The 114,738-nt window shown below is 43.2% G+C and carries 115 protein-coding genes, 2 tRNA genes and 1 CRISPR repeat array (2 of these 118 only partly in view); of the genes, 62 read left to right on the top strand and 55 right to left on the bottom strand.

Going from position 1 to position 114,738, the window contains the following annotated elements:
• The 3 genes in view from PAP_RS05885 to PAP_RS05875 are tightly spaced (at most 32 nt apart) and all read right to left on the bottom strand, a layout consistent with a single transcriptional unit that may run on beyond the window.
• Positions 1–178, bottom strand: the 5' end (the start) of a protein-coding gene (locus tag PAP_RS05885; protein WP_048165130.1) for a ParA family protein. 596 nt of this gene lie to the left of the window's left edge; only the first 178 of its 774 coding nucleotides appear in the window; its start codon is at positions 176–178; its stop codon lies beyond the left edge, outside the window.
• Between the two features lie 32 nt (positions 179–210).
• The gene (ftsZ, locus tag PAP_RS05880) at positions 211–1,431 is read right to left on the bottom strand and encodes a cell division protein FtsZ (protein ID WP_052649090.1); all 1,221 of its coding nucleotides are present in this window, start codon (positions 1,429–1,431) and stop codon (positions 211–213) included.
• Between the two features lie 21 nt (positions 1,432–1,452).
• Positions 1,453–1,644, bottom strand: coding sequence for a ribbon-helix-helix domain-containing protein (locus PAP_RS05875; protein ID WP_048165129.1), 192 nt, complete (start codon positions 1,642–1,644; stop codon positions 1,453–1,455).
• Positions 1,645–1,849: 205 nt separating this feature from the next.
• Here PAP_RS05875 and cgi121 point away from each other — a divergent pair, with 205 nt between their 5' ends.
• The 7 genes from cgi121 (at position 1,850) to PAP_RS05840 (ending at position 6,721) form a co-directional block, all read left to right on the top strand.
• Complete coding sequence (gene cgi121 / locus PAP_RS05870) at positions 1,850–2,272, top strand: KEOPS complex subunit Cgi121 (RefSeq protein WP_048165128.1); 423 nt, start codon at positions 1,850–1,852, stop codon at positions 2,270–2,272.
• A gap of 139 nt (positions 2,273–2,411) precedes the next feature.
• Complete coding sequence (locus PAP_RS05865; RefSeq protein WP_048165127.1) at positions 2,412–3,587, top strand: aminotransferase class I/II-fold pyridoxal phosphate-dependent enzyme; 1,176 nt, start codon at positions 2,412–2,414, stop codon at positions 3,585–3,587.
• 37 nt (positions 3,588–3,624) lie between these two features.
• A complete protein-coding gene (locus PAP_RS05860) occupies positions 3,625–3,888 on the top strand; it encodes a TMEM165/GDT1 family protein (protein WP_048165126.1) in 264 nt (87 codons plus the stop codon).
• A 15-nt stretch (positions 3,889–3,903) separates the two neighbouring features.
• On the top strand, positions 3,904–5,106 hold the full coding sequence (locus PAP_RS05855; RefSeq protein WP_048165125.1) for an MFS transporter: 1,203 nt from the start codon (positions 3,904–3,906) through the stop codon (positions 5,104–5,106).
• Positions 5,096–5,422, top strand: coding sequence for a hypothetical protein (locus PAP_RS05850; RefSeq protein ID WP_048165124.1), 327 nt, complete (start codon positions 5,096–5,098; stop codon positions 5,420–5,422). The genes PAP_RS05855 and PAP_RS05850 overlap by 11 nt, the downstream gene beginning before the upstream one ends.
• Positions 5,423–5,576: 154 nt before the next feature.
• On the top strand, positions 5,577–6,401 hold the full coding sequence (locus PAP_RS05845; protein ID WP_048165123.1) for a cysteine synthase family protein: 825 nt from the start codon (positions 5,577–5,579) through the stop codon (positions 6,399–6,401).
• Positions 6,398–6,721 carry a hypothetical protein gene (locus PAP_RS05840; RefSeq protein WP_048165122.1) on the top strand — a complete coding sequence of 108 codons (324 nt, stop codon included), beginning with the start codon at positions 6,398–6,400 and terminating at the stop codon, positions 6,719–6,721. Before PAP_RS05845 ends, PAP_RS05840 begins: the two co-directional genes overlap by 4 nt.
• A 17-nt stretch (positions 6,722–6,738) precedes the next feature.
• On the opposite strand, the gene PAP_RS05835 is transcribed toward PAP_RS05840, so the two are convergent.
• Positions 6,739–8,472: an endonuclease/exonuclease/phosphatase family protein gene (locus tag PAP_RS05835; RefSeq protein ID WP_048165121.1), complete on the bottom strand. Its 1,734-nt coding sequence runs from the start codon at positions 8,470–8,472 to the stop codon at positions 6,739–6,741.
• Between the two features lie 130 nt (positions 8,473–8,602).
• Complete coding sequence (locus tag PAP_RS05830) at positions 8,603–10,378, bottom strand: pentapeptide repeat-containing protein (protein ID WP_048165120.1); 1,776 nt, start codon at positions 10,376–10,378, stop codon at positions 8,603–8,605.
• Positions 10,379–10,464: 86 nt separating this feature from the next.
• Here PAP_RS05830 and PAP_RS05825 point away from each other — a divergent pair, with 86 nt between their 5' ends.
• Positions 10,465–11,565 (top strand): MFS transporter, encoded by a 1,101-nt coding sequence (locus PAP_RS05825; RefSeq protein ID WP_048165119.1) that lies wholly within the window; start codon positions 10,465–10,467, stop codon positions 11,563–11,565.
• A 52-nt stretch (positions 11,566–11,617) separates the two neighbouring features.
• On the opposite strand, the gene PAP_RS05820 is transcribed toward PAP_RS05825, so the two are convergent.
• Together PAP_RS05820 and PAP_RS05815 are read right to left on the bottom strand one after the other, a co-directional pair.
• Entirely contained in the window at positions 11,618–12,325 is a 708-nt protein-coding gene (locus PAP_RS05820) for an acetate--CoA ligase family protein (RefSeq protein WP_048165118.1), read from the bottom strand.
• 38 nt (positions 12,326–12,363) lie between these two features.
• The gene (locus tag PAP_RS05815) at positions 12,364–13,782 is read right to left on the bottom strand and encodes an acetate--CoA ligase family protein (protein ID WP_048165117.1); all 1,419 of its coding nucleotides are present in this window, start codon (positions 13,780–13,782) and stop codon (positions 12,364–12,366) included.
• A 207-nt stretch (positions 13,783–13,989) separates the two neighbouring features.
• Here PAP_RS05815 and PAP_RS05810 point away from each other — a divergent pair, with 207 nt between their 5' ends.
• From PAP_RS05810 to PAP_RS05795, 4 genes are read left to right on the top strand one after another with little or no spacing between them, the layout of a single operon-like run.
• On the top strand, positions 13,990–14,847 hold the full coding sequence (locus tag PAP_RS05810) for a fumarate hydratase (protein WP_048165116.1): 858 nt from the start codon (positions 13,990–13,992) through the stop codon (positions 14,845–14,847).
• A complete protein-coding gene (locus PAP_RS05805) occupies positions 14,838–15,407 on the top strand; it encodes a FumA C-terminus/TtdB family hydratase beta subunit (protein WP_048165115.1) in 570 nt (189 codons plus the stop codon). Before PAP_RS05810 ends, PAP_RS05805 begins: the two co-directional genes overlap by 10 nt.
• Before the next feature lie 58 nt (positions 15,408–15,465).
• The gene (locus tag PAP_RS05800; protein WP_048165114.1) at positions 15,466–16,056 is read left to right on the top strand and encodes a hypothetical protein; all 591 of its coding nucleotides are present in this window, start codon (positions 15,466–15,468) and stop codon (positions 16,054–16,056) included.
• Positions 16,053–16,616 (top strand): aldolase, encoded by a 564-nt coding sequence (locus PAP_RS05795; RefSeq protein ID WP_048165113.1) that lies wholly within the window; start codon positions 16,053–16,055, stop codon positions 16,614–16,616. The genes PAP_RS05800 and PAP_RS05795 overlap by 4 nt, the downstream gene beginning before the upstream one ends.
• 27 nt (positions 16,617–16,643) lie before the next feature.
• On the opposite strand, the gene PAP_RS05790 is transcribed toward PAP_RS05795, so the two are convergent.
• The 4 genes from PAP_RS05790 to gyaR all read right to left on the bottom strand — a co-directional run bounded on the left by PAP_RS05790 (position 16,644) and on the right by gyaR (position 20,626).
• Positions 16,644–16,898 carry a UPF0147 family protein gene (locus tag PAP_RS05790; RefSeq protein ID WP_048165112.1) on the bottom strand — a complete coding sequence of 85 codons (255 nt, stop codon included), beginning with the start codon at positions 16,896–16,898 and terminating at the stop codon, positions 16,644–16,646.
• A 114-nt stretch (positions 16,899–17,012) separates the two neighbouring features.
• Entirely contained in the window at positions 17,013–18,164 is a 1,152-nt protein-coding gene (locus PAP_RS05785) for an inositol-3-phosphate synthase (RefSeq protein ID WP_048165111.1), read from the bottom strand.
• A gap of 117 nt (positions 18,165–18,281) precedes the next feature.
• Entirely contained in the window at positions 18,282–19,562 is a 1,281-nt protein-coding gene (locus PAP_RS05780) for a bifunctional L-myo-inositol-1-phosphate cytidylyltransferase/CDP-L-myo-inositol myo-inositolphosphotransferase (RefSeq protein ID WP_048165110.1), read from the bottom strand.
• Positions 19,563–19,624: 62 nt separating this feature from the next.
• A complete protein-coding gene (gene gyaR, locus PAP_RS05775) occupies positions 19,625–20,626 on the bottom strand; it encodes a glyoxylate reductase (protein ID WP_048165109.1) in 1,002 nt (333 codons plus the stop codon).
• A gap of 84 nt (positions 20,627–20,710) precedes the next feature.
• Here gyaR and rlmD point away from each other — a divergent pair, with 84 nt between their 5' ends.
• On the top strand, positions 20,711–21,955 hold the full coding sequence (gene rlmD, locus PAP_RS05770; protein WP_048165108.1) for a 23S rRNA (uracil(1939)-C(5))-methyltransferase RlmD: 1,245 nt from the start codon (positions 20,711–20,713) through the stop codon (positions 21,953–21,955).
• A gap of 42 nt (positions 21,956–21,997) precedes the next feature.
• Here the strand turns inward: rlmD and PAP_RS05765 are convergent, their stop codons facing one another.
• The gene (locus PAP_RS05765) at positions 21,998–23,812 is read right to left on the bottom strand and encodes a PINc/VapC family ATPase (protein WP_048165107.1); all 1,815 of its coding nucleotides are present in this window, start codon (positions 23,810–23,812) and stop codon (positions 21,998–22,000) included.
• 112 nt (positions 23,813–23,924) lie between these two features.
• Here PAP_RS05765 and minD point away from each other — a divergent pair, with 112 nt between their 5' ends.
• The 5 genes from minD (at position 23,925) to PAP_RS05740 (ending at position 29,496) form a co-directional block, all read left to right on the top strand.
• Positions 23,925–24,665 (top strand): cell division ATPase MinD, encoded by a 741-nt coding sequence (gene minD, locus PAP_RS05760; RefSeq protein ID WP_048165106.1) that lies wholly within the window; start codon positions 23,925–23,927, stop codon positions 24,663–24,665.
• A gap of 9 nt (positions 24,666–24,674) precedes the next feature.
• Positions 24,675–25,421 (top strand): ATP/GTP-binding protein, encoded by a 747-nt coding sequence (locus PAP_RS05755; RefSeq protein ID WP_048165105.1) that lies wholly within the window; start codon positions 24,675–24,677, stop codon positions 25,419–25,421.
• A gap of 133 nt (positions 25,422–25,554) precedes the next feature.
• Positions 25,555–27,000 carry an asparagine synthase (glutamine-hydrolyzing) gene (asnB, locus tag PAP_RS05750; RefSeq protein ID WP_048165104.1) on the top strand — a complete coding sequence of 482 codons (1,446 nt, stop codon included), beginning with the start codon at positions 25,555–25,557 and terminating at the stop codon, positions 26,998–27,000.
• Positions 27,001–27,190: 190 nt separating this feature from the next.
• Positions 27,191–28,414, top strand: a complete 1,224-nt coding sequence (locus PAP_RS10100) for a cell wall-binding repeat-containing protein (protein WP_052649088.1) — start codon at positions 27,191–27,193, stop codon at positions 28,412–28,414.
• A 44-nt stretch (positions 28,415–28,458) separates the two neighbouring features.
• Positions 28,459–29,496: a glycosyltransferase family 4 protein gene (locus tag PAP_RS05740; RefSeq protein ID WP_048165103.1), complete on the top strand. Its 1,038-nt coding sequence runs from the start codon at positions 28,459–28,461 to the stop codon at positions 29,494–29,496.
• On the opposite strand, the gene PAP_RS05735 is transcribed toward PAP_RS05740, so the two are convergent.
• Positions 29,477–29,785 (bottom strand): hypothetical protein, encoded by a 309-nt coding sequence (locus PAP_RS05735; RefSeq protein ID WP_048165102.1) that lies wholly within the window; start codon positions 29,783–29,785, stop codon positions 29,477–29,479. The two genes, PAP_RS05740 and PAP_RS05735, sit on opposite strands and share 20 nt — an antisense overlap.
• 56 nt (positions 29,786–29,841) lie before the next feature.
• On the opposite strand from PAP_RS05735, the gene PAP_RS05730 reads away from it, so the two are divergent.
• Both PAP_RS05730 and PAP_RS05725 read left to right on the top strand, forming a co-directional pair.
• On the top strand, positions 29,842–30,870 hold the full coding sequence (locus PAP_RS05730; RefSeq protein ID WP_048165101.1) for an L-threonylcarbamoyladenylate synthase: 1,029 nt from the start codon (positions 29,842–29,844) through the stop codon (positions 30,868–30,870).
• Between the two features lie 78 nt (positions 30,871–30,948).
• A complete protein-coding gene (locus tag PAP_RS05725) occupies positions 30,949–32,139 on the top strand; it encodes a hypothetical protein (RefSeq protein ID WP_084177537.1) in 1,191 nt (396 codons plus the stop codon).
• Here PAP_RS05725 and PAP_RS05720 read toward each other — a convergent pair.
• On the bottom strand, positions 32,125–32,310 hold the full coding sequence (locus tag PAP_RS05720; RefSeq protein WP_048165099.1) for an HTH domain-containing protein: 186 nt from the start codon (positions 32,308–32,310) through the stop codon (positions 32,125–32,127). The two genes, PAP_RS05725 and PAP_RS05720, sit on opposite strands and share 15 nt — an antisense overlap.
• Positions 32,311–32,502: 192 nt before the next feature.
• Between PAP_RS05720 and PAP_RS05715 the strand changes: the two genes are divergently transcribed.
• A complete protein-coding gene (locus tag PAP_RS05715) occupies positions 32,503–32,829 on the top strand; it encodes a PadR family transcriptional regulator (RefSeq protein WP_048165098.1) in 327 nt (108 codons plus the stop codon).
• 1 nt (position 32,830) lies between these two features.
• Here the strand turns inward: PAP_RS05715 and PAP_RS05710 are convergent, their stop codons facing one another.
• A complete protein-coding gene (locus tag PAP_RS05710; RefSeq protein ID WP_048165097.1) occupies positions 32,831–32,986 on the bottom strand; it encodes a 50S ribosomal protein L40e in 156 nt (51 codons plus the stop codon).
• 118 nt (positions 32,987–33,104) lie between these two features.
• On the opposite strand from PAP_RS05710, the gene dapA reads away from it, so the two are divergent.
• From dapA to PAP_RS05670, 8 genes are all read left to right on the top strand, one after another.
• Positions 33,105–33,995, top strand: coding sequence for a 4-hydroxy-tetrahydrodipicolinate synthase (gene dapA / locus PAP_RS05705; RefSeq protein WP_236626972.1), 891 nt, complete (start codon positions 33,105–33,107; stop codon positions 33,993–33,995).
• A gap of 112 nt (positions 33,996–34,107) precedes the next feature.
• A complete protein-coding gene (gene hxlAB / locus PAP_RS05700) occupies positions 34,108–35,328 on the top strand; it encodes a bifunctional 3-hexulose-6-phosphate synthase/6-phospho-3-hexuloisomerase (RefSeq protein ID WP_048165967.1) in 1,221 nt (406 codons plus the stop codon).
• Positions 35,329–35,337: 9 nt separating this feature from the next.
• Positions 35,338–36,102, top strand: a complete 765-nt coding sequence (locus PAP_RS05695; RefSeq protein ID WP_048165095.1) for an FtsZ/tubulin family protein — start codon at positions 35,338–35,340, stop codon at positions 36,100–36,102.
• Position 36,103: 1 nt separating this feature from the next.
• Positions 36,104–36,745 carry an HAD family hydrolase gene (locus PAP_RS05690; RefSeq protein ID WP_048165094.1) on the top strand — a complete coding sequence of 214 codons (642 nt, stop codon included), beginning with the start codon at positions 36,104–36,106 and terminating at the stop codon, positions 36,743–36,745.
• 11 nt (positions 36,746–36,756) lie between these two features.
• On the top strand, positions 36,757–36,936 hold the full coding sequence (locus PAP_RS05685; RefSeq protein WP_048165093.1) for a hypothetical protein: 180 nt from the start codon (positions 36,757–36,759) through the stop codon (positions 36,934–36,936).
• A gap of 10 nt (positions 36,937–36,946) precedes the next feature.
• The gene (locus tag PAP_RS05680) at positions 36,947–37,408 is read left to right on the top strand and encodes a DUF2284 domain-containing protein (RefSeq protein WP_048165092.1); all 462 of its coding nucleotides are present in this window, start codon (positions 36,947–36,949) and stop codon (positions 37,406–37,408) included.
• 9 nt (positions 37,409–37,417) lie between these two features.
• Positions 37,418–37,888: a hypothetical protein gene (locus PAP_RS05675; protein ID WP_048165091.1), complete on the top strand. Its 471-nt coding sequence runs from the start codon at positions 37,418–37,420 to the stop codon at positions 37,886–37,888.
• The gene (locus PAP_RS05670; protein ID WP_048165090.1) at positions 37,885–38,880 is read left to right on the top strand and encodes a PIN domain-containing protein; all 996 of its coding nucleotides are present in this window, start codon (positions 37,885–37,887) and stop codon (positions 38,878–38,880) included. The genes PAP_RS05675 and PAP_RS05670 overlap by 4 nt, the downstream gene beginning before the upstream one ends.
• Before the next feature lies 1 nt (position 38,881).
• On the opposite strand, the gene PAP_RS05665 is transcribed toward PAP_RS05670, so the two are convergent.
• Both PAP_RS05665 and PAP_RS05660 read right to left on the bottom strand, forming a co-directional pair.
• Positions 38,882–39,649 carry an RAD55 family ATPase gene (locus tag PAP_RS05665; RefSeq protein ID WP_394296789.1) on the bottom strand — a complete coding sequence of 256 codons (768 nt, stop codon included), beginning with the start codon at positions 39,647–39,649 and terminating at the stop codon, positions 38,882–38,884.
• Between the two features lie 17 nt (positions 39,650–39,666).
• The gene (locus tag PAP_RS05660; RefSeq protein WP_048165088.1) at positions 39,667–40,416 is read right to left on the bottom strand and encodes an ATPase domain-containing protein; all 750 of its coding nucleotides are present in this window, start codon (positions 40,414–40,416) and stop codon (positions 39,667–39,669) included.
• A gap of 254 nt (positions 40,417–40,670) precedes the next feature.
• On the opposite strand from PAP_RS05660, the gene PAP_RS05655 reads away from it, so the two are divergent.
• From PAP_RS05655 to PAP_RS05635, 5 genes are read left to right on the top strand one after another with little or no spacing between them, the layout of a single operon-like run.
• Positions 40,671–42,578: a molybdopterin-dependent oxidoreductase gene (locus tag PAP_RS05655; RefSeq protein ID WP_236626971.1), complete on the top strand. Its 1,908-nt coding sequence runs from the start codon at positions 40,671–40,673 to the stop codon at positions 42,576–42,578.
• A gap of 38 nt (positions 42,579–42,616) precedes the next feature.
• Positions 42,617–43,798, top strand: a complete 1,182-nt coding sequence (priL, locus tag PAP_RS05650) for a DNA primase large subunit PriL (protein ID WP_048165087.1) — start codon at positions 42,617–42,619, stop codon at positions 43,796–43,798.
• Positions 43,795–44,826, top strand: a complete 1,032-nt coding sequence (gene priS, locus PAP_RS05645) for a DNA primase catalytic subunit PriS (RefSeq protein WP_048165086.1) — start codon at positions 43,795–43,797, stop codon at positions 44,824–44,826. Before priL ends, priS begins: the two co-directional genes overlap by 4 nt.
• Positions 44,826–45,686 (top strand): DMT family transporter, encoded by an 861-nt coding sequence (locus PAP_RS05640; RefSeq protein WP_048165085.1) that lies wholly within the window; start codon positions 44,826–44,828, stop codon positions 45,684–45,686. Before priS ends, PAP_RS05640 begins: the two co-directional genes overlap by 1 nt.
• A gap of 39 nt (positions 45,687–45,725) precedes the next feature.
• Complete coding sequence (locus PAP_RS05635) at positions 45,726–48,149, top strand: CGP-CTERM sorting domain-containing protein (protein ID WP_048165084.1); 2,424 nt, start codon at positions 45,726–45,728, stop codon at positions 48,147–48,149.
• Positions 48,150–48,152: 3 nt separating this feature from the next.
• Here the strand turns inward: PAP_RS05635 and PAP_RS05630 are convergent, their stop codons facing one another.
• The 9 genes from PAP_RS05630 to PAP_RS05590 all read right to left on the bottom strand — a co-directional run bounded on the left by PAP_RS05630 (position 48,153) and on the right by PAP_RS05590 (position 54,993).
• On the bottom strand, positions 48,153–48,803 hold the full coding sequence (locus PAP_RS05630; RefSeq protein ID WP_048165083.1) for a glycosyltransferase family 2 protein: 651 nt from the start codon (positions 48,801–48,803) through the stop codon (positions 48,153–48,155).
• Positions 48,787–49,482, bottom strand: coding sequence for a hypothetical protein (locus tag PAP_RS05625; protein ID WP_052649086.1), 696 nt, complete (start codon positions 49,480–49,482; stop codon positions 48,787–48,789). Before PAP_RS05625 ends, PAP_RS05630 begins: the two co-directional genes overlap by 17 nt.
• 70 nt (positions 49,483–49,552) lie before the next feature.
• Positions 49,553–50,113, bottom strand: coding sequence for a 2-oxoacid:ferredoxin oxidoreductase subunit gamma (locus tag PAP_RS05620; RefSeq protein WP_048165082.1), 561 nt, complete (start codon positions 50,111–50,113; stop codon positions 49,553–49,555).
• A complete protein-coding gene (locus PAP_RS05615) occupies positions 50,110–50,955 on the bottom strand; it encodes a 2-oxoacid:ferredoxin oxidoreductase subunit beta (RefSeq protein WP_048165964.1) in 846 nt (281 codons plus the stop codon). The genes PAP_RS05620 and PAP_RS05615 overlap by 4 nt, the downstream gene beginning before the upstream one ends.
• Positions 50,956–50,960: 5 nt before the next feature.
• Positions 50,961–52,106 carry a 2-oxoacid:acceptor oxidoreductase subunit alpha gene (locus tag PAP_RS05610; protein ID WP_048165081.1) on the bottom strand — a complete coding sequence of 382 codons (1,146 nt, stop codon included), beginning with the start codon at positions 52,104–52,106 and terminating at the stop codon, positions 50,961–50,963.
• The gene (locus tag PAP_RS05605) at positions 52,103–52,618 is read right to left on the bottom strand and encodes a 2-oxoacid:ferredoxin oxidoreductase subunit gamma (protein ID WP_048165080.1); all 516 of its coding nucleotides are present in this window, start codon (positions 52,616–52,618) and stop codon (positions 52,103–52,105) included. Before PAP_RS05605 ends, PAP_RS05610 begins: the two co-directional genes overlap by 4 nt.
• Positions 52,615–53,451: a 2-oxoacid:ferredoxin oxidoreductase subunit beta gene (locus PAP_RS05600; protein WP_048165079.1), complete on the bottom strand. Its 837-nt coding sequence runs from the start codon at positions 53,449–53,451 to the stop codon at positions 52,615–52,617. The genes PAP_RS05605 and PAP_RS05600 overlap by 4 nt, the downstream gene beginning before the upstream one ends.
• 55 nt (positions 53,452–53,506) lie before the next feature.
• Positions 53,507–54,730 (bottom strand): 2-oxoacid:acceptor oxidoreductase subunit alpha, encoded by a 1,224-nt coding sequence (locus tag PAP_RS05595; protein WP_048165078.1) that lies wholly within the window; start codon positions 54,728–54,730, stop codon positions 53,507–53,509.
• A gap of 5 nt (positions 54,731–54,735) precedes the next feature.
• Positions 54,736–54,993, bottom strand: coding sequence for a 2-oxoglutarate ferredoxin oxidoreductase subunit delta (locus PAP_RS05590; protein WP_048165077.1), 258 nt, complete (start codon positions 54,991–54,993; stop codon positions 54,736–54,738).
• 415 nt (positions 54,994–55,408) lie between these two features.
• Between PAP_RS05590 and PAP_RS05585 the strand changes: the two genes are divergently transcribed.
• The 4 genes from PAP_RS05585 to PAP_RS05570 are packed head-to-tail and all read left to right on the top strand — an operon-like array spanning position 55,409 to position 58,562.
• On the top strand, positions 55,409–56,173 hold the full coding sequence (locus PAP_RS05585) for a glycine betaine ABC transporter substrate-binding protein (RefSeq protein WP_236626970.1): 765 nt from the start codon (positions 55,409–55,411) through the stop codon (positions 56,171–56,173).
• 27 nt (positions 56,174–56,200) lie between these two features.
• The gene (locus tag PAP_RS10230) at positions 56,201–57,316 is read left to right on the top strand and encodes an ABC transporter ATP-binding protein (protein ID WP_048165075.1); all 1,116 of its coding nucleotides are present in this window, start codon (positions 56,201–56,203) and stop codon (positions 57,314–57,316) included.
• A 9-nt stretch (positions 57,317–57,325) separates the two neighbouring features.
• On the top strand, positions 57,326–57,964 hold the full coding sequence (locus tag PAP_RS10225; RefSeq protein ID WP_048165074.1) for an ABC transporter permease: 639 nt from the start codon (positions 57,326–57,328) through the stop codon (positions 57,962–57,964).
• Complete coding sequence (locus PAP_RS05570; protein WP_048165073.1) at positions 57,951–58,562, top strand: ABC transporter permease; 612 nt, start codon at positions 57,951–57,953, stop codon at positions 58,560–58,562. The genes PAP_RS10225 and PAP_RS05570 overlap by 14 nt, the downstream gene beginning before the upstream one ends.
• Here PAP_RS05570 and PAP_RS05565 read toward each other — a convergent pair whose 3' ends face one another.
• On the bottom strand, positions 58,563–59,534 hold the full coding sequence (locus PAP_RS05565; RefSeq protein WP_048165072.1) for an archaeosine biosynthesis radical SAM protein RaSEA: 972 nt from the start codon (positions 59,532–59,534) through the stop codon (positions 58,563–58,565).
• A 95-nt stretch (positions 59,535–59,629) separates the two neighbouring features.
• Here PAP_RS05565 and PAP_RS05560 point away from each other — a divergent pair, with 95 nt between their 5' ends.
• From PAP_RS05560 to PAP_RS05540, 4 genes are all read left to right on the top strand, one after another.
• Complete coding sequence (locus PAP_RS05560; protein ID WP_048165071.1) at positions 59,630–60,217, top strand: DUF996 domain-containing protein; 588 nt, start codon at positions 59,630–59,632, stop codon at positions 60,215–60,217.
• A 61-nt stretch (positions 60,218–60,278) separates the two neighbouring features.
• The gene (gene surE / locus PAP_RS05555; protein ID WP_048165070.1) at positions 60,279–61,064 is read left to right on the top strand and encodes a 5'/3'-nucleotidase SurE; all 786 of its coding nucleotides are present in this window, start codon (positions 60,279–60,281) and stop codon (positions 61,062–61,064) included.
• A 93-nt stretch (positions 61,065–61,157) separates the two neighbouring features.
• Positions 61,158–61,763, top strand: a complete 606-nt coding sequence (snatA, locus tag PAP_RS05550; protein ID WP_048165963.1) for a neutral amino acid NAAT transporter SnatA — start codon at positions 61,158–61,160, stop codon at positions 61,761–61,763.
• Positions 61,764–61,973: 210 nt separating this feature from the next.
• A CRISPR array of direct repeats spans positions 61,974–63,750; the repeat unit is 30 nt; unit sequence ATTTCAATACTTCTAAAGTCTTATTGGAAC.
• Between the two features lie 533 nt (positions 63,751–64,283).
• Entirely contained in the window at positions 64,284–64,568 is a 285-nt protein-coding gene (locus PAP_RS05540) for a family 4A encapsulin nanocompartment shell protein (RefSeq protein ID WP_048165068.1), read from the top strand.
• Here the strand turns inward: PAP_RS05540 and PAP_RS05535 are convergent.
• The 5 genes from PAP_RS05535 to PAP_RS05515 form a co-directional block, all read right to left on the bottom strand.
• On the bottom strand, positions 64,558–65,469 hold the full coding sequence (locus PAP_RS05535; protein ID WP_048165067.1) for a triphosphoribosyl-dephospho-CoA synthase: 912 nt from the start codon (positions 65,467–65,469) through the stop codon (positions 64,558–64,560). The genes PAP_RS05540 and PAP_RS05535 overlap by 11 nt on opposite strands.
• Positions 65,469–66,350 carry a DUF4097 family beta strand repeat-containing protein gene (locus tag PAP_RS05530; RefSeq protein WP_048165066.1) on the bottom strand — a complete coding sequence of 294 codons (882 nt, stop codon included), beginning with the start codon at positions 66,348–66,350 and terminating at the stop codon, positions 65,469–65,471. The genes PAP_RS05535 and PAP_RS05530 overlap by 1 nt, the downstream gene beginning before the upstream one ends.
• Positions 66,351–66,353: 3 nt before the next feature.
• Positions 66,354–66,821: a PspC domain-containing protein gene (locus tag PAP_RS05525; protein ID WP_048165065.1), complete on the bottom strand. Its 468-nt coding sequence runs from the start codon at positions 66,819–66,821 to the stop codon at positions 66,354–66,356.
• A gap of 149 nt (positions 66,822–66,970) precedes the next feature.
• A complete protein-coding gene (gene pfpI / locus PAP_RS05520; protein ID WP_048165064.1) occupies positions 66,971–67,471 on the bottom strand; it encodes a deglycase PfpI in 501 nt (166 codons plus the stop codon).
• Positions 67,472–67,558: 87 nt separating this feature from the next.
• A complete protein-coding gene (locus PAP_RS05515) occupies positions 67,559–68,011 on the bottom strand; it encodes an Lrp/AsnC family transcriptional regulator (protein WP_048165063.1) in 453 nt (150 codons plus the stop codon).
• A gap of 116 nt (positions 68,012–68,127) precedes the next feature.
• Between PAP_RS05515 and PAP_RS05510 the strand changes: the two genes are divergently transcribed.
• On the top strand, positions 68,128–69,291 hold the full coding sequence (locus PAP_RS05510; protein ID WP_048165062.1) for an OBG GTPase family GTP-binding protein: 1,164 nt from the start codon (positions 68,128–68,130) through the stop codon (positions 69,289–69,291).
• On the opposite strand, the gene PAP_RS05505 is transcribed toward PAP_RS05510, so the two are convergent.
• A complete protein-coding gene (locus tag PAP_RS05505) occupies positions 69,284–69,727 on the bottom strand; it encodes a hypothetical protein (protein ID WP_330217297.1) in 444 nt (147 codons plus the stop codon). The two genes, PAP_RS05510 and PAP_RS05505, sit on opposite strands and share 8 nt — an antisense overlap.
• A 173-nt stretch (positions 69,728–69,900) precedes the next feature.
• On the opposite strand from PAP_RS05505, the gene PAP_RS05500 reads away from it, so the two are divergent.
• The 10 genes from PAP_RS05500 (at position 69,901) to PAP_RS05455 (ending at position 79,997) form a co-directional block, all read left to right on the top strand.
• Complete coding sequence (locus PAP_RS05500; RefSeq protein ID WP_048165061.1) at positions 69,901–70,080, top strand: hypothetical protein; 180 nt, start codon at positions 69,901–69,903, stop codon at positions 70,078–70,080.
• Entirely contained in the window at positions 70,077–71,693 is a 1,617-nt protein-coding gene (locus tag PAP_RS05495) for a sodium/proline symporter (protein ID WP_048165060.1), read from the top strand. Before PAP_RS05500 ends, PAP_RS05495 begins: the two co-directional genes overlap by 4 nt.
• A gap of 117 nt (positions 71,694–71,810) precedes the next feature.
• A complete protein-coding gene (locus PAP_RS05490) occupies positions 71,811–73,034 on the top strand; it encodes an FAD-dependent oxidoreductase (protein ID WP_052649084.1) in 1,224 nt (407 codons plus the stop codon).
• Complete coding sequence (locus PAP_RS10410; RefSeq protein WP_048165059.1) at positions 73,031–73,318, top strand: (2Fe-2S)-binding protein; 288 nt, start codon at positions 73,031–73,033, stop codon at positions 73,316–73,318. Before PAP_RS05490 ends, PAP_RS10410 begins: the two co-directional genes overlap by 4 nt.
• Positions 73,311–74,447 (top strand): NAD(P)/FAD-dependent oxidoreductase, encoded by a 1,137-nt coding sequence (locus PAP_RS05480; protein ID WP_048165058.1) that lies wholly within the window; start codon positions 73,311–73,313, stop codon positions 74,445–74,447. Before PAP_RS10410 ends, PAP_RS05480 begins: the two co-directional genes overlap by 8 nt.
• A gap of 191 nt (positions 74,448–74,638) precedes the next feature.
• Entirely contained in the window at positions 74,639–76,075 is a 1,437-nt protein-coding gene (locus PAP_RS05475; protein WP_048165057.1) for an FAD-dependent oxidoreductase, read from the top strand.
• Complete coding sequence (locus PAP_RS05470; protein WP_048165056.1) at positions 76,072–76,578, top strand: 4Fe-4S binding protein; 507 nt, start codon at positions 76,072–76,074, stop codon at positions 76,576–76,578. Before PAP_RS05475 ends, PAP_RS05470 begins: the two co-directional genes overlap by 4 nt.
• Before the next feature lies 1 nt (position 76,579).
• On the top strand, positions 76,580–76,849 hold the full coding sequence (locus PAP_RS05465; RefSeq protein ID WP_048165055.1) for a (2Fe-2S)-binding protein: 270 nt from the start codon (positions 76,580–76,582) through the stop codon (positions 76,847–76,849).
• Positions 76,839–78,002 (top strand): NAD(P)/FAD-dependent oxidoreductase, encoded by a 1,164-nt coding sequence (locus PAP_RS05460; RefSeq protein WP_048165054.1) that lies wholly within the window; start codon positions 76,839–76,841, stop codon positions 78,000–78,002. Before PAP_RS05465 ends, PAP_RS05460 begins: the two co-directional genes overlap by 11 nt.
• Positions 78,003–78,092: 90 nt before the next feature.
• Positions 78,093–79,997 carry a helicase C-terminal domain-containing protein gene (locus tag PAP_RS05455; protein ID WP_048165053.1) on the top strand — a complete coding sequence of 635 codons (1,905 nt, stop codon included), beginning with the start codon at positions 78,093–78,095 and terminating at the stop codon, positions 79,995–79,997.
• A gap of 15 nt (positions 79,998–80,012) precedes the next feature.
• Here PAP_RS05455 and PAP_RS05450 read toward each other — a convergent pair whose 3' ends face one another.
• The 6 genes from PAP_RS05450 to PAP_RS10405 form a co-directional block, all read right to left on the bottom strand.
• Entirely contained in the window at positions 80,013–82,067 is a 2,055-nt protein-coding gene (locus PAP_RS05450) for a metallophosphoesterase (RefSeq protein ID WP_048165052.1), read from the bottom strand.
• A gap of 71 nt (positions 82,068–82,138) precedes the next feature.
• Positions 82,139–82,744, bottom strand: coding sequence for a DUF447 domain-containing protein (locus PAP_RS05445; protein ID WP_048165051.1), 606 nt, complete (start codon positions 82,742–82,744; stop codon positions 82,139–82,141).
• 27 nt (positions 82,745–82,771) lie between these two features.
• Positions 82,772–83,836 carry an ABC transporter ATP-binding protein gene (locus tag PAP_RS05440; RefSeq protein WP_048165050.1) on the bottom strand — a complete coding sequence of 355 codons (1,065 nt, stop codon included), beginning with the start codon at positions 83,834–83,836 and terminating at the stop codon, positions 82,772–82,774.
• 10 nt (positions 83,837–83,846) lie between these two features.
• Positions 83,847–85,688, bottom strand: coding sequence for an ABC transporter permease (locus PAP_RS05435; protein ID WP_048165049.1), 1,842 nt, complete (start codon positions 85,686–85,688; stop codon positions 83,847–83,849).
• Positions 85,689–85,810: 122 nt separating this feature from the next.
• A complete protein-coding gene (locus PAP_RS05430; protein WP_084177536.1) occupies positions 85,811–87,349 on the bottom strand; it encodes an ABC transporter substrate-binding protein in 1,539 nt (512 codons plus the stop codon).
• A 66-nt stretch (positions 87,350–87,415) separates the two neighbouring features.
• A complete protein-coding gene (locus PAP_RS10405; RefSeq protein ID WP_330217319.1) occupies positions 87,416–90,196 on the bottom strand; it encodes a glucodextranase DOMON-like domain-containing protein in 2,781 nt (926 codons plus the stop codon).
• A 106-nt stretch (positions 90,197–90,302) separates the two neighbouring features.
• Here PAP_RS10405 and PAP_RS05415 point away from each other — a divergent pair, with 106 nt between their 5' ends.
• Positions 90,303–91,430, top strand: a complete 1,128-nt coding sequence (locus PAP_RS05415; RefSeq protein WP_048165048.1) for a tyrosine--tRNA ligase — start codon at positions 90,303–90,305, stop codon at positions 91,428–91,430.
• Positions 91,431–91,445: 15 nt separating this feature from the next.
• Here the strand turns inward: PAP_RS05415 and PAP_RS05410 are convergent, their stop codons facing one another.
• The 5 genes from PAP_RS05410 to PAP_RS05390 all read right to left on the bottom strand — a co-directional run bounded on the left by PAP_RS05410 (position 91,446) and on the right by PAP_RS05390 (position 96,359).
• Positions 91,446–92,435: a 5-oxoprolinase subunit C family protein gene (locus tag PAP_RS05410; RefSeq protein ID WP_048165047.1), complete on the bottom strand. Its 990-nt coding sequence runs from the start codon at positions 92,433–92,435 to the stop codon at positions 91,446–91,448.
• Positions 92,432–93,118 carry a 5-oxoprolinase subunit PxpB gene (gene pxpB / locus PAP_RS05405; protein WP_048165046.1) on the bottom strand — a complete coding sequence of 229 codons (687 nt, stop codon included), beginning with the start codon at positions 93,116–93,118 and terminating at the stop codon, positions 92,432–92,434. Before pxpB ends, PAP_RS05410 begins: the two co-directional genes overlap by 4 nt.
• A 4-nt stretch (positions 93,119–93,122) precedes the next feature.
• Positions 93,123–93,890, bottom strand: coding sequence for a LamB/YcsF family protein (locus PAP_RS05400; protein WP_048165045.1), 768 nt, complete (start codon positions 93,888–93,890; stop codon positions 93,123–93,125).
• A gap of 35 nt (positions 93,891–93,925) precedes the next feature.
• Positions 93,926–95,041 carry an alkaline phosphatase family protein gene (locus tag PAP_RS05395; RefSeq protein ID WP_048165044.1) on the bottom strand — a complete coding sequence of 372 codons (1,116 nt, stop codon included), beginning with the start codon at positions 95,039–95,041 and terminating at the stop codon, positions 93,926–93,928.
• An 88-nt stretch (positions 95,042–95,129) separates the two neighbouring features.
• Complete coding sequence (locus PAP_RS05390; protein ID WP_048165957.1) at positions 95,130–96,359, bottom strand: Nre family DNA repair protein; 1,230 nt, start codon at positions 96,357–96,359, stop codon at positions 95,130–95,132.
• Positions 96,360–96,476: 117 nt separating this feature from the next.
• On the opposite strand from PAP_RS05390, the gene PAP_RS05385 reads away from it, so the two are divergent.
• The 7 genes from PAP_RS05385 to PAP_RS05355 all read left to right on the top strand — a co-directional run bounded on the left by PAP_RS05385 (position 96,477) and on the right by PAP_RS05355 (position 106,482).
• Positions 96,477–97,472, top strand: a complete 996-nt coding sequence (locus tag PAP_RS05385) for a TIGR01177 family methyltransferase (RefSeq protein ID WP_048165956.1) — start codon at positions 96,477–96,479, stop codon at positions 97,470–97,472.
• Positions 97,473–97,569: 97 nt separating this feature from the next.
• Entirely contained in the window at positions 97,570–98,607 is a 1,038-nt protein-coding gene (locus PAP_RS05380; RefSeq protein WP_048165043.1) for a lysyl aminopeptidase, read from the top strand.
• Between the two features lie 124 nt (positions 98,608–98,731).
• Complete coding sequence (locus tag PAP_RS05375) at positions 98,732–99,226, top strand: Gins 23 protein (protein ID WP_048165042.1); 495 nt, start codon at positions 98,732–98,734, stop codon at positions 99,224–99,226.
• Positions 99,226–101,268 carry a minichromosome maintenance protein MCM gene (gene mcm / locus PAP_RS05370; protein ID WP_048165041.1) on the top strand — a complete coding sequence of 681 codons (2,043 nt, stop codon included), beginning with the start codon at positions 99,226–99,228 and terminating at the stop codon, positions 101,266–101,268. The genes PAP_RS05375 and mcm overlap by 1 nt, the downstream gene beginning before the upstream one ends.
• Before the next feature lie 12 nt (positions 101,269–101,280).
• A complete protein-coding gene (locus PAP_RS05365) occupies positions 101,281–101,703 on the top strand; it encodes a translation initiation factor IF-2 subunit beta (protein ID WP_048165040.1) in 423 nt (140 codons plus the stop codon).
• A gap of 178 nt (positions 101,704–101,881) precedes the next feature.
• A complete protein-coding gene (locus PAP_RS05360) occupies positions 101,882–102,985 on the top strand; it encodes a choice-of-anchor L domain-containing protein (RefSeq protein ID WP_236626969.1) in 1,104 nt (367 codons plus the stop codon).
• An 89-nt stretch (positions 102,986–103,074) separates the two neighbouring features.
• Positions 103,075–106,482, top strand: coding sequence for a DNA polymerase domain-containing protein (locus tag PAP_RS05355; protein ID WP_048165039.1), 3,408 nt, complete (start codon positions 103,075–103,077; stop codon positions 106,480–106,482).
• A gap of 57 nt (positions 106,483–106,539) precedes the next feature.
• Here PAP_RS05355 and PAP_RS05350 read toward each other — a convergent pair whose 3' ends face one another.
• On the bottom strand, positions 106,540–107,220 hold the full coding sequence (locus PAP_RS05350; protein WP_236626968.1) for an HAD family hydrolase: 681 nt from the start codon (positions 107,218–107,220) through the stop codon (positions 106,540–106,542).
• A 4-nt stretch (positions 107,221–107,224) separates the two neighbouring features.
• Complete coding sequence (locus PAP_RS05345) at positions 107,225–108,241, bottom strand: DUF3226 domain-containing protein (protein WP_048165038.1); 1,017 nt, start codon at positions 108,239–108,241, stop codon at positions 107,225–107,227.
• Positions 108,242–108,423: 182 nt separating this feature from the next.
• On the opposite strand from PAP_RS05345, the gene PAP_RS05340 reads away from it, so the two are divergent.
• Positions 108,424–109,164, top strand: coding sequence for a sulfite exporter TauE/SafE family protein (locus tag PAP_RS05340; protein WP_048165037.1), 741 nt, complete (start codon positions 108,424–108,426; stop codon positions 109,162–109,164).
• Positions 109,165–109,187: 23 nt separating this feature from the next.
• Here the strand turns inward: PAP_RS05340 and PAP_RS05335 are convergent.
• The 9 genes from PAP_RS05335 to PAP_RS05295 form a co-directional block, all read right to left on the bottom strand.
• Positions 109,188–109,265: transfer RNA gene (locus PAP_RS05335), tRNA-Gly, on the bottom strand.
• 4 nt (positions 109,266–109,269) lie between these two features.
• A tRNA-Phe gene (locus tag PAP_RS05330) sits at positions 109,270–109,346 on the bottom strand.
• Positions 109,347–109,417: 71 nt separating this feature from the next.
• Positions 109,418–110,218, bottom strand: coding sequence for a hypothetical protein (locus tag PAP_RS05325; RefSeq protein ID WP_048165036.1), 801 nt, complete (start codon positions 110,216–110,218; stop codon positions 109,418–109,420).
• Positions 110,215–110,985, bottom strand: a complete 771-nt coding sequence (locus PAP_RS05320; RefSeq protein ID WP_048165035.1) for an alpha/beta hydrolase — start codon at positions 110,983–110,985, stop codon at positions 110,215–110,217. Before PAP_RS05320 ends, PAP_RS05325 begins: the two co-directional genes overlap by 4 nt.
• Before the next feature lie 75 nt (positions 110,986–111,060).
• Positions 111,061–111,711: a tRNA (N6-threonylcarbamoyladenosine(37)-N6)-methyltransferase TrmO gene (gene tsaA / locus PAP_RS05315; RefSeq protein WP_048165034.1), complete on the bottom strand. Its 651-nt coding sequence runs from the start codon at positions 111,709–111,711 to the stop codon at positions 111,061–111,063.
• A gap of 2 nt (positions 111,712–111,713) precedes the next feature.
• Positions 111,714–112,466 (bottom strand): nucleotidyltransferase domain-containing protein, encoded by a 753-nt coding sequence (locus PAP_RS05310; protein ID WP_048165033.1) that lies wholly within the window; start codon positions 112,464–112,466, stop codon positions 111,714–111,716.
• 247 nt (positions 112,467–112,713) lie between these two features.
• Entirely contained in the window at positions 112,714–113,979 is a 1,266-nt protein-coding gene (locus PAP_RS05305) for an adenosylhomocysteinase (protein WP_048165032.1), read from the bottom strand.
• 70 nt (positions 113,980–114,049) lie between these two features.
• Positions 114,050–114,478, bottom strand: coding sequence for a UPF0179 family protein (locus PAP_RS05300; RefSeq protein ID WP_048165031.1), 429 nt, complete (start codon positions 114,476–114,478; stop codon positions 114,050–114,052).
• 29 nt (positions 114,479–114,507) lie between these two features.
• Positions 114,508–114,738, bottom strand: partial view of an NAD(P)-dependent glycerol-1-phosphate dehydrogenase gene (locus PAP_RS05295; RefSeq protein WP_048165030.1) — the 3' portion only. 810 nt of this gene lie beyond the right edge of the window; only the last 231 of its 1,041 coding nucleotides appear in the window; its start codon lies off the right edge, out of view; the stop codon is at positions 114,508–114,510.

Genomic DNA, 114,738 nt, shown 5'->3' with positions numbered 1-114,738 from the left:
TGTTTTCATATTTGAGGACATCCAAGCTAACTAAGCCAAAGGTTAAGTTGAACTGCGGATCCACATCGATCAAGAGAACTCTTTTTCCTCTATTCGCTAAAGCATGCCCAAGGTTTAATGTGAGCGTGGTCTTACCAACTCCCCCTTTCTGATTAGCTATGCTAACTACCACTGCCATTTTGTTCACCACGAAAATTAATAAAAAATAGCTCAAAGCTCTGGTATGTTATCTAATCTAAACTGACGCCTCCTCGGATACAGAGGCCTTTGATCCTCGCTGTAGAAGTCCCTGTTGAATTCAATATCCCTGTCTATATATGCATCTCTTGAAGAGTACTCCAAGTTGGGAGTTGGCTCTGGGATTATGCTGTTCTCTTCTTGAAGAGCCTCGGCACTTCCATAGATGTAAGGAGATCTAACGCCAGTCATTATGACCATAACCCTAACGTAGCCCTCAAGCTCATCATCTATTCTTGCTCCCCAAATTATTTCGCTCCTTGAGCCGAGCCTCTTGTTGACCTCTTCCATAGCTTTGTTTATCTCATCGAGCTTGACGTCGGGACCCATCGTGAAGTGAACCAAAGCGGCTTTTCCACCGTCGTACTCAACATCAAGCATTTTGTTGTTTAGAGCATCCAAAACTGCATCAACGGCTCTATTCTTGGAGTTAGACTCTCCAATGCCAATAAGGGCTGTTCCTCCTTTCTTCATAACCGTATAGACGTCTGCATAGTCAATGTTTACCATTGAATCTTGGTTTATGGTTTCACTCAATCCTTTAACCATTCTTGCTATAACTTCATCTGCAACTCTAAAGGCCTGAGTAATTGGCAAGTTTGGAACTAAGTCCAAAAGCTTGTTGTTGTCGACAACGATGACAGTGTCAGCGTACTTCATTAATTCTCTAACACCAGCTCTCGCCTTCTCAAGCTTAATTTGTCCCTCCATTTTGAATGGGAAGGTTACTACACCCACAACGAGAGGTTCTTGAAGCTTTCCACTGTTCTTGGCAACTTCCTTAGTAACTCTCGCCACCACCGGAGCGGCTCCGGTTCCAGTTCCTCCACCCATGCCTGCAGTTATAAAAACCAAATCCGCATCCTTAACAACATCAGCTATCTCCTGAGCACTCGCCTCAGCAGCCCTATAAGCCACCATCGGGCTTCCACCAGCACCTTTTCCATATGTGATGTTCGGTCCGAGAAGTATCTTCTTTTCAGCTTTCGTCCTTTGAAGCTGCTGAGAATCAGTATTCATAGCTATGAGCTCGGCACCGTTAACACCTATGTCATAAAGCCTAGTTATGGTGTTGTTTCCACTCCCTCCAACTCCAATTACTTTAATATTAACAGGACTTCGTGGATTACTCTTGCCATTCTCTTCATCATCAAATATATTAAGTCCAGCCTGTTCTAAAAGCTTAAATACCATCCCCTTTACCCCCCATATTTATTACTCTACAACATATTCAGGTCTCTCTTCTTCGATCTCTGTTTGATAGAGCTCTTTTTTGACCAGATCCCTAATTGCAGTTCTTATCGCCTCGCTTCTATTAGGATAAACACCCCTCCTCACAAGGGTATCAATGGCATTTATGAGGCTCTGCGGCAGTTGGACACTGATTATCTTCATCTTTCGTGGCATGCTGATATCACCATAGACAATTGCTAATACATAAATGTATATTATTTAGTTAAATACTTTTTTGTTCATATTAATATCCAGATAATATTAATTTTAAAAAATTTTTATTATTAAATGAAAATTATAAAAATTTTTTAACAGTACTCAAAATTGGGAAGTAAAAGGATTATAACCGTTAAAATTTAGTCTCTATAGGGGGATAGTGATGAAAGTAATTCAATGGAACAAAAATGAAATTGCCATTGAGAGAGTTGTAGTAAATGATATATCTGAAATACTCAGCAAACTTGAAGATAATATGCAAATAGCAAACGTGGCGTGCTGGGAACAGCTGGCATTTGCAACCATATTAGCACTAAAATCTGCCGAAAGAAAGACGAATAAAGCGAAAACAGTGAGGGGAGAGATTTTAATTAGATTGGTGGGAACTCTCCAAATTCATGAGGCTATAAGAAAAGCGGGTGTTAAGGAGGGAGAAAATTTCATAGTTGCATTTGGAGAAAATGCATCCAATCATCTGAGAGAATTTATACAAAAGAACAATCTAAAAACAGTGCCTATTGAGGATTGCAGCAAGGATAAGGCTAAAAGTTTAATGGAACTCTCAGCAATCGTGGATGTTTTGTGAGAGAAAGTTTAGCAAATTTTTTCTTAATAGTCTCTTTTTTATGAAGATTTTCCGTCGTAACATATTTAATTGTCAAAAAATATCTTCGATAGATTTATAAGAAAAAGCATTCACCCTTAAAATGCTCGAGGTGATGCTTATGCGCTATAAAAGCCGTAAATATTTCATAGCAGGGCGTATTAACCTAATACAGCGCTCAAAAATTAGGGAGCTCTTTGAAAGGGCTTCAAAGATGAAAAACGTGATTTCCCTCGGCATAGGAGAGCCTGATTTTGATACTCCACAAAATATTAAAGAGGCTGCAAAAAGGGCCTTAGACGAAGGATGGACACACTATACACCCAATGCGGGAATACCTGAATTTAGGGAAGCTATTGCTGAATACTACAAAAACACATATGGTATTGAAATTCCAATGGAAAAGGTTATAGTTACTGTGGGAGCTTATGAAGCTACATATCTTGCCTTTGAAACGCTTTTAGAAGATGGAGATGAGGTTATTATTCCCGATCCTGCATTCGTGTGTTACGTAGAGGATGCTAAAGTTGCAGAAGCAAAATCGATAAGATTGCCCCTTAAAGAGGAGAATGGATTTCAGCCCGATCCAGATGAACTTTTGGAGCTCATAACAAAAAGGACCAGAATGATAGTGGTAAACTATCCAAACAATCCCACAGGAGCAACGCTGGACGAAGAAACCGCTAAAGCAATAGCAGATATAGCTCAAGACTACAACATTTACATCCTGAGTGATGAGCCCTATGAGCACTTCCTCTATGAAAACGCTAAACACACTCCAATGCTCAAGTACGCCCCAGACAATACAGTTCTAGCAAACAGCTTTTCTAAGACCTTCGCAATGACTGGCTGGCGCTTAGGGTTCACAATTGCCCCAGAGCAAATTATTAGAGACATGATAAAGCTTCACGCTTATGTTATAGGGAACGTGGCATCATTCATCCAAATAGCGGGAGTCGCAGCTTTAAGGGAGAAGGAAAGCTGGGATGCAGTTAAGCAGATGAGAGACACATATGCAGAGAGGCGCAGAATAGTGCTCGACTACATCAAGGAGATGCCTTACATAAGCGCTTTTGAACCAAAAGGAGCATTCTACGTCTTTGCCAACATTAAAGAGACAGGCATGAAGAGCGAAGAGTTTGCGGAGTGGTTGTTAGAGAAGGCTGGAGTCGTTGTCATACCCGGCACTGCATTTGGAAAGAATGGAGAGGGTTACATAAGAATATCCTACGCAACCAAGAAAAACAAACTCATTGAAGCCCTTGAGAGAATGAAAACAGCTTTAGAAGAGCTTTGATTTTTTCTCATTTGTTTATTCACAGGTGGGGGAGACAATGAAAGAGATAATCTATGTCTTTGTGGCAATATTCCTAGCAGAGCTTGGAGATAAGACGCAGTTAGCCACTATGGCATTTGCTTCAAAGTACGGCTGGGCTAAAGCTTTTGTCGGAGCGATTTTTGGACTGGCTCTGGTGAATTTGATTGGGGCATTCATTGGGGATAAAATTGGCGATGCTCTCCCCATAGAGTTAATCCACAAAGGAGCAGGTATCTTGTTCATAATATTTGGCATACTAATGTTCTTTGGAAAGATCTAAGGTGAGGTGGAAATAATGAAGCGCTGGAAGTCTGTACTCCTTGACACCCTTGTCATGACTGCGGGTTTTGGAACTTTAAGCATGATGAGCGTCGCTAAGCCGGATATAATAGCTCACTTTGGAATAAGCGCTGAAGCTTACGACATGCAGCACATTGCCTATGTTTTTGGTCTCTTCGTGGCATTCCTCCTGGGCCACACAAAGCTCTATGAAGGCAGCTTCAAGAGAAGTGTTGCCATAGCATTGAGCTGGGCTGCAATACCTCAAGCATTAATCCCATACATGCCCAGCTGGCATGCGGTGGTGTTTTTAAGGTTCATCCAGGGTTTCGTCGTGACGCTCGTGCCGCTCTTCAGCACCCAAATAGCGAACTTCTTTGTAGCTGAGAGGCCCTTTGCAAAGGGTATAGTTCTCTCGGGAATCTTTTGGGGTGGTGTTTTTGGCTCAATGAGTGCTAAATATGCCGTCCAGGCTTTTGGGTGGAAGGGAGCGTTCTTGGTGACCGTTGCGATAATGTATGCTGTGCTCTTACTATGGTGGCTCTTTGTTGAGGATTTTGAGATAGTCCACAAGAAGGGTGGAGCTGCAAACGTCAACGTTTGGAAGATGAAGTTCACATGGGTACTCGGCTTTACCTTCTTCCCGGCCCTATGGGTTATCTTCACAATTATAGGCTTTTCCGCTTCACTCGGTTATCAGATGGGCTGGACTAAAGACCACGTAACTACACTCAGCACTTCCCTTAACATATCAAAAGCGCTCTGGAGCATAAGCATGGGTTATGCTGGTTACCTCCTCTCAAAGAAGAATCCAACTGCAAAAGGATTATTCAAGGCTATCGTGCAGGTGATGATAATATCCTACGCTATAGCCTTTGTAGGCCTTGCTCTCTACTCCAAAGCTATGCTTGATGGCAATTATTCACTTGCATTAGCCTCAGTTATTTTAATAGGTGCTCTTCAAGGAACTGGACCAGCATTCTGGACTTCAGCTCCAGCTACATATCCAAAGAGCATATTCCCAAGAGCGTCCTTCGCTTTGGGCCTAATCTCAAACTCAGCCAATGCCATAGCGCCATCAATCACGGAAATTTTGGCAAGACAGAGTGAGGCCCTAGCTTTGGCAGAGCTTGCATTCATGCCTATTTTGGGCATAATGACCTTAATAGCAGTGTCTAGAATGAAAATGCCCGTGGAGGAGCTTGGGGATGAGGCTTAAGCCTATCCTTCTAACATTTTTTATTTTAATGGGTCTCTATTTTTTGGGAATGGGTGTATTGAGCTTGGGAGATACTCCAACATCTGTGGGATTTGGAATAATCGGCCTAGTACACATTTTAATAGCCCTAGGAATATTCTTCGGGAAAGAGCTCTCACTTCAGGCCGGGACTTATATAACGCTTTTAGACCTTATATTCGGAATTATCTGGGTTATCGTGAGTTTTGAGCCCGCTTCAGCTAGCCTGACCTTTCTCGCGGCCATTACGTTGGTAATAATTACAAGTGACGAGGCAAGAAGGGAAATACTTTATTAGTCAATTTTGTATAACATTGCCTCGAACAAAACATTTATTAAGCCTTTTTCAGAGTGCCAATCGGTGATGCAAATGAATGTGTTTAACAGCACTTTAGAGTTATACGAGAAATTCAAGCCAACCCCCCTAGTTAGGCTTTCAATTGAAAGGGGGGATGTATTTTGCCAAACTAGAGTTCTTTAACCCGTTCAGCAGGAGCATTAAGGACAGAGCTGTTTTTAACATGCTTATGAACGCTAAGAGAAGGGGCGACATCAACGGGAACAACAGGCTTTTTGAGGCTACCTCAGGAAATGTCGGCATTTCCATGGCAGCGCTCTCCAACGTGATGGGGATTGATTTTAGGGCGTATTTACCCAAACCTACACCAAAGACCACGGAAGTTTTGCTTGGAGTTTTGGGTGCCGAGGTTGTTAGGACTGATTTTGAGACCATTGACCCCACAATGGTGAGCTATGTTGTGGAGGAGGCCAAAAAAGCAGGGGCAGTCAATTTAAACCAATTCGAAAACGACGACAACTTCGAGGCCCACTATAAGTACACAGCCAAAGAAATAGACGAGCAGCTTAAGAGCATTGGAAAAAGACCTACAGCGATAATAGCGGGAATAGGAACTTCAGGCCACATCGGAGGGCTGGCAAAGTATTTCAAAGAGCGCTACGATACGAAAGTCATAGGCGTTGTTCCAGCAGAGGGAGAGAGCATTCCTGGCATAAAGCGCTTAGAGACAAAACCAAAGTGGTTCTTCCAAGTAGAGATTGATGAGGTCATTGAAGTTACGAAGAGAGAGGCCATCGAGGGTGCAATTGAAGTTGCACGCAGGGACGGGCTGTTGATAGGGTTAAGCTCGGGAGCAGTGGTCAAGGCTTTCGAGAAAGTCATAGATAAGCTCGGGGAGGGAACTTATGTCCTAATCTTCCCGGACGATGGGTTTAAATACGTTGAGGCCTTTGAGGCTTATTTGAGGGGTGAGATGTGAAGCTTAGCATCTATTTGCTTTTCCTTCAAGCCTTCTTTTTGCTGTACTACTTTATCAAAGCGAGTGGAGTGAGCGCTTACACATACTTGGCTTTCGGCGTATTGAACTTCGTCCTTGCGTGGGGACTTATTAGAGGCGAGAGAAGAGCTGTTAAGGCTACGCTCATCTACAAAGGTATTGATCTGTTCTTCTCGATTTTAATGCTTATGGCCGGCTCTCTTGGAGCTGGAATAAGTGCATTGATTGACTTTGTGATAATCCACGATTTGGTGGGGCTTTTTGGGCAAGGGAAAGAAGAAGGAGAGGTTGTTGAAGAGTAGTTATCTCATTTAGTGCTTCATGAAAGCTCTATAACCACCCATATTGGCCTGTGGTCGGAGACCTCGACGTCGCAGAGGCAGCCGTAGTCCTTCACATTTGCCAGCCAGCCCTTCTTGAGCAGGATGTAGTCAATGTTCTCGATGTCGATGTTCCCCCAGTTGAAGGTGTAAGGCGGCCTTTGGGTGAAGGCATCGTAATAATCGCGCGTGAGTATCTCGATGGCCTTTTCATCGAGCTCGGCGTTGGTATCTCCGGCGATTATTTGGGTCGTTGGTTCCGCCTTGGCGAACTTGAGGAGCTCTTCTGCCTGCATTGCCCTTTCCTCAGGTGAGAGGCCCATGTGGACGTTGACAATAGTTAAGCCAAGCTCCTTGATAGTTACCTTCTGAGCTGGCCTCGCCTGGCCGACGCTCTTGAGGTTTAGCTCTTCCTCGGTCTTCATGTGCCAGCGGGAAAAGAGCGCCACACCATACGTCCCCTCCACGGCCGGCTTGTACTCGTAGGAGTAGCCGAGATAAGCTGAAACCATCAGAGGGACGTCCTGGTAGCCGTTTCCTATCATTCCTCCCACAACTTCCTGCATGGCTATCACGTCGGGGTTCTTCTCCTTTAGCAAGTGGGTTAGTTCATAACCATTGAAAGCTCCATCGTAGGGCCCAAAGCCCTGGTGGACGTTGTAGCTCCAGAGGAGTATCTCCCTTTTAGCCTCCACATAGCTCGGTCCCGCGTTGAAGATTGCCATGACAGCGATTGAGACCACCAAGAGAACAAGAAGGGGATATACAATCTCTTTGACGCTTGGAAGCTTAACTTTGACCTTCCTCTGCGCCGAGAGAGCGTAGACTATTGAAGCCCCTAAAATCAGCGCCTCAAGTCTGTCTTCCATGAAAGCTAGACCTATGTCCCTTCCTACGTATGCACCCAAAGCCAAAACCGCGGTGAGGACAAGGTAAACCGAACCCACCACACCAAAGCGGCTCCCCTTAGCACTCTCAAGGAGCGCTATTGAAGAGGCCAGCGCGAGTGGAAGGCCAAGCAAACTTATTGGGGGTATGAAGAGCGTCGCTGCACCAAGAACCAGCAGAAGAGATGCGATGCTGGGTTTCTTAGAGAGGTATGGGCCAATTAGGATGGCGAGGGCAATAACGAAGGAGTAGCCGATGAACTGAGGGAGGTAATATACCCTAATCCCCGAATACCTGAGGACGGCGTTTGGGTATATCAATCCCAGCTCGATTAAAGCCGCGAAGGCGTAGAGGCCGAAGCCAGGACTCTTGAGCTGACCCTCCTCCTTCCAGAGCGCGAAGGCTCCGAGGAGCACCAGAACCGCCAGAATGATCCTTGTGTGCGGGAAGTCTATGGGTTCGCCGCCAACGGCCAAAACTCTCAAACTTAAGTCGGCCACGAGGCCGATCGAGAGGTATTTAACGTCGAGCTCCTTGACGAGCGCCAGAGCGACGGGTAAAGCTATGGCCGCTATGAGGTGGAAGTATTCAGTCATGTCTGTGAAGAGCGAGGCTATTGCATAGGTGGCCATGACAATGGCTCCCGCCTTCCTGCTCGTCTTTCCCACGAGATAAGCGAAAAATACAAAGAGGACTATGCCAAGTGCCGAGGGGAACTTTACCCCATAAAAGAAGGTCTTTTCCAAGCTGGAATACGCTCCGGCCACGAAGATCCTCAACGTCGAAGCGAGCAGAATGCCTGTCCCAATTCCAAGGAGGAGTTTATCATTATAGCTAACCTTCATGCTACCACCTAAATATTGAGTTTGGTACTGAAAGAACTTAAAGTTTGCCGTGTTTAAAGGGACGGCGAGGAGAAAAAGGCAAACAGTAAAAAAGCCAGTGCATTCATTTATTAGGTCAATGACCAAGAAATCATCGTGTAATCTTCTGCACACCAATAGATACAAGTGTCGCTATTAGTAATGCCCCTAATAGTGCTTCTAGTGATGAGAGAGCTTTCATGATTCCAGTAGGATTTATGTCGCCATACCCGAGAGTTGTAAATGTAACGATGCTATAATATAATGAATTCAATAAGTCTTGGATTGGTTTACCTGTTGACGGTTTTTGGAGGGTTCCTATACAAATATTGCCATTTGAAATTACGTATCCTTGGATATTCAATCCACCAGTTAACCAACAATGTTCAGAATAATATCCACCAATCCAATACATTATTGAAAAGGCGATGATAATTATAACAGAGGTATAAATTACCTTTTTTGGGTTAGTTAAATACTCAGAAGGTAGATCCAAAAATAACCACTCCAAAAACGCGTGAAGGTTAGATTTTTCCCTCCTAAGAACTCTTTTGTATTTTACTAACATCTCATCGGCTTTGCTGTACAACCCAAGCCTTTCATAACTTATTTTTTGAATTCTTCTTGCTTCTGCTTCAGCTTTAGATAGTTTAAACCACTCACTTGGAATATCAATTTCAACTCCTTTATATACGTCACAATTAGAAAAATCCAAATCAGCATAAAACTTGTACTTCTCTTTGTCAGGCTTTCCAGTAAAGAGTGCAATTCTCTCAAAAGTGGTACCCTTGAAAATTACATTCCCCTTAAACACAGCATTATAAAAGGTAACTAACTTGCTAAATACGCAATCTAAAAAATTGCTTTCTTCTTCAAATATTGTTTCAATAAATTGTGCAGTTCCCTCAAAAGTGGATCCCTGAAAACTCACGAAATTCTTGAATGTGACTTCACTAAACTGAACATCTCCACCAAAAGTTATCCCTGAAAAAGTATTAACTTCTCCTTCAAAAGTAGCCCTATAAAAATTCGCGAGAGCATTGAACCTTGCTTTACGGAAACCAACAATGCTCTTAAATTCAGTTCTTTCGAAATATGCTTTTCTCAAGAATTTAGCTCGCTCAAAAATTGCCTGACCCTCAAAAACTGCTGGTTTGTTTGTTTCTGAGTCTTCTGAAAAGTATACCTGCTGGTTAAAGGTTGTATCCCTAAACGTAGCCATATTTCTAAATGTGGTGCCATAGAACTCAGCTATACCCTTAAATGTGGCAGAATCAAAAGAGGCATTGTCTAAAGTTGCTCCCGTGAACTTGGTGTGGCCTGTAAATTCCGCCGCCTGAAACTCTGCCTTTTTAAAATATGCTCCTCTGAACGATGCACCGTTTTTAAACTTTGCCCCTCTGAAGTTTGATATCCCATAAAACTGTGATGTTCCAAAGTCCACATATCCTTTGAATATTGCATCTTTGAAGATAACAGAATAAAATCTAGCGTCAAAAAAGGATACTTTGTTTAAAAACTGTGCATTAGAAAAATTAATACCAGAAAGCCTTGCCCTATAAAACTTGCAATCTTTTTTGAACAATGCATATTCAAACGAAAACTTTCCCTCCCACTTGTTTCCATCTTTATCAGTGTACTCTATCGGCCCATTCGGAATCTCCGGAAACACAAAACCCTGGCACTTTAGGTCGTCTTCAAAAACAAACCTCTTTTTCTTCCCTCCATCAACCCCAATCTCCTCAACCCTCGGCTTGAACCTCTCCAGAAACTTCCTGTAGAACTCCTTCGCATCTTTCTCATCCTTATTCGGCTTGTGAAAAATACAGTACTCATTGTTTCTTGTACCTTCATCACAATTTCCATAATGTTCTTCCAATTTGCACATACTACAACTTACGTTTTGAAAAAATAAAAGCTTTGTCCTTACATATAGCGGACAACATTTTTAACCCTAACATCCAAATTTGATTTATGAAAAAGCTCTACCTCATCCTGGCCGCAGGCTTCTTCGCAATTCTCTCCTCGACCATGAGCAAATCCCCTACTTTGCCGCTTTATGCTCAAAGTCTGGGGTTGGGCAAAGGAGAAATTGGCCTCATAGCTTCAGCATCAACAATCACTGGAATTTTTGTGAACTTTGCCTCTGGGCTTTTGAGCGACATCTATGGGAGAAAGAAGCTCCTCAATATCAGCGGTTTTGTGTTTCTAAGCGCTCCCCTCCTTTACTTCCTCGCCGATGATGCTCTGAGCTTGGCTTTGGTGAGAGCTTACTATGGAATTGCAACCGCCATTTTTGTCCCCGTTTCTCTCGCGTTAATAAGTGACCTCTACCCCGAAAGGAAGGGCGCTTTTATGGGAATTTTAAGCTCCTCCACACTTATAGGGAGAGCTTTAGCCCCTCTGTTGGCCGGAACTCTAATTTACTTTGCTGGCTTTTGGATAGTTTTTCTTCTATGTTCCTTCTTTGGCTTTCTTGTTTTTGCGCTAACTCTCACGTTTCCAGATACTGGGAAAGAGCTCAAAAAGTTCGAGTTCTCCTTCAGCTTTGATTTGCTCCTGCTGGGGCTTTTAGATGCTTCAGTTTACATGGCGTACCAGAGCATTGAGACCTTTTTGCCCCTCTTCTACTTCCTTGAAAACAAAGCCTGGCTCTCCGGACTGATTTTAACCATAGAGATTTCAATAATGGCAATTGTAAAGCCATACGCCGGCTATTTAAGCGACAAAATTGGAAGAATAAAGCCAATAATCTTTGGTATGGGATTGGTAAGCTTCGCCATGTTTATCTTTGCTTTTTCAAAGTCCTTGTACCTGGTAATTTTTGGTGCAGTTTTGTTTTCTCTCGGCGCTTCAATAAGTGAAGCCTCAACGAAGCCTCTGGCAACTGAGATCTCAAAGCTCAAAGGAACGGCATTAGGCTTCCTGGAGAGCATAAAAGACATCGGGCAAGCTTTAGGGCCGATAATCGTTGGATTTTTGGGCTTTAAGCTCGGCTTTGCTTTTGTGGGCACATTTGCAATCTTTGCATTGGGAGTTTTTCTCCTAAAGCTTAAATCGAGAAGAGAGGCTTAATATCACAATCTTCCAGACATTTTTAAAATAAAGAACAAATAAGGGAATAAAATCACTTCAAGATGATTCTTGCATCAACAATCATTGCACCTTCGCCTTCGTTGTAAACGAACACTGGGTTTAAGTCCATCTCTTTAAGGTAGTCCTTGAGATCATCAACCAATTGGGAAACCTTGAGCATCATGTCAACTATTGCCTTCATGTCCGCTGGCTCTTCTCCCCTTGCTCCTGCGAGAATTGGATAGCCTTTGATGTTCCGTATCATTGCCCAAGCGTCCTTCTCCTCAATTGGAATAATCCTGAAGGTTACATCCTTGAGTATCTCGACGAATATACCACCGAGACCAAACATTATTGCGTGTCCAAATTGGGGGTCTTCTGTAATACCGATGATAATCTCCCTTCCGGGCTTGAGCATTGGTGCAACGAGAACACCTAAAATCTCTGCATCTGGGCGGTATTTTTTGGCATTCTCGTGGATTTCTTCCCACTTTTTCTTTAACTCTTCCTCATCCTTAATCTTGAGGGCAATAACCCTGGCATCGCTCTTGTGGAGTATTTGCGGTGACATGAGCTTCAGAACAACCGGATATCCAAGCTCTTCTGCATATTTGATGGCCTCATCCACGGTCTTAGCAAGCTTCTCCTCCGGCACAGGCAAACCGTAAGATTTTAAAACCTGCTTTGCTTCGTATTCAACCAAAGATTTCCTACCTTGCGCCAAAACTTCGTTAATAATCTTCAAAGCCTCTTCCTTCATACTTTTCCCCCCATTTTAAGAGTAAAAAGTAAAGAAGCTCACTCCTTGAGCTTCTCCAAATATTTTACGTATTGAACTAAAGCCGCTGCCGCCCTAACTCCCCTCTCAGGTGTTAGGTATACTGGAACTCCCTTATCCTCGAGAATCTTTGCATAATACTCTGTCTTTTTACCACCCATAGCAACTGCAATGATTGGCTTGTCGCTCTTCTTTGCATATTCCGCTAGGATGTCAATTAGCTCCATCTCATCCAAGAGAGGAACTTGGAACAGTGTTATGACCACTATAACGTCCACATTCGGATCATTTACAAAAGCTTCAATTGCAATTTTGTATCTTTGAGCGTCTGTATCTCCAACAACATCGGTTGGGTTGCCTGCAACTGCGTGTGGTGGGAATTTCTCCTTCATATATTTGAGTGTCTCCTCGCTAAGCTCAGCCATTTTAAGACCGAACTTAGCAACAGCATCACTTGCCATAACTCCTGCTCCGCCACCATCTGTGATTATCCCTATCCTGTCTCCCTTTGGAAGCTTGCATTTTGCAAAGGCCTTTGCCATGTCGAACATGTGCTCAAAGTCCTCAGCTCTCAAAATACCCGTTTGCTTGAAGACAGCATCATAAATTGTATCCGCACCCGCTAAGCTTCCCGTGTGAGATGAAGCGGCTTTAGCACCGTATTCGGTTCTTCCACTCTTTAAAGCGATTATAGGCTTGTGGGGTGTGACTTTTCTCGCGGTCTCTATGAATTTTCTACCGTCTTTAACTCCCTCAATGTAGAAGGTTATAACCCTAATCTGATCATCATACATGAAATACTCCATTAAGTCTGCATCATCCACATCGAGCTTGTTTCCATAGCTGACCATCTTTCCTATTCCTATGTTAGCCATTGCTGCCCAATCAAGCATAGCCGCTGCAAAAGCACCGCTTTGGGTAACGAATGCTATCGCTCCTGTTTCTGGCCTGTCCATCTTTGTCTCAGGCAAGAAAACAGTATCAACACCGGTTTCTGGGACATAAACACCAACACAGTTTGGCCCGACAATTCTTATCCCGTTTTCTCTTGCTATTTGAAGTATCTCCTGCTCCATTCTCTTTCCTTCTTCACCGAGTTCTCCAAAGCCGCCTGTGATGATTATGACGCTCTTTATGCCTTTCTCAGCAATGTCTTTCATTGTGGCTGGCACAAACTTGGCTGGGATTGATATGACGGCTAAATCTGCATCCTCTGGGACGTCTTTGATGCTTGGATAGCACTTAACACCTTCAATCTCTGTAAGCTTTGGGTTAACTGGATATATGTTCCCCTTAAAAATGCCCTTCTCTTTGTTCACCTTAAAGTTCTCAAAAATAACATTTCCAACCTTTCCCTTCTTGTCCGTAGCACCGATGATGGCGACACCCTTGGGCTCAAAGAAAGGCTTCAACTCTTCCACTATCCTTGACTTCTCCATCCTCATCACCTTTGGTTAAAAACCTTCGTTGAAATTTCTTCGGAATTGAAAGTTCTCATTTGGAAATTCTCTGTTTAATGCTATAAAAGTTTTATGCACTTAAAATATGGTCTTTAATGATTAAAAAAGCTCATTGATGTGGGTTTTTGCAAAGACAATCCAAATAAATTTATACCTTTAACTTGTGAAAATTTGATGTGATGCACTATGGAACTTGAAGATTATATTGTCGAGGCAATCCGTCTTGCAGTTACTAAACTACCCGATGACACAGTTAATGCATTAAAAAGGGCCTATGAAAAAGAGGAAAACCCCATAGCAAAGCTGCAGCTGGAGAATATTTTAAAAACAATTGAACTTGGAAAGGATTATTCCCTCCCTATGTGTCAAGATACGGGAACACTTACTTTTTTTGTTGAAGCTGGAATTGATAATCCCCATTTAAAGGAATTAAAGGAAGTTCTAATTAACGCCACGAAAAGAGCCACAAAGGAAATTCCACTAAGGCCAAACGCTGTTGACGTACTAACCAATAGGAATTCAGGAGATAACACAGGGAGATTTGTTCCAATAATCCACTGGGAACTCATTGAAGGAGATAAAATAAAAATTATTGTTTTTCCAAAGGGTGGTGGGAGTGAAAATTGCTCCGCTTTAGCAATGTTAAACCCAAGCGAGGGCTTAGAGGGAGTAAAGCACTTTGTGGTCGAGCACATTAAAAAATGCGGAGGAAAACCCTGCCCGCCGGTAATTCTAGGAATAGGGGTAGGGGGCGGTGCGGACTTTGCCTTAAAGCTCGCTAAGAAAGCTCTTTTGAGGCCTTTAGGAGCTAGGCACAAAGATGAAAGGATAGCTGAGCTTGAAGAGGAGCTCCTCAACGAGGTTAATGCTTTAGGAATAGGTCCAATGGGCTTAGGGGGAAAGATAACGGCGCTTGATGTTAAAATAGAATATGCACACCGACACCCAGCTTCATTTCCCGTAGGCTTGGTTGTCCAGTGCTGGGCAAATAGGAAGGCTTTCGTAGAGATTAGCAAGGATGGAGGGGTTATAATATGGCAGTGAGACTAAAGACTCCTCTGAGGGAAGAGGATGTTTTAAAGCTTAAAGCTGGCGATATCGTAAAGCTTTCGGGAATAATCTACACCGCAAGAGATTTAGCCCATAGGAAAATTATAGAGCTCGCCAAAAGAGAAGAGCTCCCCTTCAACTTGAAAGGCGCAGTTATCTATCACTGCGGTCCCATAGTGAGGAAAACACTCCAAGGCTATGAGGTAGTCTCAGCTGGGCCAACTACAAGTGCGAGGATGGAAAAATACAGTGACGATATTTTATCTTTAGGAGTCAAAGGCCTTATTGGAAAAGGTGGGATGGGAGAAAAAACTCTAAGCACTCTGCAAAAGCACAAAGCCGTTTATTTTGCCTTCACAGGTGGAGCAGGCGCTTTAGCCGCTAAAAGTATAAAGCGTGTCTTGGATGTTTATTGGCTTGAGGAGCTTGGGATTCCTGAAGCAGTTTGGATTCTTGAAATTGAGGATTTGCCCCTAGTTGTGGCAATGGATGCATACGGGAACTCGCTTTACAAAAAAAGTCAAAGGCTAATGCCCGAAGAGCAGAGAACTTGAAACATGAATAGAGGAATGGATTTAAAGAGTGATGCCATTAGTTAATTGGGGTGAGAGAATGATAGCGTACGAACCGTTAATGGTCGCAATGCCTTTAGCGAAGTGGCTTGGGGAATTTGTGGTAAAAGAGCGGAGGATTCCAACGGGGGATGAGGTTAGAGAGTTTTTCAAATCTGTGGGTTTTGAAGAGGTGTTTTTAGATAAAGGTATGGCCGTTCACAGAAACCGATTCATCCTCGCAATAACACTCCCTAAGAAAAATACACTCGTTATTGATTTGCTCTCATCGAGTGGAGAGCTTAGCGATGCCTTAGAAGTCATAGCCTACCATGACAAGCAGATTGAAGGCTATATCATAGACATAATTCCTGCCAATGAGCTAGAGTTTGAGGGCAACGTTGGACTTGAACCAGCAATAATAGACGATAAGAACTTTGAGCTTAAGAGCACACCTGTTTTGGGATATTTTGAGGAAGAAAAAGAGGAAATTTCCCTCGTTATTGATGAAGAAGCATATAACCTTTGGAAAAAGAGCGGTAAGCTTGAAATCTGTCCTATCTGTGGTGCTGAGGGTTTAGTGTGGAAGGAGAGCTTTGCCTACTGTCCGTCGTGTGGATTTGGTATAAGGATAAGGGGGGAGAAAAAGTGAGCTTCCTAGTAAAGTCCCAGCTCCTCAAGTACTCCCGCTTAGCCCATGAAAGAGGACTAACAGCAGCTTTTGGAGGAAATTTAAGCATTCTCTTTAGAGATAAGATATTTATAAAGGCCACTGGTGCCGTAATGGATGATTTGAGCTTCTCCCAAGTAGCGGTCATGGACCTAGAGGGGAAGCAACTTAGCGCAATAAGACCTTCATCCGAGTGGAGGCTCCACTTTTACATTTATAAAGAAAGGGAAGATGTTAGAGCAATAGCGCATCTCCACCCTCCATACGCAATAGCAGCATCAGCCCTTTTGAAGGGAGAGCTACCAATAATAACCCCTGAGGCTGAGATTTACCTCAAGAAGATTCCCATAGTGCCTTTTAAGCCAGCAGGGACTGAAGAGCTTGCTCTCGAAGTAACAAAGCACTTAAAAGACTACGACGCCGCAATAATGGAAAAGCATGGGATTGTAACTGTTGGAAAAAGCCTAAGAGAAACGTTCTACAAGGCAGAGCTCGTAGAGGAGAGCGCAAAGCTGTGGTATCTGAGCAAATTTAAGAAGTAGAAAAATCCATAGGGAAGAAAATCAAACTCATTGGACCTGCTCTAAAGCTCCAAGAACTTCCCAAATTATAGTTCTAGTGTGCAAGGGCATGTTTGGATCTTCACTTATTTCTTCAAGAATGGCTATAGCATCGGCTGCTCTAACAGCAGGCTCAACATTTGTATCCATTAGTCTCTCAATTGCCTGCTCTGCAGCCCTTCTAATGTTCCTTGGAACGACTGTATCTTGAACAACTTGTTCCTTTAGAACTTGAATAATTTGTTGAATTCTCTCTTCGCTCATTCTACCACCTCCGCCATTTAGTAAGAATTAGTAACTAAAATTTCCTCATCCTATATTGCACTTTTGTAACTAAAAAGTTTTCGGTTGGAAATACTAAAAGAGAAATGAAAGAGCTCAGAACCACTTTGGCTCCAGCCCTGCCCACATCCTCATCTTCTCATAGGCTATAATCCTTGGAATGTTTGGTTTGTCATTTGGTCCTGGGTTTTTCATGTAGAAGGCGTTTACTTCATAGACTGGGCCAAACTCCTTCTTCTCAATGGCTATCTTTCCAAGTCTAGCTAAGTCCACTAAAAGGCCTGCCAAGGCTGGGCTGTCGTTTATCCTACCGTTTATGATGAGCTCGTCTATAGCCCCATTGAAGCTCACATACTCGATGTGCATTGCAATGAACTTTCTGTCGCCGAGGGGCTCCAAAAATCCAGTAGGCTTGATGTAGTGTGGTGCATCATAGCCGAGCAAGTCCTTAACAATGCTTGATTTTGTGAACTCCTTGCTCTTGTTCCTCTCTTTGTCAGTCAAAGCCAGAAAGTCGTTGTTTCCACCTATGTTGAACTGAGCAACGTCCTTTACATAGCGGTTCCTTTGGGCTAAGTGTGTCAAAACATCAGCGGTTAATGGGGTTGCACCTGTTGCCCCATCATCACCGAAGAGCACAAGGTTGCTCTCCTTTGCGAGCTCGATGAAAGCTGGGTCATTTGCTATGAGCGTTGGGATTGCATTGACGAAGGCAGCACCTCCCACTTCCTTAGCATACTTAGCAGCAGCATAGACGTAAACCTGAGTGGCTGTTAGTCTCTCCTTGTTGTTCTCTTCAATTGCTTTTACTATCTCCTCCTTGCTTCCAAAGGGTTCAAAAGCCTCAGTGGTACAGACGTTTATGAACACCTCAGCGCCTAAGCTCTTCCACTCCTCGACGAGCCTCTCAACAGCTTCGCTTAAGCTCATCTCATCTTCCAAACCTTCTGCCTCAATTGGGAGGTTCCTAAGGCTCCTGAGGTGGATTCCCTTTCTCACAATAATATTCTTGAGGCTTTCAGGAATCTCACCATCGTCATACCTCTTAACTACTTCATAGAGAGGCTTTCCTATCTTGCTCTTATCAACATCGTAGCTTCCAACGATTTCAACATCCTCAACTTTTATTGGGAGCTCATTAGCCAAAGGAATACCGTAGTAGCCAAGCTCTCCATTCTTTATTCTCTCAAGACCAACTGCAAATATGCTTGCAACGTATCCTTGCCCTAAGATTACAACCTTCACCATCTCTACCACCTAAACCCCAGTTTTATTTTACACATATTAAATAGTTTTCGGTTTTGTAATATTTTTAAACTATGAGCTTTTTAGCGGTGAGCCATATATAACACTTTCGGTGATATATTAAGTTTTTGCGTTTCTTCTCACCAGCAGAACTGTTGTGAAGACCCTAAGATGCGTTAGTGCTGCAAGCACGATAAAAACCCACTCGATTAATCCAAGCAAGCAAAACAGCATCGTTAAAAATATTCTCTCATCTCGCTTTCCGGGAAGATAGCGCATTGTTGGGGTTTCTTTGTAAATATCTTTTCCGTATGCTGCTTTATATCGCTCAGTTGAATAGCTCACCATGACAGAGCCAAATATGGCCAAAGCAACCCAGCTCCAAAACCCCAAGGAAGTTTTTCCATAAGCTAAAGCCAGCATTAGGATGAATGCAAAATCAACGTAGCGGTCGAGAATTGAGTCTAAATAGCCTCCAAATCTGCTCGTCCTCATTGAGGCTCTCGCTATCTCACCATCAACACCATCTAAAATTGAGCTCATTTGATATAGTAAGCCTGCTAAAGGGATGCTTAGGAAGGTCATAACTGCAGCAAAGAGCCCCAAAAGGAAAGTAAAGATTGTTGCTTGCATAGGAGTTATGTGGTTTGCCAAAAGAGCAGATATTCGCGTGGAGATTTTTCTGTTTAAATGCCTTGAAATGAACCCGTCACCTGTTCCCTTCACCGCGTTCAGGACTATAAAGCGGTTCGCTTTTTTGAGGTCTTGGGGAGTATCAACGTCCATCCAAAAGAGGCCCGACACTTCAGTAACCTTAAGACCCGCTTTTTTGACGATTTCGCTCAGCTCGGCTTTCCCCCTCTGCTCAAGAATCCCCTCGGCATATTTAAAAGTCTCCTTCGTAAGCACGAAAAAGCCTGTATCAGCGCCATCGTACGCTTTCAATCTCTTCCCAATATCTTTTATTCTCCCATCTTCAACTAAAACTTTAGTCGCTTCCTTTAGGTTAACATATTTTGGATTCCTATCAATTATAAGGCCCTCCCCGCGAATCGCCCTTTCGAGAAAAGCCCTCTCGTAGACATGGTCGCTCATAACGAGGATGAATTTCTCCCCAACATAATTCTTTGCAAGATAGAGAGAATACCCGTTTCCCTTCTCAGGGTGTTCATTTACGATGATTTGGGCATTGAAACCGTTCTCTCTGAGGAATTCCCTAAACTTGTCTTCATACTTAGGGTTTGTGACAATAATGAACTCTTCAACTCCAAGCTCCTCTAAGGTTTTCATAGTTCGATAGAGGATTTCCCTCCCCGCGATCCTTAAGAGTCCCTTAGGCGTTTCTTCAGTTAGTCTGCCCATCCTACTTCCAAGTCCTGCCGCCAAAATTACTCCCTTCACTTCACCACCTACAATTTTAGTAACATTTGGAAAATTTAAAGTTTTTGGGAAAAGAGAAAAACTCAAAAGCCAGGTTTTCTAACGCTCAAAACATCCCTATTGACGAGCGTCGGCGGAACCTCGCCTTTAGCAAAGGCTATCAGATTCCTAGCAACTAGCTCGGCCATAGCTTCTCTCGCTCCGTAAGTAGCGCTTCCTATGTGCGGAGCTAAGACAACATTGCTCAGCTTAAAGAGCTCTTCGTTGTAGTATGGCTCCTCCTCAAAGACGTCAAGACCCGCGCCAGCAATCCAGCCCTCTTTTAGAGCTTTAATTAGTGCTTTTGTATCAACTACTTTTCCCCTTGCGGTGTTTATTAGAATGGCAGTTGGCTTCATCATTTTGAGCTCCTGCTCACCGATCAAACCGCTGGTCTCTTCGTTCAATGGAACATGCAAGCTAACGAAGTCGCTCTCCTTTAGAAGCGTCTCTAAGTCCACGAACTCAGCACCTATCTCTTTCTCTGCTTTTTCTTTCCTCGTGCGGTTCCAGTATAGAATGCGCATCCCAAATCCCTTCGCCCTTTTTGCCATTGCCTGCCCAATCCTTCCAAAGCCGATTATTCCAATAGTCTTTCCATAGACATCATAGCCGAGATACATTAGCGGGTGCCACGCAACGCCTCTCTTCTTCCACTCGCCGCTCCTAACGAACTCATCCGCCTCGACTAAGCGCCTTGCCACCCCTAATAAGAGGGCAAAAGCTAAGTCCGCGGTGGCGTCGGTTAAAACGTCTGGAGTGTTTGTAACGTATATCCCTCTCTTAGTCGCTTCTTTAACGTCAATATTGTCGTAGCCGACTGCATATTGGGCAATAATCCTGAGCTTGGGCGCACCCTCCAAAAGCTCCCTGTCAATTTTATCGCTCAAAAGGGTTACTAATGCATCGACTTCCTTCACTTTTTCAAGGAGAACCTCCCTAGGCGGCTCTTTCTCTTCTCCCCAGACTTCGACATCGTAGTATTTCTCAAGGAGCTCAACTCCGTTGTCGGGAATTTGTCTTGTAATGAAGACTTTAGGCTTCATTTTTACTCACCCCCAAATGTTCTCCATTGCAGAGAATTTGAGGTTTTCGATGAGTATAAAAAGGCCCTTTACCTACCACCATACATGAAAGGAAAAGGCCGCATAGAAGAGATGAGCGAAGATGGCTACGGCCTCTTAGGTAAAAAACCCATCTATGTCCCTTACACGGTGGTAGGGGATTTAGTAGAAGTAAGAAAAACAAGAAGACGCTTTGGAAGACATCTCGCCACGGACTTCGAGCTCTTAGAAGAGTCGAGGTTAAGACAGAGGCCGAGGTGCATGCACTTTGGAAAGTGTGCTTGTCTTTGGCAGCACATTAAGTACAAAGAACAGTTAAAGATTAAGCAGAAAACTTTTGAGAAAATAACCGGCATAAACGCCGAGATTAAGGGCTCTCCCCAAGTGTGGAACTTTAGAAACGCCAGCAACTTCATAATTACAACTCAAGGAATTGGCTTCAAGGAGTTCGGCAAGTGGTGGAGCATCGTTGATGTGAAAGAGTGTCCAATCTTCTCAAATAGAACTCGTGAATATCTGAGCGCTCTAAAGGCATTCATGCGCGAGGAAAAGATAGAGCCTTGGGATGTTAAAGCCAAGCGCGGTATTCTTCACTATCTAAGCATTCGTGAGGGGAAATTCACCGGGGAAGTAATGGTTAACTTAATAGCCCACTCCGAAAAAGTTCCAGAGAGCTTTGAAGACTATTTTTCCTTTGCTGATTCCATCTATTGGAGCTTTAAGACTGACGAGAGAGACGATCCAAGGGGAGAACCCCGCTTGGTCAAGGGTAAAGAATACATACAAGAGAAAATCGGGAATGTGGTTTATTTAATTCATCCGAACAGCTTCTTTCAAACCAATTCATACGCCTTACCTGCCCTCTTAAAAGCGGTCGAAGACTTCACTGATGGTGAGAAGGTTTTTGACTTATACGCGGGAGTTGGCACCTTCGGCGTTTATCTCGCCAAAAGGGGTTTTGATGTTGAGGGTGTTGAGATTAATCCTTTTGCCGTTGAAATGGCAAACAAAAACGCCGAACTTAACGACGTAGATGCCCTCTTTAGGGTTGGCAATGCTGAAGAAGTCAAGCTTGAAAGTTATGACACAATAATTGTTGACCCCCCAAGAAAAGGTCTAAAAGAAGGTGCAAAACTCTTAGCCAAAAGCAGAGCGGAGAGGATAGTTTACGTTTCGTGCAATCCAAGGGCCTTCCTTAAGGACTTTGAAGCCTTAAGTGAAAGATACAAAATTGAGAAGGCTGTTTTGATTGACATGTTTCCTCACACACCGCATGTTGAAGCAGTTATAGAGCTTGTCAAAAAGTCATGAACAGAGCTCAAACTTGATGCTAAAAAAGATAACAAAAGGGCTCTAGAGGGATGCCCAGATTTCCCTTCCCTCTTCCAGCATGCGCGCTATTTCTCTTCCTATTGGTGTCTTCTTGTTCACTTTAACCATGCCCTTCTTTGACGGCGTTGCCGTGAATATATAATCCTCACCTGCGTAGAACTTTATTGGCATCCCCGCAAAGTCCTTGCTGACTCTAAGAACAAACTGGTTTTTCTTTTCATCAACATCCACGTGTATTTTCTCCTTGGGCCCTTCTTCTATAGCTCTCTCTTCAAAGCTCTTGACGTCTATGCTTATACCTACTTTTTTCTCTATTTCCGTTATGCGCTTCCCTTTCTTGCCTATTATGGCCGGGATGTCGAACTCATCCGCATATATTATGGCCCTGTGGGGACTTACGAGCTCAACTTCAGTATAAACATCGGGTAAAAACCTCTTAATCTCCTGTCTAAGCTTTCTTTCGGCCAGTCTTAGGGCAGGGGCCTTTTCCCCTTTCTTCTTGACTGGAACAATGCTTATCTGCTCACCGTAGGTGTAAATCTCATACTCAAGCTCGCCGCTCTCAAAGTCCTTCACTTCTATAACAGGCCTCGCTAAGTCCTCTTCTGTCATTCCGCTTGGCACTTTAACCTTATATTCTAAACTGAGCACTTTCTCGATTTTTCCAGATTTTATGAAAATCACCGTATCAACGATTTGGGGTATCATTCCAAGCTCTACTCTTCCAATGAACCTTTGGATAGCATCTATAGGCTTAGTGGCGTGCACAACACCTACCATCCCAACGCCAGCTAATCTTAAATCAGCATAAATCTTGAAGTCCCTTGTCTTCCTCATCTCATCGTATATTGTGTAGTCAGGCCTCACAAGGAGAAGTAAATCTCCGGTGAGCTCCATCTTGCCTTCTAAAGCGGTATATTGTGTTATCTCTTCACTGACCTGCAGGTCTCTCGGCTTCTCCATGGTCTTGACTATCTTGCCCATTGAGGCATAATATTCGGCCAAGGCTTGAGCAAAGGTTGTCTTACCTTCACCCGGAGCTCCAGCGATGAGTATTCCCTCTGCTTTGGTGGTTAAGCGCTCCTTGAGCTTCTCTGAGAGCTTGTAGTCCTCTATAGTAAGCTTCGTGATAGGTCTCACTGCGGTTATCTCTATTCTGTCTGCAAAAGGAGGCCTTGCTATGACTATACGATAGTTACGCATCTGCACAACTGTGGCTCCTTGAGCATCGAGCTCTATGAAGGACTCCGGATCTCTCTTCGTTCTCTCGACGATATCATCGGCAATCTTCTCTACTTCTTCATCTGTTAAAAGCTCCTCTCTTATAGGAACTAAGCGCCACTCTCCTGGTCTTCCTCTCTTGGCTAAAGGCCTTACGCCAGCTTTTAAGTGAACGCTCATAGTGTGCTCATCAAAAAAGTCCTCAAGGCGGTGTTTAACTTCGCGCTTGGCCTCCAAGTAAATGACATCTATCCCTTTAGCCAAGGCAATATCCCTTTGGATTTGATCTCCTGTAATCAGTGTTCCACCTAGTTCCTTAGCGACTTCTCTGACCATATTGTCTATTTCTCCAGATTTTGCTTTGATTATCTGCCAAAGCTCTGGCCGTTCACCATAGAATTCAAGCTCTATTTTGTCTTCATCAGCCATCTTCCTAAGTTTTTTAAGTTCTTCCAGTCCAACATGCCCAATTGCTTTCTTTTGGTTAGCTTGATGCTCTATCTCCGCAACAACAGCTTCCGGAATAATTATCCTAACCTTCTCACCTAAGCTTTCAAGATACTGAGTTAGTCTCCCATCCACAATCACACTCGTATCGGGAATTAAAACTCTCATTTTTCTCACCTTCTCACCATGATCTTCAATTTAATAAGCATTTGAACAACATATAAACCTTAGCAATGAAAAGTTCATAAAGGGGAATGTCAGATTACTATAAGGTGAGAGGATGGGAAAGTTAATATCACTCGTGTCGGGAAAAGGAGGGACTGGAAAAACAACTGTGGCCGCAAACCTAGCAGTGGCTCTCGGTAAACTTGGGAAAAAAGTTGTTGCTGTTGACGCTGACCTAACAATGGCTAATTTAAGTCTGGTTATGGGAATGGACGATGCTAGCGTTACTATTCATGATGTTCTTATGGGAGACGCTTCAATAGATGAAGCCATATACTCTCTTCCACAGTTCGAAAATGTTTACGTTATTCCTGCTGCAGTTGATTGGGAACATGTCATTAAAGCCGACCCTAGGGGATTACCTGAAACCCTAGCTCCCTTAAAGGAAAAATTTGACTTCGTGCTAATAGATTGTCCTGCTGGGCTTCAAGTTGATGCTATGAGTGCTATGCTGAGTTCTGAAGAGGTTATACTTGTAACGAATCCCGAAATCTCATGTATTGCAGACACTATGAAAGTAGGAATAGTGTTGAAAAAAGCGGGATTGGCTATTTTGGGATTCGTTTTGAATAGATATGGGAGGAGCGATAACGATATTCCACCAGATGCTGCCGCCGAAGCTATGGAAGTCCCATTGTTAGCAGTAATTCCTGAAGACAGAGCTATTAGAGAAGGCACGCTGGAAGGAATCCCTGTTGTAGTATATAAACCAAATTCAGAAGGAGCAAAGGCATTTATGGAGCTAGCAGAGCAGGTTATGCGCATCTCAGGGTTTAAAGCAAAAGTAATGTATTAAGGTGGTTGAATGATTTTAACATTCATTGGGACAGCAGGAAGCGGTAAAACGACTTTAACAGCCAAATTTGGACAATATTTAGAGAAAGAAGGGCATAACGTTGCTTATATTAATCTGGACACAGGAGTTAAATCCCTCCCCTACACACCCCACGTTGATGTTAGAGAAATGATTACCGTGGAGCAGCTTATGAAGAGCGGGCTTGGCCCCAACGGAGCCATAGTAAAAAGCTATGACATTTTAACACCTCATGCAAAAGAATATGCCAATGAAATATCAAAACTCGAAGAAGAGTTCGATTATGTTTTAATAGACACTCCAGGGCAGATGGAGAGTTTTCTGTTCCACGATTTTGGCTCAAATCTTATGGAGAATCTAAGAGAGCCTTTAGTGGTTTACCTTTTTGATCCAAACATTCTAAAGAACCTGTACGATTACTGCTTCGTTAGATTCTTTGCTTTGATGATTGATCTTCGGCTTAGTGCCACTACAATTCCAGCCCTAAATAAGATAGATATAATTAAAAATGAGCTCGAATATTACAAAAAATATTTGGATAATCTGGAGTATTTGAGCTCGAGATTACGATTAGACCCCTCAACACAGGGATATTTAGCCTACAAGCTGTGTTCTTTTTTGCCCGACGTTATTTCTTCGGTTAGGCTCCTCTACCTTTCGGCCATAAGTGGAGCTGGGTTTGAGGAGTTAGAGACCGTAGCATATGAGCACTACTGCACTTGTGGAGACTTAACTTGAGTGAACCTAGGCCTAAGAAAATCAAAGACTTTTGTACAAATTTTCAAGAGAGAGCATAAAAATATGAAAAAGCAAACAAGAGCAACGCAAAAAGGTTTTTTAAACGATAAATTAGACTACTTTCGGTGAGAATATGTGTTTGATAGCTGGAGGATTAACTTCAAACATTAAATCCAAGCTTATAACGATGATAAACTCAGGTAAGCATAGAGGAGGAGACTCCTTCGGAGTTTGGACGGACGAGGGAGTTTTAAAGAGTGAGAATTTCTCAAAAGTTAGTGATATCCCCAACGGGAATATAGGGCTTCTCCAATGCCGCTTAGCGATGACAGGGTCAAAATCCTTCACACAGCCTTTCTTTAATGACTTTGTTTTGGTGCATAACGGTGAAATTTATAATCATGTTCAAATCAGAGAATTTTTGGAGGAAAAAGGGGTTTCTTTTGAAAGCGACGTTGATACTGAGGTTATACTTCGGCTATTGGAGTACTTAATTGACAAAGGATATTCCGTTGAGAAAGCTGTTAAAACAGCTGTGAATTCATTAATAGGCGATTATGCTGTTGCATTTTCCGATAAGAATAGAATCTACCTTTTTAGGGACCCTATTGGGGTAAGACCATTATATTACTCACCAAACGGCTTATTTGCATCCGAAAAGAAGGTTCTCTGGAGTATTGGAGAAAAGGCAGTTCCAGTTGAACCCGGTGAACTAGTAGCAATATCCAAAGAGGGGATTAAAAAAACTAAGCTACTTAGTATAGGAGATTTTAAAGGTGCTCCTCTGCCATATAAAAGAGCAAAAGAAGGACTGAAAAAATCTTTGGAGTATGCTGTAAAAATTAGAGCGAGCAAAAAAACGGGAGTTCTTTTTAGTGGTGGTCTCGACAGCTCTCTCTTAGCCATGTTAGCTTCTGAGCACAGCGATATCATCCTTTATACAGCAGGAGCTGAAGGAAGTGTGGATTTAGAGTGGGCAAGAAAAGTGAGCGAAGCTCTAGGATTGGAGCTCAGAGAATACGTGTTTGACTTAGAAGACGTTAAAGAGGCACTCCCAAAGGTTGCTTTTGCCATAGAAGAGCCAAATCCCATGAACTTAGCCATAGGAATTCCTCTTTACTTTGCGACAAAGCTTGCTAGAGAGGATGGTGTTAAAGTCCTCCTAAGCGGACAAGGGGCGGATGAGCTCTTCGGGGGCTATGCTAAGTATTTGGAGAATCCCTCCTTGATGGAGAAGGATATCATTGAAATTGGAGAAAAGAATTTAGTGAGAGACGACAAAATAGCTATGATCAACAGTGTTGAAGGGAGAATTCCTTTCTTGGATTTAAATGTCGTCAGACTTGCTTTAAGAACTCCTCTGGAGTACAAGATAAGCGGAAGAATTAGAAAGAAAATTTTGAGGGACGTAGCACTAGAAATGGGTCTTCCGAAGGAAGTGGCATACCGTGAAAAGAAGGCTTGCCAATATGGAAGCAACTCTCAAAAAATGCTTGAGAAAATCTCGAAAATGCAGGGATTGAAGCCTAGAGAATTTGCGATAAAGGTCTATTCAGAACTATTCCCCAACGCAAAATGATGAAGGAGGGCCTATCTAAAGTCTGCCCAGTTTTAACAGCTTTTAAACGTTTTTAAACCATCTTAAACCTTCTTTAACACTAAACCGTTATCTTTGCCTTATTGACGCCCAAAGATTAATTTAACAAAACGATTTCGTGAAAAAGGCTTAAATAGTTGGTTTTTGTAGAGAATAGTGAGGGTGATAGAGTGTGGTGTGGAAAAAAGGCTTCGCAATCATCTTGGGGCTACTGACTGTTATAAGTTTAATGCCCTTCATAAGTGCCCAAGAGGGCAATAACATTGTGATTTTGGTGAGTGATAATGAAGCGGACTCAGCTGTGGCTGAGAATGTTGGTGGGCTTTTAGGGGCCCAAATTGTTACAACAACATGGGGACTTTACGATCCGCAAATTAGTGCCCAGATTATTGAAAAAGAGCCGGATTTAGTCATAATAATTGGAGGAGAAGTAGCTGTTCCAGAGGAATATGAAGAGGATTTAGATGATATGGAGATTGAAGTGATTAGGTGGGCCGGTAAGAACAGAGAGGAAACGAGCTTGGATGTTATTAAAGGTATGAAAGAATACTTTCCCAACATACTGGAACAAGTTGACGAGCTGTATTTAATCGATGGTAGGGAGGCAGTAAGCTACAAGACCATCAAGCTCATAAAGGAGTATGAAGGAAGTCCTTCACAAATTCTCATAGCATTCGTCAATTACAATTCTAAAGACTTCGAAGAGCAGCTAGAGGAGGTAATACACACCGCAGAAGCGGAAAATATTGTCCTGCCTGTTTTGATGTATGGGCGCAATAATGTCTTTAGCGGACACAGCAAAACCATGGAGCTGGCACTTCAGTATGGACAAAGCAGTGGCGTTTCGCTCTCCATCATAAACATATCCCTAAAAGAGGATTATGTTCTTGAGGTAATTCACCTCGCCGAAAACAGGATTTTGGAGGCGAAGGATACTTTGGATGGACTTGAAGAGCCAAAGGCTAAAGCGATGATAAAGCTCGCGGAGAAAGAAATTGAAGAAGCAAGAGATGCTTACGACAAAGGGGATTATCAAAAAGCGTATATAAAAGCCATGACTGCTAAAGGGCATGCTGAGATTGCTTTGAGGTCCTCTAACGAGATGTTAAGAGGAATATTTCAGGGAAGTATGGGGTTCGCATTAGAGCACCAATTGACGAGGCTAAAGTGGATGATGATAGGTCTCAGAAACACGGGAGTGGATGTTGGTGAAATAGAGCAGCTCTTAAATAGTGCAGAGCTTGCCCTAAAGCAGCATAAATATGACGAGGCTCAAGAAATCATAGAGGACATAAAAGAGAAGCTTAAAGAGTCATTTAAATACAAGAAAGAAAAAAGTGAAGAGCACATGCCAGTAACACCACCAAAGCCTGGAGATAGGAAAGAAAAGCCTTAATTAGAAACGTTTTTATTCTTTTGCTCTAACTCTTTTTGATCGCTATGAGGATTCTAATGATCGGCCACTACCCTCCCCATGGCGGTGGAATAGCAAATCACCTCAACAGCTTAGTTAGAGAGCTCAGGGAAAAGCATGAGGTGCACATCTTAACCTATGGTCCAATAAAACCGAGAGACTTTGAGAAGGAATTTGTTCACCAAGTTAAAGTTCCTAATGTTTTTGGAATCAGGGGGATAAGCTTTGCTCTTTTGGCATCAAAAAAGATCGTTGAACTCGACAGGGAGTTCAACTTTGATGTATTCCATGCCCACTACATAGGAACTACCTCATATGCGGGAGTTTTGGCAAAAGAAAAAACTGGAAAACCCTTAATTATTACCGCCCATGGAAGTGATCTCGATTTTATGTCAAAACTCCCTTTAGGGAAATTTTTTGTTAAAAAAAGCTTAATCACAGCAGATGAGATAATAACGGTTAGCCATTACTTGGCAAAAAAAGCTCTCTCTTTAGGAGCAAAGCGAGTCAAAGTTATCCCAAACGGTGTCAAAGAGATGAAAGTGGCTAAAAGCAAATCAGAGTATATAACATTCATTGGAGCGTTGAGAAAATATAAAAGCCCCAAAACAATGCTGAGACTTGCGGAGGCCTTTCCCCACGAGAGGTTCGTAATTGTGGGAGATGGGCCGCTCAGGAGAAGTCTTGAAAAAGAAGCGCCAAAAAATGTAAGATTCTTAGGTTATAGAAGTGATATAGAGGTAATCCTATCAAAAACGAAGCTCCTTATTTTACCTTCCCTTAGAGAAGGTTTTGGCCTTGTCATCTTAGAGGCGAACTCTTTAGGAGTCCCTGTTATCGGCCGCAAAGTGGGAGGAATTCCTGAACTTATACGGGAAGGAAAAAACGGAGCTACTTTTGAGGACTTTGAAGAACTTGTGAAGAAAGTTGAGGAATTTTTAAAGAGTGCGAAGCAGAGAAGAAAACTCGGAGCAGTTGGAGAGGACGTTTCTAAAATATACACGTGGAAAAAAGCTGCAGAAGAGGTAGAAAAAGCATATAACTCTATACTACGCTCTCCTTAAGTTCTCTCAATCTGTTTGTAATGTCATAAAGCTCTTCTACTATGCATTCATGAACAAAAATCCTTCCTTGGTAGGCAGTTGAGAAATGAACCTTCCCCGTATCCTCGTCCAGATAGTACTCTACCAGAAGATTGAGCTTGTTACAAACATCGAGAAGTTCTTCTAAAGACTCAACTTTAACTTGAGTCCCTTCGAAGACCTCACTTCTAATTCCCAAAAACGGTGCGTTTGGGAACAATCTTTTTAACTCGACTATAGCGTACTTAAGAAGGTCTGCTTTACTCTTCATTTGAAACACCAAAGTTTATTTGCTCTGATACAAAATAAGATTTGTGGGGTGAGAGAGTGACTATAGTAATAAATATGCGGGACGGACTGGATGAGAGAAAAGTTAAAATCGCAGCAAGGTTTATTAAGAAAGGAAAGTTGGTTGCATTTCCAACTGAAACAGTTTATGGTCTGGGAGCTAATGCTTTAGATAAAGAAGCTGTTATTAAGATTTTCCATGCCAAAGGCAGACCTGCAGATAATCCTTTAATAGTTCACATAGCGGATTTTGAACAAGTCTATGAACTCGCGAGAGAGGTTCCAAAAGAGGCTGAGCTTCTGGCAAAGCACTTTTGGCCCGGTCCATTAACCATGGTTCTTCCAAAGAAGGAAAATGTTCCAAACGAAACAACGGGAGGTTTAGACAGCGTTGCAATTAGGATGCCATCTCACGAAATAGCTCTTGGACTGATAAAGGCAAGTAAGAAGCCCATAGCTGCTCCATCAGCAAACATAAGCGGAAGACCAAGCCCTACTCTAGCTGAGCATGTTGTAGACGACTTTTATGGCAAAATCGAGTGTATAATTGATGGCGGCGAGACTAAAATAGGCGTTGAGAGCACGGTCTTGGATTTAACTACATGGCCTCCGATGCTCTTAAGGCCTGGAGGGCTACCTCTAGAAAAAATTGAGGAAGTTATTGGGGAGATTCAAATACATCCTGCAGTTATGGGAAAAGAAGTGGACTTAGCTAAATCACCAGGGATGAAGTACAAGCACTATTCCCCAAATGCCGAGGTCGTGGTTGTAGAGGGGAAAAAGGAAAAAGTTAGAGAGAAATTAAAAGAGCTCATTAGAGATCTCAAAGCAGAAGGCCTCAAAATTGGGGTAATGGCAACCGGAGACTTCTATGAAGCCGATGAATACTTCAACTTAGGTGAGAGTGAGGAGGAGATAGCACGGAATATGTTCAAAGCGTTGAGGGAGCTTGACAAAAAAGGCGTAGATGTGATTCTAGCGGAAGGAATAGAAGAGAAGGGCCTGGGATTAGCTATTATGAACAGATTGAGAAAAGCCGCTGGCTATAAAATAATCAAAGTTCAATAAGGCAACACTTAAATACGTGATCGTAGTTAGAAGTTCATTAGTGAATCTTAATTTTTAATTCATCTGAGGTGATTAACTTTGCCATTAAATATGACCTCCCCAACATCCCCAGAAGACTTAGAAAACATTGGGCGCAAAAAAATAAACGACGGAGATCTAAGGAGGGGAGTGAAGCTACTTGTTCAAGCAGGCAAAAAATATGAGGAATTCGGAGATACACTGGCCGCTGCCAAAGTGTATAAATATATCGGACTCAAATTATTACCGAATCCCACATTAAAAGAAAAAGCGCGACCTTTTCTGCTGAAAAGTGCCTTTTTGTATCTTCATCTAATAAGCGGTGAGATAGAAAAGTATGAGGTAAATCTATTTAAATTAGAGGATTTCTGCGTGAATGTTATCGAAAGCTTTGCAATATTAAACGACAGAGAAAAATTAAACAAGTATACAAAAGAATTTGCAAAGATGTATGAAGAGCTAGCAGAGTCATATTTTGATAGCGATGAGATTGAGTCAGCTATAGTGGCCTACGAAGCCGCATATAGGTATTACAAATTCATAGATGCAGAGGAAGAAACAAAATCTGTAGCTGGAAAGCTAATAGACCTATATGGAAAGATTTCCACTGAGTATCTAGGGAGAAAAGATCACGAGAACGCTGCGGACATATTCTACAGGATAGGCTACTTTGTCAAAGATTTATTTGGATATGATGAACATTACAAAGAAATGCTCGAAACAGCAGCGAAAAACTATGAAAAGGCTAGCAAAATGGCTTATGCTGAGGGGAATTTGGAAAAAACAACTGAAATTTTGCTCAAAGCCCAATATGCTTACCTATTAGCTAGAAAAACAGGTAGAGCGAAGTTAATTGGAGTGAACGTTTCTAGGATGCTTTATCAGCTAATAAATTCACATAGAAGTTCTGGAAACTACGAAAAAGCTTATGAAAAGATGATGCGTCTAGCTCAAGCACTTTTAGGATTAGGAAAACTAAGAGAGGCCTTAGCCATCTACAAGGATGTCATAGCGGATTCTCCAAAGCTGGACTACAAAATCACCATTAGGATAGCCTTTTTGAAATATCTAGCAGCTGAAAAGGAGGATACAGATCTCCTGGAGAAGATAGAACAGATTGAGTTCTACATGCGGAGAGGAGACCTCCTAAAAGCATTTGATATATCCCACAAAATCTTAGATGGAAATAAAGAACTAGAAGAATTTAAGAAGAAATTATATGAAGCAGAGGGCATTTCAAGTACTCTTTAGTTTGTATCCCCTCCGCCTCATATCCCCTAAAATATAGACTTCCTCCACAAAACCTTTTTCTTTTAAAACCTTCAGGGCATATCTAACGGTTCTTTCAGACATTCTAGTCTTTACGGAAATTTCCTTAGAAGAGAGCACTTTAGAGTCTGCTAATATCCTCAGTATTCTCATAGCCGAGTTTGGTAGAACAAAGTAAATCCCCCCTCATAGCACCACCGTTTCTAGGTACCAGTAAGGGGTTATAAATCTTCCTATGGCGGCAGTTGTGCATACCAAAAAATGTTTAAGGAACATGAGCGAAAAGTATTTATGCTTATGAAACATTTCCTTGTATATAATATGTATCATTGAAGGTGATATAAAATGACGAGTCCAATGGAAAGACTGCAAGAAAAGCTTACCAAAGAAGTTTTGTGGATATACATACTGAGCCTCCTAAAAGAAAGGCCCATGTATGCCTACGAGCTTAAAAATAAGATAAAAGAAAAATTTGGATTCGAACCAGCTACAGTTAGCAGTTATGTTGTTTTGTATAAGCTCGAGAAAGAAGGTTATGTTACAGCGGAGTGGCAAGAAAGTGAAACAGGAAAACCATCTAGAAAGTACTATGCACTAACAGAAAAAGGTGGAAAGCTCTTAAAAGAAGGAACTGATTTTATAGAAAATATGGTAGAAAAACTTAAGAGCTGAATCAGCGCCCAGCTCCTCTCGGCTCTTTTGCTTTTGGTCTTAATCCCTTGTAGCCACACTTTCTGCACTTGTCAGCTTTCCATGGGTTTGTGGCACCACACTTCATGCACACATACTTCTTAAAGAGTCTTGCCTCAGCTTCTGGAAACCTTGCCATTACAATCCCTCCGTGATCTTGACCTATGCACTTTTCAGTCCCTCCATTTTTAAACTTTATGCATCTCCTTTCATCAAAATCAAAAAAGCTTTAACCATCGAGCACGTTTCATTATCTGGTGTTGCTTTTGATTGAAGGGATATTTGTGCCCCATGTAACGCCCTTTGATGATGCAGAGGAGATAAATGAAGAAGCCCTTAGAGAGCTTGTTGAACACTTCATAAACAGCGGGATCTATGGGCTCGTAACTTTGGGAAGTAATGGAGAATTCCCATATTTAAGTTATGAGGAGAGAAAGAGGGTTTTAAAGATTGTTGTAGACCAGACAAATGGTCGAGTTCCAGTTATAGGAGGAACTGCGTTTTCTTCAACTAAAGAAACAATAGCACTAACAAAAGAAGCATGGGACATAGGAGTTGACGCTGTGATAATTGCCCCACCGTACTACTTCAAGCCTTCCCCAAGAGAGCTTTACTACCACTATGCCGCGATTATTGAGGCCACGGATGTTCCTATTCTAATATACAACGTGCCTAAATTTACAGGCTATAATATCCCCCTAGAGGTAATCAATAGGCTGGCAGAAGAATATTCACAAATAATTGGTATAAAGGACTCAAGCGGACTAATTTCGAGAATAGGAGAGCTCATTAGAACGCTGGGAGACAAGATAAGTATCTTAGCAGGCACTGGGGATTTGATATATCCTGCATTATCTTTGGGAGCCCATGGGGCTGTTGTGGCAGTGGCAAATGTTGCCCCAAGGCTTTGTGTAGACCTCTACAGCGCATTCAAAGAGAAGAAGTTTGAGAGGGCTAAGAGAATACAATTAAAGCTCAATTATCTAAATGAGGTCGTTGTAAAGAGGTACAACCAGCTAAGCGCAATTAAAGAATCCATGAACATGTTGGGATTAAACGTAGGACTGCCAAGGAGCCCTATTCTTCCCCTAAGTGAAGAAGAACTCCATGAAGTCGAAAAAGTATTAGAGGATATCGGTCTTATTTAAGCTTGTCATAAATTTGTCTATTCCCTAATTGTTCTCTTCAACACTTGAATAGTTAAAGTTAAAAATGCTCGAAAGGAGTTCCTATTGACAAACTCTTATGGAGGCACTCAAGATGATCCTGCAAGTTGCACTGGATTTAACCGATATTGAGCAAGCTATGTCCATAGCTGAGAAAGCTGCTCACGGAGGAGCCCATTGGCTTGAAGTTGGAACTCCACTCATCAAGAAGGAGGGTATGAGAGCTGTTGAGCTCATGAAGCGCAGGTTCCCTGATAGAAAGGTCGTGGCAGATCTAAAAACAATGGACACAGGGGCTTTGGAGGTAGAAATGGCCGTAAGGCATGGAGCAGATGTTGTCTCTATTCTTGGGGTTGCAGATGATAAAACAATCAAAGATGCTGTTAAGGTAGCAAAGAGGTATGGAATAAGGGTTATGGTAGATTTAATCGGTGTCAAGGATAAGGTTGCGAGAGCAAAGCAACTTGAGAAGATGGGAGTTGACTATATATTAGTCCATACAGGAATCGATGAGCAAGTTCAAGGGAAATCCCCACTAGAAGACCTAGAAAAAGTTGTAAAAGCTGTAAAAATACCGGTTGCAGTTGCTGGAGGGCTGAACTTAGAGACAATACCAAAAGTCGTTGAGATGGGCGCCACAATTATAATTGTCGGAGGAGCAATAACAAAGGCAAAAGATCCAGAAGAAACCACGAGGAAGATTATAGACCTCTTTTGGGGTGAATACATGCTCACAATCAAAAAGGCTATGAGAGACATAATGGATCACATAAATCATGTAGTAGATGCACTAAAGCTCGAAGAAGTTAGAGGAATGATCGACGCAATGATTGGAGCAAATAAAATCTTTATTTACGGTGCTGGAAGAAGCGGTCTGGTAGGAAAGGCTTTTGCTATGCGCCTGATGCACCTTGACTTTAACGTTTACGTTGTCGGTGAAACAATAACTCCTGCATTTGGAGAAGGGGATTTACTCATAGCAATCAGCGGAAGCGGTGAGACAAAGAGCATAGTAGATGCAGCGGAGATAGCTAAAGACCAAGGAGGAAAAGTAGTAGCTCTAACATCATATAAGAACTCGACTCTAGGAAGAATATCTGATGTAGTTGTCACAATCCCAGGAAGAGCAAAAACAGACGTTCCAACCGATTATATAGCAAGGCAAATGCTCACCGAGTATAAGTGGGTAGCCCCGATGGGGACGCTCTTTGAGGACTCTACAATGATATTCCTCGACGGAATAATAGCTCTCCTCATGGCAACATTCCAAAAGACCGAAAAGGATATGAAGAAAAAGCACGCTACTTTAGAATAGGGGATTTTCATGGAAGTTTCTTTTCCTTTTAACCATATTTTTGTGGGTATTGGAAACAATGGCTCGCTTATAGTTAGGAATATAAATATACCTGAAGCAACGAGAGTTGTTATTGATACTTCCGATTACTTACTCAACAAAAAGGCTTTCATTGATGAAGTTGAGGATTTCTTCAAGAAAGTTGATAAGAATGCTATATTATGGCTGATTTTTGAAAAAAAGCCTATGAACATTGAAATCGCTAAGATAATTGATTTTTACCTTCCAAGTGATGTCATGAGGCTAGCTTATGTGCTCACGCCATACATAGAGCTTGTGAACACTGAAAAGCCTACGTGGGCTGGAACATTTGAGACAGTCTTCTATGACTCCTTGTGGGAAGTTTTGGACGAATACAAGGAGGCCTCTTTAAAGGATGCATTCAATGCGGCAGGTAAGAGGATTGGAGAAATGTTCTCAAAGCTCTACAACTATTTGGAAGCGAACATGTTAGTGAACGTTGACTATGCGGACTTTTTTGCCATGATTAAAGGCGGAAACGTTGGTATATTGAGGCTAATTAATGAAATCGACTTCAACTGGCATTGGGGAATTTGGGAGAGAGGACTGATAAACATACGAGCAGGGAGGAACGTCCCTCTAAGCAACGCCCACAAAATCCTAAACCACTTTCAAGAGATTTTAGAGGAAAAGGACATAATATGGGGCGTTCAGATAGATAACGAGTCAAACGACGACGTGGAAGTGCTAGCTCTGCTAATCAAGAGGTGGTGAAATGAAGGCTGTTTTCTTTGATATCGATGAGACTCTGTTATCTGAGAAGCCCCTAATAATGCTCCTTTTGCCCCAAGTTTACAGTCAGCTCTCAAAAAGGCTCGGCATAACAAAGAAAAAAGCAAGAGATTTATTTTTAAAGGAGATTATTGGCCGGAGAGAGACCTACGAGTGGCATGATTGGAACTTCTTCTTTAAGCTTTTTGGAGTGGATATCACGTATGAGGAGCTTTTAAAAGCCTATCCCCACAAGCTCACAGTTTTTCCTGACGTAAAACCCACGCTTGAATGGCTCAAAAAAGAAGGATACCTTTTGGGAGTGATAACCAGCGGGCCTGAGTATCAAAGGTTAAAGCTTCGCTTAACTAAGCTGTCTAAGTACTTCGACGTTATTGTAACGAGAGAAGATGTAAACACAGTAAAGCCAGATCCAAAAATTTTCTTCTATGCTCTCAAAGAAGCAGGTATTGAGCCAAAAGATGCAGCTATGGTGGGCGACAGCCTACACCAGGATGTTTTTGGAGCTAAAAATGTTGGAATGAAAGGAATTTGGATAAACAGAAATGGGGAAAATGACTACTACTTTTCAGATTACGAGATAAGGACTCTCTACGAGCTGATGAAGATAACGAAAGAAATTTAGGGGTGGTGGGAATGAGACAGATTTTCACTAAGGAAGGCGTCTTTGTCGAATACAACGAGAAAGCGGTTGAAATTAGGGAAGGAGACAAAATAGTCCACAAAAAAGAAAGCCCAACTAAACTCTGGTGGGAGCTCAAAGAAGTCGTGAAAGGCAAGAAAGTCAAAATTGTTGTGTATGACCTCGAAGATTAGCGGTGGTTCAATGAGGATAATCTCTGAGCGTGAAATCAGTGCAGGGGACATAGTGATTTCCCCGCGGCCTATTTGGAAGTGTAGAGCGTGTCCAATGTATGGGAAATCTCCTTCATGCCCCCCTCATACTCCATCTTGGAAGGAAGCAAAGGAGTGGGTAGGACATTTTAAGAAAGCTCTCCTAATCAAGTTCGAAATCGACTATGAGAACTTTGACAGAGAAAAGAGGGATGCCATAAATTATCTCCTCAAAAAGGAAGAAGAATTTTTCAAAGCAGGCTATTACTATGCCTTTGGGCTTTTCCCTGGAAACTGTAACCTATGTGAGGAGTGCAGTTTTCAAAGAAATGGAGAGTGCAGTATGCCCACAAAAGTGAGGCCCTCACTGGATGCCATTGGTATTGAGCTTTTCAAGCTTGTGAAGATTGACTTCAACGAAAGCGTTTTGTATGGGTTGATACTAATTGATTAGCGTGATACTATGAAAGCTTACGTAACTATGCTGGGCCGCTCTACATGGGCAATGATAAACGCTTACTACGCGGTTGTCATGCACAAAAAGTACCATCCTGACGAAATTTACATATTTCTTGAAGATATCTACGTGGACAAGCTTCCTAAAGCTGTTGAAGCCTTAGAGATAATTTCTGAAGCATTTGGATTTAAACCAAAGATAAGTTGGAAGATAATTGAGGAGGCCAATTTTTTGGAGGCAGACAAAAAAATTGGAGAGCTTTTACGAGAGCTAAAATCGAGAGGGTGTGAAATTGCAGTTGAAATAACCTCCGGGAGAAAAGCTTTAGTTGCAGGAGCTCTAATTCATGGCATTCCTTTAAAAGTTGACCATGTATTCTATTTGGCAATTCGAAGCATGGAGTTTGCCAACAGGCCCTACATGATGATCCCGATGCAGATTCAAATTCTCAAGGATTTTATGGAGGATAAGCAATGAGGGAGCTGATAATAGAAAAGCCTGAGCTTCAAATTTTTTTAAATTTAATTCAGAAGAGAGGCATAACCGTTAGCTACCCACTTTACAATATGGACCTTCTAAAAGCTGAGGTCTATGACGACGGCTACAGGATTAAAGTTTTAGCCAGTGAAAAAAATTTCAGAGACTTCCTAAAAGATAGAAAAGAGTTTTTGGAGGAGCTGCCAACATATAGAGACTTTAGGGAGTGTTTTTTGGCCTCAGGCATAATACGCTATGACAACGTTGATGAGTTCTTAGAGCGTTTGGAGCTCTATAAAGGGCTGACAAAAGGAGTTGTCTTCGCTCCTGATACCAATGTGCTATACCATTCATTCATATCAAACTTCAAACCTTTGAAAGGCTATGAAATAATCATCGTGGACCTAGTAAAGAAAGAAATTGAAAATTCAATGAACTTTAAGTACCGACCAGCGGATATAAAAGCATTGAGGAGGGTTTTATACCACGGCGAGCTTTTAAATGAGTTCTATAACAAAAGGAAGATGAAATCAAGAAAGGCTGCATATATAGCCTTGAAAGAATTCGACAAGCTGAAGGATAGGGCTATTGAAGTGGAGTCCGTAAAGGAGGAAGCAAGAACCAACGATGAGCTAATAGTGAAGACTTTAAAGAAATTCGACCAAGAAAACGCACCCCTAACCATACTTTTAACTGCAGACATAGCTATGACAGATATAGCAAAGCTCGAAGGAGTAGAGCACTTTTTGTTTGAATATCCTCATGGAGAGCTCGATGAGCTGTTTGCTGCACCTCATCAGCTTCGCGCCCTGCTATTCAACCTCGCAGCAGTTTTTGGAGTAATTCAAATAAACCGGGCATATCTATTTGGGGAATTTAGAGGGAAGGCCAAGTTAAACGAGCTCAAAATGCTCTTGAGAGGAGAATACGAGGAGATGAAGTTTCACTTAGAAATATGCAGAAAAATAATGGGACTAAAAATTAAAAAATAAATCAAAGCTTAATCTGTATTCCTGTGGATGTAATTTCGTAAGGCACCCATGATAGCACATGCCTCGTCCTCTTCATTCCATAGACCCTCATGTATCTTCTCAAAGTTTTGTCCTCTTCCATGAGCTTAAGCTCTATTATGCCATCAACTATAGCTTTTACCATAGTTTCGACATGTGGTGCCTCAATTCCCGAGTTCATCTCTAATATCCACACCTGCTTGTGCCTATGGGCCAAGTCCTTTAGATCTTCTAAAAACTTATAGATATCTTTAACTTCTGATTCAAAGAATAAGGGAGTTAATGAACTAATAACTCCTGTTATGAACGAAGGGTTTGCATTTTGAACAATTCTAAGGGTTATGTCTTTAATCACACTTATAACTTGTCCCATGTCGGCAACGTTAGTAATAGTTGCCTCCTCAAATGCAAATTTTGGTTTTCCACCGATTCTGCTTGAATAGGCATCTATTATAAAGAGTCTATCATCCACATAGGGTGTAAAGTCCCAACCAAAGTCCAAGCTGTTGCTCAAAAACTCATACTTTGAAACGTCTGTAAGAATTCCAATAACAGGGGCACCGTATATAACCTGATTATACATAAATTGGCTTATAAAAGTAGTTTTTCCCGCTTTAGGATCACCTATGAGAAGAATTACGCTACCTTTGGGTATCCCCCCCGTAATTAACTCATCTATAATACCAGTCGAAACTCGGGTTATATCCTTCTCAATCCTATCTTGGAGGATGTCATCTGGAAACAAAGTTATCACCTGAGATAGCGTTGCTAGTATATTTCTCCACTCGGGTAAACCACGATTCCTGTGTTGGTGATTTCAAAGGGATACTTCCTCATTGAATGCTTCGTTTCACGCATCTTCCTAATAAGGAGATAGCGCTTAAGCTCAATGTTTCTCTCTTGGAGATCCAGCAAGACAAGTCCCCTAGAGATGTACTCCTCAATACCATACCTGCTAATTTTGCCCGCTTGAGGATCAGGAGCCTCTGTCGTTAAAATTGTTGTAACCCCCATTTCGAGAAGAATAGTATTCAATTTAAGGAGAACCTCCCTAATTTGTCTTTCATCCTCAAGTCTAAATGCTAGGGATGGAATCGAATCTATAACCAAACGCTTAGCGTTTATTGACTTGACAACCCTGTAAATGTATCTCAAAAAGTTATCAATATTGAACTTTTCCTCGAGAGCGAACTTTTCTTCAGAGGGCAAACCCACAGCAGAGCTAACCCCATCAATTATTGCTATTAGACCCTTATTTTCTAACGCTTTAAAGTCCCAACCGAAAGATTTAACCTCTCTTCTAATATCTTTAGCTCTCTCTTCAAGTGTAACAAAAACTCCTGGCTCTCCATATTCTTCAGCACCTTTATATATAAACTGAAGGCCAAATGTTGTTTTTCCTGTTCCCGTACCACCGGCAACTAAAACAGTCGTGTTCTCAGGGAACCCCCCTTGAATAAGGTCATCAAAGCCAGGGATTCCACTTTTTATCCTTTTCATCTTATATTCAAGAGTCATCATTACCACCTTACACAATTATCAGCAATAATTTATAAAGAGATTCCAATACTGCATTGTTTAATTCTTTGTGAGTTACACTATTATAAGATTTTTGGATAACCCTTGACCAACTTTTAAAATTTTTATAATGGGGAAAGCTCCATATAGCGAAATCTTCAAGATTCTTTAAAAGTTTCGATAATTAGAATATAAAACAAATACATGTGGAAACAATTTTTAAAAAGAATTTCTAATTTTCTCCTGGTGGTCAAATGTTCAACGTATGTATGCGTGACTGCTACGATACATGCTCTGTAATAAGTCAATTTAAAAATGGAACGCTTACAGTGAGGGGAAATCCCAACCATCCAATTACCCAAGGTTTGCTGTGTCCCAAAGGAGCTCTCCTCCCAAAGTGGTTTCACAGTGAGGAGAGGCTTAAAAGCCCCTTAATACGCACTGGCGGAAGAGGGGAAGGTAAGTTTAGAAGGGCCGATTGGAGTGAAGTCATATCCCTAATAGCTCAAAAGTTGAAAGAAACTATAAAAAAGAATGGGAGTGAAAGCGTCCTTGTTTACCAATATGCTGGAGATAGAGGGGTAGTAAATTACTCATTCCCCCTAAGGCTTTTTCATTATCTAAACGCCAGCTTCATAGATTATGCTATTTGTGATCGGGCTGGGCAGGAGGCTTTGAAAGACGTTTATGGAAGTGCAGTAGGATTTAACCCTGAAGATCTCAAAAATCAGAAATTAATTGTTTACTGGGGAATTAACGCCTTTTGGACAAACCTCCACGGATTTATGTTGACTAAAAGATACGGGCTTGAAAAGTGGGTAGTTGACGTTGTAAAGACAGAGACTGCTAAGCGGAGCGATAAGTTTTTCCAAATAAAGCCCAACACTGATGTTCTGTTCGCACTTTCAATAGCTAAGCTTATAATCGAGAATGAGCTTTATGATAAGGCCTTCGTTGAGAAAAATGTCTATGGGTTTGAGGAATTCAAGAAATACGTGTCACGTCTTGATTTGGACTTTGTAAGTGCAGAAACAGGGATTTCAAAGCATGCGATAGAAGAGTTCGCCTTTAATTACGCTGAGAAAAAGGGTGTAATTCACATAGGCTACGGCTTCCAAAGGAGCCTCAGCGGAGGTGAAGCGGTTAGAGCGATAAGTATTCTTCCAGCCCTCGTCGGCCACAAGTTCGGCTTTATCTATGATATGAAAACCATAGACAAAAGCTATGCTGAAGGGTCTTTCTTAAGAACAAAGCCTATTAGAAGAATTCCGCAGATGGAGCTGGCTGAGCATATAGAAAGTGGGGAGATAAAGTTTCTCTACATCTATAACTCCAATCCTTTAGCTTCTCTACCAAATCAAAACCGTTTGAGGAAGGCTTTAAAAGAGAGCGATGTTTTTGTTGTGGTGCACGACATATTTTTAACTGACACAGCTCTCCATGCGGACATCGTTCTTCCTGCAAATACATTTTTCGAGCGCTTGGACATAGCAGACTCCTATTACCACCCCTACGTTATGCTGAACGAACCGGTTACAAAGCTCTACGGCAAGAGCAACCGTGAAGTAACTACCCTCCTGGCGAAAGCCCTGGAAATAGATAATCCCTATCTCTACGAGAGCGAAGAGCAAGTAATTAGAAAAATCTTAGAGCAAAATGGGTTAAGCTGGGAGGAGCTTAAGGAGAAAGGCTTTGTGAAGGTGCCCGAAAGACAGAGAGAATACAAAACGCCGAGCGGAAGGATTGAATTTTATTCCCAAAGAGCCACTGAGAGGGGATTAAACCCATTCCCTGAATATAAGCCTTTAAAAGGTAAGGGGTTGCAGCTCCTGAGTCCAACGCATAGGATGACCATAACGAGCCAATATCACAACACCTACGGCATAATAGACCCCAACCTGTATATAAACCCAAAAGACGCTAAAGAAAGGGGAATCGAAGATGGGGATTTGGTGGAGGTGTACAATTCAAAAGGGAGCATAAAGACCAGGGCAAAACTCAGTGAGGACGTTCCAAGCGGAGTAGTGCTCCTTTACAAAGCATTTTGGCCGAAACTTTTGGGATGGAACGTGAACTTTTTAACGAGCGACTCAACCGTAGAAGAATACGGCAAAGCCTCGGCATATCACTCAACTTGGGTGGAGGTTAGGAAAGCACAATAGTTTTATGTCATAAGCTTCAACACGTCTAAGGTGAGGCGATGATAGACCCCTTCGGAAAGAAGGCAAAGGAAACACTCGCTGAATTTGAGAGCATGAACAACTTCTTGAGGCTTATTCCAAACTATCTTGACATTGAGGTGGCATTAGATAGAGTTAGATGGGTTAAAGAAGGAAAAATCCCGGAGTATATCCTAAACTTGGACGACTTAAGAGACTTAATGAGCTTCTACGCGCTGCTTGGAGCTTTAGCATTCTCTCCCTATGGTATTGAAATGGAGCTCGTTAAAAAAGCGAACTTGGAAATCTACAGGAGGAAGATTTCTCAAAGTTTTGACTTGGATAACCTAGCTATCCCCATTGTGCTCGCCGGAAAGGATGAAATTCCAAAGGGAGATGCTGTCATATTGGAAAAGCGCTTAGAGGACGCACTCCCCGAGGAAGAAAAGGAAGAGCTGAGACTTAAATACAAAATTCACCTTAAAAATCTGCTCTCCCTAAGCTCAAAAGAGCTCAGTGAGTACTACATTAGAGGAGGCTATGCCTATTTAACAAAAGGGCAGTTGAAGGAGCTTTGGGAAAGTGCTTTTGAGAGAAACCTTGAGAGAGCTGTTAATCTGTTCTACGAGCTTAGAGAAGAACTCCCCTCTTATTATCTTGAGCTTTACAACCGTCTCAGCGAAATTGCTAGAGAGCACTTTAAAGAGCGTTTGGAGAGAATTGGAGGTGAAGCACAGCCTTTGCGCTTTGAGCTCTTCCCACCGTGCGTTAGGATTGCTCTCAGCGGCGTTGGGAGCGGCCTTAGAAACTACGCCATAACCGTGCTCTTAACATCCTTCTTGAGCTATGCGAGGATTTGTCCAAACTCTCAAAGAAGGGATGTTAGAGTTAAAGACTGCATTAAAGATATGAGCATCATAGAGAAAGAGATACTCCCAATCATCATAGAAGCAGGCAATCGCTGCAATCCACCGCTCTTTGAGGACCAGCCAAACGAGATAAAGAACATTTGGTACCATTTGGGCTTCGGGTTTACGATGACTCCAACCCTCGAAGACAGCGGTAGTTCTACATGGTACTTTCCACCGAACTGTTCCAAAATTAGAGCCAATGCCCCAGAGCTATGCAAGCCCGACAAAGATTGCCGCTACATCAAGAACCCGCTAACCTACTACCTGAGGAAGCTCTATATAGAAAGCAAGAAAGCGGAGGGGAAGGAATGAGCGAGCTCTTTAGGGAAGTAAGTAAGAAAGAGAGGAGGCTATACTATTCAAAGGAGTGGAACGCAACAAAGCTACCCAAGTTCTTGGTGGAACACCTTGAGAATCGAGAATTTGGATTTGACCACACTGGAGACGGCCCGAGCGACCGCAAAAATGTTTTCCACGACATTAGAGACTTGGAAGACTACGTTAAAACTACCGCTCCTTACGCTATGTTCTCGAGCGTTGCATTATATGAAGACCCCGCGGGGATGGAGGGCTGGCTTGGGGCAGAGCTCGTTTTTGACATAGACGCTAAGGACTTACCCCTAAAGCGTTGCAACCACGAGAGCGGGAAAGTGTGCCCAATTTGCTTAGAAGATGCTAGAGAGCTTGCCAAGGACACGCTTATAGTCTTGAATGAGGATTTAGGGTTTGAGGATATTCACGTTGTCTACTCCGGAAGGGGCTATCATATAAGAGTTCTTGACGATTGGGCTCTTGATTTGGACTCAAAAGCGAGGGAAAAACTTTTATCATACATATCAGCAGCTCATGAGATAACATTCGACGATTTAAGCTCCAAGAAGATAATACTCTCCTCTGGATACCCGAGGGTGTTCAGGCTGCGCTTTGGCTACTTTATTCTGAGGACGAACTTCAATCATCTTAGGAATATTGGGTTAAATAAAAACCAAATAGCAAGTATCTTGCACAATAAGGAACAAATCTACGAGGGATTTGTCAAAAAAGCAATACTAAGAGCGTTTCCAGGAGGTATTGGATATAGGACGCTTCTCAAACTCTTCGCACTCTCAACGACTTTCTCAAAGGCATACTTCGACGGTAAAGTTACCATAGATGTCAAGAGAATTTTGAGGGTTCCATCATCTCTCCACTCCAGAGTAGGCTTTGTAACTACATATATAGGTTCAAAGGAGGGAGATTTGGAGAAGTTTAACCCATTCAAAAAAGCTGTTCCCAAATTCAGAGCAAAGGAAGTTGAGGAAGCGTATAAGCTCTGGCTTGAATCTTCGGAGGAGGAGTGATGGACTCTGGAAGAGGTAAAATCATCCTTTCCATGATAATATGGGGAAGCGTAGGAATTTTTGCCCGCTTTTCCAAGATGGACGGAATAAGCTTAGCCTTTGTTAGGGTGTTCCTCGGCAGTTTAATATTTGCCTTCATCTACACTCTGAAGAGTCCTATGTGGATTAAAAATGCGTATCTGAGCATTAAGCCAAGAATAAAGCTCGTCTTCTTATTAGGCCTATCCCTTGGTTTAAATTGGATTCTCTTTTTTTCAGCAGTTCTCTACACGGATATCCCCAAAGCTACCCTCATTTATTACCTAGCGCCCATAATTGTAGTTCTCCTCTCAATAGTGTTTTTAAAGGAGCCTATAACACTAAAGAAGTCTGCCCTAGTTTTCACGGCCTTTTTAGGTGCACTGATAATAGCAGGCCAAGAAGAGATTTCCTTCTCAAATAGGGACTTTTTGGGAGTTTTATTTGCCTTAGGTGGGGCATTCTTCTACGCATGCGTTACAATACTTGGGAGATACCTCAGAGATGTTGAGAGCTCTGCCCTAACTTTCTTCCAGCTCCTCTTTGCAACTATTGTTCTGCTCCCAGTGGTTTTAGGTAGGGGTCTAACTTTCTCCTCAAGCTCTTTCTATGCCGCTTCCGTAATAGCCCTAGTTCACACGGTCTTTGCATTGCTAATCTACATGCAGGGGCTTAAGAGCGTTAAGGCCAATGAAGCAGCTTTGCTAAGCTATTTAGATCCCTTAAGCGCCATAGTGTATGCATCTCTAATTTTTGGAGAAATCCCCAGCCTTATGACCATAATCGGCGGCGGGCTGATTTTGCTCGCTTCCCTCTTGGACATACTCCTCCAAAGGCAATAACTTTATTTACATCTTTCGTGTATCCCTATTGGTGATATCATGCGCAAAGCCAGTATTGTATTGATTTTCCTCTTGGTGTTCTCTCTGCTTCCATATTCAAGTGCACAAGGAGATGTTAAAATCTCCAATAATGGCTTTGTACTGGAACAGTGGGAGATAAACAGCAAAAATATCATTGATGCAGGAGATAGGGGCGCTTTAGGGAAGAGCTATCCTCTCTGGGATTGGCTGCTGAGCGAACCATGGCCCGGTTCTCTAGCAACCAAAGAGTATCAGCTGCGGGTAGAAGGAGAAAAAATAATTGGAACAACAGAAGTTGGCGACCTTTTTGTTGAGAAGATTTTTGAGCAACTGGATGAGAATAGGGCAAGGCTCACTGTTAGGTTCACTAACAACGGAAAAGAGACATTTAAAAGTGAGACCAATTGGGACGGCTTTTCTTTGGGCTATGCAATGGCTTGGGCAGGCTATTTAGGAAAACCCGGAGGCGAAAAGCAGATTTGGGTTGATGACGAGCTCCATGTAGATAACAAAAACTGGGTTAGGCTGGGAACTAAACTTAAGGCCTTTGGGCTGGTGGATTTTGAGGAAGATTTGATAGCACTGATTTTTCCGAAAGAGGAAAGCAAAGCTCTTTGGCTCGAGAGCTCGGGCTGGGGAAGCGAAACAAGAGCGGAATTTGCTCCATTAGAGCTAAATCCCGGGGAAAGCAAGACCTATGTATTTGAGATATTTGTTGGGACTATTGAAGACGTAGAGAGCATTTATCCCGAGATTTATAGAGGAATGATAAAATACATCTCAAAGGAGAAGTTTAAGATAATTTTTGAAGTTCCTGATTTTCCAATTGAAGGTGAGAAAATAACCATTAAAATAAGGCTAATACCCAAAGAACCACTCAACGAAACTGCAGAGCTAAAAGCCCAGCTGGTGTGTAGTGAAAAGGGAGTTAGCCAAGTTACAGTTCCAGTTTCGCTTGAAAAAGAAAGTGAAACAACTCTCGAAGGCGCTGTTTCAGGCGTATGCAAAATAAAGGCTACGCTGGAGCTTAAAGATGAGGTTATTTCCTCCGCAGAGAAAGAGGTGTCAGCATTCAAAAAGGAAGGAACACCTTTATATGTGGTCTTTATATGGCATCATCACCAGAGCCCTGGTGTTTGGCCCAATGGAACCCTTCACGGTCCGTGGGCCCTTGTACACACTTATGAAGACGAGCTTTATCCTTACTATCCCGGAGGAGCATACTACTTCCACGCTTACATACTTCAAAAATATCCGCAGATAAAGATGACGTACCATCTTTCCCCCTCACTTCTGTGGCAGTGGAACCTTACTAAAAGCGGCTGGTGTCAGAGCTATCCCCAATACCAATGCTTTACTCCAGACAGCGCAGAGGCAAAACGTGTACAAGAAACCATAGAACTCTACAAGCAGCTCTATGAAAGAGGGCAGATAGACATTTTATCGAGCTACTTTGCCCACCCAATTAGTGGATACATCGCGGAGAAGTACGGGTGGTTTGACCTCTTAGACTATGAGCTCAATTTGGGAATGAAAACGACGGAGGAAGTAATGAACATTAAAACAAATGGAATGTGGCTCCCAGAGATGGCATTTAGTCCTAAGCTGGCATACCTGTTTGACAAATACTCTATAAAATATTTCCCTCTCGATGATAGATGCCATCTGAGGGTTCTCTATCCATATTCCCCCTACCACCTTTATAAGCTTGAAAACTCAAGCACTTTAATCCTCTTTAGAGACCACTCCCTAAGCGACGAGTTTGCATTTAACAACAACTTCAGAAGCGAAGAAGAAGCAAGGGAAAAAGCCAAAGAGATAGTGGAGAAAATTTTGAGCGTTAGAAGCAAAGATCCAAGTGCCGAAGTCGTAACGATAGCAGCTGACGGTGAAAATTGGATTATCTTCTCAAATAATCCTCCCTTAACAGCATTCTACTTTGAGGCTCTCCTTCAATACTTAGAGGAAGCTCAAGAGAAAGGCCTCTTAAAAACAGTAACGTTTAGAGAAGCCACACTAAAGCTCAAGCCCTATCAAAACGTTACCCCCCTAGCGACTTCCTGGCTGTGCTCTTGGGACAAGTGGACAAGAGAGCGCAAAAACCTTCAAGAACCAATGTGGAAGCGTGATGAGAAAGTTTACACACTAATTCAGGAGTATAAAGAAAAATGCAGTAAAAACGAAGTTTACTATAAAGCCCTTTACGGCCTTTCTCAAGCCATGGACAGCGACTTCTACTGGGCTGAGTTCATCTTCGATAAGCACGTCTATGCTTGGCTTAACTGGACAGAAGAAACTGTAAACGCTGGTTTAGCAAAATGCGAAGTCTCGACATCTTCTCCCTTCGAAACGACCACAACAGTTCCAGAAGAAGGCATATGTGGGCCTGTGATGATTTTAGCCATTGCTTTAGTCCCTCTAGTCTTGAGAAGGCGCCTTTAGCCTTTAATATTTTAAGAGAGTCCATAAAAACCGCAGGATATCTTCGAACCTAAAGTGCCCCGTCTCAATGCCGTAAATTCTCTCTACAGGAACTTCCTTTACTCTTGCACCCTTCTTTACCGCTTTTATCAGCACTTCGGTTTCTACCTCATAGCGCTTGCTCTCGATTTGAGGAAGAAACTCCCTTTTTATTGCCCTAAAGCCGCTTTGAGTGTCCTTAACATTTACACCGAGCTTAAGTCTAATAAGCGCGGTACTCAGAAAATTGCTGAGCTTCCTTATAAATGGCCTCTTTCCTTGGGTCTTTATCATTCTAGAGCCTACTACAAAGTCAGCTTTTCCGTCTACAATTGGCTTTAGGAGTTTAATAATCTCCTCAGGTTTGTGCTGGCCGTCCGCATCCATAAAAACCACTATATCCCCCGATACCTCTTCGATGCCAGCACTCATAGCAGCGCCTTTGCCTTGGTTTTCATTTAAGCGGATTACTTTAACACCAAAGCTCCGCGCAACTTCACTCGTCTCATCTCCACTTCCATCATCGACCACAATAACCTCATCCACAAAGTCAGGAATCCTCGAGAGAACTCCCCCAATCCTCTTGGCTTCATTATAGGCGGGAATAATAACGCTAATTTTAAATCCACCCAGCATTTTTCTTCAGCTCCGCTAGGCATTCTGCACAGAAGTAAGGCCTCCTCCTATCCCAATCTTGGATGTTCTTTGGAGGATGCATTATACAACTGTTCTCGCAGTGGTCTAAGCCATAGCTGTGGCCTATTTCGTGAAGTATACCTTTGGCAACTCTATCCACCAAAAGATCGGTATCCTCACTAAAGAACGGCTTTATTGAGAGCACCATGACTTCTTTCTCACCAATTTTTTTATGTATGCCCAAAAACTTCTCATAGTAGCCGAAGTAGGGGTTCCTGTCTATGAGCGGAAAGCTAACAATTCCAATAATCTTGTTAAACTTGAACTTCTTGAGCTCATCGTAGATATTGACGTTTTCTCCAAGCTTTTTTGCTTTTTCTTGAAGATTCTGCTCCCTCTTCCAAACCAAATCCTCCCTCTCTTCGAGGAGCTTTGAGTACAGCGCGTCAATGACTGCCTTTAAAGAATATGCCTTAACTTTGCCGTTTTCAGTCGGGATGGAAATTAAGTAGACTGGGTCAAGGGATATCTTATGAAGGAGAACTAGGTGAGTATCCTCAGAGATATCGTTGAGATTTAAATACTCAGCGACTCTCTCATAAATTCTAAAAATAATCCCATTTCCCATTACCTTTTCATCTCTCACGTTGCTAATGAAAGTTATCCCAATCAGCTCCACGATTTCACCGTTGAGAAATAGCAATGAAGAAGTTATTAAAGTTTCGCAGAAAGGAAGGAGAAATGAAAAATTACAAGTCCCCGTTCAAAGCTTTCTCCCCAAGCTCAAAGCCCTTGTGGAGTGCCCTAAGGTTTATTTGCTCCGTTCCTTTTGGAACAGCATCGAGAATCGCTTTCTCTATTGAATCCTGCTCAACTAAGCCTGTAACCTTTGCCAAAAAGCCCAAAACAAGGATGTTCATAGTTAAGCTTAGCCCAGTTGTTTCTTCAGCTATCTCCGTGAAAGGCAAAGCGTAAACTTTGAGGTTTTTCTCGAGCTCTTTGTTCCTATGGGGAACGAGATCAGCCTCAACCAAAACCACCGCTCCTTCTGCAGCTAATGGTAAATATTTGTCGTAGGCCTCTTGAGAGAGCAGAACCATGTATTTGGGCTTCAAAGCTTTTGGATAATCCACAGGTTCATCGCTTATGACTACTTCTGCTCTACTAGCCCCTCCTCTTGATTCTGGGCCATAAGCTTGTGTCTGCACTGCGTAAAGCCCATCGTAAACGGAAGCGGCTCTTCCCAGTATAACACTTGCTAGTATAACTCCTTGGCCTCCAAAGCCACCTATTAAGACTTCTTGCCTCATTCCTTCCACCCCATTATCTCCTTCGCTCTCCTTTTATAACGCTCATACTCCTCATCTAAGCTTGGCCTGTCCCTGTCCACGAATTCGCCAATGACTATTTTGCCTTCAAGCTCTTCTGGACTCATATTTTTAGCCTTACTTATCGGCACTGTAATCTTTTGATACCACCTTATTAGCTCTGCACCTGTCTTCATCTTATTCCTTCTTCCAAAGCTTATCGGGCACTGACTTAGAAACTCCACCAATGAGAAGCCCTTCTTTTGCAAAGCCTTCTTTATGCTGTTTATTCCTTGCAGGTAGTTAAACACGCTCCATCTTGCCACATAGTTGGCTCCGGCCGCGACTGCAAGGTTTGCAATGTCAAAGGGATTCTCAAAGTTGCCGTATGGGGCGGTGGTTCCTTTTAAGCCCTTAAGAGCGGTAGGAGCAACCTGTCCACCGGTCATTCCATAGGTAAAGTTGTTTATTAAGATAACCGTAACATCTAAGTTACGCCTTATTGCGTGGATAAAGTGGTTTCCACCTATCGCAGCAGCATCACCATCGCCCATAAACGCGATTACCTTTAAATCAGGGTTAGCCATCTTAATTCCCGTGGCAAATGCTAAGGCCCTTCCGTGAGTCGTGTGCAATCCGTCGAAATCAACAAAGCCTGGAACTCTCGCGGAGCAGCCGATTCCGCTCACCCACACTACTTCATCTTTGCTCCATCCCAATTCATCTATGGCCCTAAGGGTGTATTGGAGAACCGCTCCTATACCACATCCCGGGCAAAATATTGTGGGAAGCATATCCTTTCTTAAGTATTTGTCCCTAATATCATAGCTTGACTTAAGATACATGAGCATCACCTCACCGCTCTAACTATATCATCGGGTGTGTGTATCTCCCCACCTATCTTTGGAATTAGCTCAACCTCTGCTTTACCGTTTGCTCCTTCTTTGACAAGGTGGTAGACCTGTCCAAGGTTCATTTCTGGCACGTATATCTTGCCCACCTGCTCCGCTATATCCTCAATCATCTCAAAGTCAAAAGGCCAAACAACGTTGAGCTTTAACAGTCCAGCTTTAATCCCCTCTTTGCGGAGGATTTTAACGGCCCTTATTGCAGAGCGGGCAACAATTCCATAGCTCACTATCGCTACTTCAGCATCTTCAAGGCCGAACGTTTCATATTCGATGATATCATCCTTATTTTTCTCAATTTTGCCTATGATACGGTTAATGAGCTTCTCATGAATCTCCGCCTCAACAGTCTTGGGCCTTCCTCTCTCATCGTGCGTTAGCCCCGTCACATATGCGTGATAGCCTTTGCCGAAGACCGGCATTGGTGGAATTCCGTCGCTGTCCCAGTCTCTGAAAGGATATTTAGCTTCATCCTCATTCCTTGGAAGCTTCCTATAAACGAGCTCAATCTCATCTGGATCTGGTATGTTGACGCGCTCCCTCATGTGTCCAACTTCACCGTCCGTTAGCAAAACAACGGGAGTCCTATACTTTTCAGCCAAGTTAAATGCCCTAATTGTCATATCAAAGGCTTCCTGAACCGTTGCAGGGGTTAAAACAATTATACTGTGATCTCCGTGAGTGCCCCATATAGCCTGCATAACATCGCCCTGAGCTGCTAAAGTGGGCTGTCCTGTTGATGGGCCACTCCTCTGGACATCGACCAAAACCAATGGGGTCTCGGTCATAATTGCATAGCCAAGGTTTTCCATCATCAAGCTAAAGCCTGGACCAGAAGTGGCAGTCATTGCTTTAGCGCCTGCCCATGAAGCGCCAATCACAGCTGCCAAACTTCCAATTTCATCCTCTATTTGTATTGAAACACCGTCTACGAGAGGCATGTAGAGAGCCATTGCCTCAAATATCTCGCTTGCAGGGGTAATTGGATATCCAGCGTAAAACCTGCATCCTGCCAAAATGGCTGCCCTCGCTATGGCCTCATCCCCTTGTATAAAATCGCTCTCTCCAACTGGAAATGGATACTTCATTTTGCTCCCTCCTCATATCCAATTCTAAATGCTTTTAGGTTAACTTCTTCTGTCCCCTTTGGGACTCTTCTCTTTATAGCCTCTTCAACACTTTCTTTTTTCACAACCCCTGTCTTAGCCACTAAATAGCCTAAAGCCACCATATTGACTGTCAAAGCCAAACCAACTTCTTCCTCAGCCAGCCTTGTGAAAGGAGCACCTATAAACTCCCTGTCCGGCTCCACTAAGTCCGTGTCGATTATCAAAAGACCTTCATCTTTCAAACTCTCTTTTGTGCCCCTATAACCAATTTGCGACATTGCCAGAAGGACATCGGCTTTCGTGACTATAACATCGTAAATAGGCTCCTTTGAAATGATGACATCTGCTACAGAGTGCCCTCCTCTGCTTTGGGAGCCATAGTCCTGCGTTTGGATAACGTTTAGACCCTCAATAGCGGCCGCTTCACCCAAAATTACACCAGCTAGTATAACTCCTTGGCCGCCAAAACCGGCAATCCTAATTTGGGTCATTCTCCTCCCCCCAGCTTTTCGATGATTTTGTTGAGCTCTTCTGTGAACTCTGGCCTCTCCCTGCTGATAATTTCGCCAATGACTATTTTGCCTTCAAGCTCTTCTGGACTCATATTTTTAGCCTTACTTATCGGTACGCTGTTCTTTTGGAACCATCTAAGCATCTCAGCGGGAGTTTTCATTCTATTCCTCCTTCCGAACTGGACGGGGCACTGAGAGACGACCTCAACAAGGGAGAAGCCTTTAACCTGGAGAGCCTTCTTTATGCTCTCTATGAGCTGATACACATGAAAAGTCGTCCACCTCGCGACATAAGAAGCTCCAGCAGCAGCTATTGTCTCGCTTATATTGATTGGGTGCTCTATGTTGCCGTATGGACTTGTCGTCGTGTTGGCACCAAAGGGTGTAGTCGGACCCACCTGACCCCCGGTCATACCGTAGATAAAGTTGTTCACCAAAATTACGGTTATGTCTACGTTCCTCCTTGCTGCATGGATGAGGTGGTTTCCTCCAATGCCCGCTAAATCACCATCACCACTAATAACCACTACCTTCTTATCGGGAAGACCAACTTTAACGCCCGTTGCAAAGGCTATTGCTCTTCCATGAGTTGTATGCAAAGTATCAGCTAAGAAATATGGCGAGGCAATCCATGCTGAACAGCCGATTCCGCTCACCATTACCAAGTCCTTGGGATCAATTTTGAGCTGGTCAACTGCATTGGCAAAAGCGTTTAAGACAGTCCCACCACCACAACCCGGACAGAGAGCCGTGGGAAGGGCTTCTTTTCTCAAATATTTGGCCATATCATACTTGGTGTGAATTTTTTCCATACGCATCACCTTTAAATACCCAACGACTAAACCTCACATGAGCTATGATGAATATCTAATCCGCCGAACGGTGACGAGAACGCTCGGCTGAGCTCAATTCCTTTATCTCTTTTAGTATTTCTTGCACCGTTAATGGAACACCGCCAATCTTGTTAACACCCTTTAGCACAACGTCATCGTTGACAAATCTTTGAATTTCTAATATGATCTGACCGAGGTTCATCTCAGGCACTAAAATGGCCCTAACCTGCTTTCCAAGCTCTTTTATGCGCTTCTCTGGGAACGGGTGCATAGTCTTTGGAACGAAGAGACCAACATTAATGCCTTCCTCTCTCGCTTTGAGAACGGCACCAAGCGAAGGTCTTGCACTTACTCCCCAGCTCACCACTAAAATCTCAGCATCCTCAGTGTAATACTCCTCCCACTTTTCTATCTCAGCCCTATGCTTCTCTATCTTATCGTGCAGCCTTCTCACTAAGCGGTTGTGAACCTCAGGAGTGTAAACATCTCTAAGGCCAGTCTCTTTGTGTGTTGAGCCTGTGACGTGTGTGAAGTAGCCCTTCCCAAACAGTGGCATCGGTGGGATTAGATCGCCGTGGACATCACCAAAAGGATACTTAGCTTCTTCCTCATTCTTTGGAAGCTTTCTATAGAGTATTTCGACGTCCTCTGGGTCAGGAAGTCTAATCTGTTCCCTCGTATGTCCTATCACCCCATCGGCCAAAAGGACAACAGGAATTCTAAACTTTTCACTCAAGTTAAATGCCCTAATAGTTTCCCAAAAGCTATCTTCAACGCTCGTAGGTGAGATTGCTATTATTGGGTGATCCCCATGAGTTCCCCATCTTGCTTGGAAGAAATCTCCTTGGGCCCCTTTTGTGGCCTGACCTGTTGATGGACCGCTCCTCTGGACATCCACCAAAACTAGAGGAGTCTCAGTCATTATTGCGAGGCCTAAATTTTCCTGCATTAAGCTGAAGCCGGGGCCGGAAGTGGCGGTCATACTCTTTAACCCTGTCCATGAAGCACCAACAACAGCAGCAATGCTCGCTATCTCATCCTCCATCTGGATGTAGTAACCTTTCACCTTTGGGAGCTCCCTCGCCATAGTCTCTGCTATTTCGCTTGCGGGAGTTATTGGATAACCTGCATAGAACCTACAGCCAGCAAAAAGAGCGCCATAGGCTATGGCTTCATCGCCCTGCATGAAGTAGTTGCCCTTGGGATATAGTTTTTTTAAGAGCTCAATCTGTTCGGGCTCGTCACCACGTATTATCATTAAAATCACCATTTAACCGCTATTGCAAAGTCAGGGCATAAAAGCTCGCACAGCTTACATTTAACACACTTATCAGCTTTAACAGCCACAGGATAGTGGACACCTTTTTCGCTAAGCTCTTGGCTCCATTCAAAAACTGTTCTTGGGCAGAGTTCCAAACAAATACCGCAACCCTTGCATAAAAATGTGTCAACACTTATCTCAACGGCATCAGTTTTTCCTATAACAAGGTATTCTTCCTTTTTGACTTCGACATCTGCCATAATCATCACCTACGATTTGCTAAATCCTTTTACGTATGTAAAACATTTAAAGCTTTCGCCTACCAAAGGTGCACTATTGGGCATTGCCGTGATTTGGATGCTATTTGATAAAAAAGCGTGCATTAGATAAGCTTTTTTGGAAATTTTAGAAAATGAATGAACGTTTTTAAAATTATTTTGTCGTGGTGAAATTGATAGACGTAAAGCAAATATGGGGTTTTAGTTTAGCAAAAAGTTATTTAAATCTTTAACACCTAACTTATGTCGGTGGTCGAACTTGAAAAAGACTTTTGTTATACCACTATTGTTTTTTCTAGCAACCATGATAGTATTGAGTGGATGCATAAGTGGGGGAGAAAAAGAAACCATTGTAATCGGTTCAAAGCCTTTTAATGAGCAGTATATCCTAGCTCATATGATTGCTCTTCTCCTAGAAGAAGAGGGATACGATGTTGATGTAAAAGAAGGCTTGGGAGGAACTTTAGTTAACTATGAAGCCCTGAAGAAGGGTCAGATCCACATGTATGTTGAATACACTGGCACAGCATACAATGTTATTCTTAAACTTCCTCCTCTAGAGAAGTGGGATCCTAATATAGTTTATGAAAAGAGCAAAGAAGAGCTCCTTAAGAGGGATGGAGTTTTAGTTGCTGTAAAGCTCGGTTTTAGGGATGATTATGCAATAGCAGTTAAAAAGAGCTTTGCAGACGAAAAAGGAATTTCAAAGATAAGTGAGCTTGAAGAATACGCTTCCAAAATGACGCTTGGAACAGATCCAGAGTTTGCTTCGAGGCCCGATGGACTGCCGCAAATAAAGAAGGTCTACGGCTTCACATTTGAAGATGTAAAACAAATGGAGCCAACTTTGATGTATGAAGCAATTAAAAACGACCAAGTGGACGCGATAACAGCTTATACAACAGATGCAAGGGTAGATTTATTCAATCTTAAAATATTGGAGGATGATAAAGGAGCTCTGCCTCCCTACGACGCCATAATAATCGTTACGAAAGAGTTCGCAGACAAGCATCCAGAAGTCATGGAAGTTCTCAAAAAGCTTGAGAATAAAATTGACACTGACACCATGAGAAAGCTCAACTACAAGTATGACGTAGAAAAGAAAGACGCTAGAGAAATAGCGAGGGAGTTTTTAATAGAGCAGGGCTTAATTAAGGGATAACCCCTTTTTCTTTTTTGGGGTGGTTTTATGAGGCTCTTTGATAAAATAGAGAAGGTGGAGCTTAACGGCGTCACCAAAAGGTATGGGGATTTTGTGGCAGTTGATCACGTTGATTTAGAGGTAGTTGGTGGGGAATTGCTAATTCTCATTGGGCCAAGTGGTTCCGGAAAGACAACCACTTTAAGGATGATAAATCGGCTGGTTGAACTCGATGAAGGGGAGATTACAATAAACGGGCAGAATATCATGAGTTTCAACCCCATAGAGCTTAGAAGGAACATAGGCTATGCAATCCAGCAAATAGGACTGTTCCCCCATATGACGGTTAGAGGCAATATAGGGCTTTTGGCGAAGCTCGAAGGGTGGAGCGATGAAGAGATTGATAGGCGTGTTAGAGAGCTTTTAGAGCTTGTGGACTTACCCCCAGAGCAGTTTATGAACCGCTATCCGAGACAGCTGAGCGGAGGGCAGCAGCAGAGGGTAGGCTTGGCGAGGGCTTTCATGCTTGACCCACCCCTTCTATTAATGGACGAGCCCTTTGGAGCACTAGACCCGATTTTAAGAAAACAGCTCCAAGAGGAGTTCCTTGAGATTAAAGAAAAGCTCGGCAGGACGATAATCTTCGTAACCCACGACATAGAGGAGGCATTTAAGCTCGGAGACAGAATAGCGGTAATGAAGGATGGAAAATTAATTCAAGTGGGGGCACCTGATGAGCTGGTTCTAAACCCTGCTAATGAGTTTGTCGCAAAGCTCGTGAACGCTGATAAAAAGTTCAAGCACATGGATACACTGAGAGTTGGGGATGTTATGCGGCCAATCGAAGAAAAATACCTGTTTGAGTGGAGCTTAACGGTCAAAGAGGCTATAAATCTCATGACTGAGAGAGGTGTAGAATTTGGGATAGTCGTTGAGAGAGGGGAATATCAAGGTATTATCGAGCTTAAAACCCTCCTGAGGCTAGATGGTGAAAGAAAGCTAGGGGATTCAGCTAGTGAAGCCCTCTCCTTCACTTCCAAAGACAATTTAGCCTCTTCCCTTCAAATCTTGAAGATAGAGAAAGCATCGATAGCCATTGTTGTTGAAAACCATAAACCCATAGGAATGCTCCTCGCAGATGAAGTTCTCTTAAGGCTGATTTGAGGTGTCCAAATGATAAACACGTTTTTAGAAGTTTGGGAAAGCCAAAATTTGGGCGCAAGAACAGTGGAGCACCTCTCCATGTTCGGCATAGCGCTTTTTGTTTCAATCATTTTAGGCGTTTTAATTGGTTTTATCCTCTATAAAAACCCAAAGTTAGCGGACTTGGCCTTCAACTTCCTGAACATCGTCGAAACAATTCCATCTTTAGCACTGTTAGTCCTCCTCCTTCCATTAGCGGGACTAGGAAAAGGGCCCACGATAATAGCTTCAATCCTTTACTCCCTTCTGCCAATAGCGAGGAACACCTACACAGGCTTAACGAGCGTGAGTAAGAGCCATATAGAGGTGGCCCAAGCACTTGGCCTAACTGAGAAGGAGATACTCTTAAAGGTGCGCTTTCCTTTAGCGCTTCCTCTAATTGCTGCAGGAATAAGGATAGCGATAGTCTTCACGATGGGCGTTGTAACTTTAGGAGGACTTATAGCGGCAGGAGGCCTTGGAGCCCCAATTCAAACAGGGATTCACCTCTATGATAAAAACATCATCTTGGTTTCCAGCCTCTGGGTGGGCTTTCTGGCAATAGCCTTGGACGGGCTTGCGGCATTAATAGAGAAAAAACTCGAGGCGAGGTTCCATGGTAGCCATTGAGAACATTTTGGGCGCTACTTGGGAGCACCTAATCCTTACTTACTCCGCACTCTTCATAAGCATAGGGGTAGGGATTCCTTTAGCCTTAATCTCTCTCCGCAGCAGAAAGATTGCCTCCTTTATCATAGCATTTGCAAACCTCGTTCAAGCAATTCCAAGCCTAGCTGTGGTTGCGATAGTGGTGCCTCTCCTCGGGATAGGCTTTACTCCAGCGGTTTTCGCCATTTTCCTTAGAGCGCTCCTTCCGATAGTCAAAAACACATACATCGGCCTTTCTAAGGTCGATGAGTCCATGATTGACGCCGCTAAAGGTTTAGGATTGACGGAATGGCAAATAATACGGCACATTCGCTTCCCACATGCGTATCCAGCAATGTTTGCGGGAATTAAATTTGCAGCGATTTTAGCAAACAGCATCGCGATACTAACAGCCATAATTGGGAGCGGCGGCTTGGGGAGCCTTGTTTTTGAAGGTTTGGCGAGCTTCAACATGGACAAAATTTTAGCTGGAGCTTTACCCGCTATAGTCCTTGCAATACTTATAGACGTATCTTTCACAGTAATAGAAAGAAAAATAACGCCAGAGGCTTTAAAATAGTCACCAGGTCAAGAGCTGCCAGTCCAAGAGGCCTTCGCTCACAATGTAGCGCCACTCATCCATGCATCCATGCTCAATATTCTCAAGATATCTTAAGTCCTGCGTGTTTGAAAAGTTCCTTATAGCTTTTGCCACAGCTTTGTCGCACTCACCGCAGTTGTGGGGGCCTCTCTTAGAGCCAGCGCCCACAGGGTCGCTTAAAATCCTTAAGTGTGGGTAGGTCTTTTTGGCCCACTTTAAAACTTCCACAGCACTCCACAGCCACGGCGGCCTGTATTCGCCCTTCTCCCAGAGCCTTTCGTAAGTGGTTCCTTTTTGAATGTTCATAATGTTAATCGAGAAGGTGTCAGTGTATGGAGCGGCTTGCCTTATGGTCTCTTTGGCATCCTCTATAGCATGGCGCTCGCTCAAAAAGCTCGACTTGAGGAGGACATAAGTTTTGACCTTCGCTCCTGCTTCGTGTATTATTTCACTTGCCCTAACAAACTGCTCAAAGGTGTTGCCCTTGTTTATGCTCACATCGGCCACGTCATCATTTGCCGTCTCCAAGCCCAAGGCAACTTCAAAGTGCTTGCCTTTAACAATCTCCGCCAACTCACTAACGGCCTCATATCTAACGAGCTCGGAGCGCGTCTCCACGACGATTTCCTTTACATTCTCCATCTCTGCCAGAAGCTTAAACATCTCCCTCCTAGCCCAAGGTTTAACTTCACCGTCGTCTAAGAAGCTTCCCGAGGTGAAAATCCTCACCGCAAATCTTCCCTCTTTCCCTTCTATCTTCTTGAGGGCTTTTTTGAGGTAATCAATAAGCTCCTCTTGGCTCCATGGAATTTTCGGCGCTTCGCTTGGATAAGAGCACATGTAGCACGCTTGGCCTATTTTATAGCGGTAGCACCCAGTGGTGGGCAAAATAATATAAAGCGTGACCCCTTTTTCTCCCGCAACGTTGTCTTCAGCTGTCCAAAACGTCATTCTCTCACCTAAGGCAAAATGAGATGCGGAGTTTTTAAGCTTGTTGGGCACTAAGTTATTATAGGAGAGAGGATATAATCTAACTGGGTGTTTGTATGACATTAAGCCAAGCAAAAACTTATGGTGGTATCGGAGCAATTCTTTCACTCGTAGGAGGTGCAATACCAAGAGTAGGCGGGGTATTGAGCCTATTTGGTTTTGTGTTAATTCTGCTAGCAGTGAAAGGTATCTCCGAAGAAGTAAACGATGAATCAATATTCAAAAAATACTTAATGTCCTTTATTCTAAAAATTGGGGCCTTTATTGTCTTAATCGTTGTAGTTGTAGCAGCGATAGGAGGGACAATCTTAACAAAGGGCGGGATGGAAGCATTCGAAAGAGAGGTTGAGAGTTTCCATGAGATTAGTGCGATAATTGGAGGCATACTCATTGGCATCTTAATCGCTTGGGTTGTATTCACCATAGGGGCGTATTATCTGAAGGAAAGCTACAAATTGATTGCGATGCACACAGGAGTTGGCATCTTCAAAACCACCGGACTTCTCTATTTCATAGGAGCAATCCTTCTAATAGTCTTTGGTCTTGGAGCACTGCTCCTTTTCGTAGCCAAAGTGTTGGAGATAGTCGCATACTTCTCTCTTCCGGAGGAGATTCCCTCCAAAGAAGTTCCTGTGGCGATTTAAATTTTTTCCCATCTTTTCTTTTTGGCACCAAATTTATAAGTTTCCTTGAAAAGTTTAGTTTATGGCAAAGATTTTGATAACAAATGACGATGGAATACGCTCAAAGGGCATTAAAGCGGCTATTGAAGCCCTTCAAGGTCTTGGTGAGATATATGTTGTTGCTCCAATGTCCCAAAGGAGCGCAAGCGGTAGAGCTATGACCCTTCACAGGCCCCTTAGAGCAAAACATGTGAAGCTCGATGGTGCTGAGGCAGCTTATGCTTTAGACGGCATGCCTGTGGATTGCATAATTTTCGCTTTAGCTCGCTTTGGAGAGTTTGACCTCGTCGTAAGCGGCATAAATTTGGGAGAAAACATGAGCACCGAGATTACAATTTCCGGCACAGCCAGTGCAGCAATAGAAGCGGCAACCCATGGGATGCCAAGTATAGCCATAAGCTTAGAAGTGAACAGGGAAAAGCATAAATTTGGCAGCGGTGAGGAGATAGACTTTGAAACTGCAAAATTTTTCCTAAGGAAGATCGCAAAGGCTGTGCTGAAAAAAGGACTTCCAAGGAGCGTGGAAATGCTAAACGTCAATGTCCCTTACGATGCAACGGAAAAAACCCAAATAGCCTTTACACGTCTGGCTAAGCGCATGTATCAGCCTTCAATTGAAGAAAGGATAGACCCTAAGGGCAACCCATACTATTGGATAGTCGGCACACAGTGTCCTAGAGAAGTGCTGGAGCCAGGAACAGACATGTACGCGGTTAAAGTTGAGAGAAAGGTTAGCGTTAGTCCCATAAACATTGATATGACCGCTAAGATTGACTTCAACGAGCTGAAGAAGGTCTTAAAACTCTGAACTTTTTTAAACCCTTAACTTTTTAAAGCAGTGCCCCCGCTAATCCAGAGGGTGATAGCTTTGAACGTGGGGATTGTGAAGAGCTTTTTATATATGTATGCAGGTCTATTCGCAATCACAAATTCCATAGGAGCAGTGCCAGTATTCTTAAGCGTGACTCATGGGATTTCACTGAGAGAAAGGATTGAAGTGGCGAGGAAAGTTGGCACCACCGTAGTAGTGACGCTCACAGTGTTTGCTCTCATTGGGCAGTGGATATTCTCATTCTTCGGCTCAAGCGTCGATGCATTTTCAATAGCCGGCGGAATTTTGCTCTTTAAGATGGCGCTGGAAATGCTGAGCGGTGAGATTTCAAAGGTAAAGATGGGTGACGTTGAGGAAGAAGAGGCAGAGATGATAACCCTCGAAGATATAGCGATAATTCCACTGGGAATTCCCTTAATCTCCGGCCCGGGTGCAATAACCACAGTAATGCTTTATATGGCGAAGAATCAAGCCGTCTTAGAGAGAGCACTTGTATTAGTGACAATATTTCTAATAGGGCTAACAACATACTTCGTCCTTCTGTCGGCAGATAGAATTGAGAAAACGCTCGGAAACGTAGGAATCAAAGTGTTAACTAGAATGATGGGTTTAATATTGGCCTCAATGGCCATACAAATGATAATAAACGGCATCAAAAGCGCTTTTGGTATTTGAGCTGGGACATAATCCCGTCCCCACATCTTTTTACAAAGGCTGGCGAAATAGAGTCTTTGGCTGGGAGTGTTTTCCTGCTTTCTATCGGACATCCTCCAGAACTCCCCAAGTTCCCCTCGCACTCCAGCAAACCAGCAGAATGAAGATGTATTGGAACACTTCTTTTATCTCCAACATTAAGAAGCCCAAGAGTGTGAACCCTACCCACGTCTTTCAATTCTCTTAGAGTCTTATTGGAACTTTTCTTTTCCCTGAAACCCACCACCAAGCCCCAAGTCTTTCAATTCTTCTAAAGTCTTATTGGAACAGTTGCTCCACTGAACGATACAAGCTCAAATACACTCTTTCAATACTTCTAAAGTCTTATTGAAACACTGTGAAGAGGGATTTAACTGCCTCCACTCCATTTCTCACCTTTCAATACTTCTAAAGTCTTATTGAAACTTGACTACGAAACAGCCAAACAGCTGTTAATTAATACTTTCAATACTTCTAAAGTCTTATTGGAACAAGTCTATTTTCTTTGCAGGATAAGTAGGGTGCACATAAAATTTCAATACTTCTAAAGTCTTATTGGAACTTACACTTACTAACAACTCAATTGATCTTCCAAGGAAATTTCAATACTTCTAAAGTCTTATTGGAACTTACACTTACTAACAACTCAATTGATCTTCCAAGGAAATTTCAATACTTCTAAAGTCTTATTGGAACATCCTTAAATTCTTCCATGTATATCACCTTATCACTATTTCAATACTTCTAAAGTCTTATTGGAACCCCAAAGAAGCCCTTGTTTTCCAGTTTTCCCAAAGTTATTTCAATACTTCTAAAGTCTTATTGGAACTTCAGTAACCCTTTATTATGCCTTTAGCAACACAAATTTCAATACTTCTAAAGTCTTATTGGAACGCGGTTACCGTGAAATCTACTACCAAAGCGGTAGTCAAATTTCAATACTTCTAAAGTCTTATTGGAACTCAAGCTCCTCCAAAACCGAGATAACCTCAAGACCGATTTCAATACTTCTAAAGTCTTATTGGAACATATTGCCAATAAATCCCCGTCTTTCGATACTTGCAATTTCAATACTTCTAAAGTCTTATTGGAACACAATTTACAATGAGTTGAAGACTATTACACCCCTTAATTTCAATACTTCTAAAGTCTTATTGGAACCGGCTCAGTGGTTTACACTAAAGACAATAACGCAATATTTCAATACTTCTAAAGTCTTATTGGAACCTAAAAAGCGTTTTTTTCATACAAAATTAAGCACCATATTTCAATACTTCTAAAGTCTTATTGGAACTAAAGATAAATTGTAATGCTCCCCCCTGCAGGAATTGAATTTCAATACTTCTAAAGTCTTATTGGAACCATTAGCCTCTCCCAACTCCTCCCTAACTTTCTCTAATTTCAATACTTCTAAAGTCTTATTGGAACTCCGAAAGCTCCATATACGCCAGGCCGCTCAGGGTCAATTTCAATACTTCTAAAGTCTTATTGGAACAGACCAGGCTAATATCATCAAAACTAAGCATCTCATATTTCAATACTTCTAAAGTCTTATTGGAACCTGAAAATCGGTAGAATATCCTTGTTGTGCTTCGTAAAGTCATTTCAATACTTCTAAAGTCTTATTGGAACTTTCAGTGCCGCCGCTGTGGCCTTGGCGACAAAAATGATTTCAATACTTCTAAAGTCTTATTGGAACACTGCTGTCGAAAAGCTCGAGGTTGGAGGTCCTTCAAATTTCAATACTTCTAAAGTCTTATTGGAACCTCCACCCTGTCGCCTCGATGACGAGAAAGGGCACTGATTTCAATACTTCTAAAGTCTTATTGGAACTTAAGCTCCGTTGCTGTTAAAGCACGTTCTGCCAGCTCATTTCAATACTTCTAAAGTCTTATTGGAACTTAAGCTCCGTTGCTGTTAAAGCACGTTCTGCCAGCTCATTTCAATACTTCTAAAGTCTTATTGGAACAGGAGGAATTTTTGCTTTATTTTGCGTACAAAGTAAGTAGAGAGCTTAAAAGTTATAAGCATTTTGCCAAAGGGGTGAAAATTACACGCTTAAATGCCTCTATTCAAACCATTTTCACTATTCCAGTGCTCAAAATGATGCTTCAAAAATATCCTCTGAGAAGTTGCACAACATTGTTCATAAGACTCCCAAAGTTCCAACAAAGCATTAAATCCAAAAACCCCGTTTTTAAATTCTCGAAACTTAAAATGGCCAACTTCGCACTGGGAGCAGGGATAAGCAAAGCTTCCAAGTGCCCAGTTTCAAACATGTACGTTCAAAATGTTACAGATTTAATCAAAAACTATGACGAAAATCAATTTAATAACCTTGTATTATTAAAAACTTCAAAATCTTTAAAGAGTTTTTAAGCTTAAAAAAACAGACATTACAAATAATAAATCACGACAAAAAGCATTTTAACGTGATAGATACACACCCCACGAAAACCCAACCTTTTTAATCTCTCAGGGAGATGATATTATGGTGATTTTATGAGGGGAGATTTAATTAGAGTGCTAAGTGCTGTTGAAGAAAAAGCAAATGAGCTAAAGATGGATGGCTATGAGCCTGACTTAGTACTTTTTGGAGACAAGGCTTACGAATTTTTAAAAGAGCAGGTTACTGAGGAGTTCGGAGGAGAAGAGGGAATAACAGAGATTTCAGGGCTTAAAGTTAAACTCTTAGAAGAGCTTGGAGAGGATGCCGTAGTTATAGACAGCAAAGTCCTCGGCCTCGGATTGGGAGGAGCAAAAAGACTAAAGGTCATCAAGGATTGATGCCCAGTTTACTCCTTTTAAGTGTATACCCCTGTAAAATGAGCAGGCTCAAAGCTATAGCCATTATATCGGCCAAGCTGCCGGGGTTCCTTAAATCCCCTTTTTCTCTTAAGAATGCGTCAAACTCCTCTAAGCTCATCTCTTCATCCAAAACTGCCCTTGCTTTTTCCTGAACAAGCTTTGCCTCATCCAAACCAGCTTTTCTAATAATTAGCGTATCTTTTTTGCTTGCTAAAAGCTCTAAAAATGTCCTAACAACAGCGTCCTCAAGGTCAAGCTCTCCGGTAAGCTCTTTTAGCCTTAAGAACGTTTTATAGCTCAGCTCATAGCCGTTGAGCCACTCTCCAAATATAAGCTCCCTTTCCTGACTCATTTCAGCCAGGTCTTTTAGTGTTATCCTGTCCTTAAACAGCTCTTCAAAGACATTCTCATCGTAAACGTCATACTTAACACCGCTCTTGACGCCTTTTGGATTCGCTATTCTTATGGCCCTGTAAAACTCCATCGTATCTCTAACCGTTGATTGGTTTATTAACCTAACAACGACTTCTCTCGCATGATATATGTGCTTTGAGATTGTCAGTGCAGTGACGAGGGGAATTGAGAGCGTAATAACCCCAAAGTTTGGATTTGCATTCTGGGAAGCTTTAGAATTCTGTACGGCCCGCTTTATCATCTCCCCTATTCTCGCTTCACTAAATTCCAGCTCGCCACGCCTAAGCATTATGCCAACCTGAGTGGCTTCATATAGAATGTCAAGCGTGGCAACGTTACCAAAAAGAAAGTGGTAGAGTGTTAAGTCCTCAAAGTCCCTGTGTCTGCTCACATTCCCTGGTTTTGGAATAGCAACCTCCAAGAGCGGTCCCAAAGTAAAGGCCTTAATAATCCTCCAGCGCTCCATTATCTCCTCTCCACCACCACTTTGCCTATGACGTTCTCTATGACCAGATTTAAGGTTTTTGTCCCGTTTTCATTTGCGTTTATCTCAAGGCTCGCTAAAGAACCTTTGACGCTCGGTGAGACTTTGTACTCCGCGGGAACGTGGATATCGATGTCGCCTATCCCATCCCTCACGGTGAGTGTGGAGACATCATCAATGGAGATTATGAACCTGCCAACGGTGTTCTCCAGATAAACTTCATCGCTGGTTAAGTTGGAAATCTCAAAGTCCCCAACGGTGTTTTCTATGGTCAATCTTTCAAGCTCGTTCTCTAGGTTTATATTGTAATCTCCCACGGTGTTTGCCATCTCAATGCTTCTCAAATTCGCATCTCTTCCCACTTCCACGATAAGCTTCCCATTTTTATATCTCTCACATGCATTCGTGCACTTTATGCTTAATACTCCGCCTTCGTCTTTAACTTCTATTGGAAGATTGGAAATGACCTTTATCTCGTCTCCATCAGCGCTCATCAGCTTCATCTCAGCAGCAAGATTTTCTATCATCAGCGTGGATGCTTTAAAGCTCCCAAATGTGTGCATATCGCCTTCAATTTTTCCTTCAATGCTCCAGCCAACTGAGTACCACTTCCATTCCCCAGATTCCTCAGGAACGGCTATGTATAATGCAAGATAAAGCACGAAAATTACTGCTATAGCGGTTCTCCAAGTTCTGTTTTTTGAGAGAATATACAGCCCAAAGAGAATCAAGGCTACGCCTAAAAAGGATGCCCTTATGTATCTAGCGTATGGAGCCAAATAGTTATACACTTCAGGATAAAATACTTTCAAAAGTATCAAAAGACCTATAAAAGTCAGAAAGAGGCCCAAAGCTTTTCTCATCTTTCATCCCCTCACCAGCAGGTATATGCCAAATAGTATGAGCACCAGAGCTGAGAGGACCTTAAACGAGAACCAAGGCATAAAGATGTTCAAGTTGCTTGCTATTAGGGCAAAACCAAGGAGTATAAGAATCAGCGCAAAGAACTTAGTATCATCTTTCTCCGCAATTTTAATATTCTTCAGCTCTTCAATGTCCTTTTTAGTAACGCTGTCTATAGTTTCATCAACTTCTTTGATTATTTTTTCTACTTTACCAGGGATTTTTTCGAAAGTAACTTCCTCTCCCGGTTCTTCGGGCATAACTATTGCCAGCAAAAAGTATAGCAGTATAGCGGTTCCAGCGCTTGCAATTAGCAAAAGGATATAAATTATCCTGATAATCGTTGGATCTATTTCGAGATACTCTGCAATTCCCCCCAACACTCCCAAAAACATTCTCTCTTTTTTGCTTCTGTAAAGCCTTTTTCCCATTTTTTCACCCCAATTTCGGTTATGTGTTCAAAGGTTAAAACCCAACCGGTTAGTCCTAACCATTAGGCATCTATCAATAATAAGACAAAGTCGGGACATATAACTTTTACGCAATGGAAAAGTTAAAACACAAAAAGAGCATGGAGAAATCATCTGAGCAACTTCACAAACTCTCCCATCCAAGCGTACAAATCTCCAGGATGTCTTGAGCTAACCCAATTACCATCAATAACGACTTCACTATCTATGTACTCCGCTCCAGCGTTTATTAGATCGTCCTTAATAGTTATCACGCTCGTTCCCTTTCTTCCTTTGAGCACACCGGCGGAAATCAAAATCTGTGGGCCGTGACATATTGAAGCAACAGGCTTTCCATCCTCAAACATCTTTTTGGCAATTGCAACAGCCTTTTCATGTATCCTAACAAGCTCAGGCGCCCTTCCTCCCGGCAAAACGAGAGCATCAAAAGCGTCTGGATCAACTTCATCGAAAGTGAAATCAACTTTTACAGAATAGCCATGTTTTCCGGTTATGTAGTCCTTTTTGTTGCTCGCTATGAAGACTTCATGCCCTTCCTCTTTTATGCGGTGGAGAGGATAGAACAGCTCTAAATCCTCAAATCCGTCCGCACTTAAAAACAACACCTTCATCTCAACACCTCCATAATAACGTTCAAATAGAATTAGAAAAAGAACAGTTATAAGCATTTCCATTCATAAAAGGTCAAAAGTGAGTAATTAAAGGGGAAGCTCAGTTGTCTCTTTATGTGCTTTTAAGACCACCATCGTGTGAGTTGCTTCAACTCCTTTAATTTCCCCAATCTTATCCAAAAATGAATTGAGCTCATCGCTGCTCCTCGTTCTAATCTTCACTACCATGTCATAGTTTCCAGTCGTTTCATAAATTTCCACAATTTCAGAGTACTTCATTAGTTCTTTTGCAACTTGAGCATACATACCAGCTTTTGATTTTATTAGAATGAAAGAGAGCATAGTAAAGCCCAACGCCTCTGGATTCAAGATTACCGTGAATCTCTCTATAACTCCATTGTCTTTAAGCTTTTTAATCCTCTCATAGATGGTTGACTCAGCTAAACCAACTGCTTTTGATATCTCTCTGAGAGGGGTTCGACTATTTCTCTGAAGGATCGCCAAGATCTTTTTATCAATCTCATCAAGAGTGGCCCTCATGACATCACCTGTCTAAAATTTTTCGATAGACTTTATAAATTTGGCGCAAAGTGATTACCATAGGTTTATAAAAAGGCTCGAGTTAAGAGTAATGGCGAGGGAAAGGGGGTGTTGAAATGCCCACCAACGTCACTATAGAGTACCTAAAAGCCGAAGAGGAGTACAAAGAAGCAAAGACAATTCCTCAAAAGATAAGGGCCCTAGAAAAAATGTATGCTACTGTTCCAAAGCACAAGGGAACAGAGAAGCTCAGGCTTCAAATCAAGCGCAAGTTAGCGGAGCTTAGGAAAGAACTAGAAAAACAGCAGGCCCAAAAGAAGGGTGGGGGATACTCTTTTAGCGTTAGAAAGGAAGGTGCTGCTCAAATAGTTCTCGTAGGATTACCCAATGTTGGAAAGTCCTCCCTTCTCAAGAAGCTCACCAACGTAGATGTTGATGTTGCGGACTATGCTTTTACAACTGTTGAGCCAATTCCCGGTATGATGTTCCATAAAGATGTTCAAATTCAGCTCGTTGAGGTTCCCGGACTCGTTGAAGGTGCTGCTTTGGGCAAAGGTATGGGAACTCAGCTTTTGGCCGTAATTAGAAACGCAGATGCCATAGCTATTGTAGTTGACCTTTCTCAAGATCCAATTAAGCAGATGGAGATACTCTTAAAGGAGTTTGAGAGAGCAGGGATTAAAGTAAACAAGAGAAAGCCTAGGATTGAGATAAAGAGAACCTCCATGGGCGGTATTGTCATCAACGGTCAGGAGCTTATCCAAGGAGACATAAGTGAAGTTATGAAAATGCTCAGGGAAGAAAAGATACACAGTGCAGAAATTACCGTTAAAGAGCCCGTGACTTTAGAAGACTTCTCTGAGGCCCTTGACAACAGCCTGGTGTGGAAGAAAGCCATAATCATTGCGAATAAAGGAGATGCTCCGGGGAGCAAGGAGAGATACGAGAAGCTTGTGGAGGCTTATGGCGAGAGGTTTAGAATAATTCCAGTTTCGGCTAGAAAGAAAATAAAGCTCGGAGATTTAAAAGAGACGCTCTATGAGCTCGCTGGTATTGTGAGAGTGTTCACAAAGTCTCCCGGTGAAGAGCCCGCATATCCTCCAATCCCAATGAAAAAAGGTTCAACAGTAATAGATGTCGCTAAAAAAGTCCACAAGGACTTTGCAAAGAACTTTAAGTATGCAAGAGTTTGGGGAAAGAGCGTGAAGTTCCCCGGCCAGAGGGTAGGTGCAGAGCACGTTTTGGAGGATGGCGATATAGTGGAGTTCCACATTAGGTGAGATCCTTTAGTTTAAATTTATCTCCAGTTAAGCTGTCCATGATATATTTCTCTCCCTCCTCTTCAAATATCCAAAAAACTTTGTACACTTTTTCTTCCTTAATCATTTCAATTCTCGGTGTCCACCAGGAAATAACCCTTAAGTTTCCCCACTGGAAAGCGCTTTCAAGAGCTTTTTCTCGTGCCTTCTCTTTATTTACAAGTTCCTCCATGATTTGATCCTCTCTTACATTCCACTCCTGAATTTCAATGAATCCATCTCCCCTCTCTACACCAAAGCGATAACAATCAACATAGGCAAAGTAATCAAACTCTTTATCTTCCCTCCCAATACGTTTGTAAAAGAGTTTCAAATGAAATACATAATATGGATATAATATAAAATTAGCCGGTTCTTCTGGTTTGAAAATAGGCCTCATAACTTTAACCTTCATCATTTTATCACCTCTTAAATATTGTATTGGCAAATTTAAAATATTATCTATGAAGTGTGTTTCACAAATTTTTGGCATAATTCTCCAAAGGCCAAGGAAATAACTTTATATATATCAACCACCAAAAAACACAATGCAGTACTATAGTGCTGCATTATGTCCTTGGAGGTGAAAACATGGGGCTTAGTGGAGCAGCTTGGGCAACGCTGATTATCCCGACCATTTTGGGAATTTTGGTAATGGTGCTGTATGGCTATTGGGACAAAATAACTGGAAAAGAGTACTATGTGGACGATGAGATTTTGGCCTACGACGAAGACCTTGTTAAAGAACTACAAAAGGAGGGTAAAGCATGAACACCGGTGTTTTGCTTGGATTTTTGGTATATCTGGGTATTTTAGCTTACATCGGTTGGTGGGCTAATAAATACACTAAGACTGAAGACCAGTATTTCGTCGGTGGAAGAAAGGTTCACATATTGGCTGCTTCTCTTAGCGATAAAGCAAGTGATTTCAGCGGTTGGTTAATGCTTGGTTATCCCGGTGCGGCGTTTAAAGCAGGTCTTGGAGCGTTTTGGGCAGCGATTGGATGCCTCTTTGGAACCTTAGCAGATTATGTTTTAATCGGACCGAGGCTTAGAATCTATGCAGGTAAATTTAGAGCAATTACGGTTCCAGACTATATCGAAGCAAGGTTAAAAGATGACACTAAGCTAATAAGAGTGATAGGTGCTTTAATTATCCTTGTTTTCATGACAGCTTATGTTGCCGCTCAGTTCGCAGCTGGTGGTAAAGCACTCGCCGAAGCATTTGGAATAAATGTTAATACTGCAATATTAATAACAGTGATAATCTTGACAGCTTACGTTATTACAGGAGGATTCTTCGCCGTTGTTTGGACTGATGTCGTTCAAGCATTATTCATGTTATTAACATTGATAATCGTGCCCTTCTTAGCATTATCGAAGGTTGGAGGACTTGAAAAAGCCACAGAGATAATGAGTCAAGTTGATCCCAATCACATTCATCCATTTGGAGGCGCAGCTGGGGTAGCAGCTTTAATATTTGCTATAGGTTATGCATCATGGATAGTTGGCTACCTCGGTCAGCCCCACATAGTCACGAGGTATATGAGCGTTGAAGACCCAAGAAAGCTTAGGAGGCCCGGTATATTCATAAGCGGCATTTGGACCATCATTGTCCTATGGGGAGCTTTCTTTGCAGGATTTTTAGGATTTGCAATGGTTAAGGGAGGAATACTACAAGTAAGCGACCCAGAGAGAATAATCCCCGCAATGGCTCTTGAGTTAATGCCCTCTTGGATAGCAGGTTTTATCATAGCGGGTATAATCTCAGCCATCATGAGTACGGCAGATTCACAATTGCTTGTAGCTTCTTCAGCAGTTTCAAGAGACCTATACCACAAAGTGCTCGGAAAAGAGCTCGGAAAGAAGCAAATGGTCAACATTGGTAGGATTGTAGTCCTAGCGATAGCCATCTTAGCTATGTATTGGGCTATGCGTGGAAGTAAAATAGTCTATCAAATGGTAGCAACAGCTTGGGGAGGATTAGCCGTTGGATTTGGGCCAATTTTAACACTCAGCCTCTGGTGGAAGCGCGTTACAAAGGAAGCAGGAATCGTTGGAATGGCTTATGGTCTGCTCTCAGAAGTCCTCTTAGAGGCTAAGATATATGGATGGGCATTCCATTCCGATGCACCAGGAATATTTGGAACAATCGGCGGCTGGTTCCAAGATGTGCCAGTGTTCTTCGTGAACTTCTTCATAACGCTCTTGATAATTATCATAGTGAGCTTACTTACAAAGCCACCAGAGGATGTCGTTGAGACCCACGAGAAGCTCTTTAAGAAAGTTCCAATTGAAGGCGGAAAGAAGAGCATCATGGAGACAAGGGCAAAGAGCCAAGTTGAAAATGTAGCTGAGTTTGTTAAAGCTGCTGGACTTGTTTGATTTCTCTGTTTTCTCTTTTCTTAACCTTTAGTTTAAAACCTAAAGTTTTAAGATTAAAGTTTATAAGCATGAGATGATATTTTATTGATGTAAAAACTTGAGCATAGGTGAAATACTATGAGGCCCTTTGACTTATACGAAAAAGACCCTTCTAAAAAAGTGACAATCTATTTTGAAGGAAAACCACTGGAAGCATATAAAGGAGAACCCATTGCAATTGCCCTTTTGGCGAATGGAATAAGGTGGATTACACTAAGCGGTGGTGGAAGGAAGAGAGGTGCTTTCACATTTGGCCCAGCGTTGGTTACTATAAATGGCGTTAAAAATCAAGATGCACGAAAAACTAAGGTTAAAGAAGGCATGAAAATTGAAATGCAGAGCTATATGGAAGGACTCCAAGAAGTTCCCGGTGCTGGAGGCGGCGTGGAGCGTCATGTAGCGGATGTTGTTGTAATAGGGGGAGGGCCCGCGGGAATAGGCGCAGCTTTAGAAATCCAAGAGAAGCTCAATGTTGTAATAATAGAAGAAAAAGGGGCTTTAGGAGGAGAGCTCAGAAGAAGGAGCACCCCAATTGAGGGTTTTGGTGGAAAAGCACCCAAGATGGTTAAGAAAGAGCTCGTGGAAAAGCTGAACAGGGTTAAGACTTTTACAGGGACGACTGCTTTAGGAGTTATTAGAGATGGAGACTTTTTCTTAGTTGTAGCTGCAAGGGGAGATAAGCTTTTTGAGATCACAGCCAAGAGAGTTATTATAGCCGTGGGTGCAATACCGAACTACATTCTTTTTGAAAACAATGAGATGCCAGGGATTTTCCGTCAGGATTTCGCGCTAGAGGTCATCAATGTTTGGGGAGTTAAACCGGGGAACAGAATAGCCGTTGTTGGAAGCCACACTCAAGAAATCGTTAGAGAGCTTGAAAACGCAGAACTAGACTTCATAGTCATTGAAAAGCCCATAGTGAGGGCGGAAGGAGAGAATAGTGTTGAGATGGTTGTTGATGAGGATGGCAATGTTTACGAGGTGGATTCCATCATAATCGCCGAAGGCGTGAGGCCGGATATAAACTTAGCCCAACAGGTGGGAGCAAAAATAAAATATGTAGAAGAGCTTGGTGGATATTTACCACTTAGAAATTCTAAGAATGAAGTTGTTGATGGTATTTACATTGCAGGAAGTGCTTCTTGGGTAAAGGGACACTATGAGAACTACTTGGAAGGAAGATTGGTCGGAGCGTACATTTTGGAGTCGTTTGGCATAGAGAATAGAAGCAAAGAGCTGAAGGAAGAGTTCTTGGAACACGTTAAGGATAAGGCAGCCTTATTGGAGGAGGTGAGATTATGATAAAGATTGACCTCAATAAGATTGACCCCGAGAAGACCTTCGTATGCGGATGTGACGTAACGCTCAAGGACATATTAGACGTTGTTGATCAAGGAATAACTGATTTGGAGATAATAAAGCGCTTAACCCACGTTGGAATGGGCTTCTGCCAAGGGAGGTTTTGCATAGTAACGGCTGCCGAAATTATTAGCAAGAGGACTGGAAAGAAAATGGAAGAGATAGCCCTCCCAACCGCAAGGATGCCGATTAAGCCAGTAAAGATGAAGGTGGTCAGCGATGAGTGAGATAACAATCATAGGCGGCGGCATTATTGGGGCAACTTTAGCTTATGAGCTCGCAAAGAGAGGTGAAAATGTTATAATCTTGGAGAAGCGCTTCATTGGCTCAGGCTCAACTTTTAGGTGCGGAACGGGAATAAGGCAACAGTTTGGCGATGAAGCCAATATCCAGGTGATGAAGCGTTCAGTCGAGCTTTGGAAAAGATATAGCGAAGAGTTTGGGTTCCCCTTTAAGCAAACGGGCTATCTGTTTTTGCTCTATGATGAAAAAGAAGTTGAAGAATTCAAGCATAACATAGCTCTCCAAAACAGGTTTGGCATTCCCACACGACTCATAACTCCAGAAGAAGCCAAAGAAATAGTGCCTCCTCTAAACACAAAGGATGTTTTAGCGGCCTCATGGAATCCAACTGATGGAAAAGCCGATCCTTTCAAGACCACCATAGCCTTTGCCCAAGAAGCTAAGAAGCTCGGAGCAGAGATACACGAATACACTGAAGTTAAGGACATCGTTATGGAAAACGGTGAAATAAAGGGTGTTAAGACTAATAGAGGTCTCTTCAGGACAAGTATAGTAATCAACGCTACAAATGCATGGGCTAAGCTCATAAATGCCATGGCAAAAGTTCCGATCAAAATCCCTATTGAGCCCTACAAGCACCAAGCGGTTATCACTCAACCATTAAGACAGGGACAGATTAATCCAATGGTTATATCCTTTAAGCACAACCACGCCTACCTCACTCAAACGGCCCATGGAGGAATAGTAGGTGGAATTGGGCTTGAATACGGCCCTACTTATGATCTAACATCAACTTATGAGTTTGTAAAGGAAGTCAGCAAGAACTTTATTAAAATAGTCCCCGCTTTAAAGGATTTGCTGATACTTAGAACGTGGGCTGGTTTTTACGCAAAAACACCCGATAGCAATCCTGCAATAGGTAGGATAGAGGAGATAAACGACTACTATATTGCTGCTGGATTCTCTGGCCACGGCTTCATGATGGCTCCTGCCGTTGCAGAAGCTTTAGCGGAACTAATAACGAAGGGCAAAACCAAATTACCGCTCTGGTGGTACGACCCCTATCGTTTCGAGAAGGGCGAGCTCAGAACCAAGGCAATTCAAATGGGATGATGCCCGATCAGGGTTTATCCCCCATTTTTATCTTTGCTTTTTGTAGTAATCTCTCAAAGTTAGTGAGCTCAGCACAAGCAAAACACTGCACGATGAACCGTAGAAAGTGCTTTTCTAACCAAAGGTGCATAACATTTCTATGAAAAAACACTCATAAAGCTATTCACATCTATTTACATTGGTGAAAGTCTATGCGCCTCAATGAACATCCTATTCTAAACTTCGATTATAGACGGGGCAAGAAAGTAACGATATACTTCGAAGGACAACCGATAGAAGCATACGAAGGGGAAACAATAGCAATGGCGCTTCATGCGGCAGGAATTTGGGTGTACAAAACGAGCGAAAAGAGGGAAAGACCGAGAGGACTCTTCTGTGCAATAGGGAAGTGCTCCTCTTGTTTGGTTGCAGTCAATGGAATTCCAAATGTCCGCTCTTGTATAACATTAGTCGAAGAGGGCATGAGGATAGAGAAGCAGGTGGACAAGCCAAAGCTGCCAAGAGACGCTAAGCCGCCGAAGTGGAAAGATGCTCAAAAAGTGAACGCCGATATAATTGTGATAGGAGGAGGGCCAGCTGGCCTAATGGCAGCAATAAACGCAGCCGATGCTGGTGCAAAAGTTGTATTGCTCGATGAAAACCCCATGCTCGGCGGTCAATTAGTTAAACAGACGCACAAGTTCTTTGGAAAGAGGGAGCAGTTCGCTGGAGTTAGGGGTATTAAGATAGCAGAGATACTTGAAGAGGAGCTTAAGAAGCGGGAGAACATTGAAGTGTTTATGGAGACTTCAGCTATAGCAATGTTTCAAGATGGGGAAGAAAAGCTCGTTGTGGCAGTCAAAAAGAATAAGGAGCTTATGGAGTTTAGGGGAAAAGCTGTCGTAGTGGCTACAGGAGCTATGGAGCGCATGATTCCTTTTGAGAACAACGATTTACCCGGAGTTTACGGCGCTGGAGCAATTCAAACTCTAATGAACACGTATGGGGTAAAACCAGGAGATAGAGTTTTAATAGTTGGTGCTGGTAATGTGGGCTTAATTTTGGCATATCAACTTGTACAGGCAGGTGTTGAGGTTAAAGCAATAGTTGAGGCCATGCCAAAAGTTGGAGGCTATTTCGTTCACGCTGCTAAAGTCAGACGCTTGGGGATTCCAATTCTAACGAGACATACTATTCTAAGAGCCGAGGGGAAAGAGAGAGTAGAGAGAGCGGTTGTTGCTCAGCTAGACGACAATTGGAAGCCAATACCGGGAACGGAGAAAATCTTTGATGTCGATGTAATAGCCCTGGCTGTCGGCCTTAGGCCGAGTATAGAGATTCTCCATCAAGTGGGATGTCAAATAATCTACGCTAGGGAGCTTGGAGGGCACGTGGTGTGCAGGGATAATAGGATGGAGACGACAATAAAAGGGATCTTTGTCGCAGGTGATTCTGCGGGGATAGAAGAGGCAACAACGGCCATGCTTGAAGGTAAAGTCGCTGGAATTGCTGCGGCATTGAGCATAGGTGTAGCAGCTCCCGAGTGGCTAAATGAAATTGAGAAGGCCCAGGAAGCGCTAAATGAATTTAGGAGTGGCCCATTTGGAAGGCACGTCCTTGAGGGCCTGAAGAAGGTGGTGATAAAATGAGCGAAATCCCGCACTTTCTCCGTGAGGGCTATCTAACGGTTGAGGAACTCAAAAACTATGTCGGGCTTCCAAGTGAAGAGCGTTTAAGAGCTAAGCCCGTTGCGGTTCCGGAATGTCCTCAAGAAATCCCATGTACTCCCTGTAAAGAAATTTGCCCCACTAACGCGGTTCTCATGGAAAACCCAAATGCGGTTCCAAGAGTTGATTACGAAAAGTGCATCGGATGCTCTTTGTGTGTTCAAATCTGCCCCGGATTGGCATTTTTCATGGTTCACTATTTGGGGGATAAAGCAAGGGTTACAATGCCCCATGAGCTCCTGCCGGTTCCAAAGGTCGGTGAAGAAGTGGTTCTCTTAAACAGGGAAGGAAAAGAGGTTGGAAGAGGAAAAGTAGTTACGCTGATTCCAAGAGAGAGGAGCAAGGGAGATACGCCGATAATAACTGTGGAAATGCCGTTGGAGCTCGCTTGGGATGTTAGGGCTGTTAGAGTTAGGGGGGAGTAGCATGGTCAGGATAATCTGTCGGTGTAATGAGGTAACAGTTGAGGAAATCGAAGAACTCATCGAGCAGGGAATCACCGATATCGAAGAGATAAAGCGTATTCTAAGGATTGGGATGGGACCATGTCAGGGAAGGACGTGTCTACCGCTAGTAGTCAGCATTTTGGCTAGAAAAACCGGAAAGAGCGTTGAGGAGATTAAGCTTCCCGCGACGAGAATTCCCATAAGACCCGTTCCAATAGGTATTTTGGTGGGTGAGATGAATGAAGACTGACGTCGTTGTCATTGGCGGTGGAGTTATAGGGCTTTCAATAGCCTACAACTTAGCAAAGCTTGGGGTTAAATGCGCTGTGTTTGAAAAAGGCTACCTCGGAAATGGCTCCACTTTTAGATGCGCTACTGGAATTAGGGCCCAGTTTACTGATGAGGCCAATATAAAGCTCATGAAGTACAGTGTTGAGAGGTGGAAAAAGCTTAGCGAAGAGCTCGAGTATGATGTAAACTTTAAGCAGACTGGATATTTATTCTTGGCAACGAGTGAAGAAGAAATCGAGGCTTTTAAGAGGAACATAGCTTTGCAGAATAAATTCGGTGTTCCCACGAGGCTCATAACTCCCGAAGAAGCCAAAGAGATAGTTCCCCCTCTAAACACGGAGCCATTTTTAGGAGGAGCTTGGAATCCAGAGGACGGAAAAGCCAACCCATTCAAGACGGTTTTTGCTTATGCAGAGAAGGCCAAAGAGCTTGGGGCTGAAATTTATGAATACACTCCTGTGGAGGACATAATTGTAGAGGACGGCAGTGTTAAGGGAGTGAAAACCTCCAAAGGCATCATAAAAGCAGATGTTGTTGTAAACGCGGCTAACTCTTGGGCGCCCCTCATAAACGAAATGGCTGGTTTAGATAGGGATTTCATTCCAATAAAAGCTTACAAACACCAGCTGATAAAGACTGAACCCCTAGCGCCAGGTCAAATTGAGCCCCTCGTCTGTCCGCCAGCGTGGAACGACTCATACGTCATTCAAGACGGCGAAGATGGGGGAGTTATATGCGGCTCTGGAATTGAGAGCGTTCCAAAGAACTTAGACGATGTAAGCCCCACATACGACTTCATGCGTGGTGTCCTGAGGTGGGCCACCCAAATAGTGCCTGCTCTAAAGTATGTCCATGTTCTAAGACAGTGGGCCGGTTTTTATGCAAAAACGCCCGATAGCAACCCAGCTATTGGAAAAATCAACCACTTGGAAGGCTTTTATATTGCTGCTGGGTTTTCGGGCCACGGCTTCATGATGGCACCAGCTGTTGGAGAGGCCATGGCAGAGCTGATAGCTAAAGGAAAGAGCAAAGTACCTCTCGATTGGGAGTGGTACGACCCTCACCGCTTTGAGCGCGGCGAGCTTAGGAGCTCAGCCTTCCAGATTGGGTGAGCTTTTTCTCCATTTATTTTTAAGCTTCACAGCATTTATAAAGTGTCGAGAAGTATCAATTCTCAAAGCTTAAACCCATGAGTGATGCCCATGAGCGACTACTTTCCCTACGGAGAGCTTAGGCCCAATCAGAAGGAGTTCATAAAGTTAGTGGATGAAGCAGTTAGGAATGGAGAAAACATCATAATAGAAGCTCCAACAGGTTTTGGAAAGACAATCAGCGTCTTGGCTGGAGTTTTGCCCTACGCTAAGCAGCTGGGATATAAAGTGCTCTATTTGGCTAGGACGCACAAGCAGATGGATAGGGTCATTGAAGAGCTAAAGGCAATAAATGCAAAAACTCCCGTAAGTGGCGTTGGGTTTAGGAGTCGAAAAGACCTCTGCCTTCACACATACATTCTCAACTTTGCACCCGATGCCTACAACGCTATGATAGTTTGTAAAAACCTCAGGGAGCTTAAGAGATGTAGCTTTTATGAGAACGTCAAAAAGAAAAAAGAGGAGTTCGATGAGATTGCCAACTACTTTTTGGGAAACCCTTCTGAGCCTGCAGAGATTTTAAAGTACTCCGAAATGCTTGATTTTTGTCCTTATGAGCTTACCCGAAAGGTTGCCTTCAAAGCGGACGTCATAGTGGCAAGCTACCTCTATATGATAAGCCCGCCAATTAGAGAGAACTTCTTGAAGTACTTTGATCTCGATACGTCTGACCTGATAGTCATCTTTGATGAGGCTCACAACCTCCCCAACCAAGCCATAAATGCTTTAAGCGATAAATTAAGCATCATCAGCATTTCAAGGGCTATTAAAGAGGCTGAAGAGTACAACGAGCATGAGATAGCCAACTTTTTGAGCGTGTTCTTGAGAGGTGTTGAGAAGCTCTTTACCGAGAAGCTTGAGGCCTACAGCATTGAGGAAGTGCCTATAACTCCAGAATCCCTATTCGTACACCTCCACGAGGTGCTAAACATAAACTCCCGCTTCCTTATTAAGTTCCTCAATGAAATGGTGGAAGTAGGGGATGCAATTAGAGAGGACAAGATAGAGAAGAATAAACCCCCCCGCTCTTACATAGGCAGGGTTGGAGAGTTCCTCCTTTCATGGATTATGCTCAAAGATAGGGAAGACTATCTATTTATGCTGAGCCGAAACAATGGCTTCTTCCTTGAGCTCGTTGCTTTAGACCCTTCAAAGGCTCTTGAGCCAATTAAAAACGTCCGCTCAGCCATATTCATGTCAGGGACTCTCTCACCGATGGAAGCATTCAGGGACATTATGGGCATCTCAGGAAAGCTGAAGAAGTTTCCCCGCATGATCAAGCGTGAAAACGCGCTAGTTTTAGTTGCCAAAGATGTTTCTACGAGAGGAGCAGAGAGGAGCATGGAGAACTATAAAAAAATGGCAGACTACATAGTCGAGGCATCAAAGCTAATCCCAAAGAATGTCGGCGTTTTTACCGCATCTTATGAAGTATTGGAGGGATTAATCTCGGCAAATCTGCCCCTGAGGATCCAGGAAGAGGTTGGAAAGAGAGTATTCATTGAGAAGAGAAACGCTCCATCCAGAGAAAACGATCGTATGGTAAGGGCATTCAAGGAGGCATCAAAGGAGGAAGGGGGAGTTTTACTAGGTGTAATGGGTGGAAGGAACAGTGAAGGGCAGGACTACGTAGGCGATGAAATGAACGGAGTCGTTTTGGTTGGAATTCCATATTCACGACCTACTTCAAGAGTTGAAGCCCAAATAAGGTACTTTGAAAAGAAGTTCCCCAATAAAGGGCGCTACTACGGTTATTATCTGCCGGCCCATCGAAAATTGGCCCAAGCCGCGGGCAGAGTTCACAGGAGCGAGGAGGATAAAGGAGCAGTGGTTATTTTAGATTACAGGGCTTCTTGGGGAAACATAAAGAGAGATCTGCCAGACTGGATGGTTGATTCAATGCGCGTGGTAAACCTCGAAAGAATGAAGCTCTATTTGAAGAGGTTCTACAAATGAAAAAAGAAAGAAAAATCATTCTCTCTTTCTTCTCATGAGCAATGGTACTAATGCTAAAGCTACTATCGCAGCTGGACCGCATGTTCCCTTTTCTTCGGTGGTTGTTGTGCTTGGGCTTGGGGAGGTCGTTGTGCTGGTAGTTGATGTGGTAGTGGTTGTAGTAGTTGTGGTAGTCGTTGTAGTTGTGCTTGATGTGGTTGTGGTGCTTGAAGTTGTCGTGGTAGTGGTGGTTGTACTTGATGTTGTGGTGGTCTGTGGGCTTCCAATAACCTTCTCGGCGGTAGCTTTGTTACCGTTGAAGTCTATTGCAACGGCCCTGATTATGAAGTCCTCGCTATCAACGCCGTCCACCTGGGCGAAGAAGTAGTCACTGTTGGGGTCTCCCTTCGTCGGGATCGCCGCGTACTTTTTGACTTCTCCATTGACAATTATCTCAACGTAAGTGTCTTTAACTCCAATGTTGTCGCTGGCTTTATAGTAAACCTTGAAGGGCTTACCTGCCTTTATCTTTGATGGCGAGGTATAAGCTATCTTTACAGCAGGCTCTTGGTTGTCGGGAGCTTTGCTCACCACTAATTGGTGCTCTCCAAGAGGAACTGTTATCTCAAAGAGCATGTAGTGCTTATCTCCAATTGTCCTCTCACCTAAGAGCTTGTAATCAATGTCTGTTGCATCTTCATCCACTTTAGCTCCTTCTGGAGCAACTAAAACGAACTTCCCGCTTATCTCCTTGTATTCGTTAATGAATTTAACCCCGCTTCCGTCTTCACCTGTTTTTCTAAATACTATGAACTCCTGTGGGACTGGGAGTGAGCTTAGAGGTCCAAATATTGTGCCAAACATGTCTTCAATGTATGGCAACTTGACGTTGCCGTTCTCATCTATCTCAACTATCCTTGAGCCATACCAGTTGTCCTCTTCCCTCTTATCCGGGGCACCTGTAGTAGTTGATGTAACAAACCAGTGCTCATTTCCATTTTTATCCTTATAAACCTGGACATAGTCGGCGTGGACGTGACCGCTGAGGACGAGCTTAATGTTGTATTTCTCCACATCCTCAAGGAAGCGCTTTGCAATCTCCTCACTTGTCCTTTCAGGGCCGCCAATCCAGTAGTAGCTTACCCAAGGAGCAATAGTGTCCCAGTCGTCAGCAACGCTGTAACCTTCAATCCTTCCGCTCCTTCCCTCGGGGGTCTTGTACCAATAGGGGTGGTGCACTAAAATAATTGGTATCTTATCTGGATTCGCCTCTAAAACGCTCTCCATCCACTCCAATTGGCTCATATCTGGGTGTGCTTGATCTCCGTGAGAATCTAAACCTATTATGAGGAATTTCCCTATGGTTATGTTAAAGTCTGTCAATCCAATGAGCTTTGTGTAATAGTTCGGTGGGTCATCGTGGTTTCCTTTGACGAATATTACTGGCTTTCCAGTAGCAACGGCATTTTCTATGGTATCCACTAGAAGTTTGTAACCACCGATATCCCCAGCAGTGTCTACCACATCACCGGTCGCCACAATTAGGTCTACATCACTGCTCATAGCACCGTAAGTTAAAGCGCTGTCCGTTGCAAAGTAGCTCTTCAGGGGAATGGCATTTTCTCCACACTTGTCCAAACTCCTGCAGAATTTTTCACCGCTAACGTATCCTACTTTGGATCCGCTTGTGACGTGCAAATCGCTAACATGCCAAATTCTGAGAACCTTAGGATACTCATCATAAACAACAACGCCGTTTGGTATTACAGCATCTCCTTTATTTGACTCCACCTGAAGGAAGTAGCTCCCCGCAGGAATGTCACTAGGTATCCTAGCCACAATAGTGTTTCCATCTTTTTTGATAATTTCAAGGTCGTAAGGGCCGTCTAGGATCGAGACAATTGAGAGCTTTGTAATTTCTACCCCTTCAACAGTTTGAACCATTATAGTTTCTCCGGGCTTTGCTATTGCGGGACTTCCCGTAGCTGGAAACTTTAAAACGTCGCTTGGAAATATCTCAGCCCTTACTGGGTTTACTTGAACTAAAGAAAACATCATCAAAGCTAAAATTAAGGCCATTGCCTTCTTCATGGTATCACCAACAAAAAAATTAGCGGCCATAAGATATAAGGTTTCCTCTTTACGGTGCTCAAATTTGAGTATTAAGTGTTCCAGCGCATTGATATGAAGCTCAGACCTATTATTTTTTCCGCAAGTTCATTTTTACCGCCGAATCGTCTGTATTGTTGATAGCGCTTCCAAATTTCCCCATAGATATTCCTTGCAAGCTCAACTTTGTTCTTTCTTGTTGCAACAAAAAGCCTCGTTAGATAAACCGCCATCTCAAGAAGTGCATAATCTGCCCTACTTAATGGCCTTATTGGGAGAGGAAAAAGCTCTTGATAAATGGGGGTTAGTGAGCACTTTAAAACCCTGACACATCCAAGCTCGTCGCTCCACTCCTCCTCACTCCATTCAACTCTACCCTCTATCGCGGGAAGTCCTTTAACTCTCTTCAGCGGAATTTTTTTAGCCATCTCAAACTCCACTTCAACAGGGAAGTTTAGAGCACTCTTAACTAAAAGCTCAACATCTTGAGTAATTTGAATCACCGCATAGGGATGCTCTTTTATTTCTCGGGCACTTTTCCCGCCAAAGAGCTTAAAATAAAGCTTATCACCCCTTCTAACGACTCCAACAGGAGTTAGATTGGATTTGGTGAGAAGCAAAACCTCGTAAACTTTCCCTTCTTCAAACATCTCGAGCATACAACCACCATAAAAAAGAATAAGAGGCTACAGATTTTGTTTGGGCAGCACTAAGATGTCTTCTCTGTTTATATAGAAAGTGACTTCTCCCTGTGGCCTTAACTTCTTAATGTCTTTATCACCTATTGTTCTTGAGATGATTCTTGTATTTCCGAACATTCCCACGACTTCGATGAAGAAGCCGTAGTATTCTATAAGGTCGACTTTTCCTGTAATAGATACTGCATTATCAACAGGGTGAAGGTTTATGCGCTCCGGCCTTATTACGATGACTACATCGTCGCTTTTCTCAGTATAAGTCAATCCATCGATTCTATAGCTTTCAAATTCAACGCTGACTTTGTCTCCTTCCCTATCCACAACTTTTGCTGGAACGACGTTCGTCTTGCCCATGAATGATGCAACGAATTCTGTTCTTGGCTCTTCGTATATCTCCTTTGGCGTTCCCACCTGCTCAACAGTTCCAACGTTCATGACCGCCAGTCTATCGCTTATTGCCATTGCCTCTTCTTGGTCGTGCGTAACGTAGAGCACTGTTATGCCAAGCTCCCTTTGAATTCTCCTTATTTCAGAACGCATCTCAAGTCTAAGCTTTGCATCCAAGTTTGAGAGTGGCTCATCCAAGAGGAGAATTCTTGGCTCAACAACTAATGCCCTCGCTATCGCAACTCTCTGCTGTTGTCCACCGCTCAGTTGTGTAGGATACCTATCCTCAAAGCCTGTCAATCTCACCAACTCAAGCGCCCACTTAACTTTTTGGTCAATCTCTTGTTTTGAAAGCTTCTTTAACTTTAAACCGTAAGCTACGTTATCATAGACGCTCATGTGAGGCCACAATGCGTAGTTTTGGAAAACCAACACTGCCCCTCTCTCACTTGAACTCATGTATGTGACGTCATCTTGGTCGAAGTGGACTGTACCGCTGTCTGGGAAATCCAGCCCCGCAATTATCCTCAAAGTTGTTGACTTACCACATCCACTTGGGCCTAAAAGTGTAAAGAGCTCACCGTGCTTTATTTCTAAATCAATGCCTTTTAATGCGACAGTTTCGCCAAAGGTTTTAACAATATTTTCGAGCTTGACGCTAACCATTTCCCTCACCTCATGTCAAACCTATGAATGAGTACCTCTGCTTAGTTATCATGTTGACGAGCACAATTGCGATTATCTGCACTATAATTAAGAGCAGACCTAAAGCCGCCACCACATGGACGCTACCCACTCCGGACATCATAACGTCCGCCATATACGCCGTCATAGGCTGTCTCTCTGTAACGAGAGCACCTAATGTGATACTTGTGCTCGTCTCACTCATTGAGTAGACGAAGCTCAACATAGCTCCACCAAAGACGTTTAGTGATATCAATGGCAGGAGAACACCTGAGATTGTCTTCCATCTAGATGCACCAAGATTCATTGAAGCCTCTTCTAGCGATACATGAACTTGTTGTAGGCCAGCGAAGACGGAACGGGCAGCAAAGGGAAGACGTCTGATGGAGTACGCTATTATAAGCACTAATGCAGGGTTGAAGTTTATGCTAATGGGATCCAATATTGTGTTTGGGAAGAGTGAAGAGAACAAGTAGAAGTATCCCATTGCCACGACTATACCCGGAACTGCCATTGGCAGAATAACTATACTTTCTAACACTGGGCTCAGCGCTCCCTTGAATCTCCCAGCGGCATAAGATGATGTTACTGCAAGGAGGATTATCATTATAACTGCTGCCCCTGCATATGTCAGACTATTGATAATAGCACTCCTCACCTCAGGTTTTATTATCATTTCCTTTATCCAGTTCAAGGTAAGACCATTGGGCAGAACTGTTACACTCCATTGTTTTGCAAGGGATAGCATGACGACACCAATTTGTGGGAATATTGTGAAGAGAAGCATTGGTAGGAGCAATGCATATATCAACACTGCTTGCCAGGGTTTTGGCTTGCTAACTCTTGGCTTCCACCTTCCACCTTTGCTCAGCATTGCATATTGTCTCAAGCTCACATATTTTCTAATACCCAGGAATGCCAAAATAGCTAACGCTAGCATTATGATGGAGAGTGCAGCAATTTCAGGACTTCTTTCTCCAAACTCACCCAAGAATTTGCTGTAGATTTGGAATGACATGAGCTTCTTTGCCAATGGATCACCGTGGAATACAATCGGGGCTGCCAAGTCCTCCAAACTAAAGATGAACACTAACGTAGCACCCGCTGCTATACCCGGCAGTGCTAGCGGAAAAGTAACTGTTCTAAAGAGATGTAGGCTTTTACTTCCCAAGTTTTCAGCTTGCTCTTCTAAAGTGGGATCTATGTTTATAAAGCTTGCATAAGCATTCAAATAGACTATCGGATAGTATGCCATCGCCTGTGCTATTGCCACACCCACTAGACCGTCTACTTTAATCCTAAATGGAAGCAGATGAAGTATATCGTGGAGAATGTAGTTAACAATACCATACTCAATAAACATCCTTTTAATTACATATGCATTTACGAATGGAGTAACCAAGAGGGGAACAAAAAGAGCTATTCTAAAGAAGTTCTTACCTCTAAAATCGTATCTTGCCATCACAAAGGCGAAAATTGTTCCCAAAAGAGAAGCCAGTATTGTCACAATACCAGAAACGAGCAGTGAGTTTACAATGACTCCAAAGTCAATGCCACGTAAGAGATATACTGTTTCTCCTGTTGCAGTAATCTGTTTATTCACGAAGTCACCCTGTGGAGGAAATTGAACATAGTAACTTGAACTTAAAATGTTCTTAAACCAATGCAGTGACGGTGTTCCTTCATAGCTAAAGGCGATTAAGAGCATTGTTACCACAGGCACTATTAGAAATATTGCCAGATAGATTAGAGGAAATAAGTATGAAAATGCTACTAACGGTTCGAATAATGGTGTACCAAACAACTTCTCACTCCACTTACTCACTTTTGCCACATTTAGCACCTCCCCTTTGTTAAACGCACTTCTCGTTAATTACATTTACGGTGCTTACCTCTTCAAGAAGGACATTTAAATAGTTTACCGTTCAAAAATAGGCAAGAAAAAGTAAAAAGAGGTCACTCTCTCTTTCTTCTTAGAGCTAAGAGTGGCAATAAAGCAAATCCTAAAATTGCAGCTGGTCCACAGACACCACCTTCCTCTGGAGTTTCTGATGTAGTTGAAGTTGGTGATGTTTGAGAGTCAGTTGTTGGTTGAGTAGTAGGTTCTAAGGTTCCACCTTGGCTTATGGCTTTGTTAAGGTCGTTTAGGACCTTCTGATACTTTGCTCTTGCAGCGTCTCTCCATTCGTTTGTTATTTGATCCTTAAATGAGGCATCCGTAAGGAATCTATCGTTAATTTTACTTGCATACTCTTCAGTAAATGTGACTACCTCTCCTGTGTCTGGATCTTTAAAGCTTATAGGAGCTAACAATTCCTCCTTTAGTTTTTCGTAGGTATCTTCCGTTATTTTGCCTTCCTTCTTAGCTTGAACTAGAGAAACCCAAGCTCTGTGAAGTTCTTGATTGGCATCCACTAGTGTTGCCTTGAAGTAGTTTTGTAGAGCCTTTTCTGTGCTGAGTGCCTTTGCATCGTCAAATTGGATACCTTGCGTCTCGAGAGTTAGTTCATAGGCAGCTTTTAGATCAGGTCTCTTCTGGCCCTCTGGAGTGTTAAATATTGCCGGGTTAACTGGCATTCTATTGATTTTGTCATCTAGCCAAATCATTTGTCCCTCTGTTAGAACCCAATAGATAAACGCTTGAGCAGCTTCTTTGTGCTGAACGCTTGTTAACAATGCTATTGGATCACCGTTAAGAACGCTCTCTCCCTTTGGAATTATGTAAACACAAGATGGGTTGAGCTTCATTGCGGTATAACCGTAGAAGTCGATTGTCGTTCCAACAGCTATATCCCCTGAGATAACAGCCTCTCTAACGGCATCGCTCGCATCGTAGACCTTAGCATTAGCTGCCATTAAAGTTAGAACTTTCCATCCCTCTTCCCATCCAAAAGCTTGGACAACAATTTGGTAAATTCTTGTGTTTGAAGTACTCCTCGTTGGATCAGCTATTCCCACTTGGGGAGGATCCATTGCAAAGACTTCACTTCCAATTTCTTCCCACCTCTGTGGCTCTGGAAGATTCCACCTCTTTAGAACATCCTTGTTAATTGTGAAACCAAATGAGGACAAAGCTGCTGCAATCCAATACACTTTTCCATCATCACTTTTTCTAACAAGGGGCATTCCTGCAATGCTTTCTTGAATATCCGTGCCGAGCAGCCCTAAGACTTTTGGATCGTCGATGGGAACTAGATAACCTTGCTTGTAGAGATTGTCAAAAAGTGTTGGGCCTCCTCCCCAACCTATATCTGCCTGTCCTCTCTCTATGAATATCTTCCACTGGGATTCTGGAGCCTTTCTAAACTTTATGTCAACAATATTGTATTGTTTTGCAATGTCGCTCTTCAAAAAGGCTTGCTTTGCAAGCTCCTGTATTGTAGTGTCATGCCTCGTTAATACAACTAAGGTAATTCCATCGGCAGCCTTTGCAGGGACTGCTAAGGAACTTATTAAAAGGGCAAGTATAACGAAAAGCGAAAGCATTTTTTTCACTTAGTTCACCTCCGAGCGTTGGTCTAAGTTAAAGTTCATAAAATTATATGGAAAAAGAAAGAAAAATCATTCTCTCTTTCTTCTCATGAGCAATGGTACTAATGCCAAAGCTACTATCGCAGCTGGACCGCAAACTCCCTCGCCAGCGGCTGTAGTAGTCGTGGTTGCCGTTGTCGTTTCAGTCACAGTTACGGTAGTTGTTGTAGTGGTCGTTGTAGTTGTGGTTGAAATAGTGGGTGTTTCAGTAGGTGTTGGCTTTGCGCTCTCGACTATCGGGATGAGATTAATGACGGCTAGCTTTCCGTTGTCTGCATCAAAGCTCTTGAGCATTTCTTCTTGAGTTGGAGTGAATCCTTGTGGGACTAGGATGTCGTAGACCCTTGGAGCCACACCAGCTATGACTGCATTTGCGTCAGCTCCTCCACCCTTCCATTCCTCAGCATCAACAGCAACTGTTCTCCAGGTGTCCACTCCAAATCCATCCTGTGAACCGGCAATGACTGCTCCATAGAGGCCGTAGTCCTTGTTAATCTGGAGGTAGTCCTTTGGAACCTCAACCCTTATGACGTTCTTGTTTAAGTCAGCGCTAACTGTTAAGTCCTTAACTGTTCCATCTGGAAGCACTATGTTTCCTCCCCATCCAAAGGCTCTGATTGCAACATCCCATGGGTGCTCTGGGTCTAAAGCGACATTTGAGCCTGGACCGTTCTCCGCAAGTTTGATTGCGTCTGTGCTTCCTCCGTCCTTGAAGTCAAAGTAGGCCTCGACTATCTGGAGGCTGAAGCCGTTTGGACCGTTCCATGGATTGCCTCCTAAGTTCTTGAAGTAGAACTCTAATACATATTTATCAGTTCCTTCCTTAATCTTGAAGTCAACTATGTCAAAGAGGCCCTCTCCAGCGAAGACTCCGTTTGTTGGGTAGACATATGTTCCTGGTCCGTAGTCGTCGCCCTCTGGGTCAGCGATTTCAGCAACATCACTTAAAACTTCAGCTGGAGCCATTCCGGCGATTTGGCTGGCAATCCAGTTCAGCATGTTCTGGACAAATTGTGGGCCGTCGAGTTCAACACCGTGGTACTTCGGTGACCAGGTCGGCTCGTAGTCACCGTAAGGAGACTCACCGCTGACAATGAGGAGCCCGTTACCGGTGAACTCAGCCGCCAGGAGTGTGAATACTCCTTCGTCACCTGCCAGGTAAATGTTAGCTGCAGGATCGTTGTTCTCAACAATAGTTCCAGCCTCTGAAGTCTTAACAATCCTGTAAACACCCTCAGGAACCTCACCGTCAATTAATGGATGCCAGTCACCGTTCTCATCAACCCAAGCAACAACACCAGGGCCGTGATAGAGAACCTTTCCGTCATGCTGGAAGCCCTGAACAAGCATGCTCCTGCCAGGAGTATTCTCGTCAGGGTTCACAAGACCGATAACCCTGTAACCCGCACCGGCATTGCTCTGTGGATCCTCAACTGAAGCCAGGTCAAGCCTGAGCTTAACACCCAATTGATCCAGAAGTGTATCAACATACTCCTGAACTTGTACTCCGCTTCCATAATCACTGTCACCAGCAACCCAGAGAGCCCTTCCGCCCTCGCTGAACCACTGAGCAATGGCCTCAATCTCCTCTGGGTCAAATGGACTTGAGGGTTGACCAATTATGAGAATATCAACGTCTTTCAATCCTTCGAGAGTTATCTTTTCACCGAGGTTTTCTATTCCAAGAACATCAGCTTGTGCTGGGTCTCCAAAGTAGCTCCATTCAAAGTATGTTACAGTGTCCAAAATACCTTGGGCAATAGTCTCGTTAGTATCCCAGTCGAGAATGTCTCCGGTCAAATACTTATCGTTTTCACCGTGTGCTAGATCGATGGCAATTTTCATCTTTGGCATTGTTTGCATAATAGCCCAGGTTATTATGTTTTGGACAAATTGTGGGCCGTCAAGCTCGACTCCGTGGTATTTTGGTGACCAGGTTGGTTCGTAGTCACCATAAGGAGACTCACCGCTAACGATAAGGACGTTAGTTCCACTCTCACCTGGAACCATTTCGGCAGCTAGGAGTGTGAATACTCCTTCGTCACCTGCCAGGTAAATGTTAGCTGCAGGATCGTTGTTCTCAACAATAGTTCCAGCCTCTGAAGTCTTAACAATCCTGTAAACACCCTCAGGAACCTCACCGTCAACTAATGGATGCCAGTCACCGTTCTCATCAACCCAAGCAACAACACCAGGGCCGTGATAGAGAACCTTTCCGTCATGCTGGAAGCCCTGAACAAGCATGCTCCTGCCAGGAGTGTTCTCATCAGGGTTCACAAGACCGATAACCCTGTAACCCGCACCGGCATTGCTCTGTGGGTCTTCAACTGAGGCCAAGTCAAGCCTGAGCTTAACACCCAGCTGGTCGAGAAGAGTATCAACATACTCCTGAACTTGTACTCCGCTTCCATAATCACTGTCACCAGCAACCCAGAGAACCTTTCCGCCCTCGCTGAACCACTGAGCAATGGCCTCCATTTCCTCAGGGTCAAACGGGCTTGAAGGCTGACCAATAATCAAGACTTTAACGTCCTTTAAGCTGTCATACGTAATTTTGTCGCCCAAATTCTTGATTCCAAGAACATCAGCTTGTGCTGGGTCTCCAATGTACGCCCAATCCACTGTAGTTATAGTTGGAATAATTCCTTGGGCAAGTGTTTCGTTTGTATCCCTGTCAATAACATCCCCAACTAGATATTTATCATTTTCACCGTGTGCCAGATCCACAGCTACTGTAGCGGCACTGGCAAAAACAACACCAAACACCCCTAAAAGCATCAAAGCAGACAGTAGTATACCAAGCTTCTTCATGGCGTTCACCAAGAAGTTTTTATGTATAAAAAGGTTATAAACCTTATGAACAAGAAACCCGTAAAAGCCTTAAAGGATTAGCACATTCTTGGCTTAGGTGGTGAAAATGGACATTGAAGAGAGAGTGAATTTGATAACGAGAAAGCCTGCCGAAGAGGTTTTAACAGTTGAAAATTTGAAGCATCTCTTAGAAGTAGGCGTTCCCCTTCAGCACTACATAGGTTTTGAGATAAGCGGTTACATTCATCTTGGAACAGGTTTAATGGCTGGAGCTAAAATTGCAGACTTTCAAAAAGCTGGGGCTAAGACGAGGGTGTTTTTAGCAGACTGGCACTCTTGGATAAACGATAAGCTCGGTGGAGACTTAGAGGTAATCCAAAAGGTTGCTTTGAGCTACTTCAAAGAGGGAATGAAGCAGAGCATTAAAGTAATGGGCGGCGACCCGGACAAAGTTGAGTTCGTCTTAGCGAGTGAGATTTTGGAGAAAGGTGATTACTGGCAGACAGTAATAGATATCTCAAAGAATGTGACCCTCTCGAGGGTCATGCGCTCCATAACGATTATGGGAAGGCAAATGGGCGAGAGCGTTGATTTTGCGAAGCTCATCTATCCAATGATGCAAGTTGCTGACATATTCTACCAAGGGGTTAACATAGCACACGCCGGTATGGACCAAAGAAAGGCCCACGTTATAGCGATTGAGGTTGCTCAAAAGCTCAAGTACCACGCACTTGAGTGGAGCGGTGAGAAGCTCAAGCCCGTCGCAATTCACCACCACCTCCTCCTCGGCCTCCAAGAGCCCCTAGTTTGGCCAATTGAGAGTGAGGAGAAGTTCAAAGAACTGAAGACTCAAATGAAGATGAGCAAGAGCAAACCATACTCCGCAGTATTTATACACGACACTCCCGAGGAAATAAGGCAAAAGCTTAGAAAGGCGTTCTGCCCTGCAAAGGAGGTTAACTACAACCCAGTTTTGGACTGGGCAGAGTACATAATCTTTAGAGAAGAGCCTACAGAGTTTACAATACACAGACCACCAAAGTTCGGAGGAGATGTGACATACACGACTTTTGAAGAGCTCAAAAAGGACTTTGCCGAAGGAAAGCTCCACCCACTAGACCTCAAGAACGCCGTTGCGGAGTACTTGATAGAACTCTTAGCACCCATAAGGAAGTACTTCGAGAAGAACCCCGAGCCATTGGAGCTCATGAAAGAGATAAAAATTACAAGGTGAGCTCTCTTTTCTCCTTTATACCTCTGTAAAGACCACAAACTCCTCTCCAAGTGCTTTTATCTTGTAAGCCCTAAGTTTGCCCTCTAAAAGTGCTTTTATGTTCCTCAACAAAGTCTCTCGCTTTCTTAACAGTTCTTGAGATTCTTCTACCCTTATTGCTTTAAACCTCAGCTTTCCTCCTGCTCTTGTTTGGGCTACTTTTGGAACATCGACTTTAGCTACAACCGCTATCTTTGCATAGCCTCCTGTGGTTTGTCTATCAGCCAGCATAATTATTGGCTTCCCATTCGCTGGAACTTGGATAGCTCCTAAAGGAATCGCATCGGTTATTATATCTGCTCCTTTTTCGGAGTGCTCTATTTTTGGTCCCTCCAACCGGTACCCCATCCTATCAGAGTTCGGGGTTACTTCATACGGCGAGCTTAGGAAGGTTTCAATTCCTTCTTTTGTGAAGTGCTCAAGCTGAGGGCCGAGGATTACCCTAATTTCACTCTCATTTGGATATTCTGGTTTAAACTCATCCGGAAGAGCTTTTCCTTCCTTTTTGGTTAAAATTGCATACCCCAATTTTAGCTTATCCCCTGCTTTTAGCGCCCCTCCAAGCTTAGCCCTCAAATAAGTTGCACAGCTTCCCAAGATTTTTTCGCATTTAATTCCACCAGCAAAGGCGATATATCCATAAACGCCCCTTTTTAAAACATCAACTTCCAAAACATCTCCCCTCTTAGCCCAATAGCTCTGCCAAGGTTCGATTTTAACACCGTTAAGGTAAATATCAGCTTCCCCCGCAACTGCAAAGACTGTGGATGAGTAAAACTTCATCGTTGGGCCTTGAAGAACGAACTCAATTAATGGAGCGTTGTCATCGTTTCCAACCAAATAATTTACCAGCCTTGCACTGTAATCATCCATAACTCCACTAACTGGAATGCCAAGCTTTTGATAACCAAAGCGTCCCAAATCTTGAATCGTCGTTAGGGAAGGAACTTTAAGGAGCTCTATCATCTTTCCTCGCCCCATTCTTTTTTATAAATTTCCCAGAACTCTTCTTCACTTATCGGCACGAACTTAATGTAGTTTCCTGGTTGCAGAAGGGTGGGAGGTTCTCTATTTGCGTCAAAGAGCTTCAATGGTGTCCTCCCAATTAATCTCCACCCTCCAGGACTTTTAAGAGGGTAAATTCCAGTCTGCTTCCCCGCTATGCCAACACTCCCAGCTGGCACTTTCAAGCGCGGCTTCTCCAATCTTGGTGTTGCAATCCTCTCGTCCATGCCGCCAAGATAAGCAAATCCCGGCGTAAATCCGAGCATATATATGCGATAGAGCGGCTTTGAGTGTATTTCAATGATGTCATCAACGCTTAAACCGTTGTATTCTGCAACGAACTCTATGTCAGGCCCAAATTCGCCGCCATAAACGGTTGGAATCTCGATAATCCTCGCTTTCTCTTTCTTAGGCTCTGCATTTAAGAAGGGCTTAACGGCTTCAACGACCTCCGAGTAGCCAATTTTCAATGGGTCGTAATAGACGTAAACGCTCGTATAGGTTGGGACAATCTCAATGAGCCACTCCGGGGATGCTTTTTCTATTGCCTCAGCTACCGCATGGACTTTTTTGTTTATTCTTTCGTCTATCTCGTTTCCAAAAATAATTACAAGGGCAGAGTCTCCAGCTGGTTTGAACTGCATAGAATCACCGCACGATCTCCTTTATCGGCACAATCTTGACTCCTTCTTCCTCTAAGCGCTTTCTAATGTAAGCTGTAATCTCAAGGGCTTTAGGGTTATCCCCATGGACACATATTGTGTCGGCTTTAAGCTCAACCCACTCACCGTTGATTGCCTTAACGCCCCCATCCTTAACCATTGAAATTACTCTTTCCGCTATCAGCTCCTTATCGTGAATTACAGCCCCCTTTAAGCGCCTTGAAACTAAAGTTCCATCCGGGTTGTATGCTCTATCAGCAAAAACCTCATGAGCAACTTTTAGTCCCATGTCCTCTGCCATCTCTAAAGGCTTTGAGGTTGAAAGCCCTACGAAAATGAGCCTTTTGTCGAAGTCCGCTATCCCCTCCAAAACTCCCCTTGCAAGCTCTTCATCCTTGACGAGTGCGTTGTATAAAGCTCCATGAGGTTTTACGTGCTGCAAAATTAAGCCTTCCGCTTTTGTGAAAGCATAAAGTGCGCCGATTTGATAGAGGATGTAGTTTCTTGCTTCCTCTCTTGTTAGTGTCATGAACCTCCTGCCAAACCCCATCAAATCTGGATAGCCTGGATGGGCCCCAACTTGGACATTGTTTTCCTTTGCTAATTTTACAGTTTTTCTCATCACCAAAGGATCTCCAGCATGCCAGCCGCAGGCAACGTTTGCTGAGGTGATGTATTTCATGACTTCCTCATCCAAGCCCAGCTTATATCTTCCAAAACTCTCCCCGAGGTCAGAATTTAGGTCAACCTTCATGCTCCCACCGAAGGGATTAGGAGAGAAGGGCTTATTTACTTTCCTATCAAGCTCTCCCCGATCATATCCCTTGGCTTTTCTATGCCGAAGAAGTCGAGAACAGTCGGCGCTATGTCGTAGAGTGACGCTTCAAGCTCCCCCTTACCAAAACCCCACAAGAGCAGAGGCACTTTCATAACTGGCTCGTTTAGAGAGCCGTGCATGCCTTTAACCCAATAGCTTGAACCTTTAATACCCTTACAGAAAGAGCAGAACCAGTAGCCTTCTTTAGCTGACACTAAGAGCTCTCCACTAATGGGCGTGTCTAGATGGGGTAAATCTTCCCTAAAGAAGACATGCTTAACCCCAGGGGCGCGTTTTAGTATTAGATAGGCATCCTCCGCTTGGGTTGGGTCCTTTAAATAAATGTGTGCACCGCCACCAGAAGAGACACTTAACGTCTCAATGCCGTGCTTTCTCAAAAACACCCTCAAATTAACCCAAGTGTGCACCTCTTCCTGCCCGTGATCCGCAAAGATTATGAAGGCATACTCATCTTTTAAGCGCTCCCAAAGGCGCTCGAGCATTTCATCAACCGTTTTCACTGCTTTTAGTGTCTCCTCACTCTCGATTCCATGGTCGTGCTGTGTTCCGTCTATAGAACAAAAGTGGACTAAGAGCAAATCAGGCTTATACTCCTCATATAAGTAGAGCGCCGAATTAGCGACCCATTTGTCCTTACGCCAGTCTCTCCCGTGCTCTCTATAGAGCTTATCATCGTTGAAGAATGGAGGAAAAATCCTAACGTTCGTCCCACTAAATGGGGGCATCATATAACCGCTAATGCTCGCTGTCTTAATGCCTTTCTCTCTCAAGATGTCCACTAATGTTTTCGCCTTTATTACATTGTGCGGATTAAAAACGACTTCATACTCATAAAACTTCACTTTTTTTCCGTTTGTTCTATCGTAATAGCCGTTTTCAACGACACCGTGAACCTTCGGAGGAACTCCAGTCATGACGCTCGTATGCACCAAGTCCGTAAGCGTTGGAAATATAGAGTCAACTACGCCAAAAAGGCTCTCCTCCGCCAAGCTCTGGAGAAATGGCATATGCTTCAGGTTGTAAACGCCATTGCCGTCGAGGCTTATGAGTGCAAGCTTTTTCTTCATAGAGGAAAATATGGAGGAGAGGTTAAAAAGGTTAAGCCGTCAGCCTGACGTGCATTCATCATCGCAGTGCTCAGTTCGGTGAAGCTCATCACAACCTTAAAAAATCATCTAACGTCCTCTGCTTTGCCCTAACTTTCAAAATCTCGCTTCTTTTGAGGTAGTACTCAAGCGGATGCTCCAAAAGTTTCCCAACTTCATTGAGAGCTTCTTGGAGAGTTTGGAATTTTCCAATGATGTTGTTCATAGCCTTCTTTGTGCCCAGCCTAATCTGCCACACGCCAACAGGCGCGTAGTACTTGGGCGTCACTTCTCTAAACACCAAGATCTTTGCCTGTCTGCGCCTCTTCCTAAGGTGTTCCAAAATGCTCAAGCGCGCTGCGTAGTAAGCGCCTGCCGTTTGGTTTGCATATCCCTTAATGCCCCTCCAATCCTCAAAATCATGGATTACTTGCGGCTCTTCACCTCCAAAAAGCGAACCCTTGAGCCATACTTCCAAAAGCTCAAAGGCGTAACTTTCAGGCATTAGGAGAACGACATAGCGGTTGCCAAGAAACTCGTAAAAATAAAGCTCAAACTCGTTTATTAACTCATAACGGAGAACCTCCCTCCTAAGGCGCTTGCCGATAATATCTTGCACGGCAGTGATACTCCACCTCGTTGGGACAAGCTTCTTTTGAATTCCCAAAAGCCCAGCAGAAAGGAGCCTTATTATGTAGTATTCATCAAAGCCAGAGTTGTAAAGCTTCATTATCGCCTGCTCTGCTTTGAGTTCATCACTTACAACATAATCTGTCTTTCTCGGAATTCTTGGGTTCTCCGTTAATTCAAAGTCCAAAAGCTCGGCCTTTGGTCCTATCGGCGGAGCAAACTCACTTGGCAGGACTTTTAAGATAGGCTTCCTCTTGAGCAGAATCTCGCTGTCCACAGGCCTTATCGACATTGCCAGCTCCTGAATCTCGCTTAAAATCCTCCCGCTTCGTTTAACGTCAACGTTTGCTTTAGTCTCACCCATGACTAAGAGCGAGCGGTATCTTAAAACATCCCTTATGCTTGCGTTTTCCCACTTCAACGGGCTGTCGAGATAGGAGGTATTACCCTCAATTGGCGGGACTAAAGGCCCTATCCTAACCTTAGGATAGCCGAACTCACCAACAAAAATAGCAGGAGGAGATGAACCAAAAATCTCGCGCTTGTTTATCCGCTTTTCTACACCTCTAACTACCCTAAACCTCTCTAAAATTGGACATGTGGGCCTCCCGCAGAGCAATTTTCTCCCTTTGCAAACAGCACAGAGTTTTGAGTTGAAGAGTTGCATGATATACACTTAGGATTAAAGTTTATATTATTTCCCTTGAGCAATCGTGGAGTGAGAGATTGCCTCTTTAGAAGGTGTTCCATAGAAAAAAGCTTTAAACCCTCTCCCCAATCTCAAATCATGCTCTACGTGGAAATCCTCGGGAACCTACCAAGCCTAGCAGAGGGTGAGGTTAAAACTTTGCTCGAATTAGCGAGCCCTAAGTTCAATTTAGCTGAGCGAGACTACTTATTCTTGGCTTTAGATGCCGATGAAAGTGCGTTCTCCTTTTTGGAGCGCCTAGGCATGGCGCATGAAGCTGGAATCTTACTATTCTCTGCCGATAGTGTTGATGAACTCTATTCAAAGGCAGAAGCTCTTGATTGGGGCTTTTTAGAGGAGCCTTTCGCCGTTAGAAGGGAAAGAATGCTCAACTGCAGGCATGACGTTAAAGATGTTGAGCGCACCTTGGGAGGAATAATAGCCAAGGAAGGCCTCAAAGTGAACTTAAGGAATCCAAAAAGCGTCATTAGGGTTTACTGTGGTGAAAAGCTTTGGGTCGGCGTGAAAAGAATCCACTTCGACCCTAAGGGCTTTGAGAAAAGAAAAGCCCACAACCGGCCATTTTTCAAGCCCATCTCGCTCCACCCAAGGCTCTCAAGAGCCATGGTGAACCTTTCAAGAGCCAGAGAAGAAGTTTTAGACCCATTTATGGGACTCGGAGGAATTTTAATCGAGGCTGGACTTATGGGAATAAAAGCATATGGAGTGGATATAAGAGAGGATATGGTGGAGGGAGCGAGGGGCAACTTGGAGTTTTTTGGAGTTAAAGACTATGATCTAAGGGTCGGCGACGCTACAAAGCTCCGTGAGATTTTTGAGCGAAGCTTTGAGGCGATAGCGACGGATCCTCCCTATGGAACCTCTGCCACTCTGGCCGGGCGTGAAAGGGAAGAACTCTATAGAAAAGCGTTGGAAAGCATGTATGATGTTTTAAACGGCTATTTATCAATAGCTTTTCCTGTACAGTTCGATGCTTCTAAAGTAGCGGAGAAAATAGGATTTGAAGTCTTAGAAAGATATTATCAAAGGGTGCACGGCTCGCTTGAGCGCTACTTCTATGTGATGAGGGTTTAAGCTATTTTGGTGCCCTTTTCAGTTAATGAGATTAGGAAAGCTTAAATACTCCTTGATTTAACATTAAGACTAGCGTCTAAACGGGTAGGTGATTAAAATGGTAGACTGGGATTTAATGCAAAAGGTGATTGAAGCTCCAGGAGTTACTGGATATGAGTTTATGGGAATTAGAGACGTTGTAATCGAGGCTTTGAAGGATTACGTTGATGAAATTAAAGTTGACAAGCTCGGCAACGTTATAGCCCACAAAAAAGGCAATGGTCCAAAAATTATGATTGCAGCTCACATGGACAAAATAGGCGTTATGGTGAACCACATCGACAACAACGGTTACCTGCACATAGTTCCAGTCGGTGGTGTTGATCCAAGGACTCTCGTTGCCCAGAGGATTCGCTTCTTTGGAGAAAAAGGCGAAGTTTACGGTGTCGTGGGACACATTCCACCGCATCTCCAAAAGCCTGAAGATAGGAAGAAAGCAGCGGATTGGGACACAATTGTCGTTGATGTTGGCGCCGACAAGAAGGAAGAAGTCGAAGAGATGGGCATTAGAATAGGAACGGTTGGAGAGTTTGCCCCTGCTTTCACAAGGCTCAACGAAAATAGATTTGCCACTCCTTACTTGGACGATAGAATTTGTCTCTACGCCATGATTGAGACTGCGAGAGCTTTAGAGAGCCACGAGGCAGATATTTACTTCGTCGCGAGCGTTCAAGAGGAGGTTGGACTTAGAGGAGCAAGAGTTGCTTCCTACGCAATAGACCCCGAGATTGGAATAGCCATGGACGTAACCTTCGCGAAGCAGGTGGGAGACAAAGGAAAGATTGTCCCAGAGCTCGGAAAGGGCCCGGTTATGGATGTTGGACCAAACATAAATCCAAAGGTTAGGGCCTTTGCTGAGGAAGTTGCTAAAAAATACGAGATTCCACTCCAGGTCGAGGCAAGCCCAAGGCCAACGGGAACCGATGCAAACATAATGCAGATCAACAGAGAAGGTATGGCAACTGCCGTTCTCTCAATCCCAATTAAATACATGCACTCTCAAGTAGAACTAACGGATGCCAGGGATGTAGACAACACAATAAAGCTTGCCAAGCACTTCTTAGAGGAGTTAAAACCAATGGACTTGACTCCTTGAGATTACGCCTTTCTTTTAGCTTTTCTTAATTTTGCGATATCCTTAAGAAGTTATTCAACATACCTTTTTGAAGAATGTGAGCGATTACTGTTCATAGGCTCGTCGGGGATAAAGGGTGAAATGTATGTTCGTGGGGAGAGCTGTAATCCCAGTTAAAGTCATGAGGCCTTTTGGAGACTGGAAGCCCGGAGATATGGTGCTAATTGAGGATTGGAAGGCAAAGGAGCTTTGGGAAAGTGGAGTAGTTGAGATAATCGATGAAGTTGAGAAAATAATTATAGAGCTCGACAGATACATAAAAGAAGAGCGCGAGAACAGGCCTTTAGCTACCATAGACGGTTCTCTCTATGATAGAACCGAGTTCTACATGTATTTCCTTAATAAAGTTCTCGAAAATCCAAGTGGATATCCACCTGAAACCCTCCGCTCATACATCACAAAGCTGGCTAATCTAAAAGAAAAGTACAAAGAGCTCAAACGATTGAGGTTTAACAAAATACTGAAATCAGTCATGCTTAGACCCAACAGCTTGGAAATACTAAACAAACTCACACCAAAGGAGAAGGAGCTCTACCTCCAGATGTCTAATATGAGAACTTCATGGCTCGGTGAGGAGTGATGGAAAAGGAAGAGATGATACATGGATTTATCGAATTTTTAAGGAGCTATGCTGACTCAAAGGGCAATAAAATATATGTTAATAAAATCAAAGACTTGCTCACGGTTACTCCTAAAAAGTCCATAGCGATAGACTGGTCCCATTTAAATGCTTTTAATCCTCCTCTCGCTCAGGAACTCATGGATAATCCTGAGGAAGTCATATTAGCAGCAAAAGATGCCTTAAGGATTATTCTGTCGGAGGATTTTGATGAAGAAGAGCTAAAAATTAACCCCCGCTTCTACAACCTGCCGCACACTCTATTAGTCAAAGAGCTCGGGGCAGAGCACATAAATAGGCTCATCCAGGTGGAGGGAATTATCACGAGGGTGAGCGAAGTAAAACCCTTCGTGCAAAAGTCGGTTTTTGTGTGTAAAGACTGCGGAAATGAAATGACTCGTCTCCAAAGGCCCTACTCCCAAATGGTTAAGCCCCCGAGATGTGAAAATTGTGGGAGCAGAAACCTAGAACTAGATGTTGAAAAGAGCTCATTTATGAACCTCCAAACATTTAGGCTCCAAGACAGGCCTGAAAGCCTCAAAGGCGGTCAAATGCCACGTTTTGTAGATGCAATTCTTTTGGACGACCTTGTTGATGTAGCTTTGCCCGGTGATAGAGTCATAGCCACGGGAGTATTGAGAATCATAATGGAAAGCAGGGAAAAGAGGCCCATCTTCAAGAAGATACTTGAGGTCAACCACATAGAACAGATAAGCAAAGACGTCGAAGAGCTGGAGATTTCACCCGAGGATGAGCAAAAAATTAGGGAGCTGGCCAAGAGGCCCGACGTAATTGATGCTATAGTCGGCTCGATAGCACCCGCAATATGGGGACACAAGGAGGTAAAGAAAGGTATAGCCTTGGCCCTCTTCGGCGGTGTGCATAGACAATTGCCCGATGGGACAAAGCTTAGAGGAGAGAGTCACGTTTTGCTTGTAGGAGATCCTGGAGTCGCAAAATCGCAAATACTCCGCTATGTGGCGAATTTAGCTCCGAGAGCCATTTATACAAGTGGTAAGAGCTCAAGCGCGGCCGGTCTCACAGCCGCTGCAGTCCGCGATGAGCTAACAGGCTCTTGGGTGCTCGAAGCGGGTGTTTTGGTATTAGCGGACATGGGTGTAGCGTTGATTGATGAGTTTGATAAGATGAGCGATAGAGATAGGAGCGCCATACACGAGGCACTTGAACAGCAGAGCATAAGCATAAGCAAAGCGGGCATTACAGCAACGCTAAACTCGAGGACGACGGTTATAGCAGCCGCAAATCCAAAATATGGAAGGTTCAATAGAGCTAAACCACTTCCAGAGCAGCTTGATTTGCCACCAACGCTCTTGAGCAGGTTTGATTTGATATTCGTACTCTTGGATGAGCCAGACGAGAATATTGACTCAGATATAGCAACACACATATTAAAAGTGAGAAGGGGAGAAGCGGAGGCCGTTGCGCCCAAAGTGCCCTACGATTTGCTTAAGAAGTATATAGCCTATGCCAGAAAGAACATACATCCTGTTCTAAGCAAAGAAGCTATGGATGAGATTAAGCGCTACTACATAAGGATGAGGAAGAGGGCTAAAGTGGGGAACAGCGAAGAAGGAGTTAAGCCAATGCCTATAACCGCAAGGCAGCTTGAGGCACTCATAAGACTGAGCGAAGCTCATGCGAGAATGCGCTTAAGTGACGTTGTGACGAGAGAAGATGCTAAGGAAGCTATAGCCATCATGGAGTATGCTCTAAAGCAGGTCGCTATGGATGAAGAGGGAATGCTCGACATATCAATCCTTGAAGTGGGTAAGTCCTCAAAGCAGATAAACAAGATTGAGAGGATGGTAAGCATTATAAAGAGGCTGGAGAATAAGAATGAATGGGGAGCACCAATCGATGATATTATAAGTGAAGCCGTAGAAAGCGGCATGAAAAAAGATGAAGCGAGGAAACTCATTGAGAGGCTCTTTAATGAGGGTCAAATTTATAGCCCAAGGGATGGCTATTATCGTGTAGCATAAGGAGGTGAAAAAATGGAGTATGATTATTACGATTATGAAAAGCTTTTAGAGAAGGCTTATGAGGAGTTACCTGAGAACGTTAAGCACCACGGATCGAGATTTGAGGTTCCACCCGCTTCCGTGACGATTGAAGGAAACAAGACAATCATAGACAACTTCGTCGATATAGCAGAGGCAATGAATAGAGATCCACAGCACCTCTTAAAGTTCATCCTAAAAGAGGTAGCTACAGCTGGAACGCTCGAAGGAAGAAGGGTAATCCTCCAAGGTCGCTTTACGCCTTACTTGATAGGCAACAAGTTCAAGAAGTACCTCAAGGACTACGTTATCTGTCCAGTTTGTGGTGCACCAGATACAAAGATTACCAAGAAAGGACGCTTCCACTACCTCAAGTGTGAGGCCTGCGGTGCTGAGACACCAATCGCCCACCTTTGAAGGGGTTTTCCTCTTCTCTTAATCTTCAGTTTTTAAGATTTTTATTGATAAATGTAATTTTCTAACTTTACAAGTTTCCACAAATTTTCAATTATTTCTTGTTATTTGACTAATTTAAAGTGGACAATATACAAAATCTTAAATAATATGGGCTACATATATCTAGTTGGGGATTTATATGAACAAAAAATTATTGAGCTTGTGGATAGTTGGATTATTTCTGATTAGCTTGGGAGTAATACCAGCATTTTTGGGGAGCTTTGCTGTAGGTCAAGGAGGTGTTGTGACTAGAGATGCGACACAAGAAGCCCTTGCTATTCTCTCAGAAGACAGCAAAAATACTTTAGTAAAAGCGGAGTTTAAAGGTGTTGATTCCCAAATTTTGATTGCTACTGCAAACAAACAAGGTTTTCCTATAGATGGTAATTCTTATTTAATACTTAGCACGGGAAATGCGGAGGATGTTCTCTCCGGAGACTCCTCTGTGGGCATAAGCAGCGGTCTTAATGGAGTCTCAATCCCTGACGGACACCCAGTATTTTCAAGTACAATCAACGATGTTGCAACTCTAAAGATTACATTAAGAGTACCTAGAGATGCCAAGACATTGACATTTAAATGGAAGTTTGGATCAGATGAAATACCCTCTTACGTAGGTTCATACAGAGACTACTTTAGAGCATATGTAGTGCTGCCCAATGGTTCAACGAAAGACCTAGCTCTATTGCCTAATGGGGACATACCTTACGTGGGCGGTGATATTCTCAACTATACCAACATACCAGATCCTGATGATGTGGCTTTAAACGAGGTTACGGCAATATTCACTGGCACTTTAGATGTAACTGAATACAGAAACCAAGAGATAACTATCGTGTTCCAAGTAGCTGATGAATGGGATTCCGTAGTTGATACGGCAGCATTCATTGATGATTTAAGGTTTGAAAGAGTCTCTCCCGCGGTCACGTACCTTAGTCTCTTAACTCTTACACAACTTTGGACTAAATACTTCTTTAACTATTACGATGAGTTCAATGGGCTATATGCAAATGCTACGGAGTTAGGAGTGGACAATGAAACGCTACAAAAAGCCTTAGAGCTACACAATAGTGCAATAGAACACATACAGCACGCTTGGAGAACTGAAGATTTAGAAGAGATACGGGCAAGAATATGGATAAGGATTCAACTGCTTCCAAGAATAAGCGACACAAGAAAAGCATATCTAAAAGAAAAAGAGGCTGTTGAGCTATTAAGGGAAGCAATAGAAAAAATGACTTGAGTATCCTTTTTCTTTTTGATTTTAACTCTTAATTTTGTTGTCATTAACATTTATTAGGCTTTAAAGCAACATACTCTTTGGTGAGAATTATGATTCTCGACACTGATTACATAACCGAGAACGGGAAGCCTGTAATTAGGATTTTCAAGAAGGAGAATAAAAAGTTTAAAATAGAATACGACAGGAGTTTTGAACCCTACATTTACGCGCTTCTTGAGAGCGACGACGCAATAGAGGAGATTAAAAAAATCACCGCTGCGAGGCACGGCAAGGTTGTTAAAGTTAAGAAGACAGAAAAAGTTGAGAAAAAGTTCTTAGGCGAGCCTATAAGTGTCTGGCGCTTAGTTTTTGAACATCCCCAAGATGTCCCCGCCATTAGAGATGCCATTAGAGCCCATCCAGCCGTGCTGGAGATATTTGAGTACGACATTCCCTTTGCAAAGCGCTATTTGATAGATAAAGGTCTAATCCCAATGGAAGGAGACGAGGAGCTTAAGCTGCTCGCTTTTGACATCGAGACGCTCTATCATGAAGGGGAGGAGTTCGGGGAAGGGCCCATCCTTATGATAAGCTATGCCGATGAGGACGAGGCTAAAGTCATAACCTGGAAGCGCATCGACGAGCCTTACGTTGAGGTAGTCTCAACTGAGAGAGACATGATAAAGCACTTTTTAAGGGTGGTGAAGGAAAAAGACCCCGATGTACTCATTACCTACAATGGCGACAACTTCGACTTTGCTTACATAAAAAAGCGCTGTGAAAAGCTCGGCTTGAAGTTTACTCTTGGGAGAGATGGGAGCGAGCCTAAAATCCAGCGTATGGGAGATAGATTTGCCGTGGAAGTTAAGGGCAGGATACACTTAGACCTATACCCCGTAGTGAGGCACACCATAAGATTAACCACATACACGCTCGAGGCTGTTTACGAAGCCGTTTTAGGAAAGAAGAAGAGCAAAGTTTATGCTAAAGACATAACGAGGGCATGGGAGAACGAGGAAGGACTTAAACAGGTAGCTTTGTACTCCATGGAAGATGCCAAAGCAACCTACGAACTCGGTAAAGAATTCTTCCCTATGGAGGTTGAATTAGCAAAGCTCATAGGACAGAGCGTTTGGGATGTCTCGCGCTCGAGCACGGGCAACTTAGTGGAGTGGTATCTCCTAAGGGTGGCCTATGAGAGGAATGAATTAGCACCAAACAAGCCAAGTGATGAGGAATATAGGAAAAGAATGCGCTCTTCTTATTTGGGAGGCTACGTTAAAGAGCCTGAAAAGGGATTATGGGGCAACATCGTTTATTTAGATTTCAGGTGTCATCCGGCCGACACAAAGGTCGTCGTTAAGGATAAAGGCATCGTGAACATAAGCGAAGTCAAGGAGGGGGACTATGTTTTAGGAATAAATGGATGGCACAAAGTTTTGAAGGTATGGGAGTATGACTACGATGGCGAGCTGGTAAATGTTAATGGGCTCAGATGCACCCCCAACCATAAGTTACCAATAGTTACCCAAAAAGAAAGACAGACTTCTATAAGAGATAGCTACGCAAAATCCATGCTAACCAATAAAGTCAAAGGGAAACTCATCACAACGGAACTTTTTGAGGCAATAGGTGAAATAGAAAAAAGAAAAGCAGAGCTTCCTGAGGAGCTAATTCTAAAGAGCGAACTTGCCGGAATAATCTTAGCGGAAGGGCACATGTTAAGAAAAGACGTTAGATATTTCGACTCCTCACGAGGAAAACACAGGATTTCACATCAGTATCGGGTTGAGATAACGGTAGGCGAGGAGGAAACCGAGTTTATACAGCGCATAAAGTACATCTTCAAAAAGCTGTTTGACTGCGAACCATCAATAAGGAGAAAGAAGAACACCAAAGCCCTGACACTTCAGTGTGCCAAAAAATCCGTCTACCTAAAAATCAAGGAGATTATGAAAGGCATCGAAAACCTCGACGCTGCATCAGTCCTTAGGGGATTCTTCGAAGGCGATGGAACGGTAAACGTCGCAAGAAGGACTATTGTTGTCACACAGGGTACTAACAATGGGAACACAATTCAGCTAATCTCGAAAATGCTACAAAAGCTTGGGATTAGGCATTCTATATACGAGTACGAATACGAAGAAAGGGGCAAGAATTTAAAACGCCACATTTTGGAAATCGCATGGAGAGGAGAGCTCGTAAAGTTCGATGTTCTTGTTGGGTTCATAAGCTCACGCAAAAAGAGCCTTCTGAAGGAAATAATCTCAGAGAAAGAGATGTACCGGCTTAAAGAAAGCGGCTTCTACGCACTTGATGAGGTCAAGGCAGCGAAAAATTACTACAAAGGCAAAGTTTATGATCTAACACTTGAAGGAACCCCTTACTACTTCGCTAATGGTATATTAACCCACAATTCGCTTTACCCATCCATAATCGTCACCCACAACGTTTCTCCGGATACTGTGGAAAAAGAAGGATGCAAAAACTACGACAAAGCTCCAATCGTAGGCTACCGCTTTTGCAAAGACTTTAAGGGATTCATCCCAAGCATTCTCGAGGAGCTCATAGAGACGAGACAAAAGATAAAGAGGAAGATGAAAGCCACAATTGATCCAATCGAGAAGAAAATGCTCGATTACAGACAGCGAGCCGTCAAAATCCTGGCCAACTCATATTACGGCTATATGGGTTATCCAAAAGCACGCTGGTATTCAAAGGAGTGCGCCGAGAGCGTTACGGCATGGGGGAGATACTACATTGACATGACGATTAAAGAAATCGAAAAACAAGGCTTTAAAGTGCTCTACGCCGACACCGATGGATTTTATGCAACAATTCCGGGCGAAAAAGTTGAGAGCATCAAAAAGAAGGCTAAAGAGTTCTTAAAATACATAAACTCAAAGCTGCCTGGAATGCTCGAGCTCGAGTATGAGGGCTTCTACGTTAGGGGTTTCTTTGTCACTAAAAAGCGCTACGCTGTGATAGATGAGGAAGGGAAGATTACAACGAGGGGCCTCGAAGTAGTAAGGAGGGACTGGAGCGATATAGCTAAGGAAACTCAAGCTAAAGTGTTGGAGGCTATTCTAAGGGAGGGTAGCGTTGAAAAGGCAGCAGAGATAGTAAAGAAAGTCGTTGAGGATCTAGCCAAATACAAAGTGCCCGTTGAGAAGCTCGTCATCCACGAGCAGATAACGAGAGAGCTCAAAGACTATAAAGCTACTGGCCCCCACGTGGCCATAGCGAAGCGCTTGGAAGCAAGGGGCATAAAGGTGAAGCCCGGAACTGTGATAAGCTACGTTGTGCTCAAGGGGAGCGGGAAGATAAGCGACAGGGTGATTTTAGCGGAGGAATACAACCCCGAGAAGCATAAGTACGACCCCGACTACTACATCCATAATCAAGTTCTTCCAGCGGTGCTTAGGATTTTAGAGGCTTTTGGATACAAGGAGAAGGATTTAGAGTACCAGAGGATGAAGCAGACGGGATTGGGGGCTTGGTTGAAGCCAAAAAGTTAAGAAAAAACTTGATGTCCAGCCTTGGAGATGCTCCAAAACTTTTATAATTTTAAATTTTTACTTCAGAGACCTCAATACATCTAAAAGATCTCTAATTTGTCTCACCTCAAAGCCCCTCTCCTCTATTCTCCTAACGCCCTCTGCTTCTGGATTAATCCACACCGCGTAAAGCCCGGCATTTAATGCTCCTTTAAAGTCTTCCTCAAATGTGTCGCCGATGTGCAGAGCCTTACTCTGCGGGAAATGGGATAGTGCCTTTTCAAAGAACTCCCTCATGGGCTTGTAGGCTTTAAGCTCGTCCGAATAGAACTGCCTGTCTATGAAATCCGCTAATCCAAAGCGTTCCAAAATTAGGCGTGTGTAAGCGGAAGGCCAGAACATGACGTTGCCCACTGTAATAATTGTGTGCTCCGTTTTAACAGCCTTGAGCGTCTCCAAAGCGCCATCTATGATAATCTCCTCAGCAACCTTAAGAACTGCCTTCACTGCGGCCCTCTTAACGACTTCAACGTTCGTATTTAGCTCTTTTGCCAGGAGCTCTTGACTCTCCTCGAGGGCCCTTTCGGGGGAACCTTTTTGGGCTTTCCTGAGCTTTTTGATTTCTTCCCTCGCTTTTAAAATCTCCAATTTCGCTTCCTCATCGCTTATTCCCAAGAGCTCTGCCAGCGAAGAACTCAACGCATCAAGCATTACGTTTATATCCAAGAGTGTGTTCCAGACATCGAAGGAGACTATCACAGCATCACCTCCCTAAGAAAGCCAAATCATCATAAAGCTTGGCCCTCCTTAGAAGGCTCTCAAGGTTTCTCCTCCTTGACCGCATTATCATCATCTCGTAAAAGCCCTCAAGGTTGCCCCAAAAGCCCTTTGCAGCCATTGCTAGGTAAATAACCTCTTTGGGCTTAAGTTTGCGCTTTAAGTCAATGCAGAGGATGTTTATTGCCCTCTCAATTTTCCTGATGACCCTCTCTCTGGAGAGGAGCTCAATCATTAAGTCCTCTACTGTGGGCTTCTTCCAGTCTATGCAACCATGATTAACGTGATAGCCAATTAAAAGGGGCACTATTAGAGTTTCCTCAACTTTAAAACGATTTCCAAGGGATTGATAGTCAAATCCAGAGAGCTTGCCCCTAATCGATTGGAATACCACTTCCTCGCTCTCATCTATATCGAGGGCAATTCCAATTTTGTTTACTTTGAACCTAAAGACTTCCATAGCCCTTAGAAAGTTGCCGAGGTTCCGTATTACTCCAGAGTTGCCCTCACTTGGGATTATTGCGAGATAAACTCCTCCTTCTTTTATGAGCTCATAGTTTTCTCGCTCAAAAACTCTCTCAATTAGTTTGAGCGTTTCAGGAACTTTTTTCACCTCTTTAAAGCCAAAGAGCTTTTTATAAGTTGCTTTAAAGAACTTCGAGTCCGTCTTTCCCTCGCAGAAGATTACATTGGCCCTCTCTTCATCTCTAAAGTCTCCTCCCCTTAAGTCAAAGTCGAGGTATTTCCTAAGCTCATAGGCCTCTTTGAAGGTTAGGCTCTCCCCTGTGTCCGAATAGATAAGGACTCCCTCGTGTCTCTTAAAGCGCTCGAGGAGCAAATCTATCAGCTCAAGGCTTGCTGTCACGATGATTTCGTCTCCCCTAAGCGAGAAAGCAAATGCTTTAAGCTCCTCACTATTTTTCCCATATTCGGGGAAAAGGATTTTTTCTTCGTTTTTGCTCTCTAAAACGTTCTCGTAGTTTTTTCCAGTAATCAAAATCATTCCACTTCACCATTATCAACTACTATCGCTAATCACAAAGGGCTTATAAATGTGCGCTCAGGTTTTGCTTTCATCACCCATCAGCATTGGATTCACTCATCATTGCACGTACTACAATTAACAGCCAGGCATATAACTTTAGCGTCACAAAAGCATTAAATATTGGGAGCATAGCATAGATTATGGAGCTCTCTTGGATATTAGTGGCACTTCTCTCATTTGGTGGAGGATTTATTGGTTCCATGATGAGCGGAGGCAGCGTAGTTATTCTATCCCTCTTAAAGTTCCTAGATGTGCCGACGAAGATTGCTATTGGGACCTTAAAGCTCACTATAGCAGGCTTAACACTGGTTTCAATGCTGACTTACTTTAAAGGTGGTGCTGTTGATGTTAGGATTGCCCCTGCTTTAACTTTCTCATCACTTGTAGGCGCGGTTTTAGGTAGTGCTTTCTTCCTCTCGCTTCCAGAAAAAGAGGCAAATTTACTCGTAGCAATTTTTCTTACAGTAGGAGTTTACTTCACCTTAAAATCTAAACCGAAGTTCAAGAGAAACTCTCAAAAACTAAGCAGAAAAGCAGTACCGATAATTGGTTTTCTCATAGGCTTTTACATTGGAATTTTAGGAGTTGCATCCACTTTAATAGTTATAGCGGCTTTGGGACTGTTTTTTCGTTTAGACATGCTCAAAGCCAACGGAACCGCAAAAATGATAATTTTCGTTAATAACTCAATAGCAGCACTTACTTATGCTTCAAAAGGCAGTATTGATTACCACACTGCACTTTTAATTTTAGCCCCACTTTTATTGGGCTCTTGGCTCGGAGCTAAAACTGCCCTAAAAATGGGCGACAAAAAGCTTAAGGTAGTTTTTGCGGCTATAGCGCTATTAACAGCTTTAAAGCTCATAACTGAACTGTTTTGAGCGGCTTTAGAAAAAACAGGTTTTGGTGCGGTGGCCGGGATTTGAACCCGGGTCACCGGCTTGGAAGGCCGGTGTCCTAGACCAGGCTAGACTACCACCGCAGAATGGTGGGGCGAGGGGGATTTGAACCCCCGACACCCGGATCTTCAGTCCGGCGCTCTCCCAGGCTGAGCTACCGCCCCGCGCCCAACTAATAGAAGGAAGGAATGCCTTTATAAATCTTGCGGTTTTAGGAAGTGAACATTTTAGAGCATTATCCCTCAGACAAAAATTCAAGAATCTTTGCCCTGATCTCTTCTTTATCCATTTTTGCAATCCCCTCTAGAGTACGCTCCCTTTCAAGCTGGATGATAAACTTATAGCCTAAATAATACCCCAAGAACTTCTTCCCAAAGATTTCGAACCAAGAGCCGAAAAACCTGTTTAGCGGCTTTTTCTCTTGCAAATACTTCAAAAACTCAGCCTTTATCAGTGCTTCATTCCCCTCGCACCACTCAAACCAGCCCTCTTCCTCGAGGTGCCAGGGCCTACCGATTACCCAATCTTCTATTCTTTGGGCAAACCCTTCAGTATAGAGCCAAAATACCTGCTCTTCCTCAATATTCTCGATGTTCTCTCCCCTTAACAGCCAGTGGACAAGATGCCCAAACTCATGGGCCGCTAACCCTCCAACCATATCAAACCAATTAAGCTCCGCAATGTTCTCGAGGCCAAACAAAATGGCCGGCTTACCTTTAAATTCCGTAACCCACCCCGCTCCATTTCCTAAGCCAACATAAATCACAATATGATACTCATCTAAGAAAGGAAAGAGTCCATTTATCTTTTCCTCAACTTTTGGAATGACCTCACTAAGCCTATCATGAGCGAGCTTGAGCTCATCAAGCGCCCTCTTCCTTGGAATAACAAGGTATTTATGCCAATCCTCGCCATATCTCCCATAATCTTGCTTAATCTTTTCAAAGAGCTCCGGATACTCGTTGATATAAGCGAGCCACGATTCTTCACTGCCGTCCCAGTACGCAAGAAATTTGGAAAAGGTATCAAACATCATACTCTCTCCTTCCCCCACTCAACTATTGCTCTGTGGAACTCCTCTCCCCATTCAGGGTCCTCAAAGATTTCATGGTAAGCCCCTTCAAACTCCCTCAGCGTTTTGTCTTCCACTTTGAGCTTTTCAAACAGCTTTCTCGCACCTTCTGGAGGCGTAATAACATCTTCTGTTCCTATAAGAATGAGGACGGGCACTTCTATCTTTTCAGCATCTTTATGAGCTTTTTCCAAATTCTCAAAAAGGTCTTTTCCTAAAGCCGCTGAGATTCTATCATGGATGAGCCTATCTTTAATGTATCTCTCCACAGCTGCTCTACTGCGCGATAATAGATTGGGCTCTATGCCATTGTTCAAGGTAAGTGAAGGTGCAACAGTCCCCAAAATCTTCGCAATCCAGACCATAAAGCCCGGCGTTTTAGGGCTTTTAGCCAAAGCGGGTGAAGAAGCTATGACACCTTTAATCTTCTTTGGCCTCGTCTCGGCATACCTCAAAACAGTTAGCCCGCCCAAGCTGTGCCCAAAGAGGAGAGGCTTTTCTCCAATCTCTTCAATGATTTCGTCTATAATCTTCATAGCCCGCCCTATCGTTGCGTGCCCTCTCTTGCCTTCGCTTTTCCCGTGTCCAGGCCAATCGAAAGTGTAAACAGCAAACCCCTCATCATTCAGCATTTTTATTATCTTTGCATACCTCCCGCTGTGCTCCCCAAGACCGTGAACCAAAACAACCCATCCTCTCTTAGGCTCTCCAAACTTGACTTTATACACCATAAAGCACACCAAAAAAATTTGAGCATAAAAGTTTAAAAATGTGCCCCAAGTAGTTTGTTAGAGCATCGAAGCCTATTATAGAGACTTACCTAAACTTTTCAGCTTATCCTTTATTTCACCCGGTAGTTCTTCGTAAATCTCATTTAGGGCATTGATTAACTCCACCAGCTCGGCTGCATTTAAATACGTTGTTTTCTCCCCAAGTTCAACAATTAGAGCCGTGTACTCTTCGGGCTTAACCTCTTCCAGCTCATCGAGGTGCTCATTCCTCCTTGGAATTAAGTTGATCCCACCAATCTGCCTCGCTCCCCAAATATCAACCTCTTTCTCGTCCACTTCCCGTTGGATTGGGCAATCTAAGCGCTCTACGAATATTTTGATGTCTACTATTGGAGTGCCGTCGTGGGCATCTATCCAATCAATGAAGAGCGTATTTCCCTCGATGCGGTGGATTTGGACGGTGTAAAGTGCAAGAGGATTCGGTCTAACGGGAGAACGAGTGGCAAAAACACCTGTTAGAGGATTCTCGGGATTGTTGTATGGGTGAACTTTTAGAATTTTCCGCCTTTCTGGATTGTCGCTTTCGTGGAACCATAGAATTAGCTTAATCCAGTCGCCTTCGTTTAAGCCTTCAATAGCCTCGGCAAATTCAGGATAGATTTCGAGGAAAGTTTTCCCTTCCAAGTGTCTAACCACACCCACTGGGGCCAGATTAAACTTTTCCATCTCTAAACCTCCGTTTTTGTTTTTAACTGCCAGCCATCGATGCTAAATCTCCCCATCCTCTCAAAAACGTATAGGATAAGCTCTTCAAGCGCTTCAACCTTTTCCTCCTGCATAGCATTCAAAAACAGTGCAACAAACTTTTCATCAGGGAATGGCTCGAATAGATAAGCCTTTCTAAACTTTTCATTAGTGAACAGGCGATAGACTTTACTCGCTGGAGGGACTTCAATGCAGAGGAACTTTGAGTAAACTTCAAGGGCTCTGCTAAGGGTTAGGTGGTACAAATAGAAAAAGCTCGGGTCATTTCTTTCTTTTGCATCCTTTACTCCATCTAAGCCGTCCCAAAGGAAATAATTCGCCGTCTCAATCCAAACCTTGTCGGGCTTTTGAAAAGGCTTTTTCATGTACTCCAGCGCTTCTTTCTTAAGCTCCTTAGCTATGCCAGTTTTATCAAAGAGAACTTTTCCAATTGTGATGATCCTCGCAGCACTTCTTCTGTTCTGTTTAAAGTCTTTTTCAAAATAGTGTCTGATCTGTCTGGGCGGATTTGCAAAGTATTCGATTAAAACACCGTCAATTACTTTATTTCCCCGCTCACGCCAGTCAACACTGTCGGAAAGGATGATATAAACATCAACATCAGAGTACTTAGTTTCCATACCTATTGCATAGCTCCCCGTGAGCAGAGCAGCCTCAACAAAGTCTTTTTTCTTCCATTTCTCAAGGAACTTTTCTAAAGCGAGTTGCCAGTTCATTTTTGCTCCCCAATCGAACTTTAATTCATCTCTAATTAACCTTATGGTGTTTTCCAAATTTCTGAGGCAAAAAAGATACGCTTGCCACTATATTTGGCTTGGAAATCTGGGGAAGCAGGGCATGTTCATTCCGACAAAGTGCTCGAAGGGGTGAGTTTTCTTTTCCCATTATCCACCTTTGCTTGCACTCTGAGAATTATCAAACGAAAATTTAATTCAAAACCCAAAAAGAGGAAATTAAGGGGACTTATGTCCCGTGCTCCCAGCTCTCCAAATATTTCTTTTGCTCTTCAGTGAGCTGCTCAATCTCAATGCCCATGGCTTTGAGCTTAATCCTCGCGACCATCTCGTCAATCTCCCTTGGGAGGACGTAGACCCTGTTTTCGAGCTTCTCGTGGTTGTCCCTGATGTATTTGGCGGCCATCGCTTGCAAAGCGAAGCTCATGTCCATAATCTCAGCTGGGTGCCCATCAGCTGCCGCTAAGTTCACTAAACGCCCTTCCGCAAGGAGGTAGAGCCTCCTTCCATCTTTGAGCTTGTACTCGGTTATGTGCGGTCTTGGATTGTTTATCTCCACAGCCAAGCTCTCCAAGTCTGGCTTGCTTATCTCAACATCGAAGTGGCCAGCGTTTGCCATTATTACCCCGTCCTTCATGACCTCGAAGTGCTCTCTCCTGATACAGTTTATGTCTCCCGTTGATGTTACGAATATGTCTCCAACTTTAGCGGCTTCGTTCATTGACATCACTAAGAAGCCGTCCATTCTTGCCTCTAAAGCCCTAATCGGGTCGACTTCCACGACTATAACCGTAGCTCCAAGACCCTTAGCCCTCATGGCTATTCCTCTTCCGCACCAGCCGTAGCCAACTACAACGACGTTTTTACCGGCTATAAGAAGGTTTGTGCTCCTAAGTATGCCGTCCCATGTTGATTGACCCGTTCCGTAGCGGTTGTCAAAGAGATATTTGGTGTAGGAGTCGTTAACGGCTATGATTGGGAATCTAAGCACTCCATCCTTCTCCATTGCCCTAAGCCTTATCACACCTGTTGTGGTCTCTTCGCTTGCACCCCAGATGTTTTCTATCAATTCTTGCCTCTCCTTAAGCACTGTTGAGACCATGTCCGCGCCGTCGTCTATGAGGATGTTTGGCTTGATGTCCAAAGCCTTGTGCATGTTTTCGTAGTACTCCTCTCTGTTCTCTCCTCTAATGGCGTATACTTTAACTCCGTTCTTTGCCAAAGCCGCCACAACGTCATCTTGCGTGCTCAATGGATTGCTGGCGGTGGCGGAAACCTCTGCTCCCCCAGCTTTGAGCGTCAATAATAGGAAGGCCGTCTTCATCTCTAAGTGCAAACAAGTGGCAATCTTCAACCCTTTAAAGGGCTTTTCCTTCTCAAAATCCTTCCTTATGCTCTGCAAAACAGGCATGAAGCGAGAGACCCAATCTATCTTCTTCTCTCCCTCTGGTGCCAAACTAATGTCCTTAACACAATAATCTCTCGTGCAGTCCATGCTATCACCAGAGGATAATCAAAAAAGAAGTTAAAAAGGGTTTTTATAGAGGTAATAGAAAAAGAACAAATCACTCCTTTTCGCGCATAACCTTTGCAATCTTGTATTTCTTGCCGTCGCACTCGAATTCGCCGACAATTTCGAGTATCTTGACGATATCACCTTCAAAAAGCCCCTCGGGCTTGACGACGCTTTCTTTATCAATATCGCTGCACTCCACAAAGCTCAAAGTTATCTTTGAGCCCACTATTGCATACCTTGGGTCTATTGCAACTTCTATCGCAGGTTCTACAACATCAACTACTCTAACTTTGCCTTCATGGAGAGGACAGGAGTGCTCTATGTTTCTAATCCTGAGAACTTTATACCTCCTTCCGGGCTCTAAATTCCCAACACAAACTCTTGCAAGTCTGCAGGTCTTACACGGGTCAGCAGGCCCATAATAAATGAACTCTACCCCTGGTTTTGCCAATTTTTCACCAACTAACGTGACCACCATTTTAACACCTCCTCAATGAACAATGATAGTCAAATAATTCCGGTTATTTTAGCCGCTTTTTCAGCAGCTTCCTTAGTTAAGCCTTCTTTCCCCAAGATGGTGTATCTATCCGGCCTAATTGTGTGTGCAATCGTCAAAGCCTCAATGATGTACTCCGGTTCGATTCCTAATTCGTATGCATTTGTAGGTGCGTTGACTCTTTTTAATGTATCCCTAATCTTCTTCCAGTTTAAGCCGTGCAGGTAAGCCATGACAATTGT

The sequence above is a fragment of the Palaeococcus pacificus DY20341 genome, assembly GCF_000725425.1.
GTDB lineage: Archaea > Methanobacteriota_B > Thermococci > Thermococcales > Thermococcaceae > Palaeococcus > Palaeococcus pacificus.
Note: the sequence above shows the minus strand (reverse complement) of the source record. Positions and strands in the feature narration are given on the sequence as shown.

Coding starts and splice junctions, on each gene's coding strand:
- cgi121 (WP_048165128.1), top strand. CDS start 1,850: ATGAAAGTAATTCAATGGAACAAAAATGAAATTGCCATTGAGAGAGTT.
- ftsZ (WP_052649090.1), bottom strand. CDS start 1,431: ATGGTATTTAAGCTTTTAGAACAGGCTGGACTTAATATATTTGATGAT.
- PAP_RS05815 (WP_048165117.1), bottom strand. CDS start 13,782: ATGGAGAAGTCAAGGATAGTGGAAGAGTTGAAGCCTTTCTTTGAGCCC.
- PAP_RS05715 (WP_048165098.1), top strand. CDS start 32,503: ATGACGAGTCCAATGGAAAGACTGCAAGAAAAGCTTACCAAAGAAGTT.
- PAP_RS05720 (WP_048165099.1), bottom strand. CDS start 32,310: ATGAGAATACTGAGGATATTAGCAGACTCTAAAGTGCTCTCTTCTAAG.
- PAP_RS05535 (WP_048165067.1), bottom strand. CDS start 65,469: ATGGAGCGCTGGAGGATTATTAAGGCCTTTACTTTGGGACCGCTCTTG.
- PAP_RS05540 (WP_048165068.1), top strand. CDS start 64,284: ATGAGGGGAGATTTAATTAGAGTGCTAAGTGCTGTTGAAGAAAAAGCA.
- PAP_RS05510 (WP_048165062.1), top strand. CDS start 68,128: ATGCCCACCAACGTCACTATAGAGTACCTAAAAGCCGAAGAGGAGTAC.
- asnB (WP_048165104.1), top strand. CDS start 25,555: ATGTGTTTGATAGCTGGAGGATTAACTTCAAACATTAAATCCAAGCTT.
- PAP_RS05830 (WP_048165120.1), bottom strand. CDS start 10,378: ATGTGCAAATTGGAAGAACATTATGGAAATTGTGATGAAGGTACAAGA.
- PAP_RS05855 (WP_048165125.1), top strand. CDS start 3,904: ATGAAGCGCTGGAAGTCTGTACTCCTTGACACCCTTGTCATGACTGCG.
- PAP_RS05460 (WP_048165054.1), top strand. CDS start 76,839: ATGAAGACTGACGTCGTTGTCATTGGCGGTGGAGTTATAGGGCTTTCA.
- PAP_RS05395 (WP_048165044.1), bottom strand. CDS start 95,041: ATGAAGAAAAAGCTTGCACTCATAAGCCTCGACGGCAATGGCGTTTAC.
- PAP_RS05805 (WP_048165115.1), top strand. CDS start 14,838: ATGGCAGTGAGACTAAAGACTCCTCTGAGGGAAGAGGATGTTTTAAAG.
- PAP_RS05360 (WP_236626969.1), top strand. CDS start 101,882: ATGAACAAAAAATTATTGAGCTTGTGGATAGTTGGATTATTTCTGATT.
- PAP_RS05400 (WP_048165045.1), bottom strand. CDS start 93,890: ATGAAGGTTGACCTAAATTCTGACCTCGGGGAGAGTTTTGGAAGATAT.
- PAP_RS10225 (WP_048165074.1), top strand. CDS start 57,326: ATGATAAACACGTTTTTAGAAGTTTGGGAAAGCCAAAATTTGGGCGCA.
- PAP_RS05465 (WP_048165055.1), top strand. CDS start 76,580: ATGGTCAGGATAATCTGTCGGTGTAATGAGGTAACAGTTGAGGAAATC.
- PAP_RS05600 (WP_048165079.1), bottom strand. CDS start 53,451: ATGGAAAAAATTCACACCAAGTATGATATGGCCAAATATTTGAGAAAA.
- PAP_RS05610 (WP_048165081.1), bottom strand. CDS start 52,106: ATGAAGTATCCATTTCCAGTTGGAGAGAGCGATTTTATACAAGGGGAT.
- PAP_RS05505 (WP_330217297.1), bottom strand. CDS start 69,727: ATGATGAAGGTTAAAGTTATGAGGCCTATTTTCAAACCAGAAGAACCG.
- gyaR (WP_048165109.1), bottom strand. CDS start 20,626: ATGAAGCCTAAAGTCTTCATTACAAGACAAATTCCCGACAACGGAGTT.
- PAP_RS05630 (WP_048165083.1), bottom strand. CDS start 48,803: ATGCTGGGTGGATTTAAAATTAGCGTTATTATTCCCGCCTATAATGAA.
- PAP_RS05415 (WP_048165048.1), top strand. CDS start 90,303: ATGGACATTGAAGAGAGAGTGAATTTGATAACGAGAAAGCCTGCCGAA.
- PAP_RS05755 (WP_048165105.1), top strand. CDS start 24,675: ATGATTTTAACATTCATTGGGACAGCAGGAAGCGGTAAAACGACTTTA.
- PAP_RS05530 (WP_048165066.1), bottom strand. CDS start 66,350: ATGAGAAAAGCTTTGGGCCTCTTTCTGACTTTTATAGGTCTTTTGATA.
- mcm (WP_048165041.1), top strand. CDS start 99,226: ATGGAAAAGGAAGAGATGATACATGGATTTATCGAATTTTTAAGGAGC.
- PAP_RS05590 (WP_048165077.1), bottom strand. CDS start 54,993: ATGGCAGATGTCGAAGTCAAAAAGGAAGAATACCTTGTTATAGGAAAA.
- PAP_RS05325 (WP_048165036.1), bottom strand. CDS start 110,218: ATGATGTTTGATACCTTTTCCAAATTTCTTGCGTACTGGGACGGCAGT.
- PAP_RS05440 (WP_048165050.1), bottom strand. CDS start 83,836: ATGGTTAGCGTCAAGCTCGAAAATATTGTTAAAACCTTTGGCGAAACT.
- pxpB (WP_048165046.1), bottom strand. CDS start 93,118: ATGCAGTTCAAACCAGCTGGAGACTCTGCCCTTGTAATTATTTTTGGA.
- PAP_RS05845 (WP_048165123.1), top strand. CDS start 5,577: ATGTATTTTGCCAAACTAGAGTTCTTTAACCCGTTCAGCAGGAGCATT.
- tsaA (WP_048165034.1), bottom strand. CDS start 111,711: ATGGAAAAGTTTAATCTGGCCCCAGTGGGTGTGGTTAGACACTTGGAA.
- PAP_RS05490 (WP_052649084.1), top strand. CDS start 71,811: ATGAGGCCCTTTGACTTATACGAAAAAGACCCTTCTAAAAAAGTGACA.
- PAP_RS10230 (WP_048165075.1), top strand. CDS start 56,201: ATGAGGCTCTTTGATAAAATAGAGAAGGTGGAGCTTAACGGCGTCACC.
- PAP_RS05450 (WP_048165052.1), bottom strand. CDS start 82,067: ATGAAGAAGGCAATGGCCTTAATTTTAGCTTTGATGATGTTTTCTTTA.
- PAP_RS05655 (WP_236626971.1), top strand. CDS start 40,671: ATGTTCAACGTATGTATGCGTGACTGCTACGATACATGCTCTGTAATA.
- PAP_RS05690 (WP_048165094.1), top strand. CDS start 36,104: ATGAAGGCTGTTTTCTTTGATATCGATGAGACTCTGTTATCTGAGAAG.
- PAP_RS05735 (WP_048165102.1), bottom strand. CDS start 29,785: ATGAAGAGTAAAGCAGACCTTCTTAAGTACGCTATAGTCGAGTTAAAA.
- PAP_RS05365 (WP_048165040.1), top strand. CDS start 101,281: ATGGAGTATGATTATTACGATTATGAAAAGCTTTTAGAGAAGGCTTAT.
- PAP_RS05670 (WP_048165090.1), top strand. CDS start 37,885: ATGAGGGAGCTGATAATAGAAAAGCCTGAGCTTCAAATTTTTTTAAAT.
- PAP_RS05320 (WP_048165035.1), bottom strand. CDS start 110,985: ATGGTGTATAAAGTCAAGTTTGGAGAGCCTAAGAGAGGATGGGTTGTT.
- PAP_RS05380 (WP_048165043.1), top strand. CDS start 97,570: ATGGTAGACTGGGATTTAATGCAAAAGGTGATTGAAGCTCCAGGAGTT.
- PAP_RS05495 (WP_048165060.1), top strand. CDS start 70,077: ATGAACACCGGTGTTTTGCTTGGATTTTTGGTATATCTGGGTATTTTA.
- PAP_RS05515 (WP_048165063.1), bottom strand. CDS start 68,011: ATGAGGGCCACTCTTGATGAGATTGATAAAAAGATCTTGGCGATCCTT.
- PAP_RS05500 (WP_048165061.1), top strand. CDS start 69,901: ATGGGGCTTAGTGGAGCAGCTTGGGCAACGCTGATTATCCCGACCATT.
- PAP_RS10405 (WP_330217319.1), bottom strand. CDS start 90,196: ATGAAGAAGCTTGGTATACTACTGTCTGCTTTGATGCTTTTAGGGGTG.
- PAP_RS05385 (WP_048165956.1), top strand. CDS start 96,477: ATGCTCTACGTGGAAATCCTCGGGAACCTACCAAGCCTAGCAGAGGGT.
- PAP_RS05835 (WP_048165121.1), bottom strand. CDS start 8,472: ATGAAGGTTAGCTATAATGATAAACTCCTCCTTGGAATTGGGACAGGC.
- PAP_RS05455 (WP_048165053.1), top strand. CDS start 78,093: ATGAGCGACTACTTTCCCTACGGAGAGCTTAGGCCCAATCAGAAGGAG.
- PAP_RS05860 (WP_048165126.1), top strand. CDS start 3,625: ATGAAAGAGATAATCTATGTCTTTGTGGCAATATTCCTAGCAGAGCTT.
- PAP_RS05615 (WP_048165964.1), bottom strand. CDS start 50,955: ATGTATCTTAAGTCAAGCTATGATATTAGGGACAAATACTTAAGAAAG.
- PAP_RS05585 (WP_236626970.1), top strand. CDS start 55,409: ATGATTGCTCTTCTCCTAGAAGAAGAGGGATACGATGTTGATGTAAAA.
- PAP_RS05375 (WP_048165042.1), top strand. CDS start 98,732: ATGTTCGTGGGGAGAGCTGTAATCCCAGTTAAAGTCATGAGGCCTTTT.
- PAP_RS05865 (WP_048165127.1), top strand. CDS start 2,412: ATGCGCTATAAAAGCCGTAAATATTTCATAGCAGGGCGTATTAACCTA.
- PAP_RS05475 (WP_048165057.1), top strand. CDS start 74,639: ATGCGCCTCAATGAACATCCTATTCTAAACTTCGATTATAGACGGGGC.
- PAP_RS05695 (WP_048165095.1), top strand. CDS start 35,338: ATGGAAGTTTCTTTTCCTTTTAACCATATTTTTGTGGGTATTGGAAAC.
- PAP_RS05305 (WP_048165032.1), bottom strand. CDS start 113,979: ATGGACTGCACGAGAGATTATTGTGTTAAGGACATTAGTTTGGCACCA.
- priL (WP_048165087.1), top strand. CDS start 42,617: ATGATAGACCCCTTCGGAAAGAAGGCAAAGGAAACACTCGCTGAATTT.
- PAP_RS10410 (WP_048165059.1), top strand. CDS start 73,031: ATGATAAAGATTGACCTCAATAAGATTGACCCCGAGAAGACCTTCGTA.
- PAP_RS05800 (WP_048165114.1), top strand. CDS start 15,466: ATGATAGCGTACGAACCGTTAATGGTCGCAATGCCTTTAGCGAAGTGG.
- PAP_RS05355 (WP_048165039.1), top strand. CDS start 103,075: ATGATTCTCGACACTGATTACATAACCGAGAACGGGAAGCCTGTAATT.
- minD (WP_048165106.1), top strand. CDS start 23,925: ATGGGAAAGTTAATATCACTCGTGTCGGGAAAAGGAGGGACTGGAAAA.
- PAP_RS05620 (WP_048165082.1), bottom strand. CDS start 50,113: ATGAGGCAAGAAGTCTTAATAGGTGGCTTTGGAGGCCAAGGAGTTATA.
- PAP_RS05685 (WP_048165093.1), top strand. CDS start 36,757: ATGAGACAGATTTTCACTAAGGAAGGCGTCTTTGTCGAATACAACGAG.
- PAP_RS05810 (WP_048165116.1), top strand. CDS start 13,990: ATGGAACTTGAAGATTATATTGTCGAGGCAATCCGTCTTGCAGTTACT.
- PAP_RS05595 (WP_048165078.1), bottom strand. CDS start 54,730: ATGATAATACGTGGTGACGAGCCCGAACAGATTGAGCTCTTAAAAAAA.
- PAP_RS05310 (WP_048165033.1), bottom strand. CDS start 112,466: ATGAACTGGCAACTCGCTTTAGAAAAGTTCCTTGAGAAATGGAAGAAA.
- PAP_RS05410 (WP_048165047.1), bottom strand. CDS start 92,435: ATGATAGAGCTCCTTAAAGTTCCTTCCCTAACGACGATTCAAGATTTG.
- PAP_RS05525 (WP_048165065.1), bottom strand. CDS start 66,821: ATGGGAAAAAGGCTTTACAGAAGCAAAAAAGAGAGAATGTTTTTGGGA.
- PAP_RS05345 (WP_048165038.1), bottom strand. CDS start 108,241: ATGATTTTGATTACTGGAAAAAACTACGAGAACGTTTTAGAGAGCAAA.
- rlmD (WP_048165108.1), top strand. CDS start 20,711: ATGAAAGGAAAAGGCCGCATAGAAGAGATGAGCGAAGATGGCTACGGC.
- PAP_RS05825 (WP_048165119.1), top strand. CDS start 10,465: ATGAAAAAGCTCTACCTCATCCTGGCCGCAGGCTTCTTCGCAATTCTC.
- PAP_RS05560 (WP_048165071.1), top strand. CDS start 59,630: ATGACATTAAGCCAAGCAAAAACTTATGGTGGTATCGGAGCAATTCTT.
- PAP_RS05820 (WP_048165118.1), bottom strand. CDS start 12,325: ATGAAGGAAGAGGCTTTGAAGATTATTAACGAAGTTTTGGCGCAAGGT.
- pfpI (WP_048165064.1), bottom strand. CDS start 67,471: ATGAAGGTGTTGTTTTTAAGTGCGGACGGATTTGAGGATTTAGAGCTG.
- PAP_RS05480 (WP_048165058.1), top strand. CDS start 73,311: ATGAGTGAGATAACAATCATAGGCGGCGGCATTATTGGGGCAACTTTA.
- PAP_RS05570 (WP_048165073.1), top strand. CDS start 57,951: ATGGTAGCCATTGAGAACATTTTGGGCGCTACTTGGGAGCACCTAATC.
- PAP_RS05605 (WP_048165080.1), bottom strand. CDS start 52,618: ATGACCCAAATTAGGATTGCCGGTTTTGGCGGCCAAGGAGTTATACTA.
- PAP_RS05300 (WP_048165031.1), bottom strand. CDS start 114,478: ATGGTGGTCACGTTAGTTGGTGAAAAATTGGCAAAACCAGGGGTAGAG.
- snatA (WP_048165963.1), top strand. CDS start 61,158: ATGTATGCAGGTCTATTCGCAATCACAAATTCCATAGGAGCAGTGCCA.
- PAP_RS05470 (WP_048165056.1), top strand. CDS start 76,072: ATGAGCGAAATCCCGCACTTTCTCCGTGAGGGCTATCTAACGGTTGAG.
- PAP_RS05640 (WP_048165085.1), top strand. CDS start 44,826: ATGGACTCTGGAAGAGGTAAAATCATCCTTTCCATGATAATATGGGGA.
- PAP_RS05765 (WP_048165107.1), bottom strand. CDS start 23,812: ATGAGAGTTTTAATTCCCGATACGAGTGTGATTGTGGATGGGAGACTA.
- PAP_RS05635 (WP_048165084.1), top strand. CDS start 45,726: ATGCGCAAAGCCAGTATTGTATTGATTTTCCTCTTGGTGTTCTCTCTG.
- PAP_RS05850 (WP_048165124.1), top strand. CDS start 5,096: ATGAGGCTTAAGCCTATCCTTCTAACATTTTTTATTTTAATGGGTCTC.
- PAP_RS05565 (WP_048165072.1), bottom strand. CDS start 59,534: ATGACGTTTTGGACAGCTGAAGACAACGTTGCGGGAGAAAAAGGGGTC.
- PAP_RS05340 (WP_048165037.1), top strand. CDS start 108,424: ATGGAGCTCTCTTGGATATTAGTGGCACTTCTCTCATTTGGTGGAGGA.
- PAP_RS05710 (WP_048165097.1), bottom strand. CDS start 32,986: ATGGCAAGGTTTCCAGAAGCTGAGGCAAGACTCTTTAAGAAGTATGTG.
- PAP_RS05675 (WP_048165091.1), top strand. CDS start 37,418: ATGAAAGCTTACGTAACTATGCTGGGCCGCTCTACATGGGCAATGATA.
- PAP_RS05680 (WP_048165092.1), top strand. CDS start 36,947: ATGAGGATAATCTCTGAGCGTGAAATCAGTGCAGGGGACATAGTGATT.
- priS (WP_048165086.1), top strand. CDS start 43,795: ATGAGCGAGCTCTTTAGGGAAGTAAGTAAGAAAGAGAGGAGGCTATAC.
- PAP_RS05790 (WP_048165112.1), bottom strand. CDS start 16,898: ATGAGCGAAGAGAGAATTCAACAAATTATTCAAGTTCTAAAGGAACAA.
- hxlAB (WP_048165967.1), top strand. CDS start 34,108: ATGATCCTGCAAGTTGCACTGGATTTAACCGATATTGAGCAAGCTATG.
- PAP_RS05445 (WP_048165051.1), bottom strand. CDS start 82,744: ATGCTCGAGATGTTTGAAGAAGGGAAAGTTTACGAGGTTTTGCTTCTC.
- PAP_RS05785 (WP_048165111.1), bottom strand. CDS start 18,164: ATGGTGAAGGTTGTAATCTTAGGGCAAGGATACGTTGCAAGCATATTT.
- PAP_RS05740 (WP_048165103.1), top strand. CDS start 28,459: ATGAGGATTCTAATGATCGGCCACTACCCTCCCCATGGCGGTGGAATA.
- PAP_RS05660 (WP_048165088.1), bottom strand. CDS start 40,416: ATGACTCTTGAATATAAGATGAAAAGGATAAAAAGTGGAATCCCTGGC.
- PAP_RS05875 (WP_048165129.1), bottom strand. CDS start 1,644: ATGCCACGAAAGATGAAGATAATCAGTGTCCAACTGCCGCAGAGCCTC.
- surE (WP_048165070.1), top strand. CDS start 60,279: ATGGCAAAGATTTTGATAACAAATGACGATGGAATACGCTCAAAGGGC.